Origin of the sequence: Rhizobium sp. NFR07, assembly GCF_900111905.1 — a bacterium.
In the GTDB taxonomy this organism is placed as follows: domain Bacteria; phylum Pseudomonadota; class Alphaproteobacteria; order Rhizobiales; family Rhizobiaceae; genus Neorhizobium.
Window position 1 is genome coordinate 1 of the sequence record NZ_FOKM01000013.1, and the last position, 114,508, is coordinate 114,508.

The following is a 114,508-nucleotide window of genomic DNA, read 5'->3' on the forward strand; positions in this document are numbered from 1 at the left end:
AACTAGACAAGGCCTAGACCTCGTCCGCGAAAACCCGCCGACCACGTTTCTCTTTCTTCCATATTCAATTGTCAAAAAACAGACGCTCAACAGCCTCATTAAAAAGACCGAAACGTCAAAACCCCAGGAGACCAACCGTTAAACCGGTCCCAATCAGCATCAGCCAATCTGTCTGAGATTTTATCGACAAGAACTTCGTCGCCAGCAGCGCCGCCGCCCTCGTCAGTGAGTGGGCTTATAGAGGACACCCCTTTTCCAAGTCAACACACCGCGTCGCAAAAACTTCAAGAAAATCGTAAGTGACTGGAATAAAAGGAATATTTGGTGTTTTCTCGTACAAAGCCGCTCGAAAGGGGCATTAACCAAAGTTAACGGCGCCACGTCATTCCTATCCGCCAGATCGTAATCCGGAAAGACCAGCCGCAGCGCTTCCGACACCCTCTCTTGCCCATTGAACTTGTCTATCGGCCGACAAACATGCGATAGCGGGGCTCCCTATATATAGAAGCCCGGCCCGACGGGCGCTTGATTGGAAAGCTTGATCCGTGCGCGTTCTCACCGAAGCCTTCATTCCCGAACTTCCGAACTATTATGGCGGCAAGGTGCGGGAGAATTATGATCTTGCCGACGGCAGCCGCGTCATTATCGCCACCGATCGCCTCTCGGCCTTCGACATCATCCTTACCTGCATCCCGGACAAGGGCCATGTCCTGACCCAGACGGCACGCTACTGGTTCGAACAGACGAAGGACATCTGCCCCAACCATGTCATCGCCTATCCCGACCCGAATGTGGTGATCGGCAAGCGGCTCGACATCCTGCCCGTCGAGATCGTCGTACGCGGTTATCTCGCCGGCACGACCGGCACCTCGCTTCTGACCCTCTACAAGAAGGGCGAACGCAGCATGTACGGCCTGAACCTGCCCGACGGGATGAAGGACAACCAGGTCCTGCCCCAGCCTGTCATCACCCCGACCAGCAAGGCTTTCCACGGTGGCCATGACGAACCGCTGACACCTGCCGACATCATCGAGCACAAGCTCCTGACCCAGGAACAGTGGGACACGGTTTCCCGATACGCGCTCGCCCTCTTTGCCCGCGGCCAGGAAATGGCGGCTAGGCGCGGCCTCATCCTGGTCGATACGAAATACGAATTCGGCACAGATGCAGACGGCAACATCATCCTTGCCGACGAGATCCATACGCCCGACAGTAGCCGCTACTGGATGGCCGACAGCTATGACGAGGCGTTCACGACCGGCGGCCGGCCGAAAAGCTTCGACAAGGATTTCATCCGCGCCTGGGTGGTGGAACGCTGCGACCCCTATAAGGAAGAGGTCCCGACCATTCCCGCCGAACTGATCGAGGAGACCGCCGGCGTCTATCGGAGCGCCTATGAGATGATCACCGGCGAGACCTTCGTGCCCGACAATTCCGGTGACACCGTGCTCGGCCGCATCCGCGGCAATCTGCAGCCCTATTTCCGGAAATAGGCTCGCCGACCGGCCGCCCATCGATGACCGTGCAATTCTGAGCGAGGAGAGGACGTGCGAAGACCGCGTCGCAAAGCCGAGGAAACGCGTGAGGATATCCTCCAGACCGCCGAGACGCTGTTTCGGGACAGGGGGATCGCCAAGTCGTCGATCGCGGATATCGCCCACGCCCTCGGCATGTCGCCGGCCAATGTGTTCAAGCACTTCCACTCCAAGACCGCGCTCGTCGATGCCATCTGCGATCGCCACATAACCCATATGATCGGCCGTTTCGACACGCTCGATACACCGGCGCCACCACCGGAGAAGCTCGGCATCATCGTGCGCCGGCTGATGCAGGCGCATCTGGAGGACATCCGGCAGAATTCCTTCTTTCTTGAGATGATCTTCCTCGTGGCGAAGACCGAGCTCGAAAGCGGTCATCATTACCGTGATCTCATCGAGGACCTGTTCTTCAGGCTCGTTAAGGACGGCGTTGAGGCCGGCGTCTATCACTGCGCTGACTGCCGAGCGACGAGCCGCCATGTCGCAGCATCCTTTGCGAGCGTCCTGCATCCCGTATTTCTGGCGCATGAAACCCAGGCCGAGATCGACGAACGCTTGGATGGCCTCGTCGCGCTCGCCAATGCCGCGCTCCAAAGCCCGCTTGCAAAGTGACGGTTTTTAAATTACGTCACTTTTCGAACGGCATTTCGGACCTCATTTCCGATCCTGCCCCAGTTCCGCCCGCATCCTGCGGGTTAACTTCGCCGCCGCCACGCGCTTGACGCCGGGCGGCGAGTGCAATCCGTCTCCGGGAAACACCATGATTCATCGCCAACTGGTTCTAATTCTCCTTCTTGCGACCGCATTGTCGGCCTGCAGTGATTCAGGCCAGCAGAATGCCGCAGGCAGTGGCGGCGCCGCCGCCCAGCAGAAGCCCGCCTCGCCGGTCAGCGTCGTCATCATGAAAAAGGCGGATCGGCCGATCACCAACGTTCTGCCGGGACGTGCCGTCGCCTTCCAGACGACCGAGATCCGGCCGCGGGTCACGGGCGCGATCAGCGAGATCGCCTTCAAGGAGGGAAGCGAGGTCAAGGCCGGCGACGTTCTCTACCAGATCGAGGACGACACCTATGCGGCGACGGTCGCGCAGGCGCAGGCCGCGCTGCAGAAGGCCGAAGTCAGCATTCCCGCCGCCCAGGCGAACCTCACCCGTTACGAACGGCTGGTCAACAGCGGCGCGACCCAGATCGAATACGAGAATGCCAAGGTGACGCTGCTGCAGGCGGAAGCCGACGTGCAATCGGCCAAGGCGGCGCTCAACGCCGCCCAGATCGATCTCGATCTGACCAAGATCCGCGCGCCCTTCGACGGCGTTACCACGATCTCCAAGGTCAGCATCGGCAATATCGTCACCGCCAACCAGACCGATGCGCTGACGACCCTGCGCAATATCGATCCGATCTATATCGATCTGATCGATTCGAGCACCAACCTTCTGGAACTTCGTTCCGCCATCGCGGCAGGCCGCCTGCACGGCAATTCGGGGACGGCTGATATCAGCCTGACACTCGAGGATGGCACGAAATATGACCGCACCGGCAAGGTCAACATGGCCGAACTCGCCGTCAGCGAGACGACGGGCACCTACCAGATCCGGGCGATCTTCGACAATCCCGACAACATCATCCTGCCGGGCATGTATGTCCGTGCGTCGGTGACGGTCGGGACCGAGAACGGCTACCTCATTCCCCAGCGCGCCGGCACCCGCAATGCCCGCGGCGAACTCTCGGCAAAGTTCGTCTCCGCCGACAACAAGGTCGAGACCCGCACCTTCACCACCAGCAAGGCCTCCGGCAACAACTGGCTGGTCACGGATGGGATCGCCGATAGCGACCGCCTCATCGTCGACGGCTTCCAGTGGATTGCCGAGGGTGCCGCCGTTCAGCCGGTCGAGGCGACGGTCGATGACCAGGGGCTCGTGGTCGAACAGCCGAAAGTCGACACCGCTAAGCCTTAAGCTCCCGCAACGGAAAGCCCGAACGCGGCAAGGAATTTCGAAATGGCGCATTTCTTCATTCGGCGACCGGTCTTCGCCTGGGTCATCGCAATCGTGATCATGCTGGGCGGCGCGCTCGCGATCACCACGCTGTCGATCTCGCAATATCCGGACATCGCCCCGACCACGGTGCGGATCTCGGCCACCTATAATGGTGCGAGTGCCGAAACCGTCGAGAAATCGGTGACGAGCATCATCGAGGACGGCATGACCGGCCTCGATGATCTGACTTACATGACCTCCTCGTCGTCGACGGGAAGTGCCTCCGTCACCTTGACCTTCGGCAACAGCATCCTGCCCGACATCGCTCAGGTTCAGGTGCAGAACAAGCTTCAGCTCGTCCAGTCTCAGCTGCCCGATGTCGTGCAGCAACAGGGCATTTCGGTCACCCGTTCCACCTCGAGCATCCTGATGGTCGGCGCGCTTGTATCGGAAGACGGCAAGCGCAGCTCGGTCGATCTCGGCGATATTTTCGCCACCTCGATCGAGGATCAGGTGCAGCGCCTCGAAGGCGTCGGCAGCATCAATGTCTTCGGCTCCGGCTATGCGATGCGCGTCTGGCTCGATCCGTTCAAGCTGCAGAAATACCAGTTGACCGCGGCCGACGTGACGAGCGCGATCGAAGCGCAAAATACCCAGGTTTCGGTTGGTTCGCTCGGCGCCCAGCCTGTGCAGGAAGGCCAGCAGCTGACGGTCACCATGACGGCCCAAAGCCAGCTGACCACCGTCGACGAATTCGAGCGCATCATATTGAAAGTCGAGCAGGACGGCGCGACCGTCAGGCTGAGTGACGTGGCCCGGGTCGAGATCGGCCAGGAATCCTATGGCGGCGGCTCCCGTTCGAACACCAAGCCGGCCGCTGGCTTCGCCGTCAACCTCGCGACCGGCGCCAACGCGCTCGACACGGCAGCCCGCGTCAAGGGCGAGCTGGATCGGGTCGCGCAGATCCTGCCCGATGGCGTCGAGATCACTTACCCTTACGACACCACGCCCTTTGTGGAACTGTCGATCGAGAAGGTGGTCCACACGCTGATCGAGGCGATCGTGCTCGTCTTCGTCGTCCTGCTCGTCTTTTTGCAGAACCTGCGCGCCACGTTCATTCCGATGATTGCGGTGCCGGTCGTGCTTCTCGGCACATTCGGCATCCTTGCGATAACCGGCTACTCGATCAACACGCTCACCATGTTCGCCATGGTGCTGGCGATCGGCCTTCTGGTCGACGATGCGATCGTCGTCGTCGAGAATGTCGAACGCATCATGGATGAAGAGGGCCTTTCACCCGTTGAGGCGACAGAGAAGTCGATGCACGAGATCACCGGCGCGATCATCGGCATCGCGCTGGTTCTGACCGCCGTGTTCATTCCCATGGCCTTCTTCGGTGGATCGACCGGCATCATCTATCGCCAGTTCTCGGTCACCATCGTTTCGGCCATGCTTCTGTCGGCGGTGGTCGCCATCGTGCTGACGCCGGCGCTCTGCGCCACGATGCTGAAGCCGATCGACCATTCCAAGAAGAAGCGCGGCCTCGGCGCCTGGTTCAACCGTGGCTTCGACCGCACCACCAATGGCTATGTCGGCACGATCGGTTATCTGCTCAAGCGACCGCTTCGGGTCATGATTCTCTTCGCCCTGATCGTCGGCGGATGCGGGCTGCTCTTCACCCGCCTGCCCAGTTCCTTCCTGCCGCAGGAAGACCAGGGCGTGCTGATGACCATCATCCAGACGCCGGTCGGTTCGACCAGCGCCCGCACCGAAGACGCCCTAAAGAAGGTCGAATCCTATTTCCTCGAGCAGGAGAAGGACAATGTCGACGCCGTCTTCGGCGCGCTGGGTTTCAGCTTCAGCGGCAGCGGCCAGAACAATGCCATCGTCTTCACCAAGCTGCGTGACTTTTCCGAGCGCGAGGGTGCCGGGCAGTCGGCGCCTGAGATCCTTCAACGGGCTCAGGGGCACTTCCTGACGCTGCGCGACGCACAGGTCTTCGCGCTTCTGCCCCCTGCAATCCAGGGTCTCGGCAATTCCAGCGGCTTCTCCATGTATCTGGTCGACAGCGGCAACAATGGTAATGCTGCGCTGACGCAGGTTTCCCAGCAACTGATCAGCGAAAGCGCCACCAATCCGCTGATCAGCTCGCTGCGCACCAACAACCAGCGTAACGAGACCCAGCTTAAGATCCTGCTCGACCAGGAAAAGCTCGGCGCCATGGGCGTCGATCTCGCCGCAGTCAACTCGATGCTGGCAACAATCTTCGCCGGCCGCGACGTCAACGACTTTACCCTCAACAACGAACTGAAGCCGGTCTATGTCCAGGGCGATGCGCCTTACCGCATGCAGCCGGACGACATAAAATACTGGTATGCCCGCAACGGCGACGGCGAGATGGTTCCATTCGCGGCCTTCAGCCGGATGGACTGGGTGAACGGCACGCCGCAGCTCGCCCGTTACAACGGAACCAGTGCGATCTCGCTCGATGGTGCGACCAAGCCCGGCGTCAGCACGGGTGACGCCATGAACGAGATGGAGCGGCTGGTGGCAGAGCTGCCCGGCGGCTACACGGTCGCATGGCAGGGCATTTCCTATCAGGAACGTTTGTCCGGATCTCAGGCGCCGATGCTCTATGCCCTTTCGGTTCTGATCGTCTTCCTTTGCCTGGCAGCACTTTACGAAAGCTGGTCGATCCCGTTCTCCGTCATCCTGGCGGTGCCGATCGGTGTGCTCGGCGCCCTCGCCGCGGCCTATTTCCTCGGCCAGTCGAACGACGTCTATTTCAAGGTCGGCCTTTTGACGACGATCGGCCTTGCGGCGAAAAACGCGATCCTGATCGTCGAATTCGCCAAGGATCGTCAGGCCACCGGAAAGGGCATGATCGAGGCGACATTGGAGGCCGCGCGCCTGCGGTTGCGTCCGATCATCATGACGTCGCTCGCCTTCATTCTCGGTGTTGTGCCGCTGGCGATTGCTACAGGAGCGGGCTCTGCCGCGCAGAATGCGATCGGTATAGGCGTCCTAGGTGGTATGCTTTCTGCAACACTGCTCGGAATTTTCTTCGTTCCATCCTTTTTTGTTGTCGTCAGACGGTTATCAAACCGTGAAAAACGAGAGAAGACAGTGTGAATCCGTTAATCGGATAGCTATTAGAATTTTTCCGCCGGCTTGTGATTCTCGCCGGCGGCTCCAGTCAAGACTGCTTCGCTTCAGCGGAGCGCTTTCAGTTAAGGGCCCTGGGACAAAGATATGACATCCAAACGCTTAGCCGCTCCTCTAGTCCTGCTCCTGTTGTCCAGCTGTACGCTCGGTCCGGACCACACACCGCCGCAGATCTCGCTGCCGTCCAAGTTTGCGGAAGGCTCGTCCACGAGCAACGCCGACGTCGCCACCCAGCCTTGGTGGACGGCATTCTCCGATAGCCGCCTGAACGGCTACGTCGAGCAGGGCCTGAAGCAGAACCTCGATGTTCTCCAGGCGCTGGAACGCATCAACCAGGCCCAGGCCGCCGTGATCACCGCCGGCGCCGGCGGACTGCCTTCGCTCGATCTCGGCGCACAGGCCGACCGCAGCGGCGCAACCGACATCGGCGGACCTCTCGGCCCAAGCGCAAGCTCGCGAGGACCGAGCACATCGGTCGCTGGTGGACCGACTGCCTCCTGGTTCCTCGACCTGTTCGGCCTCTATCGCCGCAACAAGGAAGCGGCTCTCGCCGACCTGGACGCCAGCTATGCAAGCGTCGACGTCGCCCGTATGTCGCTGCTGTCTGCAGTGACCGCAGCCTATATCGACGTACGATTCTACCAGCAGCGTCTGGCGATCGCCCGCGAGAACCTTGATTCCCGTCGCGAGACCCTGAACCTCACCAAGCTTCAGCTCGAAGCCGGTGCAGCCTCGCGTCTCGACGTGGTGCAGGCCGAAGGTCTGGTCAATTCGACGCTGGCCGAACTGCCGGGTCTCGAAACCCAGTTCCGTCAGGCTGCGCACCGTGTTGCCACCCTGCTCGGTCTGCCGGCATCCTCGCTGATCCCGGAACTGCAGCGCGGTGCCCGCCAGCCGGTCGCCCGCTTCAGCGCCAAGTCCGGCGTTCCTGCCGACCTGATCCGCAACCGTCCGGACGTCCGCGCCGCCGAGCGTCAGCTCGCAGCAGCAACCGCCCGGATCGGTGTTGCCGAAGCCCAGCTCTACCCGGCGATCACGCTGGGCGGCTCGATCACGCCCTCCTACACCAAGACCAGCAGCCTCGGCGAAAGCGGTCTCCTGTCCTGGTCGTTCGGTCCGTCCATCTCGCTGCCGATCTTCGACGGCGGCGCACTGAAGGCGGGCGTCAAGTCCTCCGAATCGGCAGCCCGTGAAGCCTATCTCTTCTGGAAGCAGACGGTTCTCGACGGTGTCGAGGAAGTCGAGAATGCGCTGGCTGCTGTTGCCCGCGACGGTCGTACAGTTTCCGCACTCCGCGCGACGGTAAACTCCTACGAAGAAGCCCTCCAGCTTGCGACCGCAAGCTATCGCGACGGCGCTTCCTCGCTGCTCGACGTGCTCGACGCCCAGCGTCAGGTCTCGACTGCTCAGGCCGACCTCGCCGCCGCCGTGCAGCAGATGGCTCGCGACTACGTATCGCTCAACGTCGCGATCGGCGCCGGCTACGCAGTCGGCTCGGCTCCGGCCAACCAGGTCGCGTCCGCCAAGGTCGTCAAGGACTGATAATGGGATGGCCGGTTCGCCGGCCATTTCTTTTTCATTGCCCGAAAACAATAAAACCTCCGGAGCTTTCGCCTCGGAGGTTTTTTTAATGCCGTTCTAAAAGCCGGGGACGATGCCCCGGCAGGAATTGATCAGTTCTTGGCGCGCTCGACGTAGGAATTGTCTTCCGTCGCGATGACGACGCGGGTGCCGGCATCGATATGCGGCGGAACAGCGGTGCGGATGCCGTTGGACAGCATGGCCGGCTTGTAGGACGACGACGCCGTCTGGCCCTTGACGACCGGCTCGGTCTCGGTGATTTCGAGCGTCACGTGGCGCGGCAACTGAAGGGCGAGAGCGACGCCTTCATGCATGGACAGGATGCAGACCATGCCTTCCTGCAGATAGGCCTTCTGGTCGCCCATCGTGTCGACATCGACGACGACCTGGTCGTAGTTTTCCGGGTTCATGAAGTGGAAGCCTTCGCCGTCTTCATAGAGGAACTGGTGGTTGACGTCCTCGACGAACGCACGCTCCACCTGTTCCGTCGTGCGCCAGCGCTCCGACACCTTCACGCCATCGACGATGCGGCGCATGTTCACCTGGGTCACCGGCGTGCCCTTGCCCGGGTGAAAATTCTCGGCGGTGAGGACGACGTAGAGCTTGCCGTCCACATCGATGACGTTGCCCTTGCGGACGGAAGAGGCGATGACCTTGACCATAAGACTTCCTTGTAACTCGGCCGGCCACGTCGTAGAGGACTGGCGGAATAGCCGTAGAGAGATGCTTTTCGGGTTTCCTTGCCGGCGCAACTAACGCAAAATCCGTCAAATAGCCAGCCCCTTGGCTTTGGCCGACCAAGGCGAAGAAAACCGCTTATGAGCCTCTCGCGACAAGACATCGCCCAAACCTCCTGGTGGCAGCCGAATGCTCATGCCGATCGCAGACCGTTTCTGATCGGGCGCAACAGGGTTCAGGCGGCGCTGCGAGGCTACTTCGGCGCCCGGGATTTCATCGAGGTCGACACTGCCACCCTGCAGATCTCCCCCGGCAACGAGACGCATCTGCACGCCTTCGCAACCGAGGCGCTGACCATCGACGGTCGCGCCGCGCCGCTTTACCTGCACACATCGCCTGAATTCGCCGCCAAGAAACTGCTGGCCGCCGGCGAAAGCCGGATCTTCACCTTCGCCCATGTCTATCGCAACCGCGAGCGCGGGCCGCTGCACCATCCGGAATTCACCATGCTGGAATGGTATAGGGTCGGCGAAGACTACGAACAGCTGATGGCCGATTGCGCCGACATGCTGAAACTTGCAGCCGAGACGACCGGCACGAGCCGCTTTTCCTTCCGCGGAATGCAAATCGATCCCTTTGCCGAGCCGGAACGGCTGACATTGGCCGAGGCCTTCGACCGCTTTGCCGGCATCGACCTCCTCTCCTCGGTCTCGGCATCGGGCGAAACCGATCGCGACCATCTCGCCGCAGCCGTGCGGGATGCGGACATGCGTGTGTCGGACGACGACACTTGGGCCGACCTGTTCAGCAAGGTTCTGGTCGAGAAGATCGAGCCGCATCTGGGCCGCGACCGCGCGACGGTGCTGTGCGAATATCCCGTCTGCGAGGCGGCGCTGGCGAGGCCATCTGCCCGCGATACGCGGGTGGCGGAGCGTTTCGAGCTTTATGCATGCGGCGTCGAGCTGGCCAATGCCTTCGGCGAGTTGACCGATGCCGGCGAGCAGCGCCGCCGCTTCGAGCATGAAATGGCCGAGAAGGCCCGCATCTACGGCGAGACCTATCCAATCGACGAGGATTTTCTGAGCGCCCTGTCGATCATGCCGGAGGCGAGCGGTGCCGCTCTCGGCTTCGACCGGCTGGCCATGCTGGCGACCGGCGCGACGCGCATCGACCAGGTCATGTGGGCGCCGGTGGCGGAGGTGATTTCGTGAGCGCTGCCCGTTCATTGAAGACCGCCGACGAACTGCATTCCGCCGGACTGGTGGCTCCCGAACGGCTGGATGCGATCCGTGCCGTGGCGGACCGCTACGCGATCGCCCTTACGCCGACGGTTCTGTCGCTGATCGACCGAGAAAACCCGGACGACCCGATCGCCCGGCAATTCGTGCCGGATGCAGCCGAACTGGTGACGACGCCGGAAGAGCGCGACGACCCGATCGGTGATGCCGCCCACAGTCCGGTCAAGGGCATCGTCCATCGTTATCCCGACCGGGTTCTGCTGAAGGCCGTGCATGTCTGCCCGGTCTATTGCCGCTTCTGCTTCCGCCGCGAAATGGTGGGGCCGCAGGGCGACGGCACGCTGGCGCCGGACGAACTGGCGACGGCACTCGGCTACATCCGCGATCACGCCGAGATATGGGAAGTCATCCTCACCGGCGGCGATCCGCTGGTGCTTTCGTCGCGCCGGCTTGCCGAGATCATGCGCGGGCTGGCCGCGATCGAGCATGTGAAAATCGTCCGCTTTCACACCCGCGTGCCGGTGGTCGAACCCGACCGAATTGACGATGCGCTGATCGTTGCGCTGAAAGAGGCGGGTAAGACGGTTTACATCGCGCTGCATGCCAACCATCCGCACGAGATGACGACGGATGCCCGCGCGGCCTGCGCCAAGCTGGTCGATGCCGGTTTTCCGATGGTGAGCCAGACAGTGCTTTTGAAGGGCATCAACGACGACCCGGTGGTGCTGGGCGAGCTGATGAAGGCTTTTGTCGAGACGCGGATCAAACCTTATTATCTGCATCATCCCGACCTTGCACCCGGCACCGGCCATTTCCGCATGGAGATCGAGGAGGGCCAGAAGATCGTCTCGGCCCTGCGCGGCACGATCTCCGGCCTCTGCCAGCCGACCTATGTGCTGGACATCCCCGGCGGCCACGGCAAGGCGGTGATCGGCGAGAGTACCGTTCGCGGTGAAGGCGGCTGTTATTCGGTCAGCGATTTCCGCGGTGGGGAGCATGAATATCCTCCGAGATGACGCCGCGGCCGAAAGGATCCCCTCACCAACAAAATCTAAGACTTAGCCTTTGGCTAAGATCATGATTTTGTAACCTCTCCCACAAGGGGAGAGGTAGGGCGCCGAGCTTGCCTCCCCGGTATCTCTCCCCTTGGGGGAGAGAAAGCGATCTCAACATCTTAGCTTCAGCCAAGTATTAGAAATCGCAAGTGAGGGGACTTTTGCACACCAATCCCGCCCCGCGCAGCCAGCTGCCGTGGTTTTCAAAGACCGATCCGGAGAAGCGCACGCATATGCGGGGCCTCAGGGAATGTAAGTAATATGGCTCCGCATATGCGTGGCCTTCGGCGTTTTGTCGGGGCTTCCGGCCCCTACGGATGATCCTCTCGCCTCGCTGCATGTGGTTGCCCACACTTGGACGGCTCAACCGAACCCGGCATGGCTGCCAGGGGAAGGCTTGATAGGAGCGGCCGCCTTGCGACAGTCCCTCCATGAGTTTCACCCCTTTCGCCCTTGCCGCACGTTACGGTTCGGACGAAAGCGCCGGCTCCCGCCTGCCCGCGAACGTCTCGCGAAACACTCCGGCGACGGAAGCGGGAGAATTCTAGGCATGGGTTTTGAGAGCGGGGACGGAAAGACGGCAAAAAATCTGCCGCGTCTACTTGCCTAAAATTCGAAAGAATCCCGCAGCCCTAATTTTAGCATGTTCTTTTTCACATTTTTATGCTTTCCAAGCTAAAGCATAGCGCAGGTAATGAGCGCAGAAATTCCAGGAATTCGGGAGATGTCGAGATGAACGAGACCATTCGCGCACTGCTGGCGAAAGTGGGCGGACTGCCCGTTCCCGTAACCGAGCTTGAGGATGGTGCGGATCTTTATGCCGCAGGACTGTCTTCCTTCGCGTCGGTTCAGCTGATGCTGGCGATCGAGGAACAGTTCGACATCGAGTTTCCCGACAATCTCCTGAACCGCAAGTCGTTTGCCAGCATCTCGGCGATCGAGGCAACGGTCACCCAGATCCTGAAAGCCAACGAGGCAGCCTGATGAACCTCGCCGCCGTTGCAGCCGACCTGACGCTTTCCGCACGCGCGAAACGCGCGGCGGCAGTCGCGGCGGAATTTGCCGACGACGTGGACCGCGAGGGGCGCTTCCCCCGCGAGGCACTCGAGGCGATGAAGACCGAGCGCCTGCTCGGCATCCAGATACCCTCTGCCTTCGGTGGCGAGGGGGCAGCACTTACCGACATCGCCGAGGTCTGCTCCATTCTGGGTCAGGCCTGCGCATCGAGTGCGATGGTGTTTGCCATGCACCAGATCAAGGTTTCAAGCCTGGTCGAGCACGGGCAGGAGAGCGCCTGGCATGGCGACTTCATGCGCGAAGTCACCGGCCGCCAATTGCTGGTCGGATCGGCGACGACCGAAGGCGGCATTGGCGGCAATATGCGCAACTCCATCTGCGCGATCGAGGTCGAAGACGAAATCTGCCGTCTGACGAAAGACGCGACCGTCATTTCCTATGGCGCCCATGCCGACGCGATCATGGTGACGTCCCGCGCCCATGCGGATGCAGCCCCCGGCGACCAGGTTATGACCGTGTTCAAGCGCGGCCAGTACACGCTGGACAAGACCGTGGACTGGGACACGCTCGGCATGCGCGGCACCTGCTCGGATGGTTTTCTCTTCAAGGGCGAAGCTCCGGCTGCACAGATTTTCCCGAAGCCGTTTGCAGAAATCGCCGCGCAATCGATGCTGGCGACCTCGCATCTTCTGTGGAGCGCCGTCTGGTACGGCATCGCTGCCGATGCGGTGCTGCGCGCCCAGGCCTTCGTCAGGGCTGCCGCGCGCAAGTCCGGCGGCGCGACCCCGCCGGGCGCCATCCGCCTGGCCGAAGCCTCGACGCTGCTGCAACTGTTGAAGGGCAACATTCTTTCCGGCCTCAAGGCCTATGAGGATGCCCGTGCCGATGCGGATCAGCTTTCCTCCATGGCGTTTTCGATCGCCATGAACAACGTCAAGCTTGCCTCTTCCGAGATGATCCTCACCATCATCAACCAGGCGATGATCATCTGCGGCATCATGGGCTACAAGAACGGCACGCCCTACAGCCTTGGGCGCCATCTGCGCGACGCCCATTCCGCCCAGCTGATGATTTCCAACGACCGCATTCTCGGCAACACGTCGACCATGCTGATGATACAGAAACCGGACACCAGCCTCTTAGGTTGAAAGCCAAGCGATGAACGAACGGGATAACGCCATGGATATGCAAGTTTCCTTCCTCGACCGTCTGTTCGAAGCCGGGCTTCTGATCGACACGGGCGTCGACGGCCTTTATGGCCGCAGCGGCGAATTCGAAGAGGTGATCGCCGCCTTCGAAAGGCTCATCGACCGGGTGGGCGGCACGGACGGCGCGGAGGCCATGCGCTTTCCGCCGGGCATGAACCGCGAGTTCTTCGAAAAGAGCGGTTACATGAAGAGCTTTCCGCAATTGGCCGGCACCGTGCATTCCTTCTGCGGCAGCGAACTCGACCACATGAGCCTGATCAGGTGCATGGAAGTGGGCGAGGAGGACTGGACCAAGAACCAGCAGGCGACAGATATCGTGCTGACGCCGGCCGCCTGCTACCCGCTCTACCCGACCGTTGCCCGCCGCGGCAAGATTTCGGCCAAGGGCGCTCTCTACGACCTGCAGAGCTATTGCTTCCGTCATGAGCCCTCCAAGGACCCGGCCCGCCAGCAGCTGTTCCGCATGCGTGAATATGTCTGCATGGGTACCGAGCAGCACGTCACCGATTTCCGCCAGACCTGGATGGACCGCGGCGTCGAGATGATGAAGTCGGTCGGGCTGGACGTGACGATCGACATCGCCAACGACCCCTTCTTCGGCCGCGCCGGCAAGATGATGGTCAACAACCAGCGTGACCAGAACCTGAAGTTCGAACTGCTGATCCCGATTACCTCGACGACCAATCCGACCGCCTGCATGAGTTTCAACTACCACCAGGATTCATTCGGCCTGAAATGGGGCCTGAACCTGGAGGACGGCAGCGTCGCGCATACGGCCTGCGTCGGCTTCGGCCTGGAGCGCATCGCGCTCGCTCTGCTTCACACCCATGGGCTCGACACCAAGGCCTGGCCGGCAGAGGTTCGCGCCACCCTCTGGGGCTGAACCGATGAAGGTTTTCCCGGCGCTCGACCCGAAAACTTACCAGCCGCACCCGCTACATTCCGCCGAGCGGATGTGGCCGGAGACCAATTGCTATGTCGACCTGTGGATCGAGGTGCTGGCAGCGCAGGGCCTGGCGCCGGAAGCCATGCTCGGCTTCACCCTGACGCAGGATTTCGAGGGCGACCAGTTCACCTTCTTCAAGGTGCCGCTGGAAGATCTCGAAACGCTTTACGGCATCCGTGTCACCGAGCTTGCGATCTTCGACCGGCCGGAACTGCATGTGGTCGAACAGGTCGGCCGCGGCCGGTTGGCGCTCCTGGAACTCGACAGCTATTACCTGCCCGACACCCGCGGCCTGACTTACGGTCTGGAGCACGGCAAGACGACGGTCGCCGTGAACCGGCTGGATCTCGAAGCCCGCGAACTCGACTATTTCCACAATGGCGGTTTCTTCCATCTCGCCGGCGATGATTTCGACGGCCTGTTCCAGATGAATGCGGACGTCGACGCCCTGCCCTTCCTGCCCTATACGGAATTCGCAAAATTCCCGGTCATGTACCCGGCTTCGAAGGACCTGCGCGAGGCGGCCTGGAAACTGCTGCGGCACCATTTTGCCCGAAGGCCGGCGGCAAATCCGATCCGCGCCTTCGCCGAGGTTTTTCCGGTACAGGTAGAGCGCGTCGCGGAGCGGGACTTCGGTTTCTTCCACAAATACGCCTTCAACACGCTGCGCCAGCTGGGGGCGAATTTCGAACTCCTGGCCAGCCATCTCGAATGGCTGAACGGCGGCAATTTTCCGGAAGCGCAAAGCCAGGCGCTGAAGATTTCGGAAGTGGCGAAATCCACCCAGTTCCAGCTCGCCCGCGCGGTAACGCGCAAGAAGTTCGAACCGCTGAAGACGGCGCTCGATCCGGCAGCGGAGGCCTGGGATGTGCTGATGGCGGATCTCGCCCGGACGCTTGATCGCAAGCGCGAGGCGGCGTGACGACCCTGCCCCGCTTCATGGCTGGCGACCTCGTGGACGGCTGGTCGCTGCTGGTGACGGAGCCCGGTGCCTACGGGCTGCCCAATGACATTCCGTCCGATCGCGAGACCCTGCCGGCAATCGTGCCGGGCACGCTGGCCGCCGCGCTTGAAGGCGCAGGGCGCTTCGACCGCGACGATCCCGAACCGCTGATCGACAAGGATGCCTGGTATTGCCGTTCGCTTGCGGATGTGGCGCCGGGGCAGGCGCTATTGCGCTTCGAGGGGCTGGCGACGATCGCCGACGTCTTTCTCGATGACCGGCTGATCCTGTCGTCGGCAAGCATGTTCGAGAGCCATGACGTCGCCGTCGATCTCATCGGCAATGAAACGCTCTCCATCTGCTTTCGTGCACTCAAACCGCATCTCGAAAAGACGGGCCCCCGCGCCCGCTGGCGGCCACGGCTGATGAACAATCAGGGGCTTCGGCTCGTTCGCACCACGACGCTCGGCTTCATGCCGGGCTGGTGTCCGGAGGTGCATGCCGTCGGACCGTGGAGACCTGTGTCGGTAAGGCGAAGTGCAAGTCCACTCTCCCCCGCAAGTGGGGAGAGTGGATGGGGCACGATCCCCGCATTTATCAACCGTCTTGAAGGGGTCAGCTTTTCAGCTTTACTCGCCGACAACGGAGATGGTGTTCTCAAAGTCGGCTTTGCCGATGACGATCCGGACCGTGACCTCCGGCTCCTCTGTGCCGGCCATGAAACCGCCTTCACCTTTTCCGGCGGACGATATTCGGCTGAACTGCGCCTGCCCGGCATCGCTCCCTGGTGGCCGCATACCCATGGGGAAGCCACGCTTTACGATGTCACGCTGCGCGTCGACGGCAGGGACATACCCCTCGCCCGTACCGGCTTTCGCAACGTCGAAGTCGATCGCGGGACCGACGGCAAGGACTTTGCCTTTCTGGTGAACGGCGAGAGGATCTTCTGCCGCGGAGCGGTATGGACCTCGGCCGATATCGTCGGCTTGGCCGGCGACAGGCAGAGCTACGAGCCTTGGCTGCGGTTGGCGAAGGAGGCGGGCATGAACATGATCCGCGTCCCGGGCATCGCCCTCTATGAAAGCCCGGATTTCTTCGCGCTTTGCGACGAACTGGGTCTGATGGTCTGGCAGGACCTGATGTTTGCCAATTTCGACTATCCCGCCGCGGACCCGGATTTCCTGATTCACGTGAAATCGGAGGTCGACCAGTTCCTGGCACGGACGTCGCTCAATCCATCGCTGGCTATCATCTGCGGCGGCAGCGAGATCTGGCAGCAGGGGGCCATGCTGGGCCTGCCCGAGCGGATCTGGAAGGGGCAGCTCTGCGCCGAGATCCTGCCCACGCTGGTGACGAATCAGCGGCCGGACCTGCCCTATGCGGAAAACTCGCCATGCGGCGGGGCTCTGCCCTTCTATCCCAATGCCGGCGTGGCGCATTATTACGGCGTCGGCGCCTATCTGCGGCCACTCGAGGATGCGCGTCGCGCCGACATCCGCTTCGCCGCCGAATGCCTCGCCTTCTCCAACATGTCGGAGACGGAGAGGCTGGACCACGGCAAATCCGGCATTCCGCGTGATGCCGGCGCCGACTGGGATTTCGAGGATGTCCGCGACCACTATCTCGGCGTGCTTTATGGCGTCGATGCGAAAGCGTTGCGAAACGCCGATTTCGAGCGCTATCTGGCACTTTCCCGCGCTGTGACGGGCGAGGTCATGGAAGCAGCTTTCGCGGAGTGGCGCAGGCCAGGTTCCTCCTGCCATGGCGCGCTGACCTTTACCCTGCAGGATGTGATGAAGGGCCCGGGCTGGGGCGTGGTCGGCGCGGACGGCAGACCGAAACCGGCTTGGTTCGCGCTGAAGCGGGCATTCCGCCCCGTACAGGTTGTCTTTGCCGACGAAGGCACCAACGGCCTCGACGTGCATGTGCTCAACGAAACCGCCGAGGCGCGGACGCTGCGTCTGGAAGTTACCTGCTTGCGCGACGGGAAAATGCCAGTCGTATCCGGCCGGCGGGAAATCGCGCTTGCGCCGCGGGAGTGCGAGACAATCGCCTGCACCGATCTGTTCGGCGCCTTCTTCGACGCGAATTATGCCTATCGCTTCGGCCCGCCCTCCCATGACGTCGTGGTGGCGCGCCTGCTCGATGCCGGGACCGACGCGGTCATCGCGGAAGCGTTTCACTTCCCGCTTGGCCGCGACAGGGCGATGCACGGGGTGCAGCTCAGAGCAAATCTGGGTCGGGACGAGGATGGCTGGTGGCTGGACGTGACGGCGGATGTGTTTGCCCAGTCGGTCAGAATTGAGGCGGAAGGCTTTCAGCCGGCGGACAACTGGTTCCATCTTGCACCCGGCACCGCCAGGCGCATCCGGCTTAAGCCGATCAATGACACAGTCGACGCGCAGCCATCCGGCACCGTGCGATCACTCGGCGGCAGCGGTCCGATTGTCTTCTGACCCCGGCGTCGAGGGCTCAAGACGTGCAACCATATGCATCACAGCGTCGAGATAGATCTGTGCGGCCTCCGGCGGCGTCAGATTGTGATCGGCATCGGGGATGATCGTGGCTGAGACATTCTCCCACTGGACATGGGAGCACCCGTCGCGTCCGAAATAATAGCTGTACTGTTCGAGGCCGAGATCCTCGTCGCTATAAAGGATGGCCAGCGGCATGCCGCGGCGGTGAAGGGTCTCGAAAGCCTGGCGGATCTCGCGCCCTTCCGGCAGGACGAAGCGGATGGCATGCAGCACGCCGCGTGTCAGGCGCCGGCCAAGGCCATTTGCGATATTGGACAATGCCGCGACGAGATCCACCTCGCCGGAAAAGATGCGTTTCAGCGTGGCCCTGTTGAATGCACGTCGCCCGTAATCCTCAAGGCTTCGGGTGCCGTTGACGACCGCATCGTCCACCGAGCGGCCCGTCTGCCAGCGGAAGACCGCCGGGTTGACCGCGATGACGCCGGCGATGCGCTCATCCTGCAACGCCGCGCGAAAGGCCAGATAGGCACCGCTGCAGCGGCCGGAAACGCAGATGCGCCCGAAATTGCGCGATTGCAGAAAGTCCAGGGCATCCGTGACGTCGCCGATCTGGCTGTCGTGATAAAGGACCTGTGCCGGCCGGCCAGGAACCGGGGCGCTGTCGGCCACGCCGGCAGTATCGAAGCGCAATGAGGCGATGCCGGCACGGGCGAGCCGCCGCGCCATGCCGACCGTGCTTCTGCCCCAACCGGAGTGACGGTCATAGGCGGATGTCAGGAACAGGACGACGGTGTCCCGCCGGCTTGTTCCCGAGGGCTCGCAGAGAACACCGACGAGATGCTGCGGCGCACCGAAGCGCATAGGGGTTTCGATAAACTCCTCGCCGATCAGTTCGCCAGCCGCAACAGCCTGCCGGGGAAGGGCCGGATGCGGCGCGATGGGAAGTGCGGAGATCCAGCTGACGACGTCTTCCACCAGTGCCATCGGCAGAACGGATGTGGTCGGGTTGGCGACGAGCGCCTGATAGCCGTCAAAGGCGCATTCGCTGACATCCGCACCGGTTGCGCCGAGCCGCGCGACAAACTCGCCGTCGGACGGGCGCTCGGGCCGGGCCGCAACCAGGATACGGCCGGCGGGCGGCGCCTCAAGCGTCATCAGGTTGACCCGGCGTAACTCGTCCGCGACGCCGGCGGGCATGATGAGCGAACCGATCGACACGCCGGACCGGTTGCGCTGATGGGGGGCAAGGCCGAGATTGTCGTCGACGACGCTTGACCAGAGCGCAAGCTCGCGAAGATGCATGCGGCCCGACACGACAGGTGCGAGGAAAGCCATCGCCTCCAGCCCGTCAAGCGCCGCGGCGGCCCTGGTCGCGATGACGCAACCGAACCCCTCGGCAACGATCGCGATGCGGCCGCAGCCCGACAGCGCCCTCAGCTTCTCGGCAGCGACGACAAGGCTTTCCGTCCATGTGGCGAGATCACCGCCGCCATCTGGGGAATCGAGCGCATCGCCGGTACCGGGATAGTCGAAGCGCAGGCTGGGGATTCCGTGCGCGGCAAGCTTTTCGGCGGTGACGCGCCACAGCTTTCGGACGGAGATCTCTTCCAGTCCCCAGGGGCTGGCGAAGAGGACCGCAAGCCGCGCGGGCGTTTCTTCCGGGCCGGCCGGCATGAACAGGCCAATAGTCTCGGAGAAGGCTATCGGCTGAGCCGCCCGCTGCGGCAGGTTCCCATCAGACGTCCGGGGAGTTTCATGACTGTTCATTGTCGGAATCCGGACGATGAGAATCAGCTTAATTACCATAGCCTAAAGTCACTTGCGCGGAATTAAGATGACTGCTCGACGTTTAACGGCTGCAGGCAGGGCGTTCTGAAACAGGCCGCGGGCATGCGCCGCATCACGAGATCGTCCAGCCCATGCGCGGCCGTCGCGGCTGCGGCGGTGATGCACCCGCAAAAGACGCAACGGGAACGGGATTTCGCCGAGCTTGGCATAAGGTGACGCCCCAGCAGACGACGAGAGAGGCGGCACAGTTTGGGACCGGCCGGGAAAACCTCTCTTCTCGCCGCTACGGGCTTCAATCGTGTCGTGTTTAGATATAGGTCAATGCTGCAACGCAGCGCAGGGGAGTAAGTGGATGAAAAGCTATGTCTTGACCGTATCGTGCAGATCGACGCGAGGCATCGTCGCTGCCATTTCCGGCTTTCTGGCCGAGAAGGGCTGCAACATCATCGACAGCTCGCAGTTCGACGATCTCGACACCGGCAAGTTCTTCATGCGCGTCAGCTTCATCTCCGAAGAGGGCGTGGACCGCGACACGATCATGACCGGCTTCGCGCCGATTGCGGAAAAGTTCGGCATGGAATGGGACGTGTTCGACAGCGCCGATCGAATGAAGGTCCTGCTGATGGTCTCCCGCTTCGGTCACTGCCTGAACGACCTTCTCTACCGCTGGAAGATCGGCGCGCTGCCGATCGATATCGTGGGCGTCGTCTCCAACCATTTCGACTATCAGAAGCTCGTCGTGAACAACGACATTCCCTTCCACCACATCAAGGTGACCAAGGATAACAAGCCGCAGGCCGAAGCGCAGCTGATGGAGGTCGTGGAATCGAGCGGCACCGAGCTGGTCGTTCTCGCCCGCTACATGCAGGTTCTCTCCGACCAGCTATGCGCCAAGATGTCGGGCAAGATCATCAACATCCACCATTCCTTCCTGCCGTCGTTCAAGGGCGCCAACCCCTATAAGCAGGCCTATCAGCGTGGCGTGAAGCTGATCGGCGCCACGGCCCACTACGTCACCGCCGACCTCGACGAAGGCCCGATCATCGAGCAGGACGTCGCCCGCATCACTCACGCACAGTCGCCGGACGACTATGTTTCGCTCGGTCGGGACGTCGAAAGCCAGGTGCTTGCCCGCGCCATCCACGCCCATATCCATCACCGTACCTTCATCAACGGCAACCGTACCGTCGTCTTCCCACCGAGCCCCGGATCCTACGCATCCGAACGGATGGGATAAGGAACATGCAATAGGGCTCAAAAGCCCTATGGACGCGGCGTTATAGCGCGCTATCCTCTCTCCTGAGCATCGTCCCGGAGAGTAGGATGTCAGACGCCGCGCCTGAGCCCGAAATACCCTATGACTCCCTCAGCGACGATGTGCTCGAGCGGATCAACGAACTGCTGCGGGATCATTGGGGACTTTCCGGTCAGGTCTTTCCCGTCGATGACAACGCCAGGACCAGTTTCCTCGTGGACAATGGCCACCTGCGCTATCTGCTCGAGGTCAGGCCGCCCCGGGACGAGCCGGAACTTCACCTGCAGCACGAGGCGATGCGGCACATCATCCGCGACCCCGATGGACCGCCGGTTCCCGAAGTCGTCGCGACGAAGGAAGACGCAGACATTGTCACCGCGCCCATCAACGGCGAGACCAGGTTACTTCGGCTTCTGACAACGCCGGAAGGCGATGCGCCGCCGATCTCCGGCACGCTTTCGCCAGACGCGAGCGCCGCGCTCGGGTCACTGGTCGCGGGCCTGGCGAAAAGCCTCAAGGATTTCGACGCCGCAGGAACCGGGGGCGATCGCGAGGATGATTTGCGCAAGGCGGGTCCGCAGGCGGTTTCTCTCTTGTCCGAGGTGCGGGATCAGGAAGCGCGTGACATGATCGCCCGCGCAATGGTCACGGCGCTGCGCCGGGTGCATCCATTGTCACAGACCTTCCGTGTCGGCTTGACCGTGCCGGACCTGGCGCTCGACATCCTGGTCGGAAAGGGCGAGGCCTCGGAATGGCTCCCAACCGGGATCTCCGACATAGGCGGCCTTTCCCGCCATTGGTATGTCGCAGCCCTTGCCAAGGCCTGTGCGCGCATCCTGTGTTCCAACGGACCTGAAGGTGATCCGTTCGCGATATTGCCGGCCGTCGCCGCCTATAACGCCATCAATCCGCTGAATGCAGGCGAGGCGGAAGCGCTGTGGCCGCTTGTGATCGCCCAGCTTGCGCTGCTTGCCGCGATTGCCGAGAACAGGCACACACTTGCACCGGATGACGCAACTGCGGCTGGCCAGGCCGAGGAGCAACGGGGCCTGCTGGCAGCCGCCGGTTCCGTCTCGGCAGCTTATATGCATGCATCGATCGCAAACGCCTGCGGCATGCAGTTCGATGCGCCTGAACTCGGACGAATGCTCCCCGACATCGATCCCGACCAGATCAGGCTGGTCGATCTCGGGGTCGCGAGCCCGCTTTTCTATGACGGCAACTGGACGGACCCGGACTGCGACTGGAAGCTTCTTGCCCGCGTGGCCTGGGACACCGGAATGGGCAGCACGCGCTACGGCGAGCATAGACTTTCGCGAGCCAATGCAGAGGACGGAGCGGAAACGGACACGTTTTCGCTGCATCTCGACGTCTGCCTGCCGGCTGCAACACGGGTCGTCGCTCCCTTCGCCGGCATCGTGAAGCGTAATGCCTCTTTGCTGTCCCTGCACGGCAAGGACGTCACCCTCCATATCGAGGGACTTGGCGAGGAAACCGCGGAGGGCAAGACGGTCGACGCAGGAGATGAGATCGGCCTCGTCGCCGGCGCGGAAAACTCCGTGGGCGGTCTGAGGGTAAGGCTTTCCCGCGACCAGGACAGGCCGCCACCGCTTTTCTGCCGGCCGTCCGAAGCGTCTATCTGGCAGCAGTTGGCGCCTTCCCCCTCGGGATTGCTCGGCATCGACTGCGATGCGCCCGCCGCCACGCCGCGACGGATCGCCAGGGCTTGGCGGGAATTCCTCTTCGATGAAACGGGCAGCAGCCAACTCGATTTCAGCGGCAAGGCGCCTGTTATCGGGCACGGGCATCCGGACGTGGCAGCCGCAGCCTACCGCCAGCTTCTGCTGATGGGCGTGGCCGTTGAAGGACAGGCCGAGGTGGAAGCACTGAAGCAGGCCCTCGTTGAAATAGCGCCGTCCGGATTCGACGGCGTCGTTCTCTTTGCCAACGCGCAATCGGCCATGGATGCGATGACAGCCCTGGTGAAAGAGAGGCCGACCCGACAGGACGCGATGCCAGGCGATGATGGCGAGCGGTCGGAAACAGAAGGATTGGACGCAGACGGCGATGCGCCGGCCGGAAGCGATGACAGGAGCGCTGATCCCGCCCTTGTGATCATCGAACCGCTATCCGCAGATAACGAGCCTCCCGCGCCCGACACCACGGCTCATCGCCAAAATGATCTCCTTGTTATCGACGAGAGACGAACCGGCTATGGGCGGCTGGGCAACTCGATGTGGGCTGTCGAACGTGAAGGTGTCAGGGCGGATCTTGTGCTCGCCGGAAACTGTGACGGCGGCGAACTGGTGATCGTCTTCTGCTCGCCGGACCTTGCCGAGGCGCTCGACGCACTCGCAGCGCCCGTGTCTCCCGTTTCTGCCGCGACAGCGCGAGCGGCACTCAAGGCCTTTCAGAATGAGGGTTTGCGGGAAAACGCTGCCAAGGCCGCCGGCGCTCTGGCCGGTGGCCTGAAGGAGATCATGGAACGTGCGCGCGACACCGTCGACCTGCAAGGTTCGGGCCTGCTCTGGACAATGCAACTCTCGGGAGAATCACCCGATTTTCTTGATCGCCTCAACCAGGGTGCCATCCACGGTGCCGACGGACCGGCCATGCTGGTGATCGCGCCACCGCTCTGCATCAGCGAGAAAAGCGTCACGCGCTATCTTGCGCATCTCCGTCATGCCCTTGGCATTTTGTACGAATGATCTTTTTTGACGCCTCGGCCCTTGCTTGCACGGATGCGGTTCCTACCTAAGCCAAACTGGGATGCCCAGACGACATTGCGAATGAAATTTCACAATATCGCCTTCATCCTGTCATCAGACAGAAAAATATTCTGCTTATAAAAGAATTCGTTGATCATGCAGCCGTCTTCGGATAGGTTTCATGCCAGTCGGGATTGATTCCCACCTGACCGCGCAACTCGAAAAGAAGGAGAGTGACATGGTCGATATTGCTTGCGTCACCGCCTTCCGTCGGTATGCGCTTAAAATGAATAGCACGGATCGCTGCTCCCTTCCGTGCTGTCGAATGTAACGCTTCCGGTTCTTTCCGTTCCTGAAAATTATCATTCGTTTTGAGCTGCATATCCTGCAGCCAATGCGGGAGTCTATTATGCAAAAGCAAGTCATTGAATTCGCCGGCGAGCCGGTCGGCATCGTGGTGCCTGACAAGGACCGACTGAAGTTTATCGCCGTGAAGTTTCACGTCATCGATCTGGACGAGCAGAAGTTCGATTCACCGGACGACGTGCGCATGGCCATCAGCCGGCTGGTCGCGTCCAAGAACGCGGCACCGGCGGCCCACGTCTAGTCATTTGACACCGGTCGCTGGTGTCATGGCGACGGATCCGCAATGCAAAAGCCGCCTTGAAGGCGGCTTTTTTTGTGTCTCAGTTGCCGGCAGGCTGGGTCAGAAAGCCCTGAAGGTAATCGTCGTCAGCGATCGCTCGATATTGGCGATGGAGGCGATCTTCTCGTTGACGAAATGACCGATCTCCTCGTCGTCCTCGACATAGATCTTCAACAGCAGGTCCCAGTCGCCGCTGGTGGAATAGAGTTCGGACACCAGCTCGGTCTTGTAGATCTCGTCGGCGACTTCATAGGTCTTGCCCGGCTTGCAGCGGAGCTGGACGAAAATGGGCTTCATGGACGTCTTCCCGTCGGTCGGATCGCAGGCGCGATCACAAAGAGGATCATCCCCGACTATTGGCCGATGGGGCCGGCCAGCGCAAGCGTATCGGCGCCGATCTCTTGCATGATCCAATCGCGAAATGCCGCAAGCGGCGGATAGGTGGCGCGGTCCGGCATATAGGCGAGATAATACTGGCCCGTCGGCATTGGCTCGCCGTCGACCGCCCGGACCAGCCGGCCTTCTTCAAGCTCTTTCTCGATCAGGAAGCGCGGCAACAACGCTGCACCGAGGCCCGAGCGCGCTGCCTCCACCATGGTGACGAACTGGTCGAATAGCATGCCCTGCACGGCATCGAACGGGACCTGGTTTCGCGAAAGCCAGAGCTCCCAGGCATCCGGCCGGGTGCTGAGGTGCAGGAGCGGCGCGCGCAGCATGTCCGCCGGCACCGCCAGCGAGTGCCGCTGGCGGAAGGCCGGGCTGCAGGCCGGTATGACATCCTCATCCATCAGCAGCGTAAGTGCCGCCCCCGGCCAGCGGGCCACGCCGAAATGGATTGCCGCATCCAGCGTATCGAAGCGGAAGTCGAAGGGTTCGAGCCGGGTGATGAGGTTGACCACCATGCCGGGATGCTGGTCGAGAAACCGGCCGATACGCGGGGTCAGCCAGCGGGTGCCGAAGAAAGGCAGGATCGCGAGATTGAGCGTGCCGCCGGCTGGATTGGCCTTCAGGTTGAGCGAGGCGCTGGAAATTCGCCGCAGCGCCTCGCGCACCTCGCGGGCATAGGTATCACCGGCGATGGTCAGCCGGATCGTCTGGCGTTCGCGCAGAAAAAGCGCCACCCCGAGCTGGCGTTCCAGCGCGGAAATCTGACGGCTGACGGCGCTCTGGGTAAGGCCGAGTTCATTGGCGGCCGCCGTGACGCTGCCGGTGCGGGCAGCGGCTTCGAAGGCGGCCAGAAGCGAAAAGGATGGAAGGAACCGCCTGGGGGGCAGCATGTCATTCCTCCAGCGAATGACCTGTTGAGAACATGTCGATATTCACCGGGAAATCGCCTCTGTAAAGTCGCTGCAACGATAAAATCCGGGAACTTCCATGCTCAATGATCCGCGTTCTCACGGCCTTTGGGAAAGAACCGCGCCGCCGGCGCCCGTGACTGCGCCGCTCGAAGGGTCGGTCTCAGCCGACGTGGTGATCGTCGGAGGCGGTTATACGGGCCTTTCGGCGGCGCTGCACCTCGCCGAACGCGGGGCCAATGTCGTGCTTCTGGAGGCAACCGAGATCGGCTTCGGCGGCGCGGGCCGCAATGTCGGCCTGATCAATGCCGGCATGTGGGTCATGCCGGACGACTTTCCGAAGGAGCTTGGCGACCATTATGGCGAGCGGGCGCTCGATCTTCTCGGCAATGGCCCCTATCTCGTACGCGAGCTAATCGAAAAGCACGGCATTGCCTGCGAACTCGAAACCAGCGGAACATTGCACTGCGCCGTGGGGCCTGAGGGTATCACGGAACTGGAGGACCGCGCCCGCCAGTGGCAGAAGCGCGGAGCACCTGTGACGATCCTCGATGCCGCCGAAACCGAGCGCCGGATCGGCACAAAGGCCTATACCGGATCGCTGCTCGACATGCGCGCCGGCACGCTGCAACCGCTCGCCTATGCCCGTGGGCTTGCACACGCGGCGGTGAAGGCCGGAGCAAAACTCCATACGGGTAGCCCCGTCATTGGCACGGGCGAAGCAAACGGCAGGAAAACCGTCACGACCGCGCGAGGCGAGGTTTCCGCCGACTGGATCATCGTCGCCACCGACGCATACTCGACTGGCCCGTGGTCGGAGGTGCGCCGCGAACAGGTGCACCTGCCCTATTTCAACCTTGCAACAAAACCGCTTTCCGCCAACCTGCGCCGCTCGATCCTGCCCAACTCGGAGGGCTGCTGGGATACGAAGGAAATTCTGTCCTCGTTCCGCATGGACCAGGCAGGCCGACTCGTTTTCGGTTCGGTCGGCGCGTTGCGCGGCACCGGCATCGCCGTCCACAAGGCATGGGCGCGGCGCTCGCTGAAGCGGCTCTTTCCGCAACTGGGTGACGTGGAATTCGAGGCCGAATGGTATGGCAAGATCGGCATGACCGACAACGCGCTGCCCCGCTTCCACAAGTTCGGCAAGAACGTCATAGGCTTTTCCGGCTATAACGGCCGCGGCATCTCGCCCGGTACAAATTTCGGCAAGGTTCTGGCCCGCCATATCCTCGGCGAGATCACCGAACAGGATCTGCCACTGCCCCTCACCGAGGTGAAGGAACAGGGATTCCGAACCGCCCGCGAAGCCTATTACGAGGCCGGAGCCCAGATCGCCCATTTCACCGGCGAACGCTTCTAAGCCGAACCATTATCGGCGAACGGTTGCGAAAACCCTGCCGATTTGTAGATTGACCACGCAATTCAAGAAGACCGGAGACATCAATGACGCTCGCCAAACTCGACCTCGCCGCCGAAGTGGACAAGATCTTCACCGATCTCGGCGTCGCTTCCAGCCAGTACAAGGGCGGTACGCTCACCGTGCGTTCGCCGATCACCGGCACCGAGGTCGGCAAGCTGCCGGAAGTGAGCGTGGCAGACGCGAAAAAGGCGATCGACGCCGCCCATCAAGCCTTTCTCGAATGGCGCCTGGTGCCGGCGCCCAAGCGCGGCGAACTGATCCGCCTGCTGGGCGAGGAACTGCGCGCCGGCAAGGCGGCACTCGGCCGCCTCGTCTCGATCGAAGTCGGCAAGGTCACGTCGGAAGGTCTCGGCGAAGTGCAGGAAATGATCGACATCTGCGATTTCGCCGTCGGTCTCTCCCGCCAGCTCTACGGTCTCACCATCGCGACGGAACGTTCCGAACACCGGATGATGGAAACCTGGCATCCGCTCGGCGCCATCGGTATCATCTCCGCCTTCAACTTCCCGGTCGCCGTCTGGTCGTGGAATGCGGCGCTTGCCATCGTCTGCGGCAATTCCACCATCTGGAAGCCGTCGGAAAAGACGCCGCTGACGGCGCTCGCCACCCAGGCGATCTTCGACAAGGCGCTGGCCCGCTATGTCGCCGATGGCGGCACCGCGCCGAAGAACCTGTCGACGCTCCTGATCGGCGGCCGCGAGATCGGCGAGGCGCTGGTCGACCACGACAAGGTGCCGCTGGTCTCCGCCACCGGCTCGACCCGCATGGGCCGCGAAGTCGGCCCGAAGCTGGCCCAGCGTTTCGCCCGCTCGATCCTCGAACTCGGTGGCAACAATGCCGCGATCGTCACCCCGACAGCGGATCTCGATCTTACCCTGCGCGGCGTTGCCTTCTCTGCCATGGGCACCGCCGGCCAGCGCTGCACGACGCTGCGCCGCCTCTTCGTGCATGACAGCGTCTATGATGCGCTCGTGCCGCGTCTCGCCAAGGCCTACCAGTCGGTGACCATCGGCTCCCCGCTGACGGACGGAAACCTCGTCGGCCCACTGATCGACAAGGCCGCATTCGACAAGATGCAGTCGGCGCTCGATGCGGCGAAGGCTGCCGGCGGTAAGGTCGTGGGCGGCGAGCGCGTACTTGATGGTGAGGCGGGTGATGCCTACTACGTTCGCCCGGCAATCGTCGAAATGCCAGCGCAGGCCGGCCCGGTGAGGGAAGAGACCTTTGCACCGATCCTCTACGTGATGAAATATTCGACCTTTGACGAGGCACTTGACCTGCACAACGACGTGCCGCAGGGCCTGTCGTCGTCGATCTTCACCAACGACATGCGCGAGGCAGAGACCTTCGTCTCCGCTCGCGGCTCGGATTGCGGCATCGCCAATGTCAATATCGGCCCTTCAGGCGCTGAAATCGGCGGTGCTTTCGGCGGTGAGAAGGAAACCGGTGGCGGACGCGAATCCGGCTCGGATGCCTGGAAGGCCTATATGCGCCGGGCAACCAACACGCTGAACTATGGCCGCACCCTGCCGCTGGCGCAGGGCGTCAAGTTCGACATCGCGTAAAAGAAGACGCCGTGGCCATGCTGAATCTTCTGACCGATATCGAGGGCGTGGCCGTCGGCCATGCCACAGATCTTGTCCTGGGTTCAGGCGTCACGGCGATCATTTTCGATGAGCCGGCGATCGCTTCCGGCTCCGTTCTCGGCGGGGCACCGGGCGGCCGTGATACCGTCCTCCTCGATCCGTCCATGACTGTGCAGACCGTCGATGCCTTCGTGCTCTCCGGCGGCTCAGCCTTCGGGCTGGATGCAGCTGGGGGCGTGCAGGCGGGCCTTCGCCAGATCGGGCGCGGCTTTCCGGTCGGTTCTGCAAAAGTGCCAATCGTGCCGCAAGCGATCCTGATGGATCTGTTGAACGGTGGCGACAAGCACTGGGGCCTGCATTCGCCCTACCGTGACATGGGCTATGACGCATTCAAGGCTGCCGGCAAGGGCGCTTTCGCACTCGGCACGGTCGGTGCCGGCACAGGTGCCTCGACTGCCACCGTCAAGGGTGGCATCGGCTCGGCCAGTGCGATGACCTCCTCCGGCCACAGGATCGCGGCGCTGCTCGCCGTGAACGCCATGGGAGCGGCGACCGTCGGTGACGGACCGCATTTCTGGGCGGCCCCCTTTGAGCAGAACGGCGAATTCGGCGGCCTCGGCCTGCCGCAGGCGTTCACCGAAGATCACGCGGCGCTGCGCATGAAGGGTGTGAAGCTGAAGGCGACGACCATAGGCGTCATCGTGACCGACGCTTTTCTCACCAAGGCACAGGCCCACCGCCTCTCGATCATGGCCCATGACGGCCTGGCGCGTGCCGTGCTGCCGACCCATCTTCCCGGCGACGGCGACACCATCTTTTCGGCCGCAACCGGCGCGAAGCCGCTCGACGACATGACCGCATTTGCCGAACTTTGCCACCTAGCCACGCTCGTCACGGCCCGGGCGATAGCCCGCGGCGTCTATGAGGCGACGGCCCTGCCGGTACCGAACGCACAGGCCGCCTGGCGCGACAGGTTTGACAGCTAAAAAGCTTTCAGCGCATCCCCCAATCTCGCCCAGCCGTCTTCATCGGGAAGTCCGATCCTGAGGTCATCGGGTCGCTCGTCGAAACGCCTGGTGATGATGCCGCGTTCGCCGAGATGGCGAAAAAGCGATTGCGCCCGCGGATCGCGAACGAGGCAGAACAGGGATGTACCGCCGAAAACCCCGATACCTGCGCCACGCAGGAGGAGCTCAAGTTCTGCGGCCTCCCGTCCCAATCGTTGCCGCATTTCCACTTGCCATCGGTAGTCGGAAAGCGCCTCTCCGGCCACATGAAGGGCCGGGCCTGAAATTGCCCAGGGGCCCAGCCTTTCCTCTATTTGCCGGACAATATCCGGTCGGGAAATCGCAAAGCCAATCCTGAGACCGGCCATGCCGTAGAACTTGCCGAACGAGCGCAGCACGAGAAGACCACCATCGCCGGCGATACCGGTAACGCTCGTCCCATCTGACACATCCATGAATGCCTCATCGACGATCAGCATGCCGCCCTTCGCCCGCATCCTGGCGGCAAGCGCGATGATCTCTTCCTTCTGGACGATCCGGCCGGTCGGATTGTTGGGATTGACGATCACGGCGAGATCGGCCTCCGTCAGCCGATCCACGTCATCCGTTTCGGTAACATCGAAGCCAGCCATCTTTGCAGCACGCGCGTGCTCGGCATAGGTGGGCGACAGCACCGCGGCCTTCCGCCCATCGACAAGGCCGGCGACGATAGGCAGCAGGATCTGCGTTCCAGGCCCGCCTGCGATATGGGCTGCCGAGGGGGCACCATAGGCGTTGGCCGCGACTGTCTTCAGGCTATCGAGCGATGCCGGTTCCGGCAGCCGCGCAAAAACATTGCCGGGAATTGGAGAATGCGGATAGGAATGCGGATTGATGCCGGTTGAGAGATCGATCCATGGTTCGGGCGCTTGCGGAAACAGCGCACGCGCCCTTGCGAGATTGCCGCCGTGCTGGATCGCATCGCCAACGCCATTTTCAATCCCGGAGCCTGCCACCGCTAATGTTCCTTCTCGCATTTTTTGCCCTGATCGCCGAGCGGATCCTGGGTTACCCGGACTGGCTGTTCAAGCGGATCGGCCATCCCGTGACCTGGATCGGCTGGCTGATAGCCCGGCTCGACAGGGCATGGAACCGCGATGACGACGACTTTTCCGTTCGCAGGCGCTCCGGAGTGCTGGCTCTGGTCGTTCTGCTCGCAGTAGCCGTCATCGCGTCGCTTGCGATCGAAGGCGCCTTGATGGCTTTGCCCCTCGGCTACGTTCTGGTCGTTCTGGTTGCCGCCAGCCTGCCGGCTCAGAAGAGCCTCGAAGCCCATGTGAAAGCCGTCGCCGATGCGCTTCAGACCGGTGGACTTGAAGCAGGCCGCAAGGCGGTCTCCATGATCGTCGGTCGTGATCCGGAAAAGCTCGATGAGGCAGCGGTCTGCCGGGCGGCGATCGAAAGCCTGGCGGAGAACTTTTCCGACGGTGTCGTGGCGCCGGCCTTCTGGACGGGTGTCGGCGGGCTTGCCGGCGGTGCGGCCTACAAGGCGGCCAATACCGCCGACAGCATGATCGGCCACCGCACCGCCCGCCACGAAGCCTTTGGCTGGGCGGCGGCGCGTTTCGACGATCTGATCAACCTTCCGGCCTCGCGTCTGAGCGGCGCGCTGTTTGTAACCGCCGCCTGCTTCATCGACGAAGCGTCTCCACGGAATGCCATCGCAGCCGTGCGGCGGGATGCAAAACACCATCGCTCGCCCAATGCCGGCTGGCCGGAGGCGGCGATGGCCGGCGCGCTGGGCATCGCACTGGCGGGTCCACGCAGTTACGGCGGGCAGATGATTGAGGCGCGCTTCATGGGTGAAGGCGGGCGGGCAGAACTGACCCATCAGGATATCCGCCGGGCATTGAAGCTCGCCCGCGTGGCCGATGCACTGCTGATCGGTCTTTTCGGCCTTCTGGCGCTGGTCATTTCGCAAGTCTGAGCAGGCCGGTCAGATCGAGATGCCGTTCCATATGGGCAGCGAGGCGATCGAGAATGGCGTCGACATTGGCCTCGTAGTCGAGACCCGAAGACGAGCCGCCGAGGCGCTGGAGCCATGCCGAGCGCTGGCGATCGTCGGAAAAGAGGCCATGGACATATGTGCCTGTGATGCGGCCATCCGCGGAAGACGCGCCTTCGGCATGACCGTTGATCGTGGCGAATGCCCGCTCGCAATCAGCGCCGACTGTCCGGCCGATATGCATTTCATAGCCGGAGAAGGGAGCTCCGTCGAAGCTTGCCCCAGACACGGCCTCCAGTCGCTTGGCGCCGGACAGGACCGTTTCCACATCGAGCAGGCCGAGGCCTTCAACCGACCCCGGAGGCCCTTCCGTCCCTTCCGGGTCGGAGAGCGTCCTGCCGAGCATCTGGTAGCCGCCGCACAGGCCAAGGACCCGCCCGCCGCGTCGGTGATGTGCGGCGATATCGACGTCGAACCCGGCCTCGCGAAGCGCCGCCAGATCCGAGATCGTCGCCTTCGACCCAACCAGCAGCACCAGATCGCAATCGCCGGGAATTGCTTCGCCGCGCCGAACGCGGATCAGGTCCACCTCGGGCTCCGCTTCCAGCGGATCGAGATCGTCGAAATTGGAAATATGCGGCAGTATCGGCACCGCGATACGGATTTTTGCGTTCGCCTTGCGGACAAAGGACTGATTGAGCCCCAGCGCATCCTCGGCGGGCAGAAGCGCCGCATCGGGAAAATGCGGGAGCAGCCCGATCGACTGCCAGCCGGTGAACCGGCCGATCAGATCCATACCCTCCGAAAACAGCGCCGGATCGCCGCGAAAACGATTGACGATGAAGCCGCGGATCATCTCCGCATCGTGAGTGTCGATGACGAGCTTGGTGCCCGCTAGGCTGGCGATGACGCCGCCGCGATCGATATCTCCGATCAGGACCACCGGTACGTCGGCGGCGCGGGCAAAGCCCATATTGGCGATGTCATTGGCGCGCAGGTTGATCTCGGATGCGCTGCCGGCGCCTTCGACCAGAACCAGATCGGCCTTGGCGCGAAGGATTTCAAAACTCTCCAGCACGCGCGACAGCAGCTTCGGTTTCAGGATCTGGTATTCGGAAGCCTTGGCATTGCCCTCGACCCGGCCCTGCACCACGACCTGGGAACCGACATCGCTTTGAGGTTTCAGCAGCACGGGGTTCATGTGAACGCTGAGAGGAACACCGGCGGCACGCGCCTGCAAGGCCTGGGCGCGGCCGATCTCGCCGCCATCAGCGGTGACGGCGGCGTTGTTCGACATATTCTGCGGCTTGAACGGCATGACGCTCAGCCCCCGCAGCGTGAAGGCACGTGCAAGGCCGGCAACGATGAGCGACTTGCCCACGTCGGAGCCCGTTCCCTGGAACATGAGAGATCGGGCTGTCATGACTTAGAACTCGATGCCGGCCTGGGCTTTCACGCCCGCCTTGAAGTGGTGCTTGACCAAAGTCATTTCGGTCACCAGATCGGCGGCCTCGATCAGCGCCGGCTTGGCGTTGCGGCCGGTGACGACGACGTGAAGGTCGGGGCGGCGCGCCTGGAGAGCGGCCACGACCTGCTCGAGGTCGAGATATTCGTAGCGCAGCGCGATATTGAGCTCGTCCAGGATGACGAGGCCGATCGTCTCGTCGGCCATCAGCTCGAGCGCCTTTTCCCAAGCCTTGTTCGCCGCCGCGATGTCGCGCTTGAGATCCTGGGTTTCCCAGGTGAATCCCTCGCCCATCGTGTGCCAGACGACGCGATCACCGAAGACGGCGAGCGCCGGCTGCTCGCCAGTCGACCATGCACCCTTGATGAACTGCACGATGCCGACGCGACGATTGTTGCCGAGCATTCTGAGTGCCAGCCCGAAGGCTGCCGTCGACTTGCCCTTGCCCGGGCCGGTATGGACGATGAGAAGACCCTTTTCCAGGGTCTTCTCCGCGACTTCGGCATCCTGAACCGCCTTGCGGTTCGCCATCTTAGCGCGATGGCGCTCCTCAGTGGTCTGATCGATATCCTTCACCGGGCAGCGAGCCCCGCGGAAGAGACCGGCACGTCCTCACCGGCGCGAAAACGCTGACGGAACACGCCGGCTAGCGCGCCGAGCACGGCCCAGAACACGAGGTTCGTGGCATAGACGGCATTGACGAAGCGGGCGTGCAGCTCGATCGGCACCGCGGTCTCATGCGTCGGCGGCAGCGGTGCACCGACGATATGTGGTGCAACGAGAAGCACGATGGCGAGTGCAGAAAGCAGCGCCGAGCGGGTGTAGGCAAGCAACCCGAGGCCGACGGCCGTGCAGACGGCGGTCGAGATCCACCAGATCTGGCGCGGCCCGAGTTCCGCTGCCGGCATGCCCGGCAATTCCGGCGGCAGGCCGAGGCCGGGGGCGAGGCTGACGGTGAGGAAGCCGGCGATACCGAACATAAGGCCACCACGCCATCCGCCGAAACCGCCGAGTGCTTCGGCAATCGCGATGGCGACCAGAGCGAAACCGATGGCGGACAATACGTCGGCAGCCGCAGTATAGGCGAAGCGCTCGAAGCCGTCGGCCGGAGCCCAGGCTTCTTCGTCGTGATGGTGTTCGGCAGCGGCCGGAGCAGCCGCGCCCGCAGCGGGAGCCGCGTCATGCGAATGGCTGTGGCCTGTCTCTTCGCCGCCGGCATTCTCATAGGTTTCCGCAGCCAGGATGAGCGGCACGGTGGAAAAACTCTGCATCACGGTCATGAGGAGACCGGACAAAAGCCCGGCGATCACCGCCGTGAAGACGATGTTACGAAACAGCGACATGTGGGAATTCCTCTTCGTTTGCCCGCAGACTCAGTGGCAGGGGAAGGCCAGCGAGTGGCGCGTATCGTGGGCGGCGTTGTGTACCACTTCCAGATGCGAGAAACCGACGAAGCCGACGATGAACAGGCCGAGAATGGCCGTCATGCTGAGAGGAATGATTTTCGATGCGGAAACGCTGACTGCACCTGCAGCAGAATTCGTAACCATGGATCTGTCCTTCTGCCCTCCACCCGAGGGCCGTTCTAGATTGCCTATTGTCCCTGGCAGGTCTCCTGGCTCGCGGATCGGGCGCCTTCACCCGCCTTCCCAGATGAACCCGTGTCCGGATCCCTCAAGTGGCGTGACGGCCAAGCGGCCGTTTTGGGCAAAGACTTTCCGCTTACAGTTGCGGGGGCAGCCGCGGGTTTGACGAAATATCCGTCGCACCGCATTCCCTTGAATAACCCTCTCGGGCACCAAAGACGTTGCCACTATAGACACTTTCGCCGCACGGGCAATCGCCTTTGCGACATTGACAGTTCGGCGGCGGAGCGCTTACTTGGATCACACGACGGTCCCTTGCCGGCAACGGCAGGGGCTAAGAGAGAATGCGGTGCGGGCATCGGGAGATTATCTCCCCAAGCCCAATGCCGCGGCTGCCCCCGCAACTGTAGGCGGTGAGCCATCCGGCCTTTGAGACGCCACTGGAGAGATCCGGGAAGGCAGGCCGATGGTGATGACCCGCGAGCCAGGAGACCTGCCGTTTCAGACACATGCTTTTCCGGGCGGGGTGCCTCGGATGAAGCTTTGCTTTTCACTGCAGGATGGTTCATCCGCCTGCCGCGCACCCCGGATTTGTGAGACCCGACGGTTTGCGGCCCGATGACGAATGAAGTGCCAAGAGACGTATCCGAAACGGCTTCCGCTGAAGTCGACGTGACGATCTTCGTCTGCACCAATTGCCGCGAGGCGACCGACAGCGAGGCGCGCCCGGGCATCGGCCTGATCGAGGCGCTGCGCCAGGCGGCCGAGGGCAAGCCGCTTGCCGTCAAGCCGGTCACCTGTCTAGCCAATTGCGACAAGAGCCCAAGTGCCGCTTTCAACCATCGCACGGGCTGGTCCTATGTCTTCGGTCATCTTTCGACCGACAATGTCGACGACATCGTCACCGGCGCCATGATGCTGGCCGAGGACGAGCGCGGCTTTCTCCCCCTTCGCGGCCGTCCCATGTGCCTTCGCGGCAAGGGCATGACGGCCCGCATTCCCCCCTTTCATCATCACGAGGACATGCCTTCATGAGCGCCAATTTCGACCGCAAGTTCGATAAGGTCCCCTGCACCGTCGTCACCGGCTTTCTCGGCGCCGGCAAGACAACCCTGATCCGCAACCTGATCGAGAAGCTCGACGGCAAGCGGCTGGCGATCATCGTCAACGAGTTCGGTGACGTCGGCATCGACGGCGAGGTTCTGAAGGGTTGCGGCATCGAGAGCTGCCCGGACGACAACATCATCGAGCTCGCCAATGGCTGCATCTGCTGCACGGTCGCCGATGATTTCGTGCCTGCGATCGACCAGATCCTTGCCCGCGAACCGCGGGTCGACCACATTCTGATCGAGACCTCCGGCCTTGCCCTGCCGAAGCCGCTCGTGCAGGCCTTCCAGTGGCCCGCTGTGAAGGCGCGCGTGACGGTGGACGGCGTCATTGCCGTCGTCGATGGCGTGGCCTTGGCCGAAGGCCGCGTTGCCGATGACCATGATGCCCTGGAAGCCCAGCGCCAGACCGACAGCTCGATCGATCACGATGATCCGGTCGAGGAAGTCTTCGAGGATCAGGTTGCCTGCGCCGACATGATCGTGCTGACCAAGACGGACCTGCTCGACCAGGCCTCGCTTGCCGCTGCCAAGGGCCGCGTCCAGGCGCATCTGCCGCGGGCGGTAAAGATCTTGCCGGCCGCCAACGGCGCGGTCGATCCGAGCGTGCTGATCGGTCTCGGCCTCGCCGTCGAGGATGACATCGAGAACCGCAAGACCCATCACGACGACGAACTGGACCACGATCACGACGATTTCGACAGCTTCGTCATCGATCTGGCCGCCGTGACCGACCCGGAAGCGCTGGCAGCTCGCATCTCCGCCACGGCGGAAGCGGAAAACGTGCTGCGCATAAAGGGCTTCGTTGACGTCGCGAACAAGCCGATGCGGCTGCAGGTTCAGGCTGTAGGATCGCGCGTGAACCACTATTTTGACCGCGCCTGGGCGCCCGGCGAGACCCGCCAGAGCCGCCTTGTCGTGATCGGCGAAAAGGGCATCGACCGCGCCGCGATCGAGAAGATGCTGGCGGCCTGAAGGCACGCCAGGCAATTCCAGGAAAAGTGTGAAGCGGTTTTCCTGGAATTGCGACAGACAAAGGAAGAGGATGCATATACTCGCCACCACATCGTCGTCGCTCGACGACCTGATCGAGCCGGTCGACCTCAACCAGTCGCCGGCGGATGTGGTGGTGCTGTCCTTTTCCGGCAGCGACCTGAACGGCATTTCAGCCGGTTGGAGCCTGGACGACACCAGCCTTTGCCTCACCAACCTCTCCGACCTGCGCCATCCCATGTCGGTGGACCTGTGGGCGGAAAAGACGGCGGCGCATGCGAAAGTCATTCTCGTGCGCATTCTCGGTGGCTACGACCGCTGGGCCTATGGCGTCGAGGAGCTTTCGAGGCTGGCACGGCGCAGGAAAATAGCGCTCGCTCTTTTGCCCGGCGAATGCAGCATCCGTGACGAGCGGCTGGCCGCTGCCTCGACGGTCTCCGAAGAGGCGCTTTCCTGCATTCTCGCCTGCTTTCGCGAAGGCGGGCCGGACAATATGCGCCTGCTGGCCGGTAGACTCGGCGCCTTGGCGAAAGGCGATGCCGATGCCTTGCCGGCGGCTTTGCCCATGCCGAAGGCCGGTTTCTACCGGCCGGGCCAGGGTATCGTCGAACCGGAAACACTGACGGCCGGTTTTGCGCCGGATGCGCCGCGTCTGCCGATCCTGTTCTACCGGTCGATGCTGCTCGCCAATGACGCCGCACCGATCGATGCGCTGTTCGAGGCTTTGGCATTTCGCGGTTTCGCGCCGATTCCGATCTTCGTCAGCGGACTGAAGGATGCGGATGCCATCGCCTTCGTCGAAAGGTCCATCGAAAGCCTTGCGCCCGCTGCCATCCTGACCACCACCGCCTTTGCCAGCGGCGCCGACGGCAAGGGTGAAACGCTGTTCGACCGGACGGGCATTCCCGTTTTCCAGATCGTCGTTGCCACGACCCGCCGCGAGGGCTGGGCCGAAGGCAGACGCGGTTTGAACCCCGCAGACCTTGCCATGCATGTGGTCCTGCCGGAACTCGATGGCCGCATCCTGGCCGGTGCGATCTCCTTCAAGGAAGGCGAGAGCTCCGCCAATCTCGTCAACCAGCCCGAACCTGACAGAGTGGAACAGGTAGCCAAGCGCATCGCAGCCTTTCTGCGTATGAAGATGGTGCCGCGGGCCGATCGCAGGCTCGTCATCCTGCTGCCGGATTATCCGAGCGCGCCGGGCCGCACCGGTTATGCGGTCGGGCTGGATGTGCCGCAAAGCGTGCTGTCCATGCTGCGAGATCTTTCGATAGCAGGCTATTCGGTTTCGGACATTCCCGAGACACCACGCGATCTGATGAACCGACTGAATAACAAGGCGGGTAGCCTCTCGATATCGGACTATGCTGCGGCACCCGGCGCAGATGCTGCCTGGGGCGCACCGGCAGACGACGAGGATCTCGAGGACGGCGCCTACCGCTTCCGCGCCGTCCAGTTCGGCAACGTCACCGTCGCGCTCGCACCCGATCGCGGTCGCAATGCCGATCGTCGTACCGACTATCACAGCCCAGAGCTGCCACCACGCCATGCACTGGTCGCCTTCGGTCAATGGATGCGAAACACGCTCGGCGCCCATGCGATCATCCATGTCGGCGCCCATGGCACGCTGGAATGGCTGCCCGGCAAGACCGTGGCCCTGTCCCGGGAATGCTTCCCGGAACTCGTCACCGGCGGCCTGCCGGTAATCTATCCCTTCATCGTCTCCAACCCGGGCGAGGCGGCCGTTGCCAAGCGGCGCATTTCCGCCGTGACCATCGGTCATCTTCCGCCGGTTCTGACGGGTGCCGGCCTTTCGGACGAACAGAAGAAGCTGGAACTGCTGGTCGACGAATATGCGCAGGCGGACGGTTTGGATCGCCGCCGCCGTGACCGGCTGGCGAAGCTGATCGTCGATGCCGCGCGTGACACGGCGATCGCCAGCGATGCAGGCGTCTCGCGCGATGACGATCCGGATACGGCGCTTGCCCGCATCGACGCCTTCCTCTGCGACCTCAAGGACTTTGCCATCAAGGATGGCCAGCATGTATTCGGAGAAGTGGCCGAGGGCGATGATGACCCATTGCGGATAGCCAGCGCTGGAACCGAACGGCAAGCCCTGCTGGATGCGCTGGATGGAAAACATATCCGCCCCGGCCCTTCCGGTGCGCCGGCGCGGGGCCGCCGCGACGTGATGCCGACCGGCCGCAATCTCTTTGCCAGCGATCCGCGCACCCTGCCGACCCCGACGGCCTTTGAATTGGGCAAACGCGCCGCCGACGAAATCCTGCGTCGTTATCTGCAGGACCATGGGGACTGGCCGAAAAACCTGATCTTTGATCTATGGGGCAGCGCATCGCTGCGGAGTGGTGGCGAGGAAGTCGCCCAGGTTCTGGCGCTAATGGGTGCCCGGCCGGTGCAGGATGCCGCAACCGGTCGCGTGACCGGCATCGAGGTCCTGCCGCCGGCGCAGCTCGGCCGCCCGCGGGTGGACGTGACGCTTCGAATTTCCGGCCTGTTCCGGGACATGTTCCCGGCGCTGATTGCACTGCTCGACGCCGCCATGCGGGCGATTGCTGCACGGGAGGAAGCCCCGGGCGACAATCCGCTGGCGGAAGAGACGCAGAGGGAGGGCTCGGTCCCGGCCCGCATTTTCGGCTCAGCCCCCGGCACATACGGCTCCGGAATAGAGGAAAAGCTGGCCGACGGTACATGGGCCGAGCGTGAAGAGCTTGGTCGTATCTATCTCGACGCCACGAGCCATGCCTTTGGTGGCGCGGATGGAGAGGCGAGCCATGTACCGGGCGAATTTGCCGGACGGATCGGGGCTGCCGATCTGCTGGTCCATACAGGCGACGATCCCGGCCGCGACCTGCTCGACGGTTCCGCCGACGTTGCCTTCATCGGCGGCTTTTCGGCCGCTGTCGCCGCGCTTGGCGGCAAGGCGGATGTGATCGCGCTCGATACGACCGACCCGGCCAAACCGAAGGCCAGATCGATTTCCGAAGCCGTGACGCGCGTCGTTCGGGCCCGGGCCACCAACCCGGGCTTCATCGCCGGCCAGATGCGTCATGGACCACGCGGCGCGGCCGAGCTGGTCGAGACCGTCGACAGGCTGATCGGCTTTGCCGAGACGACACACGCGATCCCGCAGTCGCTGATCGATGCCACCTATGACGCCTATCTGGGCGACGAGATGGTGCGCGATTTTCTGCTGGCGCAGAACCCGGAAGGCGCGCGTTACATGGGCGAGCGCTTCCGTTCGGCGTTGCATCGCGGACTATGGCATCCGCGCCGCAACGCGGTGGATGCCGAGCTTGAAATGCTGATGCCACCGGAAAAAGGAGAGGTCGCATGACGGCACTCTCCCTCGATCGCTCAGACCTGGACATGAGGCGCGGTGCCTGCCCGGCGCTATCAACGCCGATGATGACCGGTGACGGACTGCTCGCGCGCATATCGCTTACCGGGGCGATCTCGCCGGCTGATCTTGCAGACATCTGCCGGCTGGCTCTGGTGCATGGAAACGGCGTGATCGACATTTCCGCCCGCGGCAATCTTCAGATCCGTGGCCTGACCGAGACGTCGGCACCGCAACTGGATGCGGACGTGCGGGCGATGAACCTGCCGCTGCGCGACGGCTTGGCTGTCGAAGTGCCGCCGCTCGCCGGTATGGACGACAGCGAGATTGCCGATCCCCGACCGCTGGCTGAAGCGATCCGTAAAGGCGCCCGGGAGATTACCGGCCTTGCGCCGAAAATGGCCGTCGTGGTCGATGGCGGGGGACGGCTTCGGCTCTCGGATCTGCTGGCGGATATCCGCCTTGTCGCGGCCGGCAGGAATGAGTGGAAGCTGCTTCTCGGTGGCACCGAGCAATCCGGTCGCCTTTTCAATGTTTTACGTGAAACACATGCTGTCGACACGGTTTTGGGCCTGCTCGGACGGCTCTCGACGCTGGGAAACAAGGCTCGTGGCCGGGACTTGGCGAAAGACGCGCCGGCGCAGATGCTCGGAACAAGCCCGAGCATGACGGCAAAACATGTGGCCATGTCTCCCTTCAATCTTTTCGGCCTCTCAAAAGATCTTCGGGCCATCGGCATCGGTCCTGCTTTCGGACAGGCAAAGGCGCAGGACCTGATTGCCCTTTGCGACGAAGCCAGTCGTCTTTGCATGCAATCGGTGAAGCCCGCACTCGATCATTCGCTGCTGTTCTTCGGCCCCGAAACCGCCTGCGTCGCGCTTCGGGATTTCGCCGGGCGCCATGGCTTCATCATCTCGGCCGGTGACCCGCGCGGACACATTGCCGCCTGCCCCGGCAGCCCCGCCTGCAATTCGGCGATCATCGCCACCCACGACATTGCGACCAAGGCGGCGGCGGAATGCGGCGACCTGCTCGATGGGTCCTTCACGCTGCATGTCACCGGCTGCGCCAAGGGCTGCGCCCATCCCGAGCCGGCAGCGCTCGCACTTTGCGGTACCGCTGCCGGCGTTTCCCTGATTGCGCAGGGAAAAGCATCCGGCGAACCCTTTGCTTTCACTGATTTTGCCGATACCAACGCCACGCTTCGCCGGCTCTCCGATCTTGTAAGGACGGAACGCCGGCCGGGCGAAAACTCCGCCGACTGCCTTGCCCGGATCGGTTCCGGACGACTGGCAGCGGCTGCCACAGGACGACCATGACGAATTACGACTATATCCGCGAAGGCGATGCAATCTACGAGAAGTCCTTCGCGATCATCCGCGCCGAGGCCGATCTTTCCGCCTTCACCGAGGAGCAGGCCGATATCGCCGTGCGCATGATCCATGCCTGCGGCTTGGTGGAAGCGGCACAGCATTTCCGCTTTTCCGGCGATTTCGTCGAGGCCGCACGCGGCGCACTGCGGGCCGGAAAGCCGATCTATTGCGATGCCGAAATGGTGGCCCATGGCGTAACCCGCGCCCGCCTGCCGGCGGAAAACCAGGTGATCTGCACTCTGCGCGACAGCCGCACGCTGGAACTGGCAAAAACGATCGGCAATACCCGCTCGGCAGCCGCACTCGATCTTTGGGATGACCTGGAAGGTTCGGTGGTCGCGATCGGCAATGCGCCGACGGCCTTATTCCGCCTTCTCGAAATGCTGGACGCCGGCTGGCCTCGCCCTGCCGCGATCATCGGCATGCCGGTCGGTTTTGTCGGCGCGATGGAATCCAAGGAAGCCTTGATAGAGTCTGCCCACGACATTCCCTATGCCGTGGTGCGTGGACGCATGGGCGGCTCGGCCATGACCGCTGCCGCCGTGAATGCACTGGCGAGGGCCGGGCTTTGAACGCGCAGGCAATCAAGGGTCGACTGACCGGCGTCGGCACCGGCCCTGGTGATCCGGAACTGATGACGCTAAAGGCCGTGCGCGCCGTAAGCGAGGCCGACGTCGTGGCCTTCTTCTGCAAGAAGGGCTCGACCGGCAACGGCCGCGCCATCGTCGAGGCCCATATCCGCCCCGGCACCGTTGAACTGCCGCTCGTCTATCCGGTCACGATCGAAACCCATAAGGACGAGGCGGATTACAAGAACCCGATCAACGACTTCTTCGACCGTTCGGCGGAAGAGATCGCCGTCTATCTCGATGCCGGCAAAAATGTCGCCGTGCTGAGCGAGGGCGATCCCCTGTTCTACGGCTCCTACATGCACCTGCATCTCAGGCTGAAGGATCGTTATCAGGCCGATGTCGTTGCCGGCGTGACCGCCATGTCCGGCTGCTGGTCGATGACCGGCCTGCCGCTGGTGCAGGGCGACGACATTCTGAGCGTATTGCCCGGCACGCTGTCGGAGGAGAAGCTGACCGAACGGCTCGCAGTTACGGATGGTGCCGTCATTATGAAGGTTGGCCGTAACTTGCCGAAGATCCGCCGCGCACTGGCTGCCGTCGGAAAGCTTTCCGGCGCGCTTTATGTGGAGCGCGGAACCATGGCGAATGGCGCAGCGCAGAAACTCGAAGAGCGAGACGAAAGCCCGGCGCCCTATTTCTCCATCGTTCTTGTTCCCGGTTGGACGACACGGCCAACGGGCGGCCAGGGAAGCAGCGAATGACCGGCTCGCTGATCGTCGTCGGCCTCGGCCCCGGCAATCCGGACCAGATGACGCCGGAGGCTCTAGCGGCAGTTACGGCATCCACCGACTTTTTCGGCTATTTCCCGTATATCGACCGACTGAACCTCAGGCCCGATCAACGCCGCCACGCCTCCGACAACCGCGAGGAACTGGCACGCGCCAAGGCGGCACTGGAGATGGCAGCAAAGGGCGGCAGGGTCTGCGTCGTCTCCGGCGGTGATCCTGGCGTCTTCGCCATGGCCGCTGCCGTCTGCGAGGCGATCGACGACGGCCCAGCGGAATGGCGCGAGATCGAGCTTTCCGTCGTGCCCGGCGTCACTGCCATGCTGGCTGTCGCGGCCAAGGCCGGTGCGCCGCTGGGGCACGATTTCTGTGCCATATCGCTGTCGAACAATCTCAAGCCCTGGGCCATCATCGAAAAGCGCCTCGTTGCGGCAGCAACGGCGGGCTTCGTCATGGCCTTCTACAATCCGATCAGCAAGGCGAGGCCGCACCAGCTCGGCGAAGCCTTCGACATCCTTCGCGCCCACCTGCCCGGCTCGGTACCGGTGATTTTCGGCCGCGCGGCGGGGCGTCCCGACGAGGCGATCCGCGTTGTGCCGCTGTCGGAGGCACAAGGGGAGATGGCCGACATGGCGACCTGCGTCATCGTTGGCACGGCGGAGACACGGCTGATCGAACGTACCGGCCAGCGGCCGATCGTCTATTCGCCGCGCTTCCTGCGGGAGAGCTTCCAGTGACGCGCCATGCCGGCAAGCTCCTCGACGCTTCTGGCCGACGGCACGTCCGGCAGGCGGGGGCGCTCGATCAGCACGACCTTGATACCGAGACGCCGGGCGGCAGCGATCTTGGCTGCGCTCGCGGCACCGCCGCTGTTCTTCGAGACGATCAGGTCGATCCCATGCTTTTCGAGCAGCTGGATCTCGTCCCACTCAGAGAACGGACCGCGGGCGGTGATGTAGGTGACATGCGGCAGCTGGAGCGGCGGTTCGACCGGGTCGACGCTGCGAACCAGATAGCGATGCTGTTTCATGACCTCGAAGGGCAGCAGTTCCTGCCGGCCGAGCGTCAGGAAAACCCGGCGCGGCGCAATGTCGAGCGCCTGGACGGCCGCAGGAATGTCGGCGACATCCTGCCAGCGATCACCCTTCTGCCGCGACCACGCAGGACGGCGCAGCGCCATGATATCGATGCCGGCGGCAACAGCAGCCTCCGCGGCGTTGCGCGAAATTCGCGCGGCGAACGGATGGGTCGCGTCGATCAGCAGGTCGATGCCGTTGTCGCGCATGAAATCTGCCAGCCCCTCGGGGCCGCCAAAGCCGCCGATACGCACCGGCACCGGCTGTTCGGCCGGCGCCTTGGTACGGCCGGCAAGCGAGAGCAGGATCTGGTAGTCGGGGCTCGTCGCCAATTGCGCCGCGAGCGCCTTGGCCTCGGCTGTGCCGCCCAGGATGAGGATGGAGTAAGTCAAATTGCCTCCTGAATCAGAGAGAAGAGCTTTAAACCAAAGCCGCTGGCTGTCCATCGTCGGCATCGGCGAAGACGGTGTGAGGGGCCTTGGCAACAATGCAAGGGAAGCGATCACCCTTGCGTCGGTCGTGTTTGGTGGCAAACGGCACCTGGAGCTTGCGGCTCCGCTGATTTCAGGCGACGCACGCCCCTGGCCTGTCCCGTTCGACGCTGCGATGCGCGATGTCGTGGCGCTGCGTGGTCAGGCCGTCTGCGTGCTTGCCTCCGGCGATCCCTTCTTCTTCGGCGTCGGTGCTACACTGTCACGCCATATCGAGGCAGCGGAATTCATTACCTATCCGTCGCCCTCAGCCTTCTCGCTGGCTGCCTCGCGCCTCGGCTGGCCGTTGCAGGAGATCGAGACGGTCTCCTTGCATGGCCGTCCGCTCGACCTCGTGCGCCCGCTCTTACATGCCGGACGGCGGATCATCGCGCTAACTTCGGACGAGAAGGGACCGGCCGAGCTGGCAGAACTGCTTTCCGCAAGCGGTTTCGGCCAGTCGCGCATGATCGTGCTCGAAGCGCTCGGCGGCGAAGCGGAGCGCGTCCGCTCGAGCAGGGCGAACGAATTTGCAATGCGGGATATCAATATCCTGAATGTCGTCGCGATCGAGGTCGTGGCGGATGTCGCCGCGCGCGTTCTGCCGCGCGGCTTCGGGCTGGATGATGCGCTCTTCGAACATGACGGCCAGATCACCAAACGGGAGATCCGCGCGCTCACATTGTCGACGCTCAGCCCGCGGCGTGGCGAACTGCTCTGGGATATCGGCGCCGGTTCGGGCTCGATTAGCATCGAATGGATGCTGGCCGATCCGTCGATGAAGGCGATCGCCATCGAAGGGCATCCGGAACGCGCCGCCCGCATCACACGCAACGCCGCCGCCTTCGGCATGCCGGGGCTAGTTCTGGTCGAAGGCGAGGCACCGAAAGCGCTCGATGACCTCCCGCAACCGGACGCGATCTTCATCGGCGGTGGCGGCAGCGAACCCGGTGTCTTCGACGCAGCCCTCGAAGCGCTGAAACCCGGCGGCCGGCTGGTTGCCAATGCCGTGACGCTGGAAATGGAAGCCGTGCTTCTGGCCGCACAGGCGAAACTCGGCGGAAGCCTGATCCGCATCGAGGTGTCGCGTGCGGCACCGGTCGGCTCCATGCAGGGCTGGAAACCGGCTATGCCGGTGACGCAGTGGAGCTGGACGAAGGGAGCCGAACAGTGATCGTTGCCGGTCTCGGTTGCCGTAAAGGCACCACGCAAGAAGATCTTCTGTCGGCGCTGGATGCCGCCTGCATGGAAGCCGGTATTTCACGTGAATCCATCGCAGCGCTCGCAACCGGCGAGATCAAGCGGGAGGAGCCGGGTATCCTGCAGCTGGCGGAAAAGCTTGGGCTTCCGCTCCACGTCGTCACCGACGACGCTCTGTTGGAGGCCGAACCGCGGACGAAAACCGTCTCGCGCCACAGCCTTGCCAAGACGCTCTCGTCCAGCCTGTCGGAGGCGGCGGCACTGGCCGCGGCGGGAGAGACATCCGAAATCATCGTGCCGCGGCTGATCTCGCAAGGCGCCACCTGCGCGCTCGCAGAATCCAAGGAAAGCCCATGACCGTTCATTTCATCGGCGCCGGACCGGGTGCTGCAGACCTGATCACCGTGCGCGGCCGCGATATCCTCGCCCGCTCGCCGGTCTGCCTCTATGCCGGATCGATCATGCCGAAGGAACTGCTCGACTGGTGCCCCAAAGACGCCCGCATCGTCGATACAGGTTCCTTGTCGCTGGACGAGATCGAGGCCGAATATGTTGCTGCCCACAAGGCCGGCAAGGATGTGGCACGGCTGCATTCCGGCGATCTCTCCGTCTGGAGCGCGGTGGCCGAGCAGATCCGCCGGCTGGAAAAGCACGGTATCGACTACACGCTGACACCCGGCGTGCCATCCTTTGCCGCAGCGGCGGCCGCCTTGAAGCGCGAGCTGACCATCCCGGAAGTGGCCCAGAGCCTCGTGCTCACCCGTGTCTCGGGCCGTGCCTCGAAAATGCCGGATGGCGAGACGCTGAAAGCATTTGGCGCGACGGGCGCAACGCTGGCGATCCATCTCGCCATTCATGCGCTCGGCAAGATCGTAGAGGAATTGACGCCGCTTTACGGCGCCGATTGCCCGGTTGCGATCGTCGTTCGCGCCTCATGGCCGGAAGAGCGGATCATCCGCGGCACACTCGCCGATATCGAGGCGAAGCTGGCTGAAGATCCGGCCGAACGTACGGCGCTGATCTTTGTCGGCAAAGGCCTTGGCGCCTCCGATTTCGTCGAAAGCCAGCTTTACAATGCCGACTATGTAAGGCGATTCCGGCCCGGCTGGGATCAGCTGCGCGAAGGCCAGGCAGACAAGGGGTCGGAATGATCGGAAGGCGTGAATTCGGTCTTTCCGACAAGCTGGCCCTGGCGGTCAAAGACCAGGATTTCCAATGCGATGGCGGGATCGCCAAGTGCCTTGGCCGCCGTTTTCCAGGCAAGCGTGGCCACACGGTCGCCAAGCGCGAGCCCCTGTTCACCGGCAAGCTGAAAGGCATGCGAGACGGTGTTTGCGGCAATGATGCGCGCCACCAGATCGGCATCCGCGCCGGCCTCCCTCGCGACCTTGGCAAGGGCTTCGAGATCGGCAAGCCCGCGCTTGGAATGGACGTCGAGCATGCCCTGAGCGAGCTTCGTCATCTTGGCGACGCCGCCGGCGATCGTGACCTTGGGAACCGGGTGGCTGCGGACATATTTCAGCATGCCGCCGACGAAATCACCCATGTCGATCAGCGCGATCTCGGACAGGCCGTGATAGGCCTGCGCCGCCTTTTCAGACGTGTTGCCGGTGGCGCCGGAAATGTGGTCGAGGCCGGCGGCACGCGCCACGTCGATGCCGCGCCAGATGGAATGGATCCAGGACGCGCAGGAAAACGGAATGACGATGCCGGTTGTGCCAAGGATCGATATCCCGCCGAGAATGCCGAGCCGGCCGTTCAGCGTGCGCTCGGCGATCTTCTCGCCGTCGGCAACGGAAATCTCGACCTCGAAATCCTTCTCGCCGTGAGAGACCTCGGCAATGGCCTGGGCGATCATCCTGCGCGGCACGGGGTTGATGGACGGTTCGCCGGGCGGCAGCGGCAAACCGAGCCGCGTCACCGTGCCAACACCCGGCCCCGCCTTGAAGGTGATGCCTGTTCCCGGCAGGCCGCGACGCACCGTACTCATGATCAGCGCACCGTGGGTGACGTCGGGATCGTCACCGGCGTCCTTGACGATGCCGGCCTTGGCAAAACCATCACCGCGTTCCTCGGTCGCGAGCGCGAAGCCCGGCCTCTGTCCACCGGGCAGCGTTACCTCCACCATGGCTGGAAACTCGCCGGTTATCAGCGCAAGACAGGCAGCCTTGCTGGCAGCGGCCGCACAGGTTCCCGTGGTCCAGCCACGACGCAGGTTCTTGCTTTCTGGTTCAATGGCCGCTTCCATGGCCGTTTCTATAGCCCGGCCGTCATCGGCCGGCAAAAGGTTTGCACATGCGCATGAATGAGTTGATCGAAACGATCGTCGAGGCTCCCGAATTTACCCCCGGCCATGTCTGGCTCGCTGGCGCCGGTCCCGGCCACCCGCGCTATCTCACGCTCGAAGTGGCGGATGCGCTGAAGAAGGCAGACGTGATCGTTCACGATGCGCTGGTGTCCGACGCCGTACTCGCGCTGGCGGAAACGAAGGAGCTTATCTTCGTCGGCAAACGCGGCGGCAAGCCCTCGGTGGCGCAGGACGATATCACGGCGAAACTGATCGAGCTCGCCAAGGCAGGCAAGCGCGTGCTGCGGCTGAAGGGCGGCGATCCCTTCATCTTCGGCCGCGGCGGTGAAGAGGCGGAAGCGCTGGTGAAGGAGAACATTTCCTTCCGTATACTGCCAGGCATGACTTCGGCGCTCGCCGCACTCGCTTCCGCAAATATCCCGGCCACCATGCGCGGCATCAGCCGCTCGATCACGCTGGCGACCGGCCATGCCGCCGGCACACCGGGAGATCTCGACTGGAAGGCGTTGGCCAGGACCGGCGAACCTATTGTCGTCTACATGGGTGTCAGCACGATCGGAACGATCTCCAGGCTTCTGATGGAGGGTGGTCTGGCCGCAGACACGCCGGTAGCGGTGCTGATGGCCGCGACAACGCCCAACGAGCGGTCGATGACGGCAACGCTTGCGACGGTCGAAGCGGAAGTGGCGCGCCAGAACTTTGCTGCGCCGGCACTGATCGTCATCGGCAGGATCGTCAACATGCAGGCCGTACTTTCGGGGCAGCCGGTTGTTGAGGGCGGCAAACCATGACGGCCCGCGCACTCATCATCGGCGCGCCGCGCTCGGGCTCCGGCAAGACGAGCGTGACGATCGGCCTCCTGCGCGCCTTCCAGCGGCGGGGAGTGAAGGTGCGCGGTATCAAGACGGGTCCGGATTACATCGACCCCGGCTTCCACGAGGCGGCGACCCGCCTGCCCGGCCTCAATCTCGACAGCTGGGCGATGGCGCCCGACCTGTTGCGGCATCTGGCGCGCGAACAGGCGGAAGATGCCGAACTGATCCTGATCGAAAGCGCCATGGGCCTTTTCGACGGCATATTGAGCGAGCCGAACCGCTCTGGTGCAGCCTCGGACCTCGCACGGCTCTTCGGCCTGCCCGTGCTGCTGGTGCTCGACGTCTCCGGCCAGAGCCAGACCGCCGCAGCCATCGCCTGCGGCTTCATGAACTACGATGCGAATGTGAAAATGGCGGCCTGCGTCCTGAACCGCGCCGGTAGCGAGCGACACAAGAAGCTGTCCGGCGAAGCGATCGAGGCGATCGGTCTGCCCGTCGTCGGCACTGTCCTGCGCGATCCGACACTCGTCCTGCCCGAGCGTCACCTCGGACTGGTGCAGGCGAGCGAACATCCGGAAATGGACGCCCATATCGACCGATTGGCGGATGCGATGGAACGCTCGCTCGATCTCGACGCAATTTTCGAAGCTGCAAAGCCGTTCGACATCCCGATGGGTTCGACGCAAAAGGCACTGCAGCCGCCCGGCCAGCGGATTGCTCTGGCGGAGGATGCGGCCTTCACCTTCCTCTACCCGCATATCAAGCGCGAATGGCGGATCCTGGGGGCCGAAATCATCCCCTTCTCGCCGCTCGCCGACGAAGCGCCGCCGGCCGATTGCGACATCTGCTGGCTGCCCGGCGGGTATCCGGAATTGCACGCCGACAAGCTCGCCTCCGCCGAAAACTTCAAAACCGGCCTGAAAGCATTTTCCGAAACCAAGCCGGTGCATGGCGAATGCGGTGGCTACATGGTACTGGGTGAGGCGCTGGAAGATGCCGATGGCGTGACCCACGCCATGACCGGGTTGCTGTCCCACTCCACCAGTTTCGCCAAGCGCAAGATGAACCTCGGCTACCGCCGGGCAAGCCTGCTGGGACCCTGCGCGATCGGTGCGACGGGTGACGTCGTGCGCGGCCACGAGTTCCATTATGCCCGCGTGACGGATCCCGGCGACGACCAACCTCTCGCCATGATTGCAGACGGTATCGGCACCGAGATTGGGCCTTCGGGCGGAAAGCGAGGCCACGTGAGCGGCACGTTCTTCCATGCGATAGCGCGCAACTGAGCCGATCGGCCACCCGCTTGACAGTGGTCAAATTTTCGCAACCCATGGGCGGTTGCCAAATGTGTCGCATCAAAGGCAATTAATGTCGTAGCGAAGGCACATCCGCGCGGCAACGCGCCCATAATCTTTATCAAGCCTCAACGGGCCTTCGATCACAGAGCAGAAACTCCCCGAGGCAAAAGAGCTCACATCCAAGAGCCGGGGACTGCACAAGAAAGGAAGTTATGTCGGCGGCAACCGAACCATTTCCCACGATCGACAGCATGAAACGCTATCCGCCACGGAAGAGGAAACCGGGCGAGATGGCGCAGAAAACAGACGCAGTCTCCTGCATCGGATAAAAGGGAACCGGGAAATGAATGACTTCACCAAATATCTTGCCGGCCGCGTGACGGCTGGCGGCATGAACCGCCGAGAATTCATGGGCCGCAGCATGGCCGCCGGCCTGACGCTCTCTGCCGCAGGCACTCTCTTCGCCAACAGCGTATCCGCACAGGCACCCCAGAAGGGTGGCAGCTTGAAGCTCGGCCTCGAAGGCGGCGCGACCACCGATAGTATCGACCCCGCCAAGGCAACCTCCCAGGTCATGTTCGTCGCCGTGCGCACCTGGGGCGACACGCTGGTCGAAACCCATCCCGAGACCCGCGCACCGATCCCGTCGCTCGCCGAATCCTGGGAACCTTCGCCGGATGCCAAGACCTGGACCTTCAAGATCCGCAAGGGCGTAACTTTCCACGACGGCAAGGAAATGACCGTCGATGATGTGGTCGCGACTCTGAAGCGCCATAGCGACGAGAAGACGGAATCGGGCGCCGCCGGCGTGATGAAATCCATCAAGTCGATCGAGAACAAGAGTGGCGACCTGGTCGTGACGCTCGATTCTCCAAATGCCGACCTTCCGGCGATCTTCACCGACTACCATCTCGTGATCCAGCCGAATGGCGGCGTCGACAATCCGACCGCCGGTGTCGGCACCGGCCCCTACAAGGTCAAGAGCTTCGAACCCGGCGTTCGCATGACCTTCGAGAAGAACGAGAACGACTGGCGCACCGACCGCGGATATGTCGAGACGATCGAGCTCATCACCATGAACGACGCGACCGCCCGCGTCGCAGCGCTGGCCTCCGGCCAGGTGCAGTTCATCAACCGTGTCGATCCGAAGACGGTATCACTCCTGACCCGCGCACCGACGGTACAGCTGCTGACCACGGCAGGCGGCGGCCATTACGTCTTCATCATGCACTGTGACAAGGCGCCCTTCGACAACAACGATCTCCGCATGGCGCTGAAATACGCGATCAACCGCGAGGAAATGGTCCAGCGCATTCTCGGCGGCTACGGCAAGGTCGGCAACGATTTCCCGATCAACGACACCTATGCGCTCTTCCCCGAAGGGATCGAGCAGCGCGCCTATGATCCCGACAAGGCGGCCTTCCACTACAAGAAGTCCGGCCATAGCGGATCGGTTCTGCTGCGCACGTCCGAAGTCGCCTTCCCCGGCGCCGTCGACGCCTCCGTCCTGTTCCAGCAGAGCGCCAAGAAGGCCGGCATCGACATCGAGATCAAGCGCGAGCCGGGCGACGGCTACTGGTCGAACGTCTGGAACGTGCAGCCCTTCTCCGCCTCCTATTGGGGCAGCCGCGCGACGCAGGACCAGTTCTATTCCGGCGCCTATCTGTCGACCGCGGACTGGAACGACACGCGCTTCAAGAACGAGACCTTCGACAAGCTTCTGATCTCCGCCCGTGGCGAACTGGACGAGGCCAAGCGCCGCGACATGTATCGCCAGATGGCGATGCTGGTGCGCGACGAAGGCGGCACGATCCTGCCGATGTTCAACGACTTCGTGAACGCCGGTTCCAAGAAGCTGATGGGCTATGTCAGCGACATCGGCAACGACATGTCGAACGGCTATGTTGCAAGCCGGGTCTGGTTCAGCGCCTGATCCTCTCAATGAGCGTCTAGCTCACCGATGAATATGGACCGCAGGGCAGAGCCCTGCGGCCTCGACACTTCATTTCGGAAACGGGATCGCGCCATATGTCAAATTCCGCAGAGGCCGGCGGCCAGCCTGCCCGCAGCCTGAGGGACCGGTTCCCGCTGGCAGCCCTCATTCTCGAGCGCTGTCTCCTCTCGCTCATCCTTCTCCTTGCTGTTTCCGTGCTGATCTTTGCCGGCGTGGAAGCCCTGCCCGGCGATTTCGCCACTACCTATCTCGGCCAGTCGGCAACGCCCCAGGCGGTCGCCAACATCCGCGCCGATCTCGGCCTCGACCGGCCCGTCGTCACCCGCTATTTCGACTGGCTGGGCGGCGTCGTGCAGGGTGATTTCGGGACATCATGGGCAAGCCGGAACTCGGTTTCCGAACAGGTCGGCAACCGTCTCGGCAATTCGCTCTTCCTTGCAGGCTTCGCCGCAATCATCGCCGTTCCCCTGGCGATCGGGCTCGGCATGCTGTCGGTGCATTTCCGCGACCGCATGCCCGACAAGATCATCAACGTGATCTCGCTGGCGGCGATCTCGCTGCCGGAATTCTTCATCGGCTACCTGCTGATCCTCTATTTCGCCGTCGATTTCGGCATCGCGACCTTCCCGGCGACGGTCTATCAGGGCATGGGTTTTCTGGAGCGCGTCCAGACGATCGCGCTTCCGACGGCGACGCTGGTGCTCGTCGTGCTGGCCCACATGATGCGCATGACGCGCGCCGCCATCCTGTCGGTCATGTCGTCCGCCTATATGGAAACCGCCGAGCTGAAGGGCCTGTCCAGCTGGCGGGCGATCGTCAAGCATGCGGCACCGAACGCGCTTGCGCCGATCATCAACGTGGTCGCGCTCAACCTTGCCTATCTCGTCGTCGGCGTCGTGGTGGTCGAAGTGGTCTTCGTCTATCCGGGCATGGGCCAGTACATGGTCGATGCGGTGACGGTGCGCGACATGCCGGTGGTGCAGGCCTGCGGCCTGATCTTCGCCGCCGTCTATATCCTGCTCAACATGGTGGCTGACATCCTTGCGATCGTCGCCAACCCGCGCCTGAGGCATCCGCGATGAGATTGAGAGAAATCCCCATCACCGCCTGGGTCGGTCTTTTCGGCATCGCGCTCGTCGTCTTCTGCGCCCTTTTCGCCCCGCTGATCGCGCCATATGGCGAAACGGAAGTGGTCGGAGGCGTCTGGCAGGCGGGCGACAGCCAGTTCTTCTTCGGCTTGGACAATCTCGGTCGCGACATCCTCTCGCGGCTGATCTACGGCACCCGTACGACGCTCTTCGTAGCGCTGGCAGCGACCGTGATCTCCTTTTCGCTCGGCATCATTCTGAGCTTCACCGCCGCCGTCTCCGGCGGGCTGGTGGACACGGTCTTCTCCCGCTTCAACGACCTGATGATGTCGATCCCGACGCTGATCTTCGCGCTCGTGGTGCTGGCCGTGCTGCCGCAATATCTGTTCGTCCTGATCCTCGTCATGGCGGTGCTCGATTCGACCCGCGTCTACCGTCTCGGCCGCGCCGTGGCGCTCGATGTCGCGGTGATGGAATTCGTCGAGGCGGCAAAACTGCGCGGCGAAGGCAAGACCTGGATCATCTTTCGCGAGATCCTGCCGAATACGCTCTCGCCGCTGCTTGCCGAATTCGGCCTGCGTTTCGCCTTCGCAATCCTGTTCCTTTCCACCCTCTCCTTCCTCGGCCTCGGCATCCAGCCGCCGACGGCAGACTGGGGCGGCATGGTGAAGGACAACAAGGACGGCATCATCTTCGGCATTCCCGCAGCGCTCGTGCCCGGCGGCGCGATCGCGGCTCTCTGCATCTGCGTCAACCTGGTGGTCGACTGGCTGCTGAAACGAACCTCCAGCCTGAAGGGAGGCCGTGGCGATGCCTGATCAACACCTTCTCTCCGTCCGCGATCTCAAGATCGAGGCGACCAGCTACCCGCCCGGTGAGCCACCGAAGCGGATCACCATCGTCGACGGCGTTTCCTTCGATCTCGCCAAGGGCAAGGTTCTCGGCCTGATCGGCGAATCCGGCGCCGGCAAATCGACGATCGGCCTCTCTGCGCTCGCCTATGGTCGCGGCGGCGCCGAGATCACCGGCGGCGAAGTGAAGCTCGACGGCACCGATATCCTCAAGCTCGGCAAGGGCGGCATCCGCAAACTGCGCGGCGCCCGCATCTGCTACGTGGCACAGTCGGCGGCGGCCGCCTTTAACCCCGCCCACAAGCTGGGCGATCAGGTGATCGAAGCGACCGTCAAGCATGGGCTGATGAGCAAGGACGAGGCGCGCAAACGGGCGCTCTATCTCTTCCAGGTTCTTGGCCTGCCGAATCCTGAAACCTTCGGCGAACGTTTTCCGCACCAGGTTTCAGGCGGCCAGTTGCAACGTGCGATGACGGCGATGGCGCTCTGCTCCAACCCTGACCTGATCGTCTTCGACGAACCGACGACTGCACTCGACGTGACGACCCAGATCGACGTTTTGGCCGCGATCAAGCACGCGATCGAGGAAACGGATACGGCCGCCCTTTACATCACCCACGACCTTGCCGTCGTGGCGCAGATCTCGGACGACATCATGGTTCTGCGTCACGGCAAGACAGTGGAATACGGATCGGTGCAGCAGATCATCGAAGCACCGACTGAGGATTACACCCGGGCACTCGTCAATGTCCGCCAGGAGACTCGCCACGAAGCACCCGATCAATCGAAGGCGCTGTTGAAGGTTGACAATGTCAGCGCCCAATATTCCAACGGCTTCAAGGTACTTCACGGCGTTTCCCTGCATCTGTGCAAGGGCCAGACGCTTGCGATCGTCGGTGAATCCGGCTCAGGAAAGTCGACGCTGGCACGCGTCATCACCGGGCTTCTGCCGCCGAGCGGCGGCGCGATCACCTTCGAAGGCAAGCCGCTGACGCCGACGCTAAGGAGCCGGCCGCGTGATGACCTGCGCCGCATCCAGCTCATCTATCAGATGGCCGATACGGCGATGAACCCGCGCCAGACGGTGCGCGACATCATCGGCCGGCCTTTGACTTTCTATTACGGACTGCGCGGTGCCGCGAAGACGGCGCGCGTGAAGGAGCTGCTCGACCAGATCGAGATGGGCAACGGCTTCATCGATCGCTATCCGGCCGAGCTTTCCGGCGGACAGAAACAGCGCGTCGCGATCGCCCGCGCATTGGCCGCAAAACCCGAACTGATCCTCTGCGACGAGCCGACCTCGGCACTCGATCCGCTCGTGGCGGAGGGCATTCTGAAGCTCTTGATGAAGCTGCAGGAGGAGCAGCAGCTTTCCTATGTCTTCATCACCCACGACATCGCCATCGTAAAGGCGATAGCGGATTCGGTCGCGGTCATGCATCGCGGCAAGCTGGTACGCTTCGGGCCGAAATCCCAGGCACTCTCGCCACCCTTCGACGACTATACCGACCTCCTGCTCAAATCCGTGCCCGAGATGCAGCTCGGCTGGCTGGAGCAGGTGCTGAACACCCGGCGCATGGCAAGTGCCGGAAACTGAAGATCGAGAGTTGAAAGCAGAATGCGCATGGCTGACCGTTCCTTCACCGTCATCGAAAACCAGTGGATCAGGCTGAAGGACGGGACCCGGCTTGCCGCCCGCATCTGGATGCCGGATGGTGTAGAGGCCGATCCGGTGCCGGCCGTCTTCGAATTTCTGCCCTATCGCAAACGGGACGGGACGAGCCCGCGTGACGAATCCACCTATCCGGTATTCGCCGCGGCAGGCATTGCCGGCGTGCGCGTCGATATCCGCGGCTCGGGCGAATCCGATGGCGTCATCGATGGCGAATATACCGAGCTGGAACTGGCCAATGCCTGCGAACTGATCGCCTGGATCGCGGAACAGCCCTGGTCGAACGGCTCGGTCGGCATGATGGGCATTTCCTGGGGTGGCTTCAATTGCCTGCAGGTAGCGGCACTTCGCCCGCCGGCCTTGAAGGCGGTGATATCGATCGCCTCCACGACCGACCGTTACAACGACGACATTCACTACAAGAACGGCTGCCACCTCTCCGCCCAGCTTTCCTGGGCGGCAACAATGCTGGCCTACCAGTCTCGCTCACCCGATCCGGAAATCGTCGGCGACCGCTGGCTGGAAATGTGGATGGAGCGGCTGGAGAATGAGCCCTTCTTCATGGAGGAATGGCTTTCCCATCAGCGCCGCGATACATTCTGGAAGCACGGTTCCATCTGTGAGGATTACTCGGCTATCGAAGTTCCGGCGCTCGTGATCGCCGGTTGGGCCGATGGCTATCGCAACACGCCGTTTCTCGCCGCCGAAGGCTTGGGCGACAAGGCCAAGGCGCTGGTCGGCCCGTGGGTGCACAAATACCCGCATTTCGCCTGGCCGAAGCCGCGCGCAGATTTCCATGGCGAGGCTATCGCCTTCTGGAACCGCTGGCTGCGTGACGAGAAGAACGGCATCGAGGACCTGCCTCAAGCCCGTGCCTACATTCTCGACGGACCGAAGCCTGCCAAGCGCCGAGATGCCGATCCCGGCTTCTGGGTTTCGAAAAAGCAGTGGAGCGAGCCGGAAAGCGAGTGCTTTTATGTCGACCAGTTCGGCACGTTGCTCGAAGGCATGCCGATCCCGCATGCCCCGGCACACGAGATCTATCTCAAGTCGCCGCTCGATACCGGCACTGCCGCCGGCGAGTGGTTTACGCTGAAGCCCGACGCGGAGCTGCCGGGCGACCAGCGCGGCGACGATGCCGGCTCGCTGACCTTCCAGACGCCGCCACTCGAAGAAGCGAAGGATTATCTCGGCCGTCCCAGCATCACGCTGACGCTCCGCGCCGATGCGGAGCTTGCCAATCTATGCGCCCGCATCGTCGATATCCATCCCGACGGCACGGCGACGCGCGTATCCTTCGGTGTCATCAACCTTGCCCATCGCGACGGCAACGAGGAGCCGAAGCCGCTCGTCCCCGGCGAACCGGTGACGATCCGCCTCGATCTCGATGCCTGCGGCTATCGTTTTGGCGAGGGCCATCGAATCCGGCTATCGCTTTCCACCGCCTATTGGCCGATGATCCTGCCGCCGCCGGTCGATCCGGGCGTGACGATCGATATCGCTTCGCTCGGTCTCGCTATGCCGCTGCTCGGCGAGCACGAGACGTTCGAGATGAAGCAACCGGACAATCCCGATCCGCTGCCGAAATATATCGAGCACGCGCCGTCCGAGACGCGCCGGAACGTGGTCCGCGATCTCGCGACCAACCACACCCGCTATGAAGTGCTGGAGGATACCGGTCTTTTCCAACATCCCGGCACCGGCCTCTCCACCCGCCAGCTGAAGGAAGAGACTTGGTCCATCAGCCCGGACGATCCGCTGTCGATGACCGGCATTTCGACCTGGACCTGCGACATGAAGCGCGCCCGCTGGTCGGTTCGCACCATCTCGACGGCGAAGATCGCCTGCACGGCAACGGACTGGCTGATCAGTGCCTCGGTCTTCGCCTATGACGGCGAGAAGCAGATCTTCGAAAAGACTTTCGAGAAAGCGATCCCGCGCGACCTCATGTGAGGGCGAAACAGCACGGCGACGTGAATTGACCGAAGTCCTCGCGAGGAACACAGTCATGACAACCGGAGGAATTGTCATGAGAAGATTTGCACCTCGAAGCCTTGGCGCTGGACTGGCCGCATTGCTGCTCGCCTTGCCTGCGACCGCCTCTCTGGCGGCGGAGACGGCCGTGGTAATTCCGGCTCCGCTCGTGGATGAGGCATCAAAGGGAGGCAGCGAGACAGCGGTCTTCGCCGGCGGCTGCTTCTGGGGAGTGCAGGGCGTCTTCCAGCATGTGAAAGGCGTAAAGAATGCCGTTTCCGGTTATTCCGGCGGAGCACGGGAAACCGCGACCTACGAAACCGTCAGCGGCGGCAGGAGCGGCCACGCGGAATCCGTCGAGGTCACTTTCGATCCCAAGGAAGTGAGCTACGGCACGCTGCTGCAGATATTTTTCTCGGTGGCGCATAATCCGACCCAGCTGAATTTTCAGGGGCCGGATCACGGCACGCAGTACCGCTCGGCGATATTCGTCGCGAGCGACGACCAGAAGAAGGTGGCCGAAGCCTATATCGCTCAGCTTTCCAGGACCGGGCTTTTTCACGCGCCGATCGTCACCAAGGTATCGACGCTCGAGGCTTTCTACCCGGCGGAAAAATACCATCAGGATTTCCTGACGCTGAACCCGGATTATCCCTACATCGTCTATAACGACATGCCGAAGATCGACAATCTGAAGGCCATCTTCCCGACGGCCTTCAGAGCCAATCCTGTGCTGGTCTCGAAAGCGAAGACTTAAGCCTTCGCTGAGTCGGCCAGGAATTTCAGCGCATGAACCACGCGTTTGGCATCTGTCGTCGGTCTGTTGGCGGTGCTCTCAAGCAAGGAAGCGATGCCCAGTGACCACGCCCGGCCGCCGGCATCACAGCGCCGAGCTGATGATGTTACAAAGCCCAGTACGCACGACGTCCTTGCTGGTCAGCTGCCCGGCCTGGATATCGAAGACTGCATCGACGCGCACGCCCGCGCCCTTCTGGCGGGCGACGACACGCAGTGTTTGGATGCGGCCGCTTCCGGTGGTTTCCTGATAGGCATCGATCGAGGAGAGTTCCTTGTTGACCTTGATGCCGGAGAAGCCCTCCGCGGAAACCGCCATCGCGAGATTCTTCAGCACGGCTGCGGATTTCGCCTTCGGAAACTCTTGCCAAGTCCTGTAGCTCAGCGCGGTCATCATCGGCACACCCGATACCTTGAAATTTGCCTCGCAGGACGCCGCCTCGGCAAAGCCCGCGCCCGTGATCAGCACAGCTGCCGTCATCGCAATGATTTTCAATTTCATCTCCTGAAAGGTACTTTTTCGAAACGTAGAGGAAGTATCCGAGTTCAGATTGAATTAAAACAGGAAAAGGTATGAGCAGCAGCAGCAACCGCCGCAGTTGCCGAGCCTGGGAATGTATGCTGCGATGTCTAATCGCCCGACCCGAAAAGATCTCATTAGACATGGCATGTTGCGCGCCTTCGACGGGGAGAAGGCAGCTATGAGCAACAAGCACATATGCTTCAGCGGAAGCTATTGAATCATCCCAATCATTGGCCAGTCTTCTGCATCGGGCTCGTATGGTGCAACTAGGCGTGACATCGTGCCGAATGTCGAGCACAGGGACTGCAAAGGCCTCAAAAATAGAGCGGAAAACTTTCATCTGCCGCTACGAAAGTAAGAAGGGATGACGCTAGACCATAAACCTTTCGACGGCCTGCACTGGTTCGCGGTTGGCGATAAGCGTCGGGAGGTCGGTGATCCCGGTCATGCCGACGCCGCCATGCTTCGAATTACGATGCAGAGCGCATCGAAACCCTCCCTGGCGCCGGGGCTCATATATCGTGCGCGCAGCCAGGAATGCACAATCTGCGGCTCAACGCGCAGGGTGACTTCGACACCGGCCTGCTTTAACCTGTCGGCATAAAGCGTGCTGTCATCCCGGAGCGGATCGAAATGCGCTGCCGTAATATAGGCCGGAGGTAGGCCCGACAGATCATGCGCTAGAAGCGGATGCGCCACCGGCTCGTCTTCCGGCGCCTTCAATACGGCACTGTAATAGGCCACGTCCGCGGTTGTCAGACCGGGTGCATTGGCCATCTCGGTATAAGAGCCAGACACCAGATCGCCGCCGAGCGCAGGATAGATCAAAACCTGGCCGACGAGACCCGAGAGGTTTTCGTCGCGCGCGCGCAGGGCAAGCCCTGCCGCAAGGTTGCCGCCGGCGCTATCACCTACTACCACGACCCGCCTTCCCTCGCCGAGAAGCTGCTTCAGCACACCGAAGCAGTCGTCCGTCTGGGACGGCCAGACATGCTCGGGCGCCAGCCGGTAGTCGACCGAGACCAGCTCCGCTTCGGCGAACTCGGCAATCTCGGCGCAAATCGCATGATGGCTTTGCAGCGAGCCGACGACGAAACCGCCTCCATGCAGATAGAGCAGGACCGTATCGGTCGTGATCGCCGCCGGCCGGTACCGACGGATCGGCACGAACAGCACCTCGTCGAACCATATCATGCCGGTCGGCAACGGCCTGTCGAACCGGGCGCAGAGTGCATCATACCATTCGCGCTGCTGTGAAATCGGCGCGTCCACCGCATCTTCCGGGTAGAAACTGTTGTAGACATCCAGAAATTCGAGAATGCCAGGCTCATCGGGCATCGGCACATGCGAGCTATTCGTGTCCATGGTGCAGCTATCCTTGATCATCGCTGGACCGAACCTAGGCAAGCCGCCGGCCGGCCGCAAACGTCAATTAAACGTGATGCTTAAGGTATTCGAGTTTGACAACCGCATCCTTGCCAATCTCTATGCTGAACCTAGCTTTCATCCTGATATCAAAGGCCGCGGGTGGCAAGACTGAACATGGTCATCGGGGCCGAGCATACATATCGAAGCCGCGCGCTTTGGCTTGAACAAGCAGGCCAATGCAGCTTGCGGGAACAGGAATTCAGGCCTGCCGAGCGACAGATCGTCGTGAAAAGCCTCTATAGTGGGATAAGTCGGGGTACCGAATCCCTGGTCTTCAACGGCAAGGTGCCACCCTCGGAACATCACCGGATGCGCGCCCCTTACCAGGAGGGCGATTTCACCTTTCCCGTCAAATACGGCTACTGCCTCGTGGGAAAGGTCGAAAACGGCCCGGATTCGCTGCGTGGCAGGACCGTCTTTGCTCTCTACCCGCATCAGGACATATTTGCCATCGAAGCTGAAGGCGTCGAGGTCGTGCCGGAAGGGGTTCCCGCCGATCGGGCGGTACTTGCCGCCAATATGGAAACGGCCCTCAACATCGTCTGGGATGCCCAGGCAAGTCCGGGCGACCGGATCGTGGTCTTCGGCGCAGGTGTCGTCGGCCTGCTGACTGCCTATATCGCCTCGCGCATTGTCGGAACCGAGGTCACGATTTGCGACGTCAATCCGGCAAGATCAAAGCCGGCTACCGATCTCGGCCTCGAATTCCGGCTTCCCGCATCTCTGGACGGCGAATATGATTGCCTGATCAATGCCTCTGCATCCGCCGACGCCCTCGTCCAGGCCCTGCAGCTCGGCGGCCTTGAAAGCCGGATCGTCGAGGCCAGCTGGTATGGCGACAGGCAGGTCGAGATACCGCTCGGTGGTGTATTTCATGCCAACCGCCTCGCCATCATCGGCTCGCAAGTCGGTTCGTTACCGCCCCACAAGCGCGCGCGCTGGACCTACAGCCGACGGCTCGCGAAAGCGCTGGAACTGCTTCGGGATGACAGGCTTGATTGTCTGATTACAGGCGAAACACCTTTCAACGACCTGAAGGACCGGTACGCAGATATTCTCAGGTCATCACTCACCCTTTGTCACCGCATCGCCTATTGAGGACATCATAATGTTTGCTGTTGAAGTCCGTGATCACATGATGATCGCGCATAGTCTTTCCCGCCCCGTCTTCGGCCCAGCGCAGGGCATGCATGGCGCGACATTCATCGTTGACGCGGCTTTCTTCACCCGCGAACTCGACGATGATGGCCTGGCCGTCGATATCGGGCTCGCAACCGAGCTGCTACGCGAGGTGCTGGCACCGCTCAACTACCAGAACCTCGACACCCTGGACCGTTTCAAGGGCAGGATCACCACGACGGAGTTTCTGGCCAAGGCACTCTTCGACGATATCACCGCAGCGATCAGGAGCGGCCGTTTCGGAGATGGCGGGACGCGGATCAGCCGTGTCCGGATAACCCTGCACGAATCCCATACGGCCCGTGGCTGGTACGAGGCGGACCTGTGAGCCACAGCGTCATATTCGCCTATCCGGGCGAGCTCGGTACGCCGACAGGAGGCTATGGCTACGATCGCCGCGTCATCGCCGGGCTAGGCGATCTTGGCTGGACGGTCGAACCGCTGTCGCTCGGTGCCGGCTTTCCCGATCCCGACCCTCAGCAATTACAGGAAGCGGAACGGAAACTGGACGCACTGCCCGACGGAACGCTTGTCATCATCGATGGGCTGGCCTTCGGCGTGATGGATCGCTGGGCCGAACGAAATGCACAGCGATTGACGATCATCGCATTGGTCCATCACCCGCTGGCGATGGAAACCGGGCTGGATGCAGCAAGCCAGCAGCGCCTTCGCGAAGCCGAGACCGGGGCTCTAGACCACGCCATCGGCGTGATCACGACATCCGAAACGACGGCGAGGCTCGTCGCTGACTTTTATGCGGTGCCTGCCGACAAGCTCCTTGTTGCGGTTCCCGGCGTACAGCCGGCCGCGTTGGCAACCGGCACTCATGAGACCCCGCATATCCTGAGCGTTGGGAGCCTGACCCGTCGTAAGGGCCACGACATCCTGATCTCCGCTCTGGAGAAGATCGCAGACCTTGAATGGACATGCCGGATTGTCGGCAGCGCTGACCTCGACCGTGGCACGGCCGACGCGCTTAGACACCAGCTCTCCGCCTCCACCATCAGCGACAGGGTCGAGCTTGCCGGTGCCGTCGACGACATCCGCGGGGACTTCGTCCGTACCGATATATTCGCGCTGGCGACACGATATGAGGGTTATGGCATGGTGTTCGCCGAGGCCATGGTCCATGGTCTCCCGATCGTCGGCTGCCGGGTTGGCGCGGTTGCCGACGTGGTGCCGGACAATGCCGGCTTTCTCGTAGAGGCCGACGATCCGGATGCATTCGCCGGCGCCTTGCGGCGTCTGCTGGAGGATACCGAACTGAGAATATCCATGGCCGATGCCGCCGCTGTAGCCGGTTCCAAACTGCCGTCCTGGCATGACACCGCCGCGCGCATATCGGACTTTCTGAAAGCCTGCCATGGGCTTTGACCCGCATTGGCTGAGCTTGCGCGAGCCGGCAGACGGAAAGGCGCGCGACCAGGGCCTTTTGCTGCAGGCCAAGGAGGCGATCGAAAAGCGTTCAGGGAGCGTCGTCCTCGACATAGGCTGCGGCAGTGGCTCGACCTATCGCAGCCTCCAGCCTCACCTGACGGAGAAAACCCGCTGGCGGCTTCTGGACAATGACCGGATTCTGCTCGACGAGGTCCGCGATCGCCATGGCAGCGCGGTGGAGACCGTCGAGATGGATCTCGGTGATGTCGACGCGTTACCGCTCCAGGACGTGGTTTTGGTGACGGCATCCGCCCTGTTCGATCTTTGCTCGGCAGATTTCATCGACCGTGTATCGCACCGTCTCGGCGCGGCCGGCATCGGCCTCTATGCAGCCCTCAACTATGACGGCGAAATGGCCTGGACGGACGAGCACCCGCTGGATCGAACCATGACCGCCGTTTTCAATGCTCATCAGCAAAGCGACAAGGGGTTCGGCATCTCGCTCGGCCCTGACGCCTGGCGGGTCTTGGCGGAGGCGATGCGCGCTCAGGGCTGCACGGTCAGCATTGCCGAAAGCCCATGGATCCTGGCGGATAAGGACACGGATCTGCAGCTTCTTCTGCTGAACGGCATCGCCGGTGCCGTGCAGGAATACGGTCAGCTGGAGCCCGAAGACGTGATTTCCTGGTATGCCTACCGCCAGGACTCGGCGCGGGAAAAACGAGGCCTATGCCGGATAGGCCATCGGGATCTTGTCGCGGTCTTCTAGTTTGTCCGCGGCGGCCCCCGCACGCAGATCGCAATCGAAGACGATATCCGTGCCGATGTTGTGAACGGTCACGCTGGGACGCTTGGCATCGCGCAACAGGTCGATAGGTGGAAGATTGATACCGGCGGGTCCCGAGCCGATGATGATCGGAGCGATGGAAACATGCAGCCTGTCGATGAGGCCGGCATCCATGAACCGGGCGATCGTGGTCGCGCCGCCTTCCACCAGGATGCTCGTGAGGCCGCGTTCACTCAGCGCCGCCAAGATATCCGCCGGCGCGAGCTCGCCATTCGGCTGGCGGTCGATCTGGAGCGTTTCGTGCTCTGGACATCGTAACACAACGTCGGAGGCCTGGACGACGATGACCGGCGCGCCGCCATCATGAAGCATTTTCGCATTAAGGGGCATGCGGCCGTTGCAGTCGATCACGACGCGCACCGGGCTCACGCCAGGGACCGCTCGCACAGATAGGCTGGGGTTATCGGCAACGACGGTCCCGACACCTACGATGACGGCATCCACAAGGGCACGGCAGCGATGGAGATGCTCTATGCCATTGCAGCCGGACACTTCCTTTGCATCGCCTGACGGCGTGGCCACGCGACCATCCAGGGATTGGCCCACCTGGGCAAGGACGAATCTCTCGCGACCCAGCGCAATCGGCCGATAAAGATCACTGAACGGGCTGGCCCGATCAGCGGATACAGAACCATCGGAGCGGGATCCCTGTTGCCGAAGCGACAGGATGCGCTGCCATTGATCGTCGTTCATTCTCGCCTGTCGCACGTCAGGGCCCTCTGGATCGATACGGGAACGCGGTCACGACAGCCGCACATTGCCTGCACGAGGTAGCATTCCATCGTGCACATATAGAAGAAATGGGGCATATCCGGAGTGGTCAATAGCCGCCACACGTAAATGTGCGCCGGAACCGATCAGACATCCTTGAAATCCTTGATCAGTACCGACTGATCCGTCAGATATCGAGCAAAGATGGGCAGGCTTGCTCCGCCGATTGCCCGAGCCTGGGCGCCGACCTTGCCCGAGATGATATCGGGAATAATGACACCCTGCAGATCGAGCCGGTTCACTGCCTCGATCGTCGCGCTGACCAGCCGGGTCCTGACCCAGGCTGGAAAACCTCCATCGATCACGGCAGCGCCGAAGTCGATGATCGAGGCAGCTGCAACGATCGCCTGCGCGAGTGCCGCCGCCGCATCATCGATCCATGCCTGCAAAGGTTCGCCGAAATCGATCCAGTCATCAGCCGAATACCAGAGCGGCTGGGGGTCGATATTGCGTTCCCGCAACATGTTCTCGAGCACGAAGATCGAGGCGATGTCGAGCAGCTGGCGGTTTTGGCCCTTCTTGTCATGCACCGGCAGCGGTCCGACGGCGCCAGCCGTTCCCGTGCGGCCGGAAAAGATTGCGGAATTTAGGACGATGCCTCCGCCGATGAACGATCCGATGAAGAGATAGAGGAAATCCGGATAATGGGAGCCGATGCCGAACACGAGCTCGGCACCACAGGCGCTCGTCGCGTCGTTCTGGAGATAGACCGCATAAGGCGTCTTGGTCGAGATCTCGGCCTGCAGATCGAAGCCTCGCCAGGCGTCCATTGCTCCGGGCGGCGCACCCACCTCGTCGGCCCAGTTCCACAATTCGAATGGCGCCGCGATGCCGACCCCGGCAATACGGCTGCGCTCGACGTCGTCAAGCTCGCCCTCTATCCTCGCCATGCCGGACGTGATGATGCCGAGAATCTCTTCGGGCCGCGGATAGGCGTAGGTTTCATGATACTGCTTGCGAACGCCGCCGACGAAATCCATCAGCACGAGATCCGCGCTGCGGCGACCGATTTTCACGCCGAAAGACAAGACGGCGTCCGGGTTGAGGCGCATCGGGATGGATGGCTGTCCCACTCGCCCTCGTATCGGTTCGCCGCGCAGCAACAGTCCATCCTGTTCGAGCGAACGCATGATGACTGAGGCCGTCTGGGCGGAGAGACCGCTCAACCGGGTGATATCCGCCTTCGACAATGCACCATGCAGACGCACAAGCGAAAGAACCAGCCGCTCGTTATAGGCCCTCACCCGGGTCTGGTTCGATCCGCCTGCAAATCGCGTCGTCGTGATGGGTCCCGAAAGCGGGCCGTCTGGAACGGACATCGGTCTTCCCCGAATTCCAATGAATGTCATCTAACATCGCACGCCAAATAAATAATTCAACCGGAATTAATTATTGACAGGCAAAGCCGTTTGGCACTTAATCTGCGGCAGTGAACATCGGGAACGGCTTTGGAGGAGGCATCCCGCATTCGGCTTGACCCGTGTTCGCAGGCTCGGTCCGCTCGGCGGCCATTTGTTCTGGAGGAGAGCATGAAGAAATCCGTATTGTCCGTGACTTTTGCCGCCTTGGCGCTCGGCGTCGCTTTTGCAGCGCCCGCTCGTGCCGCCGACGTTTCGGCCTGCCTGATCACCAAAACCGACACCAATCCCTTCTTCGTCAAGATGAAGGAGGGCGCGACCGCCAAGGCCAAGGAACTTGGCATGACGCTGAAATCCTACGCCGGCAAGATTGATGGCGACTCGGAAAGCCAGGTCGCCGCGATCGAGACATGCATTGCTGACGGCGCCAAGGGAATCCTGATCACCGCCTCCGATACCAAGGGCATCGTGCCTAACCTCAAGCAGGCCCGCGACGCCGGCATGCTGGTCATCGCTCTAGACACACCGCTCGAGCCGATCGATGCGGCCGACATGACCTTTGCCACCGATAACCTTCTCGCCGGCAAGCTGATCGGCCAGTGGGCGAAGGAAACGCTCGGCGACGCGGCCAAGGAAGCCAAGGTCGCCTTCCTTGACCTGACGCCGTCGCAGCCATCCGTGGACGTATTGCGTGACCAGGGCTTCATGATGGGCTTCGGTATCGATCCCAAGGATCCAAACCGCATCGGCGACGAGGATGATCCGCGCATCGTCGGCCACGACATCACCAACGGCAACGAAGAAGGCGGCCGCACCGCCATGGAGAACCTCCTCCAGAAGGATCCGACCATTAATGTCGTCCACACGATCAACGAACCGGCCGCGGCAGGCGCCTATGAGGCGCTGAAGGCAGTCGGCCGCGAGAAGGACGTGCTTGTGGTTTCCATCGATGGTGGCTGCCCGGGCGTGAAGAACGTGGCAGAGGGCGTGATCGGCGCGACGTCCCAGCAATATCCGCTGCAGATGGCAGCACTCGGCATCGAAGCGATCAAGAAATTCGCCGACAGCGGCGAAAAGCCCAAGCCGACCGAAGGCAAGGATTTCTTCGACACCGGCGTGACGCTGGTGACAGACAAGCCGGTGCCAGCGATCAAGTCGATCGATACCAAGGAAGCTCTCGGCAAGTGCTGGGGCTGATCCGCCTTTAGAAAATCGTCCGGCGAGCCTTCGACGGCTCGCCGGCAGACGACCATCTGGTCCTCGGGAGCGGGACGGAAGCGGAGGAGAATGCCCATGACTGACCCGGTAGCGTCGGCGCCGCATCATGACTATGAAAAGGTGCTGAAGGATAGCTCCAAGGACGTCGCCTCGTTCGACAACAACGACAGGTCCGCGGTCGAGAAGTTCCGCTATTTCCTGCATTCGAGCCCGTCCACGGTGTCCCTGATCGTCCTGATCGTATCCCTTACGGTCTTCGGCCTTCTTCTCGGCACGAAGTTTTTCTCGGCCTTCGCGCTGACACTCATCCTGCAGCAAGTAGCGATTACCGGCATTGTCGGCGCTGCCCAATCGCTGGTGATCATGACTGCCGGCATCGACTTGTCCGTCGGGGCCATCATGGTCCTGTCATCGGTCGTGATGGGCCAGTTTGCCTTCCGCTATGGCCTGCCGCCCGAACTCTCAATTCTCTGCGGTTTCGCGGTTGGCGCCTTCTGCGGCTTCATAAACGGCGTGCTGATTGCCAGGGTGAAGCTTCCCCCCTTCATCGTCACGCTCGGCATGTGGCAGATCGTGCTTGCCACCAATTTCCTCTATTCCGCCAACGAGACTATCCGGGCCCAGGAGATCGAGGCCAATGCACCGATCCTGCAGTTCTTCGGCGAGACCTTCCGCATAGGCGGCGCGGTCTTCACCTACGGCGTCATCGCCATGATCCTGCTCGTCGCGCTGCTCTGGTATGTACTCAACCACACGGCGTGGGGCCGGCATCTCTACGCCGTCGGCGATGATCCGGAAGCCGCAGATCTCTCTGGTGTCAACGTCAAGCGCATGCTGATCTCGGTCTATGTGATTGCCGGCCTGATCTGCGCACTTGCCGGCTGGGCGCTGATCGGCCGCCTCGGCTCGGTTTCGCCGACCGCCGGCCAGTTCGCCAATATCGAATCCATCACGGCAGTCGTCATCGGCGGCATATCGCTCTTCGGTGGGCGAGGCTCGATCCTCGGCATGATGTTCGGCGCGCTGATCGTCGGCGTGTTTTCTCTCGGTCTCAGACTTTTGGGAACCGACGTGCAATGGACCTATCTCCTGATCGGCGTGCTCATCATCGTCGCCGTCGCAACCGATCAATGGATCAGAAAGGCATCCCGCTGATGACCGAGGCACAGACAAGACAGCCGATCCTCTCAGGACGCGGCCTGATCAAGCGCTACGGCCGGGTAACGGCAATCGACCACGCCGATTTCGATCTCTACCCGGGAGAGATCCTGGCCGTGATCGGCGACAACGGTGCCGGCAAGTCTTCGCTGATCAAGGCGATCTCCGGCGCTATCCGGCCCGACGAAGGCGAGATCCGCATGGATGGAAAGGTCGTGCAGTTCTCCTCGCCGATCGAGGCCCGCAAGGCCGGCATCGAAACCGTCTACCAGAACCTTGCTCTGTCTCCCGCACTTTCCATAGCCGACAACATGTTCCTGGGGCGAGAGATCCGCAAACCGGGCTTCATGGGAAAATTCCTGCGCAAGCTCGATCACGCGGCCATGGAGAAAATGGCACGGGAAAAGCTTTCCGATCTCGGGCTGATGACGATCCAGAACATCAACCAGGCGGTCGAAACCCTGTCCGGTGGCCAGCGTCAGGGCGTGGCTGTGGCTCGAGCCGCAGCATTCGGCTCCAAGGTCATTATTCTCGATGAGCCGACGGCGGCGCTTGGCGTCAAGGAGAGCCGGCGAGTTCTGGAGCTCATCCTCGACGTGCGGTCGCGTGGCATCCCGATCATATTGATCTCCCACAACATGCCGCATGTGTTCGAGATCGCAGATCGCATCCACATCCACCGGCTCGGCAAGCGCCTCACGGTCATCAATCCGAAGGATTACACGATGTCGGATGCCGTCGCCTTCATGACGGGCGCGAAGGCTCCTGCAGAAACCGTTGCCGCATGACCATCGAAGGCTTGGCGGGCGGCATTGCGCGGATCGTCGATGCCATCCGGGAAAAGGCGGCCGGCAGAAAGCGGCTTCTGATCGCGATCGCCGGCCCGCCGGGCGCCGGCAAATCCACCCTCGCGGACCAGCTCTGCGAGGGAGCACGCGCCGCAGGCGAGAGCGCCGAAGTGCTGCCGATGGATGGCTTCCATATGGACGACAGCGTGTTGCGGCTGAAAGGGTCTTACGCGCGCAAGGGCGCGCCGGATACGTTTGATGTTCGCGGCTTCCTAGACATCATCCGCGCAGTCAAAGGCGGCGAAGGCGAGGTATTGGTTCCGGTCTTCGACAGAACCCGGGAACTCGCCATTGCCGCAGCACGGATCATTCCCGTCTCGACACGTTTCATCTTTGTCGAAGGCAATTACCTTCTTCTCGACCAGTCGCCGTGGAACGCGCTCGCAAGCGAATTCGACTTTTCGGTCATGATCTCACCGCCTGTCGCCACGCTGGAAGAACGGCTCATGCACCGCTGGCTTTCACTCGGGTTCGATGAGCAGGCGGCGCGGACGAAAACGGAAGGCAACGACCTTCGCAACGGCGAGCTTGTTCGCAGGCATTCACGACAGGCCGATATCCTGCTTGAAGCCTAGAAGCCTGCGTGAATTGACGTCTGTCTGGCCTAAGCACGAAGCCTACGGACTCCCGCTATTTGTTACAAAATGCTTCATTCGCTACAGTTCACATACGAAACGCCGGAATAGAAACAGTCGAATAGCTCTCCCGAGCAACCTTTCGCGAAGGCCCGGCAAAAGGGCCAAAGCTCTAGGGAGAGTAGAAATGAACCATCTGATCGAGACTATGAGAACTCTGTCGACCTGGTTGAGGACGCGCCTCACCATCCGCGAGCTGATGGCACTCGATGACGACAGCTTGAAAGACATCGGCCTGTCGCGGAGCACGATCGCCTATCACGTCAAACACGGCAGGCTGGGCCAGCGACGCAACTGATCCATGACCTATGCGGATACGCTTGTCGCGGCGCCGGAGGATACCAGCGCCGCGACAAGCGTATGGAGAATAAGACAAGCGGATTACCCACCCTGCCTTCACGCGGCCGGTATCAGGCAGCGACGGCGCCTGAAGTCTGGCCGCCGTCGACGACCAGGCACTGCCCCGTAATCCATCTGGCCCTTGTCGATGCCAGGAATGCGATGCCTTCGGCAATGCTGTCTGGATCGGCGAGACCTCCGAGCGGAATGCTCTGGATCGTCGCGTTGTAGAGATCGAGATTGTCTCTGCGCACCCGATCCCAGATCCCTCCGGCGATGAAGGTCGAACCTGGAACCACGCAGTTCACCCGTATCCTGTCAGGACCGTAGAGTTTGGCCGCGCTGTGGGTGTATTGCTCGACAGCGGCCTTGGCCGCGCCATAGGGCAGCCTGTCCGGCTTGGCTTGCCGAGCCGAGACCGAGGAGACATTGACGATCGCGCCGGCCTCGCCCTTGCGCAGATAAGGAACCGTTGCCCTCACCGCGCGAACCGTACCGAAAAGATCGATCTGGATGGCAGCCTCCCACCCTTCGTCGCTATCGGCGAGGGAGAAGCTCGACGCGCAGTTTATCAGGATGTCTATCCCGCCTAGCGCTTCTGCAGATTGAGCAACGAAATGCTCGACAGACTCGGCATCGCTAAGATCGCAAGGGCAAACATGAATCGTGTTGTCGGATGTCTTCAGCATTTCCCGTGTGCGCTCGAGCGCCTGCAGATCCCGGGCGCCGACCGCCAGTGACGCGCCCCGAGTGGCCAAAAGTGATGCTGTCGCCAGACCGATACCGCGGCTGCCACCGATGACGACCGCCTTCCTGCCGTAAAACTCAGTCATTTCCCGTTCCTCGAGAATAGGAGATTGATCCTTCGCCAAATGCCGAAGGATCAATGCTGAGCCCCTGCTCTAATCCCAGGATGTCGCGGGCAAACTATCGAGTGCCAATTGTAATGCAGCGCCCGCATCTGCGGAAACGCCCCAGGTGAAATCACGAGGTAAGGATTGCATAAATTTCCTCGGCACTGCCCGCCTGGCCGATTTTGGGCAATATCCGCTCGTCACGAAACTTCCGGGCCACGCAGGACAGCATGTTGAGGCCGTCACGGCCGGCATTCGCCGGGGATAGCAACAGGATGACCACGTCCACCGGCTGCCCGTCCATGGCGTCGAAATCCAGGGGCTTAGCAAGCTTGGCACACAGGCAGAGCGGTTCCCGCAGCTCTTCGAAGCGCGCATGCGGAATGGCGATGCCGTCACCGATTCCCGTGGAGCCCAGTCTTTCCCTGTCGAGCAGGCCCTTCGATATGTCGACAGCCGCGAGCCCGCATTTCTTGCTGGCGATTTCCGCAAGCAGCCTCAGAACCTGGTCCTTGGAACCGGCCTGCACGCCGACAACGATATTTTCGCTCGGCAGGAAGTCCTGCAATTTCATGATGCACTCCATGGAGCTGAAATACGCTCAGGCAAGCTCGGCAAGCCGATAGCCGACACCTGTTTCGGTGAGGATGTAACGCGGCTGGTCTGGGCTTTCCTCGATTTTCTGGCGAAGCTGCCGCACATAAACCCTCAAATATTGCACGTCGGTGATCTCGCCCCACACCTTATCGAGAATGAAGCGATGGGTCAGCACCCGGCCGGAATACTGCACAAGAAGCCGAAGGATGTCGTATTCCTTCGGCGTCAGCTTGACCTCCTCACCCTTCACCTTGACGATCCGCTTGACGAGATCGACTGAGAGATCGCCCACCTGAAACAGCGGACTTTCACCCTGCGTCTGCAATCGGTGCCGCAGCGCCACACGGATGCGCGCAACCAGCTCGTTCATGCCGAATGGTTTCGTAACGTAGTCGTCGGCACCGAGTTCCAGCGCCTTGACGATCCCTGCTTCGTCGGTGCGACTGGAGAGAATGACGATTGGGAAGGTGACGCCGTCGGCCCGCCATTTCGCCAGCAGCTCGTGGCCAGCCATATCCGGCAGGCCGAGATCAAGAAGCACGAGATCCGGTGTGCTGGAGGTAGCCATCTCTATCGCTGTTCTGGCATTAGGGGCGCCCTGAACCGAGAACCCCTGCGACGACAAGCCGACATCAAGGAGCTTGCGGATCGGCGGCTCGTCGTCGACCACAAGTATCTTCACCGTTGGATTGGTCATCATGCATCTCCTTGAGGCACAGCAGGCCTCGGCATGGTTATGGTGAACATCGCGCCCTGGCGGTCGGGGCGGTTTTCCGCCCTGATGCTGCCGCCCATGGCTTCGACGAAGCCGCGGCAGATCGAAAGGCCAAGCCCGGTGCCTGCCTTTACGTGATCGACTTTCCGCACGCGATAGAAACTGTCGAAGATACGCTCGAAATCGCCGGGCGGAATCCCGGATCCCTCGTCGAGAATGCGGACCTTGATCTGGCTGCCCTCGGACCATGCCCGGATCGAAATGACCGTGCCGTCGGGCGAATATTTGGCGGCATTGTCGATGAGATTGAACAGCACCTGCTCGAACAATACCGGGTCGACACGCAGCATCGGCAGGTCCTCGGGAATGGCGACCACGATCTTGTGTTCACTGGTGATCCTTGCTGCCCGATTGAGCGCAGAGCCGACGATATCACCGAGATAATGCAGCGCGTAGTTCGGCTCCATGGCGCCCGAGCCGATGCGGGTCATGTCGAGCAGGTTGACGATGAACCGGTTGAGCCGCTCGGATTCGTCGATGACCGTCTGCAGCAGCTCGCCCTTCGCATCGTCGGAGAGACCCTGGCCGAAATCCTTCATCGTTCCGGCCGCCCCCATGATGCCGGCAAGCGGCGTCTTGAGGTCATGGGAGATCGAGGTCAGAAGCGAGGTTCTCAATCGATCCGTTTCCGCGGCAAGCCGGGCCTTGTCCACATCCGCCACCAGATGCACGCGTTCGATCGCAAGTGCCGCCTGATCGGCAAGCGCGTCCAGAAGGCGGCTCTGTTCCGGTGTCAGGATCGGCCCCTGCCGGTCATTGTCGAGCCCGACGACACCGATCGCTCCACGCCCCGTCCTCAGTGGAAGATAGAGCCGTTTCGCGCCCGGCAAGGTATCTGCACCGCGGCCGGCGGGACGGTCATGTTCCCAGGCCCATTTGGCGGCCGCGATATCAGCATCCACCAGCGTGTCGTCCGGCGGATAGCCGGCTTTTACCGCGATTGTCTCGCCTTCAGGCAGCAGGATCACGACGCGGACCTTCAGCATGGACGCGATCTGGAAGGCCGTTGCCCATAGCACGTCGTCCAGCGTGCCGGTGCTGGCGAGTTTTTTGGAGAAAAGATAGAGATCCTCCGTCGTTCTCGCGCGCTGCCGAGCGGCGGCCGCCTGCCGCTGGACGGCGGCCGTCAGATTGCTCGCGACAATCGCCGTGCCGAGGAAGAACAGGAGCGCGATCACCCCTTCCGGGTCTCGCACCGTCAGCGTGTAACGCGGCTCCAGGAAGAAGAAGTTGAACGACAGTGCGCCGATCAATGATGCATAAAGCCCGGGCCCAAGACCACCGCGCACCGCAGACGCTAGGACGCCCATCAGAAAAACAAGCGCGAGGTTGCGGACATCCAGCGCCCGATCGAGTAACACCCCGATGCCAGTGGCGATCAGCATGAAGATCGTGCTGCGGACATAGTATTTCAGCCGGAAACGACGCTTCGGGACCGCGGTCCTGACCGCAACGGGATCGATCGCCTCCTCGCTGCCGGACATGACATGCACGCTGATCGCGCCGGAATACCGGATCAGGTCGTGGGTGACAGAACCTTCCCAAAGCTCCCGCCATCTCGGCTTGTTCGACTTGCCGATGATGACATGGTTGAAGTTGTTGGCATTGGCATAGGCGATGATTTCGCGCGAAATGCTGGAGGCCGGAAGTGTCACCGTCTCGGCGCCGAGCTGTTCAGCCAGCCTCATACAGGCGGCCAGCCGATCCTTGTCGGCATCCGCCATGGTGGCAGATTGCGGCGTTTCCAGATGCAGCGCCGTCCAGGGCGCACGCAGCCGGTCGGCCTGACGGCGGGCATAACGAACGAGCGCCGCGCCGTTGCGACCATGATCGAGGCAGACGAGGATCCGCTCGCCGGCCGCCCAGGGACCGGAAATGGCATGGGCCTGCATGTGGTTGAGCAACTGCTCGTCGACGCGTTGCGCAGTGCGGCGAAGCGCAAGCTCGCGCAAGGCCGTCAGGTTGCCCGGAGAGAAATAGTTCTCGATCGCGCGGCGCGCCGTCTTCGGCACATAGACCTTTCCATCCTGCAGCCGCTTGATCAGGTCCTGCGGGGTGATGTCGATAATCTCGATATCGTCGGCACGATCGATGACCGAATCCGGAACCGTCTCGCGAACGCGGATGCGGGTGATCTGCGCGACGACGTCATTCAGGCTTTCGACATGCTGGATATTGAGCGTCGAATAAACATCGATGCCGTTGGCGAGCAGTTCGAGCACATCGAGATAGCGTTTAGGATGCCGGCTGCCCGGCGCATTCGTATGGGCAAGTTCATCCACCAGCACCAGCGCGGGCCGGCGTTCAAGGATGGCGTCGAGATCCATTTCCTCGAGCACCTGACCCTTATACTCCATCGCCCGGCGAGGAATGATCTTCAGCCCGTCGACAAGCGCTTCGGTTTCCTTGCGGCCATGGGTTTCGACAATCCCGACCACCACGTCGATCCCGTCTGCCTGGCGCACGCGGGCCGACATCAGCATCTCATAGGTCTTGCCGACGCCGGGCGCGGCGCCGAGAAAGATCTTCAGCTTGCCCCGATTTTCCTGGTCCGCCCGCTCCAGCAAAGCCTCTGGAGAAGGACGGCGGTCTTGTCCGCTGTGATTTTCGTTGGCCATCTCGCCCCGTTCTCCGATGTCGGCGGCGTTGAAGGCACCGCCGATATCAATGTCTAGCTCACTGTATCTGGACGTTGTCCAGAGCGAGATTCATTTCCAGCACATTTACCAGCCGATCGGGCGTGAACATGCCGCCAGGCGAAAAGGCATTCCGGTCGATGACCTGCTCGACCTGATCGGCCAGAATGTTGCGCGCCTGAGCGATGCGGGCCACCTGATAGCGGGCCGCGCGCTCGGTGATATGCGGGTCGAGGCCCGCGCCGGACGCGGCGGCCAGTTCCGCCGGAAGCGGATTTTCCGGCGTAGCGCCATAGGCCGCGACAGTTTCGGTGGCGCGCTCGGTCAGATCCGTGCTGGTCGGCGACTTGTTGGAGCCGCCGGCACCGGCGCCGTTGTAATCTACGGCCGATGGGCGCGGCCAGAAATACTGAGGCTGAGTGAAGGCCTGCGCCACCTGACGACTGCCGATAACGGTGCCGTCGGCCCTGGTGATGATCGAGGCCTCGGCCGTGTCAGGCGTGACCGCCTGTCCGACGGCCCAGACCGCTGCAGAATAACCGCCGACGCAGATCGCCATCGTGGCGACGGTGATGCGAAGGCTTGAGATGAGGGTTTCCATTGTTGGGACCTCCTACTTCATGAACATGACGTGTTCGGCAATCGGGCCGAGGGTGGCGGCGGGGAAGAAGGTCAGCGCGCCGACGATGACGACAGTCGCCGTGAGCATGCCTGCAAACGTGCCGTCTTCGACCGACAGCGTACCGCTCGATTCCGTCGCGCGACGCTTGGCCGACAGCGAACCGATAATGGCGAGCGGCAGGATGATCGGAATGAAACGGGCAAGCAGCATGACGAGGCCGGTTGCGATGTTCCAAGGCGCCGTCGCATCGCCGAGACCTTCGAAGCCCGAGCCGTTATTGGCAGCGGAGGAAGAGAACTCGTAGAGGATTTCGCTGAAGCCGTGCGGACCGATATTGTTGAGCGTATCCGCCCCCCAGGGCGTAACGGCGAAGATCGCTGTGCCGACCAGGATGAAGAGACCGTGGGACAGAAGGCCCATCATGGCGAACTTCACTTCCTTCGCCTCGACGCGCCAGCCGAGATATTCCGGCGTGCGGCCGATCATCATGCCGGCGATGAAGACGCCGACGATGATGTAGAGGAACATGTTGACCATACCGACGCCGACGCCACCGAAGTCTTCGTTTAGCCACATGCCGATCATCGGCATCATGCCGGCAAGCGGGTTGAGGCTGTCATGCATGGCATTGACCGAACCATTGCTGGTCGAGGTTGTGACGACCGCCCAGAGCGGACCGGCCGATGCGCCGAAGCGCAGTTCCTTGCCTTCCAGATTGCCGACATCCTGGGTGATCGGCAGCGACGTAAAGGCCTGGGTCGGAACGCTTTCGAACCCGACGGTTGCCACGATGCGCGCGCCCATCAGGATGAGCATGACGGTAAACAGCACGGCGGCATGCTTCAGGCGGCCGATAATGTGACCGAACATCCAGACGCAGGCCATGGGGATGATAATGATCGACACAGTCTGGACGACGTTCGACCAGAATGTCGGGTTTTCCAGCGGATGCGCGCTGTTGGGACCGAAGAAACCGCCGCCATTGGTGCCGAGCTGCTTGATCGCCACGAAGGCCGCGACGGGACCGCGGGCAATCGTCTGCTGCACGCCTTCGAGCGTGGTCGCAACGACCGAACCGCTGAAGGTCATAGGAACGCCGGTTAACAGAAGCAGGACGGCCACGACGAAGGCGGCTGGCAGCAGGACCAGGAAGGTGGCGCGCTGGACGTCGACGAAGAAGTTGCCGAGCTTGCGGCCGGCGAGACCGCGAGCAAGAGCTGCAAGAGCCGCGATACCGACTGCTGCCGAGACGAACTGCAGCCACATCAAGCCGGCAAGCTGCGTCAGATAGCTCATGGCGACCTCCCCGGAATAATGCTGCAGGTTGGTGTTCGTTGTGAACGATACGGCCGTGTTGAAGATCAGGCTCGGATCAAGCGCTTCCTTTCCGTCAGGATTGAGTGGCAGATACTGCTGCAAGGCAAGGATTGCGAAGACGACCACGAACAGCACGACGTTGAAGCCGAGAAGGGAAACGACGTAGCGTTTCCAGTCCTGCTCCTGGCGTGCAATCGAGCCGCCAATGCCCTGGAAGATCGAGGTGAAGCCGTTCGGCGTGCCCTGCCCTCTGGCGGGATCCATGGCCCAGCTCATGTATCGGCCGAACGGCCAGGACAAGAGCGCCGTACCGCCCAATATGAAAAGTACGAAGATGATTGCTTGTGTCATTGTCGTTTCTCCGGCCTCACGCGCGATCGAGCGCGGAAGCGAGGGCAAACAGCAGTCCGAAGACGATCAGCCCGAGGATGAGGTAAAGAATGGTCATTGATGTCTCCGATCAGGCGAGGTTGAGCGCAGCGACGACCATGTCGATCAGCTTGATGCCGATGAACGGAACGACGAGACCACCCAGGCCATAGATGAGCAGATTGCGCCTCAGCAGCGGACCCGCACCGATCGCCTTGTAGGCGACGCCTCGAAGGGCGAGCGGGATCAGTGCGATGATGATCAGCGCGTTGAAGATGATGGCCGACAGGATGGCGCTTTCCGGCGAGGCCAGGCGCATGATGTTGAGCGCGTCGAGACCCGGATAGAGTGTCACGAACATTGCCGGGATGATGGCGAAATACTTCGCCACGTCGTTGGCGATCGAAAACGTCGTCAGCGAACCGCGGGTCATCAGCAACTGCTTGCCGATCTCGACGATCTCGATGAGCTTCGTCGGATCGCTGTCGAGATCGACCATGTTGCCGGCTTCGCGGGCAGCGACCGTGCCGGTATTCATGGCGACACCGACATCGGCCTGTGCGAGCGCCGGGGCATCGTTGGTGCCGTCGCCGCACATGGCGACCAGCTTGCCCTTGGCCTGTTCGTCACGGATGAGCTGCAGCTTGTTCTCGGGCGTCGCCTGGGCGAGAAAGTCGTCGACGCCGGCTTCGGCGGCGATCGCGGCCGCCGTCATCGGATTGTCGCCGGTGATCATCACGGTGCGGATACCCATCTTGCGCAGTTCCGCAAAACGCTCGCGGATGCCGCCCTTAACGATGTCCTTCAGGTGGATGATGCCGAGCAGGCGACCGTCCTTGGCGACGGCAAGCGGTGTGCCGCCAGACTTGGCGATCTCATCGGCGAAGGCCTGACCTTCCTTCGCCGCCATCTCCGCGGTCCTGCCGCCGGCAACCGCATTGGCCTGCAGATAATTCAGGACGGAATCGACCGCCCCCTTGCGGATGGAAGACCCTTCCAGGTCGACACCGCTCATGCGGCTCTGCGCCGTGAACGGCACGAAACTCGCCCTGAGCTCCTTCATGTCGCGGGCGCGGATGCCGTATTTCTCCTTGGCGAGCACGGTAATCGAGCGACCTTCCGGCGTCTCGTCGGCAAGCGAAGCAAGCTGGGCTGCGTCTGCCAGTTCTGCGGCCGTGACACCCGTGACAGGGCGGAAATCCGTTGCCTGGCGGTTACCGAGCGTGATCGTGCCGGTCTTGTCCAGAAGCAGCGTATCGACGTCACCGGCGGCTTCCACCGCGCGGCCGGACATGGCGAGCACGTTGAAGCGGACGAGACGGTCCATGCCGGCGATGCCGATGGCTGACAAAAGCGCACCGATCGTGGTCGGGATCAGCGTCACGAAAAGAGCAACGAGAACGACGATCGGGATCGCGCCGCCTGCGTAGCTCGCAAAGGCCGGGATGGTGGCGGTGGCCATGACAAAGATCAGCGTCATTGCGGCGAGCAGGATGTTGAGCGCGATCTCGTTCGGTGTCTTCTGGCGCTCAGCGCCTTCGACGAGCGCGATCATGCGGTCGATGAAGGTGGAGCCGGCAGCCGCCGTGATGCGCACCTTGATCCAGTCGGACAGAACCTGCGTGCCGCCTGTAACGGCCGAGCGGTCGCCGCCGGATTCGCGGATGACAGGAGCTGATTCACCGGTGATCGCCGCCTCGTTGACCGAAGCGATGCCTTCGATGATTTCGCCGTCGGACGGGATGATGTCGCCGGCCTCGACCAGAACGATGTCGTTCACCTTCAGCGAGGTGCCGGCAACCTCCTTCCACTCACGCTCTTCGGCGGATGTCAGAAGCTTGGCCTGAGTTTCTGTGCGGGTCTTGCGCAGACTGTCCGCCTGCGCCTTGCCGCGCCCTTCCGCCACTGCTTCCGCGAAATTGGCGAACAGGACCGTGAACCAGAGCCAGAGGATGATCTGAAATGAAAAGCCGAGGCCTTCGGCCCCGGTCGCCAGATCCTTGACGAACAGGATGGTGGTGAGCGCCGAAACGACGGCAACCACGAACATGACTGGGTTCTTGGCCAGTGTCCTTGGATTGAGTTTGGTGAATGCGCCGCCGATCGCAGGCACGAGTATGCGAGCATCGAACATGCTCGCGCTTTTGAGTTCGGTCATGGGATGTCCCATTGAAGTTGGGGATGTGAAGAGGTCAGACGGTCGGCGAAAGATGCGTAATCAGCATGGTGATCACCGTTGCCGCGCCGAGCAGCACACACATCCCGAGGATGATGGTCGAGCCTCGGCACAGGCTGCGCGCATGGGGATGCGGCGGCAGATGTCGACGGCAGAATTGAAGGAAGCTCTGCATGGCGGCACCTAGAAACGCTCGGGCCGCCAAAGCGCGTAGGCGAGATAGACGGTGATGAAGGCCGTCACGATCCCGCTCAGGATATAATCGAATGCCATGATGCACACCTTTGGATAGCGTCGCCGATATCAAGGATCGGCAGGCATTATGTGCACCTCTCGGCCATAGGAATTCGAGATGAGGCTGCAGAGGAAGAAATAGGAATCCTATAAAGATTCGGATGCCGGGCCGCCCGCTTGAGCGATGATGCTTTCCAAGGGAACTGAAGTGACGGATATCCCGCCACTAGGATCGGCAGGCAGCGCCTTCACGGTCGGTGTCCGTTTCGCTCCAGTCTTGATTTCCGGCAGCGTCAAGCCGGCGCCAGCGGCGCGCCGCATTCGGCACGATCGGGCTCAGGACCCGCGGCATGTGGCTTTCCTCCGGAATGGCGAACAGCCCTAGGCGAGCACTCCAGCGACCGAAAAAGGCGGAGGCCGTGATCATCGTGAAGGGGATGGCGACACATAGACCGCCGACGAACGGCAGTGCCCAGACGGCAGCAGTCAGCCCACCCTCACGATAGATGATTGCGGCAAGCGTCAATCCGATAACGGTCTGCAGGCCCATAGCCTTGACGGCCGAGCCGAGCGAAACGCCCAGCCGGTCGCGGTTCTGACCGCTCCAGGTCACCGAGCGACCGAAAAGCAGACCGAACAGGAAGACCGAGATGTAAACGGCAATGATCGGCGCCATCAGCATCGATGCAATGAGTTCCATGAACGCCGAAGCGCCGAAACGCAGCACTCCGCCATAACGGCGGATCGCGCCGCGGGTCAGGATCACGTCGACAACGCCAGCGATCTTCGGCGAAATCGACAGCAGGAAAATCGAGATGAACAGCCAGAAGCCGAGCTGGGCTTCCGCCGGAGTGAAACCTGACGTCATTCCCTTCCAGATCGCCGCAAATGTCATTGCGATCCATGCCGGCGGCGCCACATACATCAGGATCGCCTGCAGCACCTGAAAACGGCTGACCGGTTTCAGACCCGGTTCGAACAGGAAACGCCAGTATTGCATGTTGCCTTGGCACCATCTGAGATCCCGCCCGGCGAAATCCGGCAGTGTCGGCGGATTGGCCTCGAAACTGCGGCTTTCGATCGGCAGCACGCGCACCTCGTAGCCGCCGCGCCGCATGAAGGCAGCCTCGAGCTGATCGTGGCTGAGGATATGGCCACCAAGCGGTGGCGAACCAGGCAGGACAGGGAGACGACAGTGGTCGAGGAATGCGCCGGTTCGGATCAGCGCATTGTGACCCCAGTAAGGGCCGCAATCTGCCGTCCACCACGCGGAGCCCATGGTGAAGGAGCGCATTCCATGCCGCATGCCGAACTGGAACATGCGCGCGAAGCCACTCTCCGCCGGCATGCCGACCACGAGCGTCTGCAATATGCCGATTTTCGGATATCGCTCCATGGCCGCAACAAGCCTGATGATGACATCACCTGCCATGACGCTGTCGGAATCGAGCGGCAGGAAGAAATCGTAATCCTGCCCGTATCGCTGCAGGAAATCCTGGATATTGCCGGCCTTGAACCCGGTATTGACGGCCCGGCGCCGATAGAGCGGCCGGTGGCCGCCAGCGCTCTCGATCACCGCGGCGAGCCGCTCGAAGGCAGCTTCCTCGGCGTGACCGATCCGCGTATCGGTGGTGTCGCTCAGCACGAAGATATGGAAATGGCCTTCGAGACCGGTTGATCTGAGGCTGCTCCACATGGCCTCCAGCCGAGCAAATATCGGAACCGGATCCTCGTTGCGCAAGAACACGGTCAAGGCAGTGCGTGAATTCAAGGCGGCGGGACAGGTATCCCTGCCCTGGCGGTAGAAAGGATAGACGCTGCGGGACGGATCACCAAATCCATGGATCAGGAAAAGACCAATCAACGCATTCCAAAAGCCGAGGACCGTCCAGGGAGTGGCCAGAAGAAAGCCCGCCAGCATGATAGTTTCCGGCCCCCAGACCGTTGATGGCGACAGGGCGCGGTAGACGAGCAGACCAAGTACAAGGATGGTCGTAAAGTTGAGCACCAGCACCAGCCGGCGCCGCCAGGCAATGGACAATCCGGCATATTCGAGCACCGGATTCTGACCTAAATCACGCGAGCCCTCCGGAAGATCCCGATAGGTCATGTCGCTGTGATTGGTATGCAGATCCATTGCGGACAGGTCTTTCGATGAAAGGTCGATGACCACGAACTAGGAAACGAACGCGGACTGACAACCTCTATCAGAGACACTGCTGCCTGCAAGTCGAGCACGATTGGGTGAACGGACTCGCAGCAGATATCCGGCAAAGGTACAAACGCCTGAATTTACTACGAATATCTTGGATTGCGCCGCGAAAATTGCCAAACGAAGCGCACCGACGTGAGGCGCTCCGAGGTCAGCGCTTACGAGAGGCCCCAGAAGAAAAGCGTGGCAGCGGCTGCGACGAGCAGGATGGCGCCAAATAGCAACTGAAGCCGGAAAGATCGCGCATAAAGTTCACCGCGACGCGCCTTGAACTTGCTGGCTGCGAGAAGTCTGTTGGCTGCGGCGATGTCGCCGTTTTCTGCCAACCGGACAATGTCATTAGCCAATACCGAACTATCCATCATGCACCTTCTTCGCGATAAGGGCGCTTTTCGCATATCAATCTGACAATCATTTGAAGGCATCTCGTGTCGCTGGATGATCAGCCGAGAACGCTGCTGTTCGGCATTGTGGCGCCCGGAAGCCATGTCTGTGGGGCATGCGGACGTTTGCTGTCGTGCATCAGGGGAATGCAGACGACGACCACGACCAGTGCAGCGACATAGATCATTCCGAAACTTGTTCTCCACGCTCCCACGATACGCTTACTCCTGCTGCGACCATTGGAACGATGCGCGGCGAAGCTGACAGTCACCTGAACGGCAGCGTCTTTATGACATTCAGGTGACTGTCAGGATCGGATGCGATTCCGCCGGCAATTGAAACTGCCGGGAGCTTCCTCCTTGTCCACCGAAAGCCTTTCAAATTACGCCCGCCGACCGACCAGGCCATTTGCCCGGCCGCGGATCGGCAGCGTCACGCTCGCCCTGATCGGGGCGCTTTATCTGATCGCCTTTACCAACCGCACGTTCTTCACGCGCGCCTATTCCTATTTCGACAATCACCTCACGCTGGCGGCCTTTTCCCTAGGGCTGGCATGCTTGTTTGCAGCTTTCACGATCACGATTTCGGTGAAGTACGTGCTGAAGCCGGTCCTCGTCCTGCTGATAGTGAGTGCCGCTGCCGGATCCTGGTTCCTGGACCGTTTCGGAACGATCATCGACGTCGACATGATCCGCAATGCGGTCCAGACGACATCGTCGGAGGCAGGTCATCTGATCACCCCGGCGTTTCTGGTGCACATGTCGATCTTCGGGCTCCTGCCGGCTCTTCTCGTCTGCTGGGTAAGGGTTGAGCATCGTCCCTTCTTCGCAAAGGTCGGATGGAACCTCGCCGCAATCGTTCCCCTGCTGCTTCTGGCGCTTGCCTGCGGTGTCAGCAGTGCGCGCAGCATCGCCTCCGTTACGCGGCTGCACCGCGACCTGATGCTGACGCTCAATCCTTTCGTTCCCGTCGGAAGCGCCCTGCTCTTCGCCTTCGCAAGCGAGGCCGACAAGAACATCGTGGCGCAGCCTCTCGGAACGGATGCCCACGTTGCCGGTCCCATGGCCTCAGGCAAGCCGCGCGTTCTCGTGATCGTAACCGGCGAGACGGCCAGGGCGGAGAACTTCTCCCTCGGAGGCTATTCCCGCGAAACCAACCCGCAGCTCGCCAAGCAGGACATCGCCTACTTTTCCGACACGTCGAGCTGCGGTACGGCAACGGCAGTGTCGGTGCCCTGCATGTTCTCCAACCTGACCCGCCGCGGCTATTCGCACCGCGCGGGCCTGGCAAACGAAAACCTGCTCGATGTTCTTGGTCATGCCGGCGTTACGACGGAATGGTGGGACAACAACACCGGCAGCAAGGGCGTCGCGAACCGCACTACTTACCGCTCATTCTCCACCGCCAACGATCCGCGCTATTGCACGGATAACGAATGTCTCGATGACGCCATGGTGGCCGATCTCGATGGCTGGCTGTCGAAGGTAAAGGGCGACAGCGTGTTGGTATTGCATCAGCTCGGCAGCCACGGCCCGACCTATTATCTCCGCTACCCGCAGGCTTTTGCCCGCTTCACGCCGGAATGCCGTACGGGGGAATTGGGCAGCTGCAGCCACGAGGAAGTGGTCAATGCCTATGACAACACCATTCTCTATACCGACCACATCCTTGCTTCCGTCATCGACAAGCTGAAAGCCCATCAGGACAAGGTCGCGCCGGCGATGATCTACATGTCGGACCACGGTGAATCACTCGGTGAGCACGGCCTTTACCTGCATGGCGCGCCGTACATCGTGGCTCCGTCGCAGCAGACCCATATTCCCTTCGTCTTGTGGCAGGGATCGGAAATCAAGGCCTCGATCGACCCGGACTGCCTGTCGAAACGCACCGAGGAAGCCGCCTCGCACGATGACCTTTTCCATACGACGCTCGGAATGATGGCCGTGCAGACCTCGGTTTATAAACCAGAGCTCGACGTGCTCGGATCCTGCCGGAAGCCCACTGGAGCAAGCTCATGACCTTTCCCGATTGTGCCGCTGTCGGGCAGGTCATAGGACCGGTCGCATTTGAAGCTGATGGGCCGCCGCCCATACCTCCCATCAGCAAGGTGACCGGCAGCCGGCACCTGCTGGCGGCGCTCGGCTATTCGCTGGGCGGCGCCGGCAGGTTGCTGCGCGAGACTGCATTTCGCCATGAGCTCATGGCCTGCGTTGCGATCCTCATCGCCTTCGCAGTCGTCGGTGCCGAGTTTGGCGAGTATGTGATGATGGCAATTCTGCTGCTTGGTCTTGCCGCCACCGAAGCCCTCAACACCGCCATAGAGGAGATCATCGACCGCATATCGCCGGAATGGTCGAGCACCGGAATGCACGCCAAGAACCTCGGTTCCTTCGCCGTCTTTTGCATGCTTGCGGCAAGCGGCCTCATGGCCGCTTACGTGATTTTCTCGCGCCTGCTGTTGTCGTGAGCGAGGAAGTCGCCTCATGCCCTCTCGAATTCGCTCGCGATCCTCTGCTAAACATCGGATACAAGGCGATATCGCGATGGAATGGAGCAGACGGTTTGAGGGTTCTTCTGGTCGAGGACGACGCGACGCTCGGGGAAGCCGTGCGCGACCATGTGGTGAGCACGGACAATGCCGTCGACTGGATGAAGACGATCGATACCGCCTCCAGCGCCCTTTCCACGACTGCTTACGGCCTCATCCTGCTCGACCTGCGCCTGCCTGACGGCAGCGGCATAGCGCTTCTGAAGGATATTCGCGCCAGGGGAATTACGACGCCGGTGATCATCCTGACCGCGCATGACCAGATCTCCGACCGCATCGAAGGATTGAACAGCGGAGCTGACGACTATCTCGTCAAGCCGTTCAATCTTGGCGAGCTGACGGCGCGCATGCTGGCGGTTACCCGTCGCTACAGCGGCCGCCCGGTCTCGCTCGTGCGTATCGGCGATCTTGATATAGATGCCGCCGACCGGCGCGTGGTTTCGGCCGGAAACCCCATCGCATTGTCCGGCCGTGAATGGGCGGTGCTTGATGCACTGGCTGCGCGACCGGGCGCCGTCGTCTCCAAGTCGCAGATAGAGGAAGCACTCTACGCCTTCGGCTCCGAGATCGAGAGCAACACGGTCGAGGTCTATGTCAGTCGGCTGCGCAAGAAGCTCGGCCGGGATCATATCGCCACGCTGCGCGGTGTCGGTTACCGCTTGGGACGAGAGCAATGATACCGTTTCGCCGATCGGCTCCTTCGATGACGCGCCAGCTCATCTTCTCGATCACCGCCATGATGGCGCTGCTCTGGCTGCTGGCAGTCGGGCTCGGCACCGTTGTGATGAACGACGAACTCAACGAGACTTTTGACGGCGCCCTGCAGGATACGGCGGAAAGGCTCGTACCGCTGATCGTCGGCGAGTTCGAACATTACGGGCCTCAGGAAGCCTTGCCGCGTCTGCAGACGTCGCGTGCCAGCGGCTACCGCGAATATCTGATCTATCAGGTCCGTGATTCCTCCGGCCGTTTGCTGATCAGATCCCACGATGCTCCGGACAAGCCATTCGAGACCCCCCTGAAACGTGGCTTCTGGAAAGACAGCAAGTACCAATATTTCACCGCATTCGACGCCCCTACCGGCATTTACGTCCAGGTAGCGGACAAGTTCCGAAATCGTGACGAGGCCGTGCGGGAAGGTGCCGTGGCGCTTTTCGTACCCCTCGCGCTGCTGATCCCGGTCAGCGGCATAGCGATCTGGCTCCTGGTTCGACGTACCGTCCAGCCGATCGGGGACCTGCGCCGCGATATCGAAAGCAAGGACGGCGGCAACATGGAGCCGATCGACGCGACGGCGCTGCCGCGTGAACTGCAGCCGATCGCCCTCTCGGTCAACCTTCTGATGACACGCCTGCGCACGGCGCTGGATGCCGAACGGGAATTCACCTCCAACAGCGCCCACGAGTTGCGCACGCCGATCGCAGGCGCACTTGCCCAGACACAGATGCTCATTGCCGAACTCGGCAACGATGCCAATCGCCAGCGTGCCGGCCAGATCGAAACGTCTCTGAGACGCCTCAGCCACCTCGCCGAAAAGCTGCTTCAGCTGTCCCGTGCCGAAGCCGGCATCGGCATGGCCGACAGACAGACGGAACTGACCGGCGTTGTCGACATGGTCGTGACGGATTTCCAGCGGAGCATCGCCGCACCGGACCGACTGATATTGCATCGGAACGCCGGCACTCGTCTGGCAGGCCCCTACAGCGAAGATGCATTCGCCATCGTGCTGCGCAATCTGATCGAGAACGCGCTCGTTCACGGCGATCCCCGCAAAAATCCGGTCGAGGTATTCGTGGAGGACGGCGGCATGGTGCGGATCGTCAACGGCTCGCCGATCTTGACCGAGAGCGAACTCATCGCGATCCGCAAACGCTTCAGCCGGGGAAAGACGGAAGCTGCCGGCTCCGGTCTCGGCCTGTCGATCGTGGATCGCCTGCTCGGCCAGATGAATGCGAGGCTGGTTCTCCTGTCACCGGCAACCGGCCGTGACAACGGGTTCGAGGCGAGAATACATTTCCCGAATCTCTCTTCCTGATGGCTATGCGATCGGCTTGATGATCCTCACCGGCGAATTGCCTCCATTGCTCCAGAATGGCACTGCCTTCCGATGAAAGTTTCCCCAGGTCATTCGCTCACCGTCAACCTTCCCGCCACCGCGACGGCTGCCGCCGTCCAGTTCTCCGTTGCTGCTGGCCAGTGCCTGGTGGTGATGGGCCCATCGGGCGTGGGCAAGACGACGATGCTGCGCAAGCTCGCCGATCTCGATCCTCATGAGGGTTCGGTTCTGCTCGGGGATCAGCCTCAGCAGGGAATGCCGGGACCGCACTGGCGCAGGCAGGTCACCTATGTGTCATCGGATGCCGGCTGGTGGGCACCGAGAGTGCGCGACCATTTCGATCCGGACAGTGATCCCGCCGGGGTGATGGCGCGCCTCGGCCTTTCGCCGGACAAATTCGACAGCCCGCCGCAGAATCTCTCCAGCGGGGAACGCCAGAGAATGGCGCTGATCAGAGCCCTGGTCCGAACTCCGCGATTTCTTCTTCTCGACGAGCCGACATCCGCGCTCGACGAGGAGACGACCCGCCTCGTCGAAGCCGCCCTTGAGGAAACAAAAAACAGGGGCTGCGGCCTCGTATTGGTAACCCACGATGCCGCCCAGGGCGAACGGCTGGCTGATCAGAAACTGGTATTGAGGCGTGCGCAGTGATGATATCGCTTGGCCTGATCGAACTGTCGCTCGCCGTTGCCCTGACACTGATCAGCGCGGGCTTGTCGGTGCTGCTGTCGCTCGGCTTTCACAAGACGCTTGTCTGGTCCGCGATCAGGATGATCGTCCAGCTGATGCTGGTCGGCCTGCTTCTGCGCTTCATCTTTTCCCAGAGCTCGGCATGGATCACGCTGCTTGTCTTTGCAGCCATGCTGCTTGCGGCAAGTTATGAGACCGGCGCCCGATTGCCGCGTCGTCTGAGCGGTTATTTCCAGTTTCTGGTCAGCGGCACGGCGATTACGATTTCCACCGGCTTCGTCTCGGCCTTCGCGCTTCTGACCGTGCTTGGCGCGGAGAACTGGCTCGAACCTGCCCATGCGATACCGATCGCCGGCATCATCCTCGGAACTGCGATGAATTCCGCCAGCATCGCGCTCAACGCCCTTTTCGCCAATATCGGATCCGAGCGCAACGCGATCGAAGCGCAGCTCGCCCTCGGCGCGACACGCTGGCAGGCCCTCGGCCCATTGATGCGTCGCGCTATTCAGGCCGGCCTGCTGCCCGTTACCAACCAGATGGTCGGTGCTGGCATCATCACCATGCCGGGGATCATGAGCGGCCAGATACTGGCAGGCCAGGATCCGCTGGAGGCCGGAAAATACCAGATATTCCTGATGCTTCTTCTGGCCTCCAGCGGTGTCGTCAGCACCGTTATCGCGGTCTATGCCGCAGTCAGGCGGGTCACCGACGACCGTCACCGGCTGCGGCTCGATCACCTTCTGAGCCGATAGAAGCGTTGGTCCGAACCTCTCCCTGGGTGACCCCTCCATCCAGTTCGAGCGCCGATACGGACAGGTTGCGCCCACGGGCCTTGGCTTCAAGCAGGGCCTTGTCGGCAAGGATGAGCAATGCGGGGCCGGAATACGAACGCGCTTTCGCGGCAACCCCGAGCGATGCGGTGATGGAACCGAGGATCCGGCCCCGATAGGCGAGAGGCGCCTCCATGACAGCGCTACGGATCTTCTCGGCAAGCGCCACCGCTGCCTCTTCGTCGAGGCCTGGGGCCAGAACCGCGAATTCCTCGCCGCCGAACCGGTAGGCCTTTCCCCTGTCTCCGACGGTGTCGGTGATGATCTGCGCCACATAGCGCATCACTTCGTCGCCGGCATCGTGACCAAATTCGTCGTTGAAGCGCTTGAAGTGATCGATGTCGATCATCAGGCAGGCGAGTGCCTCGCCATCCGTACTGCGGCTTTGACGCGCGAGAGCGTCGTCCAGCGAACGGCGGTTCAGCAACCCTGTCAGCGCGTCACGAACCGCAAGATGGGTAAGACGGTCGCGGAGCTGCAGGTTTGCGACCGCAAGACCTATGTTCTCGGCAATCAGCTCAAGATACAGGCGCGAAGCCTCCGCCAACGTGCCGTCCGCGTCATCCCGCTCCTCGAAATAGAGAAGACCGATCATGTCGCCTTGGGCCGTCAGCGGCACGCAGAAGCCGGTGACATCCAGCCCCTGCAGGTGCTGACAGGAAATGTCGTTTTGCGCGGGATCGCTGACGTGAGGTCGTCCACGACGGATCGCCCAGCAGGCCGACGCCGGAAAGGAGGTCTCCGCGTGATGCGGTTGCAGCCATGAACCGAAGCTCGAGAGAGCGGTACGGCTTTCGTTCATGACGAAAAGCTGTCCGGCAAGTTGCGGAAAGATCTGTGGCGCGAAAAGCGAAACCACCTCCGCCAGCTCCAGTTGGGTCTGGCAGGCCTGCAGGCGGTGCATCATCTGCAGGATGAGGTCCTTGATCATCTGGTCGCGGCGGCGTTCGGCATCCAGCCTGTCCCTCTCCAGCCCGTTCTGCCGGAAGATATGGATCGCCTCGGTCATCTCGCCGATCTCGTCCTGCCGGCGATCTAGCGGCACTTCGACGGCATAATCCTGCCGCGCGAGACGGCTCACGATGCCGGTCATCTGGATGAGGGGAATGGCGACGCGTCGCCGCAGCACGAAATACAGAACCGCAAGAAACAGAAATGCCGTCAGGCCAAGCATGACCCGGGCAACGAGGCTCCAGGCATCGGCACGCTCGCGCGCCTCCTGCAGCAGGTCACCGGCGCGCGTCGTGGCGAGCGCCCGAAAGCGCGTCACGGTTTCGAGAAGCGAGGCCTGCAGGCGCTCATGCTCCGAGCCGAACAAGGTGCGGCTCGCATTGTCGCGATCACCGCGTTGATAGGCAGCGATCGCAGTTTCTTCCAGACTATCGAGAGCGTCGGCGTATCGTTCCATGTCGACGATCGCCTCCGCTTCCGCTGCAGGCAGATCCTGATCGCGAATTCCCGAGATGGCGGCCTCGAGGCGCCGTTCCTCGCCTTCCCTCCCCTGGAATGCGCGCAGATGCCGCTCTTCGCCGCTGACGACATAAAGCCGCACCTCATCGCTACGCTCTTCGGCGCCAAGCGCAAGCTCGTCACCGAGATCGTCCAGCACCCGGTGCTGCTCAACCGCCTGCCGCTCCCGTTCCGCACTGTTTGCGGACAGGATGAATGCCGTCCCCGACAATGCCGTCAAGACAACGGTGGCACCATAGGCGAAATTGGTGATGACACTGATCCGCATCACACAACATTAGCAATTCGGAATTTAAATAGCATTAAAATGTAATTGAACCGATGGCCGTATAAATCGGCTAGCGAAGCCCAGAGGGCTTAAAATGTATGATCAGCGATTGAATGATATGGCGGAGAGGGTGGGATTCGAACCCACGGTGCCCTCGCAGGCACGCCGCATTTCGAGTGCGGTGCTTTCGACCACTCAGCCACCTCTCCGCTTTGCTGGTCGGCGCATGTGTTGCGCGGGCTGTCTCATAGCGGCGAAAAATCGGGCTGGCAAGGGGCGAAATACAAGTCTTCATATCCTTTCGTCTTGACAGTTTTTTGTCGCTCGCGTAAGCCCGCGTGCGTTCAGGTTGTGGAAAGCTGTCCATACCTGACAGATCGCGGGAGCTTATCGGATTTCCACGCGGTTTCACCGGCAGATCCGTTTCAGAAGATTTCTCTTCTCCAAACCCCTGCTAGAGCCCGACTGACAAAAAGACGGCCCTTCCTTCCAGGAAGAGAGCCGGAACGAACATGAAAGGATATAAAATGTTCGCAGTCATCAAGACCGGCGGTAAGCAGTACCGCGTGGCCGCCAACGACGTGCTGACCATCGAAAAGCTGGAAGCCGAAGCTGGTGCAGTTGTAGAATTCAACGAAGTCCTGGTTGTCGGCGTAGGCGCCGATGCCAAGATCGGCGCTCCCTTCGTTTCGGGCGCAACGGTCAAGGCCGAAGTTGTCGAGCATAACCGTGGCAAGAAGGTTCTCTCCTTCAAGAAGCGTCGTCGCCAGAATTCCAAGCGTATTCGCGGCCATCGCCAGCATCACACGGTTGTCCGCATCACCGACATTCTCGGCTAATCAGGTTTCGAAGGTAAAGGAGAACACCAATGGCACATAAAAAAGCTGGCGGCTCGTCGCGTAACGGTCGCGATTCTCAGTCCAAGCGCCTTGGCGTGAAGAAGTTCGGTGGCGAAGTCGTCATTCCGGGCAACATTATCGTGCGCCAGCGCGGTACGCAGTGGCATCCGGGCGCCAATGTCGGCCTCGGCAAGGACCACACCATTTTTGCACTTACCGCCGGCAACGTGAATTACCGTACGAAGGCTAACGGCCGCGTATACGTGTCCGTTATGCCGAAAGCGGAAGCCGCAGAATAAAGCCGGCAAGCGTTATGCAACCGGCGTCTCATCGACCCGGTTGAACGTTCAAGGTTCAGTCAAAGAAAAGGGAAGATGGGGCGCTACTCCATCTTCCCTTTTTCTTTACCCCTAGAGGAGACTGAACCATGCAAGTCGAATTGTTGAGGGCGAGCCAATCCCGGCCGCCGGAAGAACGGCCGCGGCCGGATCGGTCACAGGACCGGTCGAGAAGCGAGTGCCCCGTCTTACTGTCGCAGAGATTGGTTCTGCGCACGCCCCACGAAGAAGACATCGACGCACTTGCCCATCTCGCCAACAATGCGAATATCGCGACCATGGTGTCGCGCATGCCGCATCCCTACACGGCGAAAGACGCAGCCGATTTCGTGCGACGCACGAATGCTGGCGAGATTGGCAAATGCGTCTATGCCATTACCCGAGGAAACGACGGCGCCTTCCTGGGCTGCTGCGCGCTCGAGCCGCAGAAGGACGGGCATACGCTCGAGATCGGCTATTGGCTCGGCGAGCCTTATTGGAATAGGGGCTATGGTACGGAGGCGGCACACGCCCTGATCGACATGGCGTTTCGAACCCGCAGCGAGATCGACCAGATCGACGCCCGTTGCCGGGTCGCCAACATCCCGTCGAAGCGGGTCATCCAGAAATGCGGCTTCCAGTTCCAGGGAACGGGCATGATCGATTGCCTGGCGGAGGGAGCAATGGTGCCGGTCGAGTGGTTCCGCCTCGACCGCAAGACATGGATATCATTGAGAAGCTGGGGGGAGCTGAGATGAATGCCGCTGTTGTAGAAAGAACTGTCGAACGTCGACTGACGCCCGGGCCCTGCCCGGTCATCCAGTCGGAGAGGCTCACGTTGCGGCCGCACCGGCTTGCCGATGCGGATGCGATTGCAAGCTCGCTCGCCGATTTCAAGGTAAGCCGAATGCTTGCATGTGTCCCCCAGCCCTACGACCGTCAGGATGCGCTCGACTGGCTGATACGCCAGACTTCCGGCCTGCTGCCGGACTGGAACCTTGCGATAACCACTGGCGACGACGTCCATATCGGCGTGGTTGGCATGGAGTTGCAGCGTGATGGCTGGCATCTGGGTTACTGGCTGAACCGGTATTACTGGGACCGCGGCTATATGACCGAAGCGACCGGCGCGGTACTGGAACGGTTCTTCCGGCGGATGCCGGAGGTAACGGTTTACTCCGGCGCCTTCGCCGACAACCTCGCGTCACTCAACATCCAGCGGAAGCTCGGCTTTCGTATCGTCGATGCGGGCGAGGTTTTCTCGCTGGCGCGCAACCGGATGGCGCCGCATATCGATACGGAGCTGTCGCCCGAGAATTTCCGGCGCCCGTAGCAGGAAGCGGAATGACAAGCAGCCCGGCGGGTAAATCCCGCCGGGCCATATTTACAATTCCGCCCGGTTTTCGGGTCCCCCCGGATTTCCAGCTTGGTGATAGTCTTTGACCTCCAGCCCAAGCAACGGTATCGAAACCTGAAATGCCCGCGAGAAACGCGGAGCAGAGATGAACAAGAACGAGACTGAACACGATGAAATTTCTCGACGAGGCAAAAGTCTATATCCGCTCCGGCGACGGTGGTGCGGGCGCGGTCTCGTTCCGGCGAGAAAAATTCGTCGAGTTCGGCGGACCGGACGGTGGTGACGGCGGGCGCGGCGGAGATGTCTGGGTGGAAGCCGTGAATGGGCTCAACACCCTGATCGACTTTCGCTTCCAGCAGCATTTCAAGGGAAGCATCGGCATCCATGGCATGGGCCGCAACCGGACCGGTGCCAATGGCGACAGCGTAACGCTCAAGGTGCCTGTCGGCACCCAGATCTTCGAGGAAGACAACGAGACGCTGATCGTCGACATGGTCAAGGAAGGCCAAAAGTTCAGGCTTGCCAAGGGCGGCAATGGCGGCTTCGGCAATACCCATTTCAAGTCTCCGACCAACCAGGCACCGAACTGGGCAAACCCAGGCCTGGAGGGCGAGGAGAAGACAATCTGGCTGCGGCTGAAGCTGATCGCTGACGCTGGCCTTGTCGGCCTGCCGAATGCCGGCAAGTCGACCTTCCTGGCATCGGTCACGCGCGCGCGGCCGAAGATCGCCAACTATCCATTCACCACCCTTCACCCCAATCTCGGTGTCGCAGCGATCGACGGGCGTGAATTCGTGCTGGCCGATATTCCCGGCCTGATCGAAGGCGCCCATGAGGGCATCGGCCTCGGCGACCGTTTCCTCGGCCATGTCGAGCGCACCCGTGTTCTGCTGCATCTCGTCTCCTCGATGGAGGAGAAGGTCGGTCAGTCCTACAAGACGGTGAAGGCCGAGCTCGAAGCCTATGGCGGTGGCCTGACCGACAAGCAGGAAATCGTCGCGCTGTCGCAGATCGATATCCTCGACGAGAAGGAACTAAAGAAGAAGGCCAAGGAACTGGAAAAGGCCTGCGGCCAGACGCCATTCCTGATTTCGGCCGCGACAGGCAAGGGCATGACGGACGTGCAGCGCGCGTTGCGCGATGTCATCGTCGAAGCCAGCGAAGGCGAAGATACGGCCCTGCCCGATCGCTCGGTTCCCCAGCAGGACTTCGATCAGGACGACGAAGATGACCGGTATTGAGACCAGCGCTCGCAAACCGCTTGCAAGCTACCGCCGCGTCGTCATCAAGATCGGCTCGGCGCTGCTGGTCGATCGCAAGACGGGCTTGAAGTCGGCGTGGCTCGATTCCGTCTGCAGTGATATCGCGGCATTGAAGGCCGCGGGCGTCGACATTCTCGTCGTGTCCTCGGGCGCGATCGCGCTGGGGCGCACGGTGCTGGATCTGCCCGCCGGCGCGCTGAAGCTAGAGGAAAGCCAGGCGGCTGCCGCCGTCGGCCAGATCGCGCTTGCCCGTGCGTGGTCGGAAAGCCTGTCGCGGGATGGCATCGTCGCGGGACAGATCCTGCTGACGCTCGGCGATACCGAGGAGCGCCGCCGCTATCTCAATGCCCGCGCCACGATCAACCAGCTGCTGAAGATCGGCGCCGTGCCGATCATCAACGAAAACGACACGGTTGCCACATCGGAAATCCGTTATGGTGACAACGACAGGCTCGCGGCGCGCGTTGCCACCATGACGGGCGCGGACCTGCTTGTGCTTCTGTCGGATATCGACGGTCTCTACACCGCGCCTCCGCATCTCGATCCGGAAGCAAAATTCCTTGCAGCGATCCCGGCCATCACGCCGGAAATCGAAGCCATGGCCGGCGGCGCCGCATCCGAGCTGTCGCGCGGCGGCATGCGCACCAAGATCGATGCCGGCAAGATCGCCACCGGCGCCGGCTGTGCGATGATCATCGCATCGGGCAAGACGGATCATCCCATGCAGGCGATCGAGCAGGGAACGCGTTCCTCCTGGTTTGCGCCGTCGGGGACACCGGTCACCGCGCGAAAGACCTGGATTGCCGGACAGCTGCAGCCGGCGGGCGAACTCTTTGTCGATGAAGGTGCCGAAAAGGCGCTGGGCTCCGGCAAGAGCCTGTTGCCTGCCGGGGTACGCCGCATCGAAGGTAATTTCCATCGCGGCGACACGGTCGCAATCATCGGGATCGGCGGCCGGGAAATCGCCCGCGGGCTCGCAAGCTACGACGCCGAGGAAGCACGCCAGATCACCGGCCGCAAGTCGGCCGAGATCGAGGCGATCCTGGGTTATGCCGGTCGCGCCGCAATGATCCATCGCGATGATCTCGTGATGACGGCTGCCGTTCGGCGCAGGACGAGCAGCAAGGAGGATATTGCCCATGCTGGATAAGGTTTCCGCGACAGATGTCGAGGCTATGATGGCCGAGATCGGCCTCAATGCGAGGGATGCTGCTCGCAGACTGGCGATTGCCTCGACGGATTCCAAGGACCGCGCGCTTCGCGGCATGGCGGATGTCATTCTGGCCGCCAAGGACAAGATTCTGGCCGCCAATGCCGAGGACTTGAAACAGGTCGAAGGCAAGGGCCTCCTCCCATCCTTCATCGATCGTCTGACGCTTGATGAAAAAAGCATCGCTGGAATAGCGCAGGCCCTTCGTGAGATCGCCGATTTCAAGGACCCCGTCGGCGAAGTGATCGCGGCCTGGGACCGGCCGAACGGGCTTAAGATCGAGCGCGTCCGCACACCTCTCGGCGTCATCGGCGTGATCTATGAAAGCCGTCCCAATGTGACCGCCGATGCGGGTGCCCTGTGCCTCAAGGCCGGCAATGCCGTGATCCTGCGGGGCGGCTCGGATTCTGCGCATTCATCGCAGGCAATCCATGAATGCCTTGTCGCGGGACTGAAGTCTGCAGGCCTTCCGGAACATGCAATTCAGATCGTACCGACGACGGATCGCGCAGCCGTCGGCGCGATGCTCTCCGGCCTGAACGGCACGATCGACGTCATCGTGCCCCGTGGCGGCAAAAGCCTCGTTGCCCGCGTTCAGAACGAGGCGCGCGTGCCGGTGTTTGCCCATCTCGAAGGTCTCTGCCACATCTATGTCGATGCGTCGGCCGATCTCGACATGGCGAAGAGGATCGTCGTCAATGCCAAGATGCGCCGAACAGGCGTCTGCGGTGCGGCTGAAACACTGCTCGTGGACAAGGCAGTTGCCGATACGCATCTCGTTCCGCTTCTCACGGCCCTGACCGAGGCCGGTTGCGCCATACGCGGCTCCGCCGAGGTGTTGCAGGCCTCGCTTGCGGCAACCGCGGCGACCGAGGAGGACTGGCGGACGGAATATCTGGATGCCGTGATCTCGGTGACTGTCGTTGACGGCATCGACGGCGCCATCCACCATATAAACACTTACTCGTCGAACCATACGGAAGCAGTCATCGCCGAAGATCCGGGCGTCGTCGCGCGCTTCTTCAACGAGATCGATTCCGCCATCCTGCTGCACAATGCGTCCACCCAGTTTGCCGATGGCGGCGAGTTCGGCATGGGCGGCGAGATCGGCATCTCGACCGGCAAGATGCATGCCCGCGGACCGGTCGGCGTCGAGCAGCTCACCTCTTTCAAATACCGCGTGCACGGCACCGGTCAGATACGTCCTTAAGGCGCCGGTTCGACGTGGAGGAGCAAAAGGTCGACCGCCGTTATCTGACGATGCCGCATGTAGAGCGCGGCATGGCGATCGGCCTGTTCGGCGGCTCCTTCAATCCGCCCCATGAGGGCCACCTGCTTGTTGCGGAGATCGCGCTTCGTCGCCTGGGTCTTGATCAGCTCTGGTGGATGGTGACACCCGGCAATCCGCTGAAAAGCCGCTCGGAGCTTGCCTCGCTCGACGACCGGATTGCCATGAGCAACAGGCTCATTCACGATCCGCGCATCAAGGTGACGGCTTTCGAGAAAACGCTCGGCGGATCCTACACAGCGGACACGCTCGGCTTCGTGAAGGCAAAAAACCCGCAGGCACATTTCGTCTGGGTCATGGGCGCCGACAGCTTGAAGACATTTCACAACTGGCAGAAGTGGCGGGAGATAGCCTCCACATTCCCGATTGCCGTCATAGACCGGCCCGGATCGACGCTCTCGTTTCTCTCTTCCAAGATGGCGCGCACCTTCGACTACGCCCGGATCGACGAGGACGATGCCGGCAGTCTCTGGAAGCGTCCGGCGCCCGCATGGACCTTCATCCACGGCCCGCGCTCAACGTTGAGCTCAACCGCAATCCGGGCAACGAACGGTCGAAAGCCCGGCTGAAAACTCAATATGACATGCAGACGAAGAATGCGCGCATTACGATCACCTTATATGGTTCTCACTTGAAAGATTAACCGTTCGGTGCCACCTTCGAGTAAGCGGCCGAGTCTGTCGGATTCGCTGAACGTGCATGTTGCTGTTACTTGGACGAAAGGAAAAACCCTGACAACAGTACACGCCAAGGGAAAGATGGCCTCCATCCTCCCGCAGAGTTCTGAACGTGGCGCCGATGCCGCTGCCCGAGCTCTCGAACTGATCCTCGCAAGCCTCGAGGACTCAAAAGCAGAAGACATCGTCACAATCGATATTGCCGGGAAGTCTGCGCTGGGCGACTACATGGTCGTGGTCACCGGGCGATCGAACCGCCATGTCGTGGCGATCTGCGAACATCTCGTTACCGACCTCAAGGACGAAGGCCTCGGATCGCCCCGTGTCGAAGGACAGGAAAGCGGCGACTGGGTGCTCATCGATACCGGTGATGTCATCGTCCATGTGTTCCGTCCGGAAATCCGCGAGTTCTACAACATCGAAAAGATGTGGGCGGCGCCGGATATCGACGAGGGACCGCTTCTGCATTGAGCGGTTTGGGCTTGGCCTGAACCGTCGCAAGCCGCTAAAGCAACGCCGGCACGTCGTGCTGGCGGCGCAGGAGGCCGCTGTGTGAATTTGAACGGATCAGGACATGCGTATCACCTTTTTTGCCGTGGGACGGCTCAAGGCCGGACCGGAGAAGGATCTTGCGTCCCGTTACCTCGACAGGTTTGCCAAGGCAGGCCCGGCCATCGGGCTGGAACTGGCCAAGCTCGTCGAGATACAGGAGAGCCGCGCGTCAAATCCGGAAACGCGCAAGCGCGAAGAAGCAGCCGCCCTTGAAAAGGCGTTGCCCGAGGGCGCGGCGCTGATCCTGCTGGACGAGCGCGGCAAGTCTCTGGATAGCCAGGCATTTTCGGATGCGATCGGCCGTTACCGCGACAACGGCAAGCGGGACATGATGCTGGCGATCGGCGGCGCCGACGGCCTCGATCCCGATCTGCGCGCCCGCGCCGATCTGGTCGTCAATCTCGGCATCATGACATGGCCGCATCAACTGGTCCGCATCCTCATCGCAGAACAGCTTTATCGCGCCGTGACCATACTTTCCGGCCACCCCTATCACCGCGTTTAACCTTTCGTTGAGGCTCAAACACGATGTTGTTTGTGGCGCCGCGGAGCAAATCACCTTAGGCTTTGCGCAAATCAATCGGAGCGGAAATGGGCGAACCCGGGAAAGGATCTGGTAAGATAGCACCAGGTTTGGCCAGCGCTTTGGCCATGACCGTGCTTCTCGCGTCCGCCCCATCCGGCCTCTATGCGCAGGAGCCGCCTGCCGAGCTTCGCACGTCGCTCAACGAAGGCGGCCCCAATGCCGGGCATAACACGCCAGCCGATCCCACCAGTGAACTGCAGCTGAAGCGAGACGAGACACGCAAGGAGCTCGAAACGCTCGGCAGGACGATGAGGCTTTCGGCCGACAAGCTTACCGAGATCGAGCAGAGCATAGCGCAGACCAGCAAGGACAGCGCCGATATTCGCCAAGCCCTGATTGAATCCGCTGCAAAGCGGAAGGAGCTGGAGAAGAAGATCCTCGACGGCGGAAAGAAGATCGCCTCCCTCGGCGTGCAGGAGGATGGCATTCGCAAGTCCCTGCGCAGCAGGCGCGGTGTCCTGGCCGAAGTGCTGGCCGCCCTGGAGCGGATGGGCCGCAACCCGCCGCCGGCACTTCTGGTCAAGCCGGAGGATGCGCTGGCTTCCGTTCGAAGCGCCATTCTCCTTGGCGCCGTGGTACCGGGGATGCGGGCGGAAGCCGAGCGCCTCGTCGGCGATCTCAAGGCCTTGAGTGACACGCGGAATGCCGCCGCCCAGGAAAAGCAGACGGTAACCGACGCCGTTGCCGCAAGCCTGGAAGAAGACAAGCGCATGGACTTGCTTCTGGCCGAGAACGAAAAATTGAACACGCGAAACACGGCGGAGCTGGAGGCTGAAAGACGCCGCTCGGAAGAGCTTGCCAGCCGTGCGAACTCGCTGGATGGCCTCGTTAACTCGCTGGAGAACGAGATTGCCTCTGTTCGCGACGCCATCGACCGGGCACGCGCGGAGGAGGAAAGGCAGCGGCAGCTTTCCGAAGCGGATCGCGACAAGGCGAGGCAGCTGGCCGAGAGTGGTGTGCCCGACAAAAACCGCATTGCGCCAGCATATGCGTTTTCCAGTCTCAAGCAGAAGCTTGACTTTCCAGTCGCCGGCGATGTCGTGCGTTGGTTTGGCGATCCTGACGGGACGGGGCATACGGCGAGAGGCATGACAATCGCATCCAACGCCGGCGCGATCGTGACCGCACCGGCAGACGGTTTGGTCGTTTTTGCCGGATCTTTCCGCAGCTATGGCCAGACAATCATTCTCAATGCCGGGGATGGCTATTACGTCGTCCTCACCGGAATGGAGGAGGTGAATGTCCGCCAGGGACGCTTTGTCTTCGGCGGTGAACCGATCGCCATGATGGGTGAGAAAAGAGTGGCAAGTGCAACCGCGTTGGCGCTGGAAACTGATCGCCCAACGCTTTACATTGAATTCAGAAACGACGGCACACCTGTTGATTCCAGACCATGGTGGACCGCGAAGGAAACTGGAAGGGCACGAAATGATTCGTAGGGCTTCTCTTGTTATCGTCGGCGCGCTCATGGGTGCGACGGCAATGAGTGTGATCTATTCGGCAGGGGTTCCGGCCCAGGCGGCTGGACCATCCACCTACAAGGAACTCTCCATTTTCGGAGACGTCTTCGAACGTGTGCGCGCACAATATGTGACGCCGCCCGATGAAGAGAAGTTGGTCGAGAACGCCATCAACGGCATGCTGACCTCGCTCGATCCGCATTCCAGCTTCATGAATGCCAAGGATGCCGACGACATGCGGACGCAGACCCGCGGCGAATTCGGCGGTCTCGGCATCGAAGTGACGATGGAGAACGAACTCGTCAAGGTTATCGCACCGATCGACGATACCCCCGCCTCGAAGGCTGGAATTCTGGCAGGCGACTTCATTTCCGAGATCGATGGCCAGGCCGTCCGCGGCCTCAAGCTTGAGGAAGCCGTCGAGAAGATGCGCGGCGCCATCAACACGCCGATCAAGCTGACCGTCATTCGTCAGGGCGCCGACAAGCCGCTGGAGATTACGGTCGTGCGTGACATTGTTGCCGTCCGCGCCGTCAAGTCGCGCGTCGAGGGCGGCGATGTCGGTTACGTACGCGTCATCTCCTTTACCGAGAAGACCTATGACGACCTGGAGAAGGCGATCAAGAAGATCAAGGCAGACGTCCCAGCCGACAAGTTGAAGGGCTATGTCCTCGACCTGCGTCTGAACCCAGGCGGCCTTCTTGATCAGGCTATCAACGTGTCGGACGCTTTCCTTGAGCGTGGCGAAGTGGTTTCGACCCGTGGCCGCAATGCCGATGAGACCCGGCGCTTCAATGCAGGCCCGGGTGACCTGACCGACGGCAAGCCGGTGGTCGTGCTCGTCAATGGCGGCTCCGCTTCCGCATCGGAGATCGTTGCCGGTGCCTTGCAGGATCTGAAGCGCGCAACGGTGGTCGGAACCCGGTCCTTCGGCAAGGGCTCGGTACAGACGATCATCCCGCTTGGCGATGCAGGCGCACTTCGCCTCACCACCGCGCTCTACTACACGCCATCCGGCAAATCGATCCAGGGAACGGGTATCAACCCGGACATCAAGGTCGAACAGCCGCTGCCGCCTGAACTTCAGGGCAAGCTGCAGGCCGAAGGCGAATCGAGCCTCAAGGGTCACATCCAAGGCGCAGCTGAAACCGACGAAGGTTCCGGCTCTGCAGCCTATGTGCCGCCGGAAACAAAGGACGATATCCAGCTGAACTACGCGCTGGATCTTCTCCACGGCACGAAGACCGACCCTTCGTTCCCGGCCAATCCGGAAAAGGCAGCTGCTGCCGTCAAGAACTAAGCGCATGAGCGAGGGAGCACTATCCGAAGCGCCCTCGCTCAGACACTAACTGGACAGCACGGAAATTTGCGTGGGTACTGATCTCCATGCCCCTTTGGGACAGGCACGCCCGCCAAAGCGGAAGCCCTCGCACAGACGATTATCGGCAACCCTGATCGGGGTTGCTGTTGTCTTTGTGGTTATCGGTATTTCGGTCTATTTTTCCGGTCAGGACGATGGGCTGAAGCAAGCATCACCCGCGCACCCTCCATCCCCACCGCCTGAAACCGCCGCCGCCGATAGCCCGGCGCGGCAGCCCTCGTCGCCCGAACGCTCGAATTCCGGTGCGAACATCGAACGAACTCCGACGGCAGATGGCGGCTACGTTACGAAATATACGCCTCGCGATCGTGAAGGCCCTCTTGTCATTGATGCTCAGCGTGTCGGTCAGGATCCGCGAATAGCAGGCCAGCCCAATCCGGATCTCCTGGAAGAGACGAGCGCCGGAAAGCTTCCGATTATTGCTCCTGACGGGCTTCGCTCGATGGACCAGTATGCACGGCCATGGTCCGGCGCGCGGGGAACCCGCATTGCTATCGTCGTGGGCGGCCTCGGGCTCAGCCAGACCGGCAGCCAGAAGGCTGTGCAGCAGCTGCCTGCGGGTGTGACGCTCGCATTTGCCGCCAGTGGCAATAGCCTTCAGCGCTGGATGCAGGAAGCACGCCGCAAGGGGCACGAGATCCTGCTCCAGGTACCGCTGGAGCCTTTTGATTATCCGGCCAATGATCCGGGACCTGGCACACTTCTCACGGGCAGTTCCGCAAAGGAGAATCTGTCACGCCTGCATGACGCGATGGCCCAGCTTACGAATTATACGGGCGTCATGAATTACCAGGGTGGCCGCTATCTTTCCGACGAGAAGGCACTCCGGCCAGTCCTACAGGATCTGGCCAATCGCGGCCTGCTGTTCCTCGATGATGGCACATCGCCCCTGTCCAAGACCGGAACGGTATCCGATACCACGAACCTTCCCCATGCCTTTGCGGACGTCGTTCTTGACGCGCAATTGCAGACCCAGGCCATATTGCGAAAGCTCGATGATCTCGAGCGCATCGCGGATCGCCAGGGCACGGCGATCGGCGTGGCCTCGGCTTTCGACGAGAGTATCGAGGCGATAAGACAATGGAGCGAGGAAGCGACGCAGCGCGGTATCGAGATCGTCGGCGTCTCGGCAGTCGTGCGCGACAAGGGCCAGCCATGAAAGGAATGCGGAAGTGAGCAAGCAGAAGAAGCCGGTGAGGGCCGAGGATCTCCCCTATCGCCCGTGCGTGGGGATCATGGTTCTCAATCGCGACGGATTGGTATGGGCCGGAAGGCGTATCGCGGAAGGAAACAGTGAATACGATGGCTCGCCTCAGCTCTGGCAGATGCCGCAGGGCGGCATAGACAAGGGCGAGGACCCGCTTCCCGCCGCCTATAGGGAGCTTTACGAGGAGACCGGCATGAAAACGGTGAGTCTGCTGGCTCAATCCCGTGACTGGATCAACTACGATCTTCCGGAACACCTGATCGGCATCGGACTGAAGGGAAAATACCGCGGCCAGACCCAGCGCTGGTTTGCCTTCCGCTTCGAGGGAGACGTGAGTGAGATCGCCATCAACCCGCCACCCGGCGGTCACGAGCCCGAATTCGATGCCTGGGAATGGAAGCCCATGGCCGAACTGCCGCAGCTGATCGTTCCGTTCAAACGCGGCGTATACGACCAGGTCGTGGAGGAGTTCGCGCATCTTGCCCAGGCAGCTGCCTGATCAAGCGCAACCCCTTGTCGAAAATAAAAAGACCCGGTTTTTGCGGCCGGGTCTTTTCGTTGGTTATTCAGCAGCGTCCGCAGATTCGGCGTTGAGCTGGCCGTAGCGCTCCTCGCCGATCTTCGCCAGAAGATCGAGCTGGGTCTCGAGGAAGTCGATATGGCCTTCTTCGTCCTTCAGCAGCTCTTCAAAAAGCTTCATGGACACGTAATCGCCGGCCTCGTGACAGAGATCACGGGAGGCTTTGTAGGCCGTACGGGCGTCGTATTCGCCGGCAAGATCGGCTTCCAGCACTTCCTTGACATTCTGTCCGATGCGCAGAGGCGCAACGGTCTGGAGGTTCGGATGACCTTCGAGGAAGATGATGCGGTCGATCAGGCGATCGGCATGCTGCATTTCTTCGATTGACTCGGCACGCTCCTTCTTGGCAAGCTTGGTGAAACCCCAGTCGCTAAGAAGACGATAGTGCAGCCAATATTGGTTTACGGCTCCCAGTTCGAGGAACAGTGCCTCGTTAAGCCGCTCGATGACCCTTTTGTCGCCTTTCAATGTCCGCTCTCCTGTTGTCCTCATGGAACTGTCTTAAGCGGGACATATATACAACGACTTCGTCCTCCGTCGAGTGACGGCGGTCATGATATTCTTCCGTCGTGCGGATGATCAGATCCACGATGTTCGGGAAACAGCCGCAACAGCGGCCTCGCTTGCTCATCGCGTGATAGACCTTCGCGGGAACGATGAGCTGCCAACAGTCCTCGTCGAGAAGCTGGACGATGACGTCCCTGATTTCTTTATCAGTGATGTAATTGCAGCTGCAGACGAGCATTCCCGGTAGACCTGTCAAAACATGACGATTGCTATCTCCTTTTTTGGGAAAGAAGACCTAATATGTCAAGAAAAATTCAGCCGAGGGCGATCACGGAACGCTGAGTGCAAGACCTCAAGAACACCATGCCTTGGGCCATGCGCTCGGATCGATGGCCTTATACAATTGAATATTCGAAAGAATCGGCCTTGCCGCATCTTTGCCGGCCTTGGCTAGTGAAAATTTCGGCCTTTCGGCATCACATGCCCTGGATCGGCGCCTTGAATGTTGCCTGAGCCTCCCTCTGTTTCATGAAGGCTTGCCTGTTCCTGAATTCGCGGATGTGGCTTTGGCCTCCAGGAACCGCCCCCCGATTTGAGCGCCTCGTCGGACCTTGGTGATCCGAACCGCCTGGCTTCCCGCTGCAGCAGCCCCAGCATCGAGGTCATGTCCTCGATATGCTCGACGACCGTATGAATGACACCGTTCTGGCTCTGCAGTCGGCCTCGGATCTTCACCAGACGGGCGCCCATCACGACAGGACGATATTTTTCGAAGATCTTTGGCCAGACGATTGCATTGGCAACACCCGTTTCGTCTTCCAGGGTCATGAAGATCACACCCTTTGCCGAGCCGGGTCGCTGCCTGACCAGTACCACACCGCCGATCGTTACCCTTTGGCCATTGCGGACATTCAGGAGATCGACACTGCGGGTGATGCCCATGGACCGGAATTCCTCCCGCAGGAAGGAAACGGGATGGGCTTTGAGCGAAAGCGAAAGATGGCGATAGTCCTCGATCACCTCTTCGCCCGGCAGCATCAAAGGCAGTTGCAGTTCCGGTTCCGGCCTGAGATCCTTGGGCCCCGCCAGCTCGAACAACGGTGCCACTTGGGATGCGCTCTTCGCTTCAAGTCCCCGCACAGCCCAGAGAGCCTGGCGGCGCCCGAGCTGGATCGAACCGAAGCCATCGGCATCGGCGAGGCGTTCCAGGCTGGATCTGTCGAGGCGGGACCTTGACCACAGATCATGAACGCTCCGATAGCCCTCTTCCCGGTTGGCGATAAGTTTCTCGGTCATCTCCTTCCGGTTCAGACCCTTCACCTGTCGAAATCCCAACCTTATACCGTAGCGGGTCCTGATGACATTGCGCATGCTCTCATGCCGCCGATCGACCGCTGTCCGATCGCATGCGATCTCCTCCAGGCTGCAGTCCCATTGCGACCGGTTGATATCGACGGGAAGCACGGTCACGCCATGTTCGCGCGCATCGCGGATGAGCTGCGCCGGGGCATAGAAGCCCATGGGCTGGGAATTCAAGAGAGCGGCACAGAAGACGTCGGGATAGTAGGTCTTGATCCAGGAGGAGGCAAACACAAGCAGGGCGAACGAAGCTGCATGGCTTTCCGGAAAGCCGTATTCGGCAAAGCCCTCGATCTGGCTGAAGCATTGTCTGGCAAATTCTTCCGAATAGTCGTTCTTGCGCATCCCCGCGATGAAATCGCGTTCGAACTCCTTCACGCGGCCGGACCGTTTGAAGGTTGCCATCGACCGGCGCAGGCGGTCGGCTTTCTCTGGAGCAAATCCGGCAGCGGTGATCGCAATCTGCATCGCCTGTTCCTGGAACAGCGGTACACCGAGAGTTCGCTCCAAGACCTTTTCCAGTTCAGGCCTTTCATAGGGGATTTTCTGACCCGCGTTTTTCATCTCCCGGCGCTTGAGATAGGGATGCACCATATTGCCCTGGATCGGACCGGGCCGCACGATCGCCACCTCGATGACGAGGTCATAGAATTTTCGGGGACGCAGCCGCGGCAGCATGCTCATCTGCGCCCGGCTTTCGATCTGGAAGACGCCAATCGTGTCGGCCCGGCAGATCATGTCATAGACATTGGAATCCCCGTTCTTCTCCTGCAGCGACGGCAACGTTTCTTCCCGCCCATAGTGAAGTCTCAAAAGCTCAAAGGCTCTCTTGAGGCAGGTCAGCATACCCAATGCCAGGACGTCGATCTTCAACAGCTTCAGCGTGTCGAGATCATCCTTGTCCCATTCGATCATGTAGCGGCCGGGCATAGCCGTCTTCATGATCGGCACCACCTCGTCGAGCCGGTCTCGGGTAATCAGGAAACCGCCAACATGCTGGGTCAGATGCCGGGGAAAGCCCATCAGCTCCTTCGCATGAGCAATCACTCTTTTCGTCATGGCATCGCCAATGTCGAGACCAGCCACCTTGGCATCCCGTTCCGAAAGTCCATCCTCCGACCAGCCCCAGACAGTGCTCGACAATGCCGCCTGCACATCTTCGGACATGCCGAAGGCCTTGGCGACCTCGCGGCCCGCCATGCGGGTTCGATAACTTGTCACGGCCGCCGTCAGCCCGGCATGGCGATAGCCATAATGCTGATAGATGTACTGAATGACCTCTTCGCGCCGCTCATGCTCGAAATCGACATCGATATCCGGCGGCTCGTTCCGCTCGGTGGAAATGAAGCGTTCGAAGAGAAGAGGGGTGAATGTCGGATCGACTTCCGTGATTCCGAGGCAATAGCAGACCGTCGAATTGGCGGCAGATCCACGCCCCTGGCACAAAACCTTCAACACTTCCCGTGCATGCCAGACGATGTGGCGAACAGTCAGGAAATAGGGCTCGTATTCCATCTCCTCGATCAGATCGAGTTCGTAACGGATTTGCTCTTCAACCTTTGAAGGGATTTTATCAGAATAGCGCCTCCGCGCTCCCTCCCATGTCAGTCGCTCAAGGGTCTCCGATACCGTCTCACCCTGCACGCTCTCATCCGGATAATTGTGCTCAAGCTCCCGAAGAGAGAATGTCAGCCTGGCAAAGAACCGCTTCGTATTGTCGATGGCATCCGGATAGGCATGAAAGAGGCGGGCCATTTCCGCGGCATGCTTCAAATACCTGTCTCCATTCGGGGCGAACCGGAAACCCGCCTCCTGAACGGTCACGTGGTTTTTGATAGCCGTGACGAGATCCGCCAGGGAGCGGCGATAAGGGAGGCTGAATAACGGCAGGTTCGTCGCGATCAGCGGTATGCGATTTTTCCGGGCTATCTGTGCGAAAACGGCAAAGACGAAGGCATCACGCCCGTCATACGTCGGCGACAAGGCAAGATGGACAGATTTGCGGAACCTTTCCCGGTAAAGGCCAAGACGCTCCGCAAGGTTTCCCAGATAGGCCGCATCGTCCGCCCGCGAAAAATCGGGAACGACGGCCAACATCATGTCATGGCACCATTCCAGAAGATCCCATTCCTCCAGAATGCACGACCCTTTTTCCGTTCTCAGATTTCCACGGCTCAGCAGCCGGCAGAGATTGGCCCAGCCCTTGCGGTTTTGCGGATAGACCAGGACATCCGGCGTACCGTCGGAAAACACCAGGCGTGCACCGGGATGAAACCGGCAGGGCCTGATTGCATCCTCCTCGTTGTCCTTCTTCCCGTTTTCCCTCTGCCGCGCAAAAACCTCTTCCATCTCGTGCACCTGGTTATAGGCGCGCACCACACCGGCGACGGAATTGCGATCGGCAATACCGAGACCTGAAAGGCCCAGCACACTGGCAGACAAGACCATCTCTTCCGGTCGAGCAGCGCCTTCAAGAAATGAGAAATTTGTCTTGGCGCCGATCTCGTAGAATTCGGGATCGTCCATCATGCGAAGAACCCGTGCATGCGCCATGTCGTAGGCTTGCCGGCGTTATGGCGACCGAGCCGGAAGATCCAGAAAAGCCGCCCCGTATCGCTTTCGAGACGGAAATAGTCGCGCTCCTCGACATTGTCGTCATCGAGCCACCATTCCGGAGAAATTCGCTCCGGTCCCTCCGCGCGAATGACATCATGCACGACATGCCGCCAGCGAAACCGCTGCGGTGGGCCGTCCGGAATGGTCGCTGCAAATGACTCCATCCGCTCTGGACGACGCAGCAGCCTGAGGGGGCGGTCGGAGCGTGGCGTGAAGGAATATTCCGTCTCGCCGCCTTTGGCTTGCTGCTTTTCGCCCTTAGCCGAGATTGCAGGTGTCAGCATTTCGGCACGCTCGGGAATATGGCTCTGACGCAGCCGGTAGACCTGCAGGCAATCCGAACCCAGCCGGGCTGAGACTTTATCGATGAAGTCCGAAAGCGATGTCTCCTTTGCGCCTTGGCCGTCGAAATCATTCTGCAGCACATCGAACGTGTCATGCTGCAGCACGTTGAGACGAAGCAGTTCGAAACCGAAACCGGCATCGAGCTCATCATGGACGGCATTGAGCCTCTCGGCGAAAAGCCCGGCGATCCGCCTGGGATCCCGCAAGGGCCGTGAAGTGCCTGCCGCGAGGCGAAAAACCCGGCCGTCGACACGAAAAAGAACCAGTTCGAAAACCCGGCCACCCAAGCCTCGCGCTTCCAGACTGAGCTTGAGCGAAGAGGCAATATCACCGGCCATGCTCAGAATATGCTCTTCCGCCTGGATCGGTTCGGCAAGCTGCCGCTCCGCGGAAAGTGCCGCCACCGGTCGGCGCGGCGAGATGGCTTCCTCATTCATGCCGAGCGCCTGGTCGAGCCGCAGAAGCAGCTGGGCACCGAAACGCCGGGCAAGCGGCGCCCGCGGCATGGCGAGAAGATCTGCGATCCGCTTCAGGCCGAGCTTGTTAAGGGACGCAATCATTCCCTCGTCGAGACGCAGCGCCTGGACCGGCAGAACTCCGAGCACGTCCGCCATCTCTTCCCCGGCGATCACGCCGCCGGAGCCGAACCGGCCCACCGCCCAGGACAGCCCTGGAGAAGAGGAAATCGCGCCGCGCACGTCAAAGCCCATCTGGCCAAGCCGTGCCAGGATGTTACGAAGCATGACCTCCTCCCCGCCAAAGAGATGGGCACAGCCGGTGATATCGAGGAAAAGCCCGTCCTTTCCATCCAGCGCCACGAGAGGCGTATAGCGGTCGCACCAGTCGGCAACGGCTTCCAAAAGCGCATGGTCCGCCTTTTCGTCTTCGTCGAAAACGTCGATGGAGGGAAACATCGCCCGCGCCTCCGCAAGCCCCTGACCGCGTTTGAGGCCACAGGATTTCGCCTTTTCATCCGGTGCGGTCAGCCGCAAGGCATTGTCGCGCCGCCCCGCACACAGGATCGGCGGATGATCAGGACGCCCTTTCGAACGCCACGACAGCCCCCAGAGCCTGCGGGCGATCCTGTCGGTCGGCAGATGCGGAAAGCTGAGTGCCAGGATGCGCTGGCCTCTGCCAGGAAAGGGCAGATGGACCTGGCTCTGCGGCGAGGTGAAATTGACGGTCATGGGGGTTCCACTCCAGAAGAAAGGAGAGAGGAGCCGGATTTCGGCTCTTCTCCAGGGTAAGCTGGAAGACGGGATGACCGATGCTGCCGCCAAGCATCGTGCCATCGGGAAGGCGCCGTCTCAGAGCCGGCGCCGGTTTGACGAGCAGGCGGAAGGAAGCGCTGCTGGCTTCCTCCTCTCCCGCGTGCCGCAACAGCAGAAGCGGCCGTCCCGCCGCTTTTGCGCGAAGATTGAGCCTGCGACTTTCCGTCAGGCCGAAGGCTTTGGGATTGCCGTGAATTTCAAGGATGGTTGCGGCGAAAGCCCCGCTTGTCAGCGCCGCCTCCGCCAGCCAGAGCGCATCATCGAGCTTGCGCGGCGATGCATGGAAAACTGCCGTAGGATCGACGCCGAACCGGGCTATGCCCGAGACATACGGCACACCGGATTCGCAGGCGAGAAGACTGTCCGCGATCCAGAGTACAGGTCCGCTCTCACGAGCTTCCACAGACGAGGCAAGCGACAGGGCAAAGCCCGTTGCTGCCCCGGCATCATACATGGATAGCGACCGCACTTCGGTGATGGCATCCAGTATGAGGCCACCTTCCAATGCCTCATCGAACACCGGGATGCCGAATGGCAGGCGTGCCCGTTGATCCTGTGTCCCCCGAGCGGCCAAATCCGCCTGCCCGGCCGCAACCGCTGCAGGCAGAGCCTTGCCTTCCATTTTGGCGATCTGTTCGCGCAGGGTAAAAATCGCGTCCTGCGCCGTGGCGTTACCGGCCATGGCGTCAGCTCCATCTCTATATGTTCACTTTATGTTCTTATAGATTCCAGAGGCCGCCAAAAGAGTCAATCAGCGTTGGACAGGAATCTTTTCCTCATTTGCTATAGCAATGATTCTTATCTCGAAAAAAACCGCCAGCGGTCTTATATGTTACCCATATAAGGGAGAAGCTATGGCTCGCATTGACCAAACAGACGACTGGCGCGATCGCCACGCGCCGACACTGAGCGCGTTTGAATCGCTGGCGATCGACGCTTACGGTCATCTTCCGCAGGAATTCAGGGCGCTCACCGCCAATCTCACCATCGAGATTGAGGATTTTCCGGATGATGACGTGTTTGAAGACATGGCCCTGGAGACGCCGTTCGACCTGCTCGGCCTGTTCGAAGGCCGCGGCATTTCGGAACGTTTCACCGTAGAGACGGGCGAACTGCCGAACCGGATCCGGCTCTATCGCCGGCCGATCCTGGATTATTGGGCCGAAAACGAGGAAACACTGGGTGACATCATCACCCATGTGCTGATCCATGAAATCGGCCACCATTTCGGTCTGAGCGACGACGACATGGAACGCATCGAGGCCAGCGCCGAGAACGCGGCTCAGCGCTGACCCTTCAGCGTCTTACTGTTCGCCGAGCTTCATGTCGGGATGGTATTCCTTGCCTTCGACGGTCTTCGTGACGGCCTGGCCGCAATGCAATTGCCCGGTCGTCGCATTGAACGAATAGGCCGGCGCGCCATGAAGCTCCCAACCCTTGTTCAGGGCAGCCGTGACCCTGTGGCAGAAGGCGGAGTCATCCGGACCGGTGATGAAGCGGTAGAGTTTCATGGGGCATTCTTTCTTTCTGCTATGAGTTTGGCTTGGGCCAGAAGCTTTTCCGCCTCGACCAGGTGAAGTCGCTCGACCATGTTTCCGTCAATGCTGATGACGTTGAGCCCTTTTGCCTCGGGCTTTTGGAATGCCGCAACAATTTCTTCTGCATCCGCAATGCTTTGAGGGTCGGGGCCGAAGTGCCGGTTTGCCGGCTCGATCTGCGAAGGATGTATCAGCATCTTGCCGGAAAATCCCATCGCGCGTCCCTGGGCGCATTCCGCATCGAAGCCGGGCTCGTCCCTGAAATCATTGAACACGCTGTCGATAACGTCGACGCCATGGGCTCGGCCGGCAAGCACCACCTGCATCAGCCACGGGACGAGATAGGCACGGCCTGGCTGCGGCAGCACGCCGGTTTCCTTGCGCAGGTCGTTCAGCCCCACAACGAAACAGCCCGGGCGCTTGGCGTCCGCAGCGATCGAAGCTGCGTTGAGGACGCCTTTCGGCGTCTCGATCATCGCCCATATGGCGATCGCATCTGCTCGATCGGACGCTGCGAGGATCTCCGAGACCTCGACAATGTCGGAGACGCTCTCAACCTTGGGAATGAGCACAGCGTCCGGTCCGACGGTCACGACCAGATCCAGGTCCTGCCGTCCGAAGCCGCTTGCCAGAGAATTGATGCGGATGATCCGTTCCTGCCGAGATGATCCGGCGGTCTCGAAAGCGCGAACGAGATTACTGCGGGCTTCCGCCTTTGCATCCGGCGCAACGGAATCTTCCAGATCATAGATTACCGCGTCGCAGTCCAAACCAGGCGCCTTTTCCAGTGCGCGCCTGTTGGCAGCAGGGACGCTGAGAAGAGAGCGACGAACTGTCGGGAGATGGTCTTTCAGGAATTCCATACACGTCTTCTGCCAATCTTTTGATGTCGGTTCAACAAATCCCGCAGGAAAACTCTTGCAAGCCGCAACCACTAGTCCCACATTTCCTGATGCAGAAAGGTTTGGACATGCAGAACATTCGATCCTTCTTCGTTATTATCACGGCAATCGCCGCCCTCGCCGCAGCAGCCCTGCTCACGGCCTCGCTGACTGTTGCCTTCATGGGAACGCTTGCCGTTCTCTCGCTTGGCAAGGCGCTTTCGAGCCGGCTGAAGCCCGTGCCTGTGCGCGCGAAAACCAAGCAGAACGACATGCGCGTCTGGAACGACGGCCGCGGCACGATCATCGACATGTAAGCTTCCGCCCGGATGGTTTGAAACTGCGGAAACGCCTTGAAGAACAGGGCGTACCGATTGGTACTGAAACGGACTTCAAATCTTCCGGAAAATGCTTTATGGCAGGCGCCAACAAGTCTTTCGTGGAGGCCTATCATGGACAAATTCGATAAGCTGACGGGTGTTGCGGCGCCCCTTCCGGTCGTCAATATCGACACGGATATGATCATCCCGAAGGATTACCTCAAGACGATCAAGCGCACCGGCCTCGGCAAAGGCCTGTTCGCGGAGGCCCGCTACAATGAGGACGGTTCGGAAAATCCCGACTTCGTTCTCAACAAGCCGGCCTATCGTGGCGCCAAGATCCTCGTTGCGGGTGACAATTTCGGCTGCGGTTCGTCGCGCGAGCATGCGCCATGGGCGCTTCTCGATTTCGGCATCCGCTGCGTCATCTCCACCAGCTTCGCCGACATCTTCTACAACAACTGTTTCAAGAACGGCATCCTGCCGATCGTGGTCAGCCCGGAAGACCTGGAAAAGCTGCTGGATGATGCCGAGCGCGGCGCAAACGCCATCCTGACGGTCGATCTGGAAGCCCAGGAAATCACCGGCCCTGATGGCGGGCGCCTGCATTTCGACATCGACGCCGGCCGCCGTCACATCCTTCTCGAAGGCCTGGACGATATCGCCTCGACATTGAAGAGCGACGGTGCGATCTCGACCTTCGAGACGAAGAACCGGACCGAACGTCCGTGGCTCTGAGGGCGAGGGAGCCCTCATGACCAATCACTTTTCTTTTGAAGCATGTTTTGCCGTGACGGCTATCATCGATACCGTCACGTCCTGACCCGTTCCAGCCTCGTCCTTCGGCAGGCTCGGACGAGGTTTTGCCAAGCGCTGAAAACCGCGCCGAAAAATGGTGAGCCTGTCGAACCCAGGGTGTTTACGACATGGCAAAGAACCTCTTCCTCCTTCCCGGCGACGGCATCGGCCCCGAGGCCATGGGCGAAGTCCGCAAGATCATCGCCTATATGAACGACGCCAAGGGCGCCGGCTTCACCCTCGATAAAGGCCTCGTCGGCGGCTGCGCCTATGATGCCCATGGTGCCGCGATCTCCGAGGAAGACATGGCCAAGGCCATGGCGGCCGATGCGGTTCTCTTCGGCGCCGTCGGCGGCCCGAAATGGGATGGCGTCGCCTACGAAGTCCGTCCCGAGGCGGGTCTCTTACGCCTGCGCAAGGATATGGAACTCTTCGCCAACCTGCGCCCGGCCATCTGCTATCCGGCACTTGCTTCCGCCTCGTCCCTGAAGCCGGAACTGGTCGACGGGCTCAACATCCTGATCATCCGCGAACTGACGGGTGGCGTCTATTTCGGCGAACCCAAGGAGATCATTGATCTCGGCAACGGCCAGAAGCGAGGCATCGACACGCAGGTCTACGACACCTACGAGATCGAGCGCATTGCCGGCGTCGCCTTCGAACTGGCGCGCACCCGCAAGAACGCCGTCTGCTCGATGGAAAAGCGCAACGTCATGAAGTCCGGCGTGCTGTGGAACCAGGTCGTCACCGAGGCCCACAAGCGCTCCTATTCGGACGTGAAGCTTGAGCACATGCTGGCCGATGCCGGCGGCATGCAGCTGGTGCGTGCGCCGAAACAGTTCGACGTCATCGTTACCGACAATCTGTTCGGCGACATGCTGTCCGACGTCGCCGCCATGCTGACCGGATCGCTCGGCATGCTGCCATCGGCCTCGCTCGGCGCACCGGACGGCAAGACCGGCAAGCGCAAGGCGCTCTACGAGCCCGTCCACGGTTCGGCACCGGATATCGCCGGCAAGGGCATCGCCAACCCGATCGCGATGATCGCTTCCTTCGCCATGTGCCTGCGTTACTCGTTCAACATGATCGAGGACGCCGACAATCTGGAGAAGGCGATCGCCAACGTTCTCGATCAGGGCATCCGCACCGGCGACATCATGGCCGAAGGCTGCCGCCAGGTCGGCACGTCCGAAATGGGCGACGCGATCCTGAAGGAATTCCAGACACTGTCTGCCTGAACCTGAAAATCGGGGCCTGCTCGAAAATGAGCAGGCCCTGTTTTTCGCCTGTCATCAAGCCGGACTATGGTCGCCTCGCAATCAGCCACGACGCGCCCGGGCTCCGACCGATGAAGAACACGATCAAGACCTTGCGCCGCCGCAGCGAACGCTGCCAAAAGTCGAATTTCTCGCTCTGCTGCATCTGGACCTGGGCCTTCATCACGATCAACCTGATCCTGATTGCCCTGTTCCTGCTGGATGGACCGGTCGCTTCCTACGCACAGAATCATGCCCAGATCCTGAAACCCATGGGCAGCACGATCACTGATTTCGGCAAGTCCGACTGGATCTTATTCGGCAGCCTGTTCATCTTCGCCGAGGCGCTGGTCGCCTACCGCCTTTCGCCGACTTTGAGGGGCCGCTTTCAGGCCGCCTTCGTCAGTCACATGGCGATCTACATATTCCTCTGCGTCAGCCTGTCCGGCATTCTGGCCAATGTATTGAAGCGGATCATCGGCCGCGCCCGCCCGAACATGTATGATCAGCTCGGCTTCCTGAGCTTCGACAATTTTGCCGGCAGCGCACGCTTTGAAAGTTTTCCTTCCGGCCATGCAACCACGGTCGGCGCGCTGATGATGGCCATGGCCCTGATCGCCCCGCCCTACAGGCTCGTCTTCCTCAGCATGGCCCTCTGGCTCGGATTTTCCCGCGTCATCGTCGGCGCGCATTACCCGAGCGACGTGATTGCCGGGCTTGCACTCGGTGCCTGGTTTTCGCTGGCGATGGCCATCGTCTTTGCCCGCCACAAGATTCTCTTCCAGCAGAAGCCCGATGGCCTGCCCGTCCTGCGCCATCCGCTTCCGGTCTCGCTGAGGCCGCGCAGCCCCACCTATCGCAAGCCCGACTATCGCTCCAGCTTCGCAAGCTATCGGCCGCGCTTCGCCAGAAGCTGAAAAAGCCCGG

Annotated in this window: 108 protein-coding genes, 1 tRNA gene, 1 pseudogene and 2 riboswitches; of the genes and pseudogenes, 73 read left to right on the top strand and 37 right to left on the bottom strand. The window is 61.6% G+C overall.

The genetic code is table 11. The features are described from left to right. Positions 1–545 precede the first annotated feature (545 nt). The 5 genes from BM216_RS23795 (at position 546) to BM216_RS23815 (ending at position 8,223) form a co-directional block, all read left to right on the top strand. A complete protein-coding gene (locus BM216_RS23795) occupies positions 546–1,493 on the top strand; it encodes a phosphoribosylaminoimidazolesuccinocarboxamide synthase (RefSeq protein WP_093001721.1) in 948 nt (315 codons plus the stop codon). A 54-nt stretch (positions 1,494–1,547) separates the two neighbouring features. Then, positions 1,548–2,150: a TetR family transcriptional regulator gene (locus BM216_RS23800; RefSeq protein WP_093001722.1), complete on the top strand. Its 603-nt coding sequence runs from the start codon at positions 1,548–1,550 to the stop codon at positions 2,148–2,150. A 148-nt stretch (positions 2,151–2,298) separates the two neighbouring features. Continuing rightward, the gene (locus BM216_RS23805; protein ID WP_093001723.1) at positions 2,299–3,495 is read left to right on the top strand and encodes an efflux RND transporter periplasmic adaptor subunit; all 1,197 of its coding nucleotides are present in this window, start codon (positions 2,299–2,301) and stop codon (positions 3,493–3,495) included. Between the two features lie 42 nt (positions 3,496–3,537). After that, positions 3,538–6,648 carry an efflux RND transporter permease subunit gene (locus BM216_RS23810; RefSeq protein ID WP_093001724.1) on the top strand — a complete coding sequence of 1,037 codons (3,111 nt, stop codon included), beginning with the start codon at positions 3,538–3,540 and terminating at the stop codon, positions 6,646–6,648. Positions 6,649–6,768: 120 nt separating this feature from the next. Beyond that, positions 6,769–8,223 (top strand): efflux transporter outer membrane subunit, encoded by a 1,455-nt coding sequence (locus BM216_RS23815; protein WP_093001725.1) that lies wholly within the window; start codon positions 6,769–6,771, stop codon positions 8,221–8,223. Positions 8,224–8,354: 131 nt separating this feature from the next. On the opposite strand, the gene efp is transcribed toward BM216_RS23815, so the two are convergent. Next, positions 8,355–8,924 (bottom strand): elongation factor P, encoded by a 570-nt coding sequence (efp, locus tag BM216_RS23820; RefSeq protein WP_093001726.1) that lies wholly within the window; start codon positions 8,922–8,924, stop codon positions 8,355–8,357. A 156-nt stretch (positions 8,925–9,080) separates the two neighbouring features. On the opposite strand from efp, the gene epmA reads away from it, so the two are divergent. From epmA to BM216_RS23855, 7 genes are all read left to right on the top strand, one after another. Further along, complete coding sequence (epmA, locus tag BM216_RS23825; protein ID WP_093001727.1) at positions 9,081–10,151, top strand: EF-P lysine aminoacylase EpmA; 1,071 nt, start codon at positions 9,081–9,083, stop codon at positions 10,149–10,151. Then, on the top strand, positions 10,148–11,194 hold the full coding sequence (locus BM216_RS23830; protein WP_093001728.1) for a lysine-2,3-aminomutase-like protein: 1,047 nt from the start codon (positions 10,148–10,150) through the stop codon (positions 11,192–11,194). Before epmA ends, BM216_RS23830 begins: the two co-directional genes overlap by 4 nt. A gap of 771 nt (positions 11,195–11,965) precedes the next feature. Next, positions 11,966–12,217 carry an acyl carrier protein gene (locus tag BM216_RS23835; protein WP_093001729.1) on the top strand — a complete coding sequence of 84 codons (252 nt, stop codon included), beginning with the start codon at positions 11,966–11,968 and terminating at the stop codon, positions 12,215–12,217. Beyond that, a complete protein-coding gene (locus tag BM216_RS23840) occupies positions 12,217–13,398 on the top strand; it encodes an acyl-CoA dehydrogenase family protein (protein ID WP_093001730.1) in 1,182 nt (393 codons plus the stop codon). Before BM216_RS23835 ends, BM216_RS23840 begins: the two co-directional genes overlap by 1 nt. A gap of 31 nt (positions 13,399–13,429) precedes the next feature. Next, on the top strand, positions 13,430–14,341 hold the full coding sequence (locus tag BM216_RS23845) for an amino acid--[acyl-carrier-protein] ligase (protein ID WP_244530293.1): 912 nt from the start codon (positions 13,430–13,432) through the stop codon (positions 14,339–14,341). A 4-nt stretch (positions 14,342–14,345) separates the two neighbouring features. Beyond that, the gene (locus BM216_RS23850) at positions 14,346–15,326 is read left to right on the top strand and encodes a DUF1839 family protein (RefSeq protein WP_093001732.1); all 981 of its coding nucleotides are present in this window, start codon (positions 14,346–14,348) and stop codon (positions 15,324–15,326) included. 17 nt (positions 15,327–15,343) lie between these two features. Continuing rightward, positions 15,344–17,803: a glycoside hydrolase family 2 protein gene (locus tag BM216_RS23855; RefSeq protein ID WP_093001881.1), complete on the top strand. Its 2,460-nt coding sequence runs from the start codon at positions 15,344–15,346 to the stop codon at positions 17,801–17,803. On the opposite strand, the gene BM216_RS23860 is transcribed toward BM216_RS23855, so the two are convergent. After that, a complete protein-coding gene (locus BM216_RS23860) occupies positions 17,771–19,591 on the bottom strand; it encodes a serine aminopeptidase domain-containing protein (protein WP_143102849.1) in 1,821 nt (606 codons plus the stop codon). The genes BM216_RS23855 and BM216_RS23860 overlap by 33 nt on opposite strands. Before the next feature lie 373 nt (positions 19,592–19,964). Between BM216_RS23860 and purU the strand changes: the two genes are divergently transcribed. Together purU and BM216_RS23870 are read left to right on the top strand one after the other, a co-directional pair. Next, positions 19,965–20,849 (top strand): formyltetrahydrofolate deformylase, encoded by an 885-nt coding sequence (purU, locus tag BM216_RS23865; protein ID WP_093001734.1) that lies wholly within the window; start codon positions 19,965–19,967, stop codon positions 20,847–20,849. Between the two features lie 86 nt (positions 20,850–20,935). Continuing rightward, the gene (locus tag BM216_RS23870; RefSeq protein ID WP_093001735.1) at positions 20,936–23,575 is read left to right on the top strand and encodes an aminotransferase class III-fold pyridoxal phosphate-dependent enzyme; all 2,640 of its coding nucleotides are present in this window, start codon (positions 20,936–20,938) and stop codon (positions 23,573–23,575) included. Between the two features lie 154 nt (positions 23,576–23,729). Here BM216_RS23870 and BM216_RS23875 read toward each other — a convergent pair whose 3' ends face one another. Next, complete coding sequence (locus tag BM216_RS23875; protein ID WP_093001736.1) at positions 23,730–23,957, bottom strand: hypothetical protein; 228 nt, start codon at positions 23,955–23,957, stop codon at positions 23,730–23,732. A 27-nt stretch (positions 23,958–23,984) separates the two neighbouring features. On the opposite strand from BM216_RS23875, the gene BM216_RS23880 reads away from it, so the two are divergent. Then, entirely contained in the window at positions 23,985–24,182 is a 198-nt protein-coding gene (locus tag BM216_RS23880; RefSeq protein WP_093001737.1) for a hypothetical protein, read from the top strand. 99 nt (positions 24,183–24,281) lie between these two features. Here BM216_RS23880 and BM216_RS23885 read toward each other — a convergent pair whose 3' ends face one another. Together BM216_RS23885 and BM216_RS23890 are read right to left on the bottom strand one after the other, a co-directional pair. Then, positions 24,282–24,518, bottom strand: coding sequence for an Lrp/AsnC ligand binding domain-containing protein (locus BM216_RS23885; protein ID WP_093001738.1), 237 nt, complete (start codon positions 24,516–24,518; stop codon positions 24,282–24,284). Positions 24,519–24,574: 56 nt separating this feature from the next. Continuing rightward, positions 24,575–25,498, bottom strand: coding sequence for a LysR family transcriptional regulator (locus tag BM216_RS23890; RefSeq protein WP_093001739.1), 924 nt, complete (start codon positions 25,496–25,498; stop codon positions 24,575–24,577). A 97-nt stretch (positions 25,499–25,595) separates the two neighbouring features. Between BM216_RS23890 and BM216_RS23895 the strand changes: the two genes are divergently transcribed. The 3 genes from BM216_RS23895 to BM216_RS23905 all read left to right on the top strand — a co-directional run bounded on the left by BM216_RS23895 (position 25,596) and on the right by BM216_RS23905 (position 29,511). Beyond that, entirely contained in the window at positions 25,596–26,879 is a 1,284-nt protein-coding gene (locus BM216_RS23895; protein ID WP_093001740.1) for an NAD(P)/FAD-dependent oxidoreductase, read from the top strand. 83 nt (positions 26,880–26,962) lie between these two features. Continuing rightward, complete coding sequence (locus tag BM216_RS23900) at positions 26,963–28,504, top strand: L-piperidine-6-carboxylate dehydrogenase (protein ID WP_093001741.1); 1,542 nt, start codon at positions 26,963–26,965, stop codon at positions 28,502–28,504. 17 nt (positions 28,505–28,521) lie between these two features. Then, positions 28,522–29,511 (top strand): P1 family peptidase, encoded by a 990-nt coding sequence (locus tag BM216_RS23905; RefSeq protein ID WP_093001742.1) that lies wholly within the window; start codon positions 28,522–28,524, stop codon positions 29,509–29,511. Here the strand turns inward: BM216_RS23905 and cobD are convergent. Then, positions 29,508–30,527, bottom strand: coding sequence for a threonine-phosphate decarboxylase CobD (gene cobD, locus BM216_RS23910; protein WP_244530294.1), 1,020 nt, complete (start codon positions 30,525–30,527; stop codon positions 29,508–29,510). The two genes, BM216_RS23905 and cobD, sit on opposite strands and share 4 nt — an antisense overlap. 5 nt (positions 30,528–30,532) lie before the next feature. On the opposite strand from cobD, the gene cbiB reads away from it, so the two are divergent. Further along, positions 30,533–31,498, top strand: coding sequence for an adenosylcobinamide-phosphate synthase CbiB (cbiB, locus tag BM216_RS23915; protein WP_093001882.1), 966 nt, complete (start codon positions 30,533–30,535; stop codon positions 31,496–31,498). Here the strand turns inward: cbiB and BM216_RS23920 are convergent. From BM216_RS23920 to BM216_RS23935, 4 genes are read right to left on the bottom strand one after another with little or no spacing between them, the layout of a single operon-like run. After that, a complete protein-coding gene (locus BM216_RS23920) occupies positions 31,482–32,939 on the bottom strand; it encodes a cobyric acid synthase (protein ID WP_093001744.1) in 1,458 nt (485 codons plus the stop codon). The two genes, cbiB and BM216_RS23920, sit on opposite strands and share 17 nt — an antisense overlap. A 3-nt stretch (positions 32,940–32,942) precedes the next feature. Then, the gene (cobO, locus tag BM216_RS23925) at positions 32,943–33,557 is read right to left on the bottom strand and encodes a cob(I)yrinic acid a,c-diamide adenosyltransferase (protein WP_093001745.1); all 615 of its coding nucleotides are present in this window, start codon (positions 33,555–33,557) and stop codon (positions 32,943–32,945) included. Beyond that, positions 33,554–34,324 carry a CbtA family protein gene (locus BM216_RS23930; RefSeq protein WP_093001746.1) on the bottom strand — a complete coding sequence of 257 codons (771 nt, stop codon included), beginning with the start codon at positions 34,322–34,324 and terminating at the stop codon, positions 33,554–33,556. The genes cobO and BM216_RS23930 overlap by 4 nt, the downstream gene beginning before the upstream one ends. A gap of 30 nt (positions 34,325–34,354) precedes the next feature. Then, on the bottom strand, positions 34,355–34,531 hold the full coding sequence (locus BM216_RS23935) for a CbtB domain-containing protein (protein ID WP_093001747.1): 177 nt from the start codon (positions 34,529–34,531) through the stop codon (positions 34,355–34,357). A gap of 37 nt (positions 34,532–34,568) precedes the next feature. Further along, positions 34,569–34,799, bottom strand: a riboswitch (cobalamin riboswitch). Positions 34,800–34,858: 59 nt separating this feature from the next. After that, positions 34,859–35,083: riboswitch (cobalamin riboswitch) on the top strand. Between the two features lie 102 nt (positions 35,084–35,185). Between BM216_RS23935 and BM216_RS23940 the strand changes: the two genes are divergently transcribed. The 7 genes from BM216_RS23940 to BM216_RS23970 all read left to right on the top strand — a co-directional run bounded on the left by BM216_RS23940 (position 35,186) and on the right by BM216_RS23970 (position 43,491). Next, positions 35,186–35,602 (top strand): DUF1636 family protein, encoded by a 417-nt coding sequence (locus BM216_RS23940; RefSeq protein WP_093001748.1) that lies wholly within the window; start codon positions 35,186–35,188, stop codon positions 35,600–35,602. Next, positions 35,599–36,648 (top strand): cobalamin biosynthesis protein CobW, encoded by a 1,050-nt coding sequence (gene cobW, locus BM216_RS23945; protein WP_093001749.1) that lies wholly within the window; start codon positions 35,599–35,601, stop codon positions 36,646–36,648. Before BM216_RS23940 ends, cobW begins: the two co-directional genes overlap by 4 nt. Before the next feature lie 70 nt (positions 36,649–36,718). After that, positions 36,719–40,021, top strand: a complete 3,303-nt coding sequence (gene cobN / locus BM216_RS23950) for a cobaltochelatase subunit CobN (protein WP_093001750.1) — start codon at positions 36,719–36,721, stop codon at positions 40,019–40,021. Further along, positions 40,018–41,343 carry a precorrin-3B synthase gene (gene cobG / locus BM216_RS23955; RefSeq protein ID WP_093001751.1) on the top strand — a complete coding sequence of 442 codons (1,326 nt, stop codon included), beginning with the start codon at positions 40,018–40,020 and terminating at the stop codon, positions 41,341–41,343. Before cobN ends, cobG begins: the two co-directional genes overlap by 4 nt. Beyond that, positions 41,340–41,969, top strand: a complete 630-nt coding sequence (locus BM216_RS23960) for a precorrin-8X methylmutase (RefSeq protein WP_093001752.1) — start codon at positions 41,340–41,342, stop codon at positions 41,967–41,969. The genes cobG and BM216_RS23960 overlap by 4 nt, the downstream gene beginning before the upstream one ends. Continuing rightward, on the top strand, positions 41,966–42,730 hold the full coding sequence (locus BM216_RS23965) for a precorrin-2 C(20)-methyltransferase (RefSeq protein ID WP_093001753.1): 765 nt from the start codon (positions 41,966–41,968) through the stop codon (positions 42,728–42,730). Before BM216_RS23960 ends, BM216_RS23965 begins: the two co-directional genes overlap by 4 nt. Continuing rightward, on the top strand, positions 42,727–43,491 hold the full coding sequence (locus BM216_RS23970; RefSeq protein WP_093001754.1) for a precorrin-3B C(17)-methyltransferase: 765 nt from the start codon (positions 42,727–42,729) through the stop codon (positions 43,489–43,491). The genes BM216_RS23965 and BM216_RS23970 overlap by 4 nt, the downstream gene beginning before the upstream one ends. Here the strand turns inward: BM216_RS23970 and BM216_RS23975 are convergent. Further along, positions 43,455–44,222: a cobalt-precorrin-6A reductase gene (locus BM216_RS23975; protein ID WP_093001755.1), complete on the bottom strand. Its 768-nt coding sequence runs from the start codon at positions 44,220–44,222 to the stop codon at positions 43,455–43,457. The two genes, BM216_RS23970 and BM216_RS23975, sit on opposite strands and share 37 nt — an antisense overlap. Before the next feature lies 1 nt (position 44,223). Between BM216_RS23975 and cbiE the strand changes: the two genes are divergently transcribed. Genes cbiE through cobM form a run of 3 tightly spaced genes read left to right on the top strand, consistent with a single transcriptional unit; the run spans position 44,224 to position 46,651 of the window. Then, entirely contained in the window at positions 44,224–45,474 is a 1,251-nt protein-coding gene (gene cbiE / locus BM216_RS23980; RefSeq protein ID WP_093001756.1) for a precorrin-6y C5,15-methyltransferase (decarboxylating) subunit CbiE, read from the top strand. Then, positions 45,471–45,857 (top strand): cobalamin biosynthesis protein, encoded by a 387-nt coding sequence (locus BM216_RS23985; RefSeq protein WP_177230888.1) that lies wholly within the window; start codon positions 45,471–45,473, stop codon positions 45,855–45,857. Before cbiE ends, BM216_RS23985 begins: the two co-directional genes overlap by 4 nt. Continuing rightward, positions 45,854–46,651 (top strand): precorrin-4 C(11)-methyltransferase, encoded by a 798-nt coding sequence (gene cobM, locus BM216_RS23990; protein WP_093001758.1) that lies wholly within the window; start codon positions 45,854–45,856, stop codon positions 46,649–46,651. Before BM216_RS23985 ends, cobM begins: the two co-directional genes overlap by 4 nt. Here the strand turns inward: cobM and BM216_RS23995 are convergent. Then, the gene (locus BM216_RS23995) at positions 46,612–47,736 is read right to left on the bottom strand and encodes a cobalt-precorrin-5B (C(1))-methyltransferase (RefSeq protein ID WP_177230898.1); all 1,125 of its coding nucleotides are present in this window, start codon (positions 47,734–47,736) and stop codon (positions 46,612–46,614) included. The genes cobM and BM216_RS23995 overlap by 40 nt on opposite strands. 59 nt (positions 47,737–47,795) lie before the next feature. Here BM216_RS23995 and cobA point away from each other — a divergent pair, with 59 nt between their 5' ends. From cobA to msrA, 8 genes are all read left to right on the top strand, one after another. Next, positions 47,796–48,599: a uroporphyrinogen-III C-methyltransferase gene (gene cobA, locus BM216_RS24000; RefSeq protein WP_093001760.1), complete on the top strand. Its 804-nt coding sequence runs from the start codon at positions 47,796–47,798 to the stop codon at positions 48,597–48,599. Beyond that, positions 48,596–49,909, top strand: coding sequence for a cobyrinic acid a,c-diamide synthase CobB (locus BM216_RS24005; protein ID WP_093001761.1), 1,314 nt, complete (start codon positions 48,596–48,598; stop codon positions 49,907–49,909). The genes cobA and BM216_RS24005 overlap by 4 nt, the downstream gene beginning before the upstream one ends. Positions 49,910–50,264: 355 nt before the next feature. Beyond that, positions 50,265–51,854 carry an ABC transporter substrate-binding protein gene (locus BM216_RS24010; protein ID WP_093001762.1) on the top strand — a complete coding sequence of 530 codons (1,590 nt, stop codon included), beginning with the start codon at positions 50,265–50,267 and terminating at the stop codon, positions 51,852–51,854. 95 nt (positions 51,855–51,949) lie between these two features. Next, positions 51,950–52,957 (top strand): ABC transporter permease, encoded by a 1,008-nt coding sequence (locus tag BM216_RS24015; protein ID WP_093001763.1) that lies wholly within the window; start codon positions 51,950–51,952, stop codon positions 52,955–52,957. Further along, positions 52,954–53,781: an ABC transporter permease gene (locus BM216_RS24020; RefSeq protein ID WP_093001764.1), complete on the top strand. Its 828-nt coding sequence runs from the start codon at positions 52,954–52,956 to the stop codon at positions 53,779–53,781. The genes BM216_RS24015 and BM216_RS24020 overlap by 4 nt, the downstream gene beginning before the upstream one ends. Next, entirely contained in the window at positions 53,774–55,411 is a 1,638-nt protein-coding gene (locus BM216_RS24025; protein WP_093001765.1) for an ABC transporter ATP-binding protein, read from the top strand. The genes BM216_RS24020 and BM216_RS24025 overlap by 8 nt, the downstream gene beginning before the upstream one ends. Positions 55,412–55,438: 27 nt before the next feature. Further along, a complete protein-coding gene (locus BM216_RS24030) occupies positions 55,439–57,439 on the top strand; it encodes a CocE/NonD family hydrolase (protein ID WP_093001883.1) in 2,001 nt (666 codons plus the stop codon). 76 nt (positions 57,440–57,515) lie between these two features. Beyond that, the gene (gene msrA / locus BM216_RS24035; protein ID WP_093001766.1) at positions 57,516–58,217 is read left to right on the top strand and encodes a peptide-methionine (S)-S-oxide reductase MsrA; all 702 of its coding nucleotides are present in this window, start codon (positions 57,516–57,518) and stop codon (positions 58,215–58,217) included. Between the two features lie 123 nt (positions 58,218–58,340). On the opposite strand, the gene BM216_RS24040 is transcribed toward msrA, so the two are convergent. Then, positions 58,341–58,757 carry a hypothetical protein gene (locus tag BM216_RS24040; RefSeq protein ID WP_177230889.1) on the bottom strand — a complete coding sequence of 139 codons (417 nt, stop codon included), beginning with the start codon at positions 58,755–58,757 and terminating at the stop codon, positions 58,341–58,343. Positions 58,758–59,031: 274 nt separating this feature from the next. On the opposite strand from BM216_RS24040, the pseudogene BM216_RS33640 reads away from it, so the two are divergent. Next, a pseudogene (locus BM216_RS33640) lies at positions 59,032–59,133 on the top strand (IS6 family transposase); the annotation flags it as partial. Positions 59,134–59,222: 89 nt separating this feature from the next. On the opposite strand, the gene BM216_RS24045 reads toward BM216_RS33640, so the two are convergent. After that, a complete protein-coding gene (locus tag BM216_RS24045) occupies positions 59,223–60,143 on the bottom strand; it encodes an alpha/beta hydrolase (protein WP_244530295.1) in 921 nt (306 codons plus the stop codon). 246 nt (positions 60,144–60,389) lie between these two features. Here BM216_RS24045 and BM216_RS24050 point away from each other — a divergent pair, with 246 nt between their 5' ends. The 4 genes from BM216_RS24050 to BM216_RS24065 are packed head-to-tail and all read left to right on the top strand — an operon-like array spanning position 60,390 to position 63,531. Continuing rightward, complete coding sequence (locus tag BM216_RS24050; RefSeq protein WP_244530296.1) at positions 60,390–61,304, top strand: zinc-dependent alcohol dehydrogenase; 915 nt, start codon at positions 60,390–60,392, stop codon at positions 61,302–61,304. Between the two features lie 10 nt (positions 61,305–61,314). Next, on the top strand, positions 61,315–61,713 hold the full coding sequence (locus BM216_RS24055; protein ID WP_093001768.1) for a 6-pyruvoyl trahydropterin synthase family protein: 399 nt from the start codon (positions 61,315–61,317) through the stop codon (positions 61,711–61,713). After that, the gene (locus BM216_RS24060) at positions 61,710–62,759 is read left to right on the top strand and encodes a glycosyltransferase family 4 protein (RefSeq protein ID WP_093001769.1); all 1,050 of its coding nucleotides are present in this window, start codon (positions 61,710–61,712) and stop codon (positions 62,757–62,759) included. Before BM216_RS24055 ends, BM216_RS24060 begins: the two co-directional genes overlap by 4 nt. Continuing rightward, a complete protein-coding gene (locus BM216_RS24065; protein WP_093001770.1) occupies positions 62,749–63,531 on the top strand; it encodes a methyltransferase domain-containing protein in 783 nt (260 codons plus the stop codon). Before BM216_RS24060 ends, BM216_RS24065 begins: the two co-directional genes overlap by 11 nt. On the opposite strand, the gene BM216_RS24070 is transcribed toward BM216_RS24065, so the two are convergent. Both BM216_RS24070 and BM216_RS24075 read right to left on the bottom strand, forming a co-directional pair. After that, positions 63,490–64,302, bottom strand: a complete 813-nt coding sequence (locus BM216_RS24070; protein ID WP_177230890.1) for a RibD family protein — start codon at positions 64,300–64,302, stop codon at positions 63,490–63,492. The genes BM216_RS24065 and BM216_RS24070 overlap by 42 nt on opposite strands. Before the next feature lie 164 nt (positions 64,303–64,466). Further along, positions 64,467–65,699, bottom strand: a complete 1,233-nt coding sequence (locus BM216_RS24075; RefSeq protein WP_093001772.1) for an ROK family transcriptional regulator — start codon at positions 65,697–65,699, stop codon at positions 64,467–64,469. 210 nt (positions 65,700–65,909) lie between these two features. Here BM216_RS24075 and BM216_RS24080 point away from each other — a divergent pair, with 210 nt between their 5' ends. The 5 genes from BM216_RS24080 to BM216_RS34140 all read left to right on the top strand — a co-directional run bounded on the left by BM216_RS24080 (position 65,910) and on the right by BM216_RS34140 (position 69,895). Beyond that, complete coding sequence (locus BM216_RS24080; RefSeq protein WP_093001773.1) at positions 65,910–66,935, top strand: sugar ABC transporter substrate-binding protein; 1,026 nt, start codon at positions 65,910–65,912, stop codon at positions 66,933–66,935. 96 nt (positions 66,936–67,031) lie between these two features. Continuing rightward, on the top strand, positions 67,032–68,111 hold the full coding sequence (locus BM216_RS24085) for an ABC transporter permease (RefSeq protein WP_093001774.1): 1,080 nt from the start codon (positions 67,032–67,034) through the stop codon (positions 68,109–68,111). After that, on the top strand, positions 68,087–68,902 hold the full coding sequence (locus tag BM216_RS24090; protein ID WP_093001775.1) for an ATP-binding cassette domain-containing protein: 816 nt from the start codon (positions 68,087–68,089) through the stop codon (positions 68,900–68,902). Before BM216_RS24085 ends, BM216_RS24090 begins: the two co-directional genes overlap by 25 nt. Then, positions 68,899–69,537, top strand: coding sequence for a nucleoside triphosphate hydrolase (locus tag BM216_RS24095; RefSeq protein ID WP_093001776.1), 639 nt, complete (start codon positions 68,899–68,901; stop codon positions 69,535–69,537). Before BM216_RS24090 ends, BM216_RS24095 begins: the two co-directional genes overlap by 4 nt. Positions 69,538–69,724: 187 nt before the next feature. After that, on the top strand, positions 69,725–69,895 hold the full coding sequence (locus tag BM216_RS34140; RefSeq protein WP_177230891.1) for a DUF1127 domain-containing protein: 171 nt from the start codon (positions 69,725–69,727) through the stop codon (positions 69,893–69,895). Positions 69,896–70,007: 112 nt separating this feature from the next. Here the strand turns inward: BM216_RS34140 and BM216_RS24105 are convergent, their stop codons facing one another. The 6 genes from BM216_RS24105 to kdpA all read right to left on the bottom strand — a co-directional run bounded on the left by BM216_RS24105 (position 70,008) and on the right by kdpA (position 77,001). Then, a complete protein-coding gene (locus BM216_RS24105; RefSeq protein ID WP_093001778.1) occupies positions 70,008–70,769 on the bottom strand; it encodes an SDR family NAD(P)-dependent oxidoreductase in 762 nt (253 codons plus the stop codon). 151 nt (positions 70,770–70,920) lie between these two features. After that, positions 70,921–71,364 (bottom strand): PTS sugar transporter subunit IIA, encoded by a 444-nt coding sequence (locus tag BM216_RS24110; RefSeq protein ID WP_177230892.1) that lies wholly within the window; start codon positions 71,362–71,364, stop codon positions 70,921–70,923. Between the two features lie 27 nt (positions 71,365–71,391). Beyond that, positions 71,392–72,084, bottom strand: a complete 693-nt coding sequence (locus tag BM216_RS24115; protein WP_093001780.1) for a response regulator transcription factor — start codon at positions 72,082–72,084, stop codon at positions 71,392–71,394. Further along, entirely contained in the window at positions 72,084–74,780 is a 2,697-nt protein-coding gene (locus tag BM216_RS24120; protein ID WP_093001781.1) for a sensor histidine kinase, read from the bottom strand. The genes BM216_RS24115 and BM216_RS24120 overlap by 1 nt, the downstream gene beginning before the upstream one ends. A gap of 58 nt (positions 74,781–74,838) precedes the next feature. Continuing rightward, positions 74,839–75,399, bottom strand: a complete 561-nt coding sequence (locus BM216_RS24125) for a potassium-transporting ATPase subunit C (protein WP_093001782.1) — start codon at positions 75,397–75,399, stop codon at positions 74,839–74,841. A gap of 12 nt (positions 75,400–75,411) precedes the next feature. Continuing rightward, positions 75,412–77,001: a potassium-transporting ATPase subunit KdpA gene (kdpA, locus tag BM216_RS24130; RefSeq protein ID WP_244530297.1), complete on the bottom strand. Its 1,590-nt coding sequence runs from the start codon at positions 76,999–77,001 to the stop codon at positions 75,412–75,414. On the opposite strand from kdpA, the gene BM216_RS34145 reads away from it, so the two are divergent. Then, positions 77,000–77,188 carry a hypothetical protein gene (locus BM216_RS34145; RefSeq protein WP_177230887.1) on the top strand — a complete coding sequence of 63 codons (189 nt, stop codon included), beginning with the start codon at positions 77,000–77,002 and terminating at the stop codon, positions 77,186–77,188. The genes kdpA and BM216_RS34145 overlap by 2 nt on opposite strands. A 9-nt stretch (positions 77,189–77,197) precedes the next feature. Here the strand turns inward: BM216_RS34145 and kdpB are convergent, their stop codons facing one another. The 6 genes from kdpB to BM216_RS35085 form a co-directional block, all read right to left on the bottom strand. Beyond that, positions 77,198–79,264, bottom strand: a complete 2,067-nt coding sequence (gene kdpB, locus BM216_RS24135) for a potassium-transporting ATPase subunit KdpB (RefSeq protein WP_093001783.1) — start codon at positions 79,262–79,264, stop codon at positions 77,198–77,200. 34 nt (positions 79,265–79,298) lie between these two features. Next, positions 79,299–79,457, bottom strand: a complete 159-nt coding sequence (locus tag BM216_RS34150) for a hypothetical protein (RefSeq protein ID WP_177230894.1) — start codon at positions 79,455–79,457, stop codon at positions 79,299–79,301. A gap of 8 nt (positions 79,458–79,465) precedes the next feature. After that, positions 79,466–79,555, bottom strand: a complete 90-nt coding sequence (locus tag BM216_RS24140; RefSeq protein WP_093001784.1) for a potassium-transporting ATPase subunit F — start codon at positions 79,553–79,555, stop codon at positions 79,466–79,468. A 187-nt stretch (positions 79,556–79,742) separates the two neighbouring features. Beyond that, positions 79,743–81,653: a glucans biosynthesis glucosyltransferase MdoH gene (gene mdoH, locus BM216_RS24145; RefSeq protein WP_093001785.1), complete on the bottom strand. Its 1,911-nt coding sequence runs from the start codon at positions 81,651–81,653 to the stop codon at positions 79,743–79,745. A 233-nt stretch (positions 81,654–81,886) separates the two neighbouring features. Beyond that, positions 81,887–82,075: a hypothetical protein gene (locus tag BM216_RS33645; protein WP_143102850.1), complete on the bottom strand. Its 189-nt coding sequence runs from the start codon at positions 82,073–82,075 to the stop codon at positions 81,887–81,889. Between the two features lie 95 nt (positions 82,076–82,170). Further along, complete coding sequence (locus BM216_RS35085) at positions 82,171–82,299, bottom strand: hypothetical protein (protein WP_280141702.1); 129 nt, start codon at positions 82,297–82,299, stop codon at positions 82,171–82,173. A 172-nt stretch (positions 82,300–82,471) separates the two neighbouring features. Here BM216_RS35085 and BM216_RS24150 point away from each other — a divergent pair, with 172 nt between their 5' ends. The 6 genes from BM216_RS24150 (at position 82,472) to fetB (ending at position 88,158) form a co-directional block, all read left to right on the top strand. Beyond that, positions 82,472–84,130: a phosphoethanolamine transferase gene (locus BM216_RS24150; RefSeq protein ID WP_244530298.1), complete on the top strand. Its 1,659-nt coding sequence runs from the start codon at positions 82,472–82,474 to the stop codon at positions 84,128–84,130. Further along, complete coding sequence (locus BM216_RS24155; protein ID WP_093001787.1) at positions 84,127–84,579, top strand: diacylglycerol kinase; 453 nt, start codon at positions 84,127–84,129, stop codon at positions 84,577–84,579. Before BM216_RS24150 ends, BM216_RS24155 begins: the two co-directional genes overlap by 4 nt. A gap of 95 nt (positions 84,580–84,674) precedes the next feature. Beyond that, positions 84,675–85,337, top strand: coding sequence for a response regulator (locus BM216_RS24160; RefSeq protein WP_093001788.1), 663 nt, complete (start codon positions 84,675–84,677; stop codon positions 85,335–85,337). A 26-nt stretch (positions 85,338–85,363) separates the two neighbouring features. Then, positions 85,364–86,695, top strand: a complete 1,332-nt coding sequence (locus BM216_RS24165) for a sensor histidine kinase (RefSeq protein ID WP_093001887.1) — start codon at positions 85,364–85,366, stop codon at positions 86,693–86,695. 72 nt (positions 86,696–86,767) lie between these two features. Beyond that, complete coding sequence (locus BM216_RS24170) at positions 86,768–87,367, top strand: ABC transporter ATP-binding protein (protein WP_093001789.1); 600 nt, start codon at positions 86,768–86,770, stop codon at positions 87,365–87,367. Continuing rightward, positions 87,367–88,158: an ABC transporter permease gene (gene fetB, locus BM216_RS24175; RefSeq protein ID WP_093001790.1), complete on the top strand. Its 792-nt coding sequence runs from the start codon at positions 87,367–87,369 to the stop codon at positions 88,156–88,158. The genes BM216_RS24170 and fetB overlap by 1 nt, the downstream gene beginning before the upstream one ends. On the opposite strand, the gene BM216_RS24180 is transcribed toward fetB, so the two are convergent. Both BM216_RS24180 and BM216_RS24185 read right to left on the bottom strand, forming a co-directional pair. Next, a complete protein-coding gene (locus BM216_RS24180) occupies positions 88,109–89,974 on the bottom strand; it encodes a diguanylate cyclase (protein ID WP_093001791.1) in 1,866 nt (621 codons plus the stop codon). The genes fetB and BM216_RS24180 overlap by 50 nt on opposite strands. Before the next feature lie 119 nt (positions 89,975–90,093). Further along, positions 90,094–90,183: transfer RNA gene (locus BM216_RS24185), tRNA-Ser, on the bottom strand. A 318-nt stretch (positions 90,184–90,501) separates the two neighbouring features. On the opposite strand from BM216_RS24185, the gene rplU reads away from it, so the two are divergent. The 14 genes from rplU (at position 90,502) to BM216_RS24255 (ending at position 102,609) form a co-directional block, all read left to right on the top strand. Further along, entirely contained in the window at positions 90,502–90,813 is a 312-nt protein-coding gene (rplU, locus tag BM216_RS24190) for a 50S ribosomal protein L21 (RefSeq protein ID WP_093001792.1), read from the top strand. A gap of 29 nt (positions 90,814–90,842) precedes the next feature. Beyond that, entirely contained in the window at positions 90,843–91,112 is a 270-nt protein-coding gene (gene rpmA / locus BM216_RS24195; RefSeq protein ID WP_093001793.1) for a 50S ribosomal protein L27, read from the top strand. A 128-nt stretch (positions 91,113–91,240) separates the two neighbouring features. After that, the gene (locus BM216_RS24200) at positions 91,241–91,888 is read left to right on the top strand and encodes a GNAT family N-acetyltransferase (protein WP_093001794.1); all 648 of its coding nucleotides are present in this window, start codon (positions 91,241–91,243) and stop codon (positions 91,886–91,888) included. Further along, positions 91,885–92,463 carry a GNAT family N-acetyltransferase gene (locus tag BM216_RS24205; RefSeq protein WP_093001795.1) on the top strand — a complete coding sequence of 193 codons (579 nt, stop codon included), beginning with the start codon at positions 91,885–91,887 and terminating at the stop codon, positions 92,461–92,463. The genes BM216_RS24200 and BM216_RS24205 overlap by 4 nt, the downstream gene beginning before the upstream one ends. Before the next feature lie 194 nt (positions 92,464–92,657). Then, positions 92,658–93,728 carry a GTPase ObgE gene (gene obgE / locus BM216_RS24210; RefSeq protein WP_093001796.1) on the top strand — a complete coding sequence of 357 codons (1,071 nt, stop codon included), beginning with the start codon at positions 92,658–92,660 and terminating at the stop codon, positions 93,726–93,728. Beyond that, on the top strand, positions 93,715–94,899 hold the full coding sequence (proB, locus tag BM216_RS24215) for a glutamate 5-kinase (protein WP_093001797.1): 1,185 nt from the start codon (positions 93,715–93,717) through the stop codon (positions 94,897–94,899). Before obgE ends, proB begins: the two co-directional genes overlap by 14 nt. Then, positions 94,889–96,169 carry a glutamate-5-semialdehyde dehydrogenase gene (locus BM216_RS24220; protein ID WP_093001798.1) on the top strand — a complete coding sequence of 427 codons (1,281 nt, stop codon included), beginning with the start codon at positions 94,889–94,891 and terminating at the stop codon, positions 96,167–96,169. Before proB ends, BM216_RS24220 begins: the two co-directional genes overlap by 11 nt. A 50-nt stretch (positions 96,170–96,219) precedes the next feature. Beyond that, positions 96,220–96,816, top strand: coding sequence for a nicotinate-nucleotide adenylyltransferase (locus BM216_RS24225; RefSeq protein ID WP_093001888.1), 597 nt, complete (start codon positions 96,220–96,222; stop codon positions 96,814–96,816). 189 nt (positions 96,817–97,005) lie between these two features. After that, the gene (gene rsfS / locus BM216_RS24230) at positions 97,006–97,395 is read left to right on the top strand and encodes a ribosome silencing factor (RefSeq protein WP_093001799.1); all 390 of its coding nucleotides are present in this window, start codon (positions 97,006–97,008) and stop codon (positions 97,393–97,395) included. Positions 97,396–97,498: 103 nt separating this feature from the next. Next, a complete protein-coding gene (rlmH, locus tag BM216_RS24235; RefSeq protein ID WP_093001800.1) occupies positions 97,499–97,981 on the top strand; it encodes a 23S rRNA (pseudouridine(1915)-N(3))-methyltransferase RlmH in 483 nt (160 codons plus the stop codon). Between the two features lie 146 nt (positions 97,982–98,127). After that, positions 98,128–99,501 carry a murein hydrolase activator EnvC family protein gene (locus tag BM216_RS24240; protein ID WP_244530299.1) on the top strand — a complete coding sequence of 458 codons (1,374 nt, stop codon included), beginning with the start codon at positions 98,128–98,130 and terminating at the stop codon, positions 99,499–99,501. Beyond that, on the top strand, positions 99,491–100,822 hold the full coding sequence (locus BM216_RS24245) for a S41 family peptidase (protein ID WP_093001802.1): 1,332 nt from the start codon (positions 99,491–99,493) through the stop codon (positions 100,820–100,822). The genes BM216_RS24240 and BM216_RS24245 overlap by 11 nt, the downstream gene beginning before the upstream one ends. A 70-nt stretch (positions 100,823–100,892) precedes the next feature. Then, positions 100,893–102,062 (top strand): divergent polysaccharide deacetylase family protein, encoded by a 1,170-nt coding sequence (locus BM216_RS24250; protein ID WP_093001803.1) that lies wholly within the window; start codon positions 100,893–100,895, stop codon positions 102,060–102,062. A 13-nt stretch (positions 102,063–102,075) separates the two neighbouring features. After that, positions 102,076–102,609, top strand: coding sequence for an RNA pyrophosphohydrolase (locus BM216_RS24255; protein WP_093001804.1), 534 nt, complete (start codon positions 102,076–102,078; stop codon positions 102,607–102,609). 63 nt (positions 102,610–102,672) lie between these two features. Here BM216_RS24255 and bfr read toward each other — a convergent pair whose 3' ends face one another. The 5 genes from bfr to BM216_RS34700 form a co-directional block, all read right to left on the bottom strand. After that, positions 102,673–103,158 carry a bacterioferritin gene (gene bfr / locus BM216_RS24260; RefSeq protein ID WP_143102851.1) on the bottom strand — a complete coding sequence of 162 codons (486 nt, stop codon included), beginning with the start codon at positions 103,156–103,158 and terminating at the stop codon, positions 102,673–102,675. Beyond that, positions 103,124–103,453, bottom strand: coding sequence for a (2Fe-2S)-binding protein (locus tag BM216_RS24265; RefSeq protein ID WP_244530300.1), 330 nt, complete (start codon positions 103,451–103,453; stop codon positions 103,124–103,126). The genes bfr and BM216_RS24265 overlap by 35 nt, the downstream gene beginning before the upstream one ends. 194 nt (positions 103,454–103,647) lie before the next feature. Next, on the bottom strand, positions 103,648–107,085 hold the full coding sequence (locus tag BM216_RS24270; RefSeq protein ID WP_093001889.1) for an error-prone DNA polymerase: 3,438 nt from the start codon (positions 107,083–107,085) through the stop codon (positions 103,648–103,650). Further along, on the bottom strand, positions 107,082–108,665 hold the full coding sequence (locus BM216_RS24275; protein WP_280141704.1) for a Y-family DNA polymerase: 1,584 nt from the start codon (positions 108,663–108,665) through the stop codon (positions 107,082–107,084). The genes BM216_RS24270 and BM216_RS24275 overlap by 4 nt, the downstream gene beginning before the upstream one ends. Beyond that, positions 108,550–109,470: an ImuA family protein gene (locus BM216_RS34700; RefSeq protein ID WP_244530301.1), complete on the bottom strand. Its 921-nt coding sequence runs from the start codon at positions 109,468–109,470 to the stop codon at positions 108,550–108,552. The genes BM216_RS24275 and BM216_RS34700 overlap by 116 nt, the downstream gene beginning before the upstream one ends. Before the next feature lie 172 nt (positions 109,471–109,642). Between BM216_RS34700 and BM216_RS24280 the strand changes: the two genes are divergently transcribed. Continuing rightward, positions 109,643–110,080, top strand: a complete 438-nt coding sequence (locus BM216_RS24280) for a metallopeptidase family protein (RefSeq protein ID WP_093001807.1) — start codon at positions 109,643–109,645, stop codon at positions 110,078–110,080. Positions 110,081–110,092: 12 nt separating this feature from the next. On the opposite strand, the gene BM216_RS24285 is transcribed toward BM216_RS24280, so the two are convergent. Next, a complete protein-coding gene (locus BM216_RS24285) occupies positions 110,093–110,299 on the bottom strand; it encodes a DUF1737 domain-containing protein (RefSeq protein WP_093001808.1) in 207 nt (68 codons plus the stop codon). After that, positions 110,296–111,189 (bottom strand): HpcH/HpaI aldolase/citrate lyase family protein, encoded by an 894-nt coding sequence (locus BM216_RS24290; protein WP_093001809.1) that lies wholly within the window; start codon positions 111,187–111,189, stop codon positions 110,296–110,298. The genes BM216_RS24285 and BM216_RS24290 overlap by 4 nt, the downstream gene beginning before the upstream one ends. A gap of 107 nt (positions 111,190–111,296) precedes the next feature. Between BM216_RS24290 and BM216_RS24295 the strand changes: the two genes are divergently transcribed. From BM216_RS24295 to BM216_RS24310, 4 genes are all read left to right on the top strand, one after another. Next, on the top strand, positions 111,297–111,524 hold the full coding sequence (locus BM216_RS24295) for a hypothetical protein (protein WP_093001890.1): 228 nt from the start codon (positions 111,297–111,299) through the stop codon (positions 111,522–111,524). A gap of 135 nt (positions 111,525–111,659) precedes the next feature. Further along, on the top strand, positions 111,660–112,265 hold the full coding sequence (leuD, locus tag BM216_RS24300) for a 3-isopropylmalate dehydratase small subunit (RefSeq protein ID WP_093001810.1): 606 nt from the start codon (positions 111,660–111,662) through the stop codon (positions 112,263–112,265). 188 nt (positions 112,266–112,453) lie between these two features. Continuing rightward, entirely contained in the window at positions 112,454–113,563 is a 1,110-nt protein-coding gene (leuB, locus tag BM216_RS24305; protein WP_093001811.1) for a 3-isopropylmalate dehydrogenase, read from the top strand. A gap of 26 nt (positions 113,564–113,589) precedes the next feature. Further along, positions 113,590–114,498 carry a phosphatase PAP2 family protein gene (locus tag BM216_RS24310; protein ID WP_244530302.1) on the top strand — a complete coding sequence of 303 codons (909 nt, stop codon included), beginning with the start codon at positions 113,590–113,592 and terminating at the stop codon, positions 114,496–114,498. Positions 114,499–114,508: the final 10 nt, after the last annotated feature.

What these genes read in the sequence shown, in the direction of transcription:
- BM216_RS23805 (WP_093001723.1), top strand. Translation starts at nt 2,299, where the DNA reads ATGATTCATCGCCAACTGGTTCTAATTCTCCTTCTTGCGACCGCATTG.
- BM216_RS23810 (WP_093001724.1), top strand. Translation starts at nt 3,538, where the DNA reads ATGGCGCATTTCTTCATTCGGCGACCGGTCTTCGCCTGGGTCATCGCA.
- BM216_RS23815 (WP_093001725.1), top strand. Translation starts at nt 6,769, where the DNA reads ATGACATCCAAACGCTTAGCCGCTCCTCTAGTCCTGCTCCTGTTGTCC.
- efp (WP_093001726.1), bottom strand. Translation starts at nt 8,924, where the DNA reads ATGGTCAAGGTCATCGCCTCTTCCGTCCGCAAGGGCAACGTCATCGAT.
- epmA (WP_093001727.1), top strand. Translation starts at nt 9,081, where the DNA reads ATGAGCCTCTCGCGACAAGACATCGCCCAAACCTCCTGGTGGCAGCCG.
- BM216_RS23835 (WP_093001729.1), top strand. Translation starts at nt 11,966, where the DNA reads ATGAACGAGACCATTCGCGCACTGCTGGCGAAAGTGGGCGGACTGCCC.
- BM216_RS23840 (WP_093001730.1), top strand. Translation starts at nt 12,217, where the DNA reads ATGAACCTCGCCGCCGTTGCAGCCGACCTGACGCTTTCCGCACGCGCG.
- BM216_RS23845 (WP_244530293.1), top strand. Translation starts at nt 13,430, where the DNA reads ATGGATATGCAAGTTTCCTTCCTCGACCGTCTGTTCGAAGCCGGGCTT.
- BM216_RS23850 (WP_093001732.1), top strand. Translation starts at nt 14,346, where the DNA reads ATGAAGGTTTTCCCGGCGCTCGACCCGAAAACTTACCAGCCGCACCCG.
- BM216_RS23855 (WP_093001881.1), top strand. Translation starts at nt 15,344, where the DNA reads ATGGCTGGCGACCTCGTGGACGGCTGGTCGCTGCTGGTGACGGAGCCC.
- BM216_RS23860 (WP_143102849.1), bottom strand. Translation starts at nt 19,591, where the DNA reads ATGAACAGTCATGAAACTCCCCGGACGTCTGATGGGAACCTGCCGCAG.
- purU (WP_093001734.1), top strand. Translation starts at nt 19,965, where the DNA reads ATGAAAAGCTATGTCTTGACCGTATCGTGCAGATCGACGCGAGGCATC.
- BM216_RS23870 (WP_093001735.1), top strand. Translation starts at nt 20,936, where the DNA reads ATGTCAGACGCCGCGCCTGAGCCCGAAATACCCTATGACTCCCTCAGC.
- BM216_RS23875 (WP_093001736.1), bottom strand. Translation starts at nt 23,957, where the DNA reads ATGCAGCTCAAAACGAATGATAATTTTCAGGAACGGAAAGAACCGGAA.
- BM216_RS23880 (WP_093001737.1), top strand. Translation starts at nt 23,985, where the DNA reads ATGCAAAAGCAAGTCATTGAATTCGCCGGCGAGCCGGTCGGCATCGTG.
- BM216_RS23885 (WP_093001738.1), bottom strand. Translation starts at nt 24,518, where the DNA reads ATGAAGCCCATTTTCGTCCAGCTCCGCTGCAAGCCGGGCAAGACCTAT.
- BM216_RS23890 (WP_093001739.1), bottom strand. Translation starts at nt 25,498, where the DNA reads ATGCTGCCCCCCAGGCGGTTCCTTCCATCCTTTTCGCTTCTGGCCGCC.
- BM216_RS23895 (WP_093001740.1), top strand. Translation starts at nt 25,596, where the DNA reads ATGCTCAATGATCCGCGTTCTCACGGCCTTTGGGAAAGAACCGCGCCG.
- BM216_RS23900 (WP_093001741.1), top strand. Translation starts at nt 26,963, where the DNA reads ATGACGCTCGCCAAACTCGACCTCGCCGCCGAAGTGGACAAGATCTTC.
- BM216_RS23905 (WP_093001742.1), top strand. Translation starts at nt 28,522, where the DNA reads ATGCTGAATCTTCTGACCGATATCGAGGGCGTGGCCGTCGGCCATGCC.
- cbiB (WP_093001882.1), top strand. Translation starts at nt 30,533, where the DNA reads ATGTTCCTTCTCGCATTTTTTGCCCTGATCGCCGAGCGGATCCTGGGT.
- BM216_RS23920 (WP_093001744.1), bottom strand. Translation starts at nt 32,939, where the DNA reads ATGACAGCCCGATCTCTCATGTTCCAGGGAACGGGCTCCGACGTGGGC.
- BM216_RS23930 (WP_093001746.1), bottom strand. Translation starts at nt 34,324, where the DNA reads ATGTCGCTGTTTCGTAACATCGTCTTCACGGCGGTGATCGCCGGGCTT.
- BM216_RS23935 (WP_093001747.1), bottom strand. Translation starts at nt 34,531, where the DNA reads ATGGTTACGAATTCTGCTGCAGGTGCAGTCAGCGTTTCCGCATCGAAA.
- BM216_RS23940 (WP_093001748.1), top strand. Translation starts at nt 35,186, where the DNA reads ATGACGAATGAAGTGCCAAGAGACGTATCCGAAACGGCTTCCGCTGAA.
- cobW (WP_093001749.1), top strand. Translation starts at nt 35,599, where the DNA reads ATGAGCGCCAATTTCGACCGCAAGTTCGATAAGGTCCCCTGCACCGTC.
- cobN (WP_093001750.1), top strand. Translation starts at nt 36,719, where the DNA reads ATGCATATACTCGCCACCACATCGTCGTCGCTCGACGACCTGATCGAG.
- cobG (WP_093001751.1), top strand. Translation starts at nt 40,018, where the DNA reads ATGACGGCACTCTCCCTCGATCGCTCAGACCTGGACATGAGGCGCGGT.
- BM216_RS23960 (WP_093001752.1), top strand. Translation starts at nt 41,340, where the DNA reads ATGACGAATTACGACTATATCCGCGAAGGCGATGCAATCTACGAGAAG.
- BM216_RS23970 (WP_093001754.1), top strand. Translation starts at nt 42,727, where the DNA reads ATGACCGGCTCGCTGATCGTCGTCGGCCTCGGCCCCGGCAATCCGGAC.
- cobM (WP_093001758.1), top strand. Translation starts at nt 45,854, where the DNA reads ATGACCGTTCATTTCATCGGCGCCGGACCGGGTGCTGCAGACCTGATC.
- cobA (WP_093001760.1), top strand. Translation starts at nt 47,796, where the DNA reads ATGCGCATGAATGAGTTGATCGAAACGATCGTCGAGGCTCCCGAATTT.
- BM216_RS24005 (WP_093001761.1), top strand. Translation starts at nt 48,596, where the DNA reads ATGACGGCCCGCGCACTCATCATCGGCGCGCCGCGCTCGGGCTCCGGC.
- BM216_RS24010 (WP_093001762.1), top strand. Translation starts at nt 50,265, where the DNA reads ATGAATGACTTCACCAAATATCTTGCCGGCCGCGTGACGGCTGGCGGC.
- BM216_RS24015 (WP_093001763.1), top strand. Translation starts at nt 51,950, where the DNA reads ATGTCAAATTCCGCAGAGGCCGGCGGCCAGCCTGCCCGCAGCCTGAGG.
- BM216_RS24020 (WP_093001764.1), top strand. Translation starts at nt 52,954, where the DNA reads ATGAGATTGAGAGAAATCCCCATCACCGCCTGGGTCGGTCTTTTCGGC.
- BM216_RS24025 (WP_093001765.1), top strand. Translation starts at nt 53,774, where the DNA reads ATGCCTGATCAACACCTTCTCTCCGTCCGCGATCTCAAGATCGAGGCG.
- BM216_RS24030 (WP_093001883.1), top strand. Translation starts at nt 55,439, where the DNA reads ATGGCTGACCGTTCCTTCACCGTCATCGAAAACCAGTGGATCAGGCTG.
- msrA (WP_093001766.1), top strand. Translation starts at nt 57,516, where the DNA reads ATGAGAAGATTTGCACCTCGAAGCCTTGGCGCTGGACTGGCCGCATTG.
- BM216_RS24040 (WP_177230889.1), bottom strand. Translation starts at nt 58,757, where the DNA reads ATGAAATTGAAAATCATTGCGATGACGGCAGCTGTGCTGATCACGGGC.
- BM216_RS24045 (WP_244530295.1), bottom strand. Translation starts at nt 60,143, where the DNA reads ATGGACACGAATAGCTCGCATGTGCCGATGCCCGATGAGCCTGGCATT.
- BM216_RS24055 (WP_093001768.1), top strand. Translation starts at nt 61,315, where the DNA reads ATGTTTGCTGTTGAAGTCCGTGATCACATGATGATCGCGCATAGTCTT.
- BM216_RS24065 (WP_093001770.1), top strand. Translation starts at nt 62,749, where the DNA reads ATGGGCTTTGACCCGCATTGGCTGAGCTTGCGCGAGCCGGCAGACGGA.
- BM216_RS24070 (WP_177230890.1), bottom strand. Translation starts at nt 64,302, where the DNA reads ATGAACGACGATCAATGGCAGCGCATCCTGTCGCTTCGGCAACAGGGA.
- BM216_RS24075 (WP_093001772.1), bottom strand. Translation starts at nt 65,699, where the DNA reads ATGTCCGTTCCAGACGGCCCGCTTTCGGGACCCATCACGACGACGCGA.
- BM216_RS24080 (WP_093001773.1), top strand. Translation starts at nt 65,910, where the DNA reads ATGAAGAAATCCGTATTGTCCGTGACTTTTGCCGCCTTGGCGCTCGGC.
- BM216_RS24085 (WP_093001774.1), top strand. Translation starts at nt 67,032, where the DNA reads ATGACTGACCCGGTAGCGTCGGCGCCGCATCATGACTATGAAAAGGTG.
- BM216_RS24090 (WP_093001775.1), top strand. Translation starts at nt 68,087, where the DNA reads ATGGATCAGAAAGGCATCCCGCTGATGACCGAGGCACAGACAAGACAG.
- BM216_RS24095 (WP_093001776.1), top strand. Translation starts at nt 68,899, where the DNA reads ATGACCATCGAAGGCTTGGCGGGCGGCATTGCGCGGATCGTCGATGCC.
- BM216_RS34140 (WP_177230891.1), top strand. Translation starts at nt 69,725, where the DNA reads ATGAACCATCTGATCGAGACTATGAGAACTCTGTCGACCTGGTTGAGG.
- BM216_RS24105 (WP_093001778.1), bottom strand. Translation starts at nt 70,769, where the DNA reads ATGACTGAGTTTTACGGCAGGAAGGCGGTCGTCATCGGTGGCAGCCGC.
- BM216_RS24110 (WP_177230892.1), bottom strand. Translation starts at nt 71,364, where the DNA reads ATGAAATTGCAGGACTTCCTGCCGAGCGAAAATATCGTTGTCGGCGTG.
- BM216_RS24115 (WP_093001780.1), bottom strand. Translation starts at nt 72,084, where the DNA reads ATGACCAATCCAACGGTGAAGATACTTGTGGTCGACGACGAGCCGCCG.
- BM216_RS24120 (WP_093001781.1), bottom strand. Translation starts at nt 74,780, where the DNA reads ATGGCCAACGAAAATCACAGCGGACAAGACCGCCGTCCTTCTCCAGAG.
- BM216_RS24125 (WP_093001782.1), bottom strand. Translation starts at nt 75,399, where the DNA reads ATGGAAACCCTCATCTCAAGCCTTCGCATCACCGTCGCCACGATGGCG.
- BM216_RS34145 (WP_177230887.1), top strand. Translation starts at nt 77,000, where the DNA reads ATGGCCCAGCTCATGTATCGGCCGAACGGCCAGGACAAGAGCGCCGTA.
- kdpA (WP_244530297.1), bottom strand. Translation starts at nt 77,001, where the DNA reads ATGGATCCCGCCAGAGGGCAGGGCACGCCGAACGGCTTCACCTCGATC.
- kdpB (WP_093001783.1), bottom strand. Translation starts at nt 79,264, where the DNA reads ATGACCGAACTCAAAAGCGCGAGCATGTTCGATGCTCGCATACTCGTG.
- BM216_RS34150 (WP_177230894.1), bottom strand. Translation starts at nt 79,457, where the DNA reads ATGCAGAGCTTCCTTCAATTCTGCCGTCGACATCTGCCGCCGCATCCC.
- BM216_RS24140 (WP_093001784.1), bottom strand. Translation starts at nt 79,555, where the DNA reads ATGGCATTCGATTATATCCTGAGCGGGATCGTGACGGCCTTCATCACC.
- mdoH (WP_093001785.1), bottom strand. Translation starts at nt 81,653, where the DNA reads ATGGATCTGCATACCAATCACAGCGACATGACCTATCGGGATCTTCCG.
- BM216_RS35085 (WP_280141702.1), bottom strand. Translation starts at nt 82,299, where the DNA reads ATGATCTATGTCGCTGCACTGGTCGTGGTCGTCGTCTGCATTCCCCTG.
- BM216_RS24155 (WP_093001787.1), top strand. Translation starts at nt 84,127, where the DNA reads ATGACCTTTCCCGATTGTGCCGCTGTCGGGCAGGTCATAGGACCGGTC.
- BM216_RS24165 (WP_093001887.1), top strand. Translation starts at nt 85,364, where the DNA reads ATGACGCGCCAGCTCATCTTCTCGATCACCGCCATGATGGCGCTGCTC.
- BM216_RS24170 (WP_093001789.1), top strand. Translation starts at nt 86,768, where the DNA reads ATGAAAGTTTCCCCAGGTCATTCGCTCACCGTCAACCTTCCCGCCACC.
- fetB (WP_093001790.1), top strand. Translation starts at nt 87,367, where the DNA reads ATGATATCGCTTGGCCTGATCGAACTGTCGCTCGCCGTTGCCCTGACA.
- BM216_RS24180 (WP_093001791.1), bottom strand. Translation starts at nt 89,974, where the DNA reads ATGCGGATCAGTGTCATCACCAATTTCGCCTATGGTGCCACCGTTGTC.
- rplU (WP_093001792.1), top strand. Translation starts at nt 90,502, where the DNA reads ATGTTCGCAGTCATCAAGACCGGCGGTAAGCAGTACCGCGTGGCCGCC.
- rpmA (WP_093001793.1), top strand. Translation starts at nt 90,843, where the DNA reads ATGGCACATAAAAAAGCTGGCGGCTCGTCGCGTAACGGTCGCGATTCT.
- BM216_RS24200 (WP_093001794.1), top strand. Translation starts at nt 91,241, where the DNA reads ATGCAAGTCGAATTGTTGAGGGCGAGCCAATCCCGGCCGCCGGAAGAA.
- BM216_RS24205 (WP_093001795.1), top strand. Translation starts at nt 91,885, where the DNA reads ATGAATGCCGCTGTTGTAGAAAGAACTGTCGAACGTCGACTGACGCCC.
- obgE (WP_093001796.1), top strand. Translation starts at nt 92,658, where the DNA reads ATGAAATTTCTCGACGAGGCAAAAGTCTATATCCGCTCCGGCGACGGT.
- proB (WP_093001797.1), top strand. Translation starts at nt 93,715, where the DNA reads ATGACCGGTATTGAGACCAGCGCTCGCAAACCGCTTGCAAGCTACCGC.
- BM216_RS24220 (WP_093001798.1), top strand. Translation starts at nt 94,889, where the DNA reads ATGCTGGATAAGGTTTCCGCGACAGATGTCGAGGCTATGATGGCCGAG.
- BM216_RS24225 (WP_093001888.1), top strand. Translation starts at nt 96,220, where the DNA reads ATGCCGCATGTAGAGCGCGGCATGGCGATCGGCCTGTTCGGCGGCTCC.
- rsfS (WP_093001799.1), top strand. Translation starts at nt 97,006, where the DNA reads ATGGCCTCCATCCTCCCGCAGAGTTCTGAACGTGGCGCCGATGCCGCT.
- rlmH (WP_093001800.1), top strand. Translation starts at nt 97,499, where the DNA reads ATGCGTATCACCTTTTTTGCCGTGGGACGGCTCAAGGCCGGACCGGAG.
- BM216_RS24240 (WP_244530299.1), top strand. Translation starts at nt 98,128, where the DNA reads ATGACCGTGCTTCTCGCGTCCGCCCCATCCGGCCTCTATGCGCAGGAG.
- BM216_RS24245 (WP_093001802.1), top strand. Translation starts at nt 99,491, where the DNA reads ATGATTCGTAGGGCTTCTCTTGTTATCGTCGGCGCGCTCATGGGTGCG.
- BM216_RS24270 (WP_093001889.1), bottom strand. Translation starts at nt 107,085, where the DNA reads ATGATGGACGATCCCGAATTCTACGAGATCGGCGCCAAGACAAATTTC.
- BM216_RS34700 (WP_244530301.1), bottom strand. Translation starts at nt 109,470, where the DNA reads ATGGCCGGTAACGCCACGGCGCAGGACGCGATTTTTACCCTGCGCGAA.
- BM216_RS24280 (WP_093001807.1), top strand. Translation starts at nt 109,643, where the DNA reads ATGGCTCGCATTGACCAAACAGACGACTGGCGCGATCGCCACGCGCCG.
- BM216_RS24285 (WP_093001808.1), bottom strand. Translation starts at nt 110,299, where the DNA reads ATGAAACTCTACCGCTTCATCACCGGTCCGGATGACTCCGCCTTCTGC.
- BM216_RS24290 (WP_093001809.1), bottom strand. Translation starts at nt 111,189, where the DNA reads ATGGAATTCCTGAAAGACCATCTCCCGACAGTTCGTCGCTCTCTTCTC.
- BM216_RS24295 (WP_093001890.1), top strand. Translation starts at nt 111,297, where the DNA reads ATGCAGAACATTCGATCCTTCTTCGTTATTATCACGGCAATCGCCGCC.
- leuD (WP_093001810.1), top strand. Translation starts at nt 111,660, where the DNA reads ATGGACAAATTCGATAAGCTGACGGGTGTTGCGGCGCCCCTTCCGGTC.
- leuB (WP_093001811.1), top strand. Translation starts at nt 112,454, where the DNA reads ATGGCAAAGAACCTCTTCCTCCTTCCCGGCGACGGCATCGGCCCCGAG.
- BM216_RS24310 (WP_244530302.1), top strand. Translation starts at nt 113,590, where the DNA reads ATGAGCAGGCCCTGTTTTTCGCCTGTCATCAAGCCGGACTATGGTCGC.